The organism is Acidovorax sp. NN32, assembly GCF_057597245.1.
Genome location: NZ_CP199679.1, coordinates 335,735 through 445,842 on the forward strand (window position 1 = coordinate 335,735; position 110,108 = coordinate 445,842).

Annotated in this window: 113 protein-coding genes (2 of these 113 running past the window's edge); 69 read left to right on the plus strand and 44 right to left on the minus strand. The window is 65.5% G+C overall.

Going from position 1 to position 110,108, the window contains the following annotated elements; all coding sequences use genetic code 11:
• Positions 1 to 146 carry the start of a lysophospholipid transporter LplT gene (lplT, locus tag ACT89O_RS01545; protein ID WP_487261638.1) on the minus strand. The gene continues 1,159 nt to the left of window position 1, outside the view, so 146 of the gene's 1,305 nt are visible here — the first part of the coding sequence; its start codon is at positions 144 to 146; its stop codon lies beyond the left edge, outside the window.
• 156 nt (positions 147 to 302) lie between these two features.
• Here lplT and alr point away from each other — a divergent pair, with 156 nt between their 5' ends.
• Positions 303 to 1,418, plus strand: a complete 1,116-nt coding sequence (gene alr / locus ACT89O_RS01550; RefSeq protein ID WP_487261639.1) for an alanine racemase — start codon at positions 303 to 305, stop codon at positions 1,416 to 1,418.
• Positions 1,419 to 1,545: 127 nt separating this feature from the next.
• Entirely contained in the window at positions 1,546 to 2,418 is an 873-nt protein-coding gene (locus ACT89O_RS01555) for a hypothetical protein (RefSeq protein ID WP_487261640.1), read from the plus strand.
• Positions 2,419 to 2,543: 125 nt separating this feature from the next.
• Here the strand turns inward: ACT89O_RS01555 and ACT89O_RS01560 are convergent, their stop codons facing one another.
• The gene (locus tag ACT89O_RS01560) at positions 2,544 to 3,017 is read right to left on the minus strand and encodes a MarR family winged helix-turn-helix transcriptional regulator (RefSeq protein WP_487261641.1); all 474 of its coding nucleotides are present in this window, start codon (positions 3,015 to 3,017) and stop codon (positions 2,544 to 2,546) included.
• Positions 3,018 to 3,085: 68 nt separating this feature from the next.
• Between ACT89O_RS01560 and ACT89O_RS01565 the strand changes: the two genes are divergently transcribed.
• Entirely contained in the window at positions 3,086 to 3,898 is an 813-nt protein-coding gene (locus tag ACT89O_RS01565; RefSeq protein ID WP_487261642.1) for a siderophore-interacting protein, read from the plus strand.
• 258 nt (positions 3,899 to 4,156) lie between these two features.
• On the opposite strand, the gene ACT89O_RS01570 is transcribed toward ACT89O_RS01565, so the two are convergent.
• On the minus strand, positions 4,157 to 5,044 hold the full coding sequence (locus ACT89O_RS01570) for a LysR family transcriptional regulator ArgP (protein WP_487261643.1): 888 nt from the start codon (positions 5,042 to 5,044) through the stop codon (positions 4,157 to 4,159).
• Between the two features lie 77 nt (positions 5,045 to 5,121).
• On the opposite strand from ACT89O_RS01570, the gene ACT89O_RS01575 reads away from it, so the two are divergent.
• Both ACT89O_RS01575 and ACT89O_RS01580 read left to right on the plus strand, forming a co-directional pair.
• Positions 5,122 to 5,730 carry a LysE/ArgO family amino acid transporter gene (locus ACT89O_RS01575; RefSeq protein WP_487261644.1) on the plus strand — a complete coding sequence of 203 codons (609 nt, stop codon included), beginning with the start codon at positions 5,122 to 5,124 and terminating at the stop codon, positions 5,728 to 5,730.
• A 74-nt stretch (positions 5,731 to 5,804) separates the two neighbouring features.
• Complete coding sequence (locus ACT89O_RS01580; protein WP_487261645.1) at positions 5,805 to 7,385, plus strand: ABC transporter substrate-binding protein; 1,581 nt, start codon at positions 5,805 to 5,807, stop codon at positions 7,383 to 7,385.
• Between the two features lie 75 nt (positions 7,386 to 7,460).
• Here the strand turns inward: ACT89O_RS01580 and ACT89O_RS01585 are convergent, their stop codons facing one another.
• From ACT89O_RS01585 to hpaI, 3 genes are all read right to left on the minus strand, one after another.
• Positions 7,461 to 8,084 carry a glutathione S-transferase family protein gene (locus ACT89O_RS01585; RefSeq protein ID WP_121421944.1) on the minus strand — a complete coding sequence of 208 codons (624 nt, stop codon included), beginning with the start codon at positions 8,082 to 8,084 and terminating at the stop codon, positions 7,461 to 7,463.
• A 76-nt stretch (positions 8,085 to 8,160) separates the two neighbouring features.
• Entirely contained in the window at positions 8,161 to 9,138 is a 978-nt protein-coding gene (locus tag ACT89O_RS01590; protein ID WP_487261646.1) for a 2-dehydropantoate 2-reductase, read from the minus strand.
• A gap of 34 nt (positions 9,139 to 9,172) precedes the next feature.
• The gene (hpaI, locus tag ACT89O_RS01595) at positions 9,173 to 10,003 is read right to left on the minus strand and encodes a 4-hydroxy-2-oxoheptanedioate aldolase (protein WP_487261647.1); all 831 of its coding nucleotides are present in this window, start codon (positions 10,001 to 10,003) and stop codon (positions 9,173 to 9,175) included.
• Positions 10,004 to 10,116: 113 nt separating this feature from the next.
• Between hpaI and radA the strand changes: the two genes are divergently transcribed.
• The 7 genes from radA (at position 10,117) to ACT89O_RS01630 (ending at position 16,477) form a co-directional block, all read left to right on the plus strand.
• Positions 10,117 to 11,496 (plus strand): DNA repair protein RadA, encoded by a 1,380-nt coding sequence (gene radA, locus ACT89O_RS01600; protein ID WP_487261648.1) that lies wholly within the window; start codon positions 10,117 to 10,119, stop codon positions 11,494 to 11,496.
• Between the two features lie 49 nt (positions 11,497 to 11,545).
• Positions 11,546 to 11,965: a hypothetical protein gene (locus tag ACT89O_RS01605; protein ID WP_055399853.1), complete on the plus strand. Its 420-nt coding sequence runs from the start codon at positions 11,546 to 11,548 to the stop codon at positions 11,963 to 11,965.
• 127 nt (positions 11,966 to 12,092) lie between these two features.
• Complete coding sequence (locus tag ACT89O_RS01610) at positions 12,093 to 13,031, plus strand: branched-chain amino acid transaminase (RefSeq protein WP_121421947.1); 939 nt, start codon at positions 12,093 to 12,095, stop codon at positions 13,029 to 13,031.
• 5 nt (positions 13,032 to 13,036) lie between these two features.
• On the plus strand, positions 13,037 to 13,243 hold the full coding sequence (locus ACT89O_RS01615) for a zinc-finger domain-containing protein (RefSeq protein WP_055399857.1): 207 nt from the start codon (positions 13,037 to 13,039) through the stop codon (positions 13,241 to 13,243).
• A gap of 3 nt (positions 13,244 to 13,246) precedes the next feature.
• Positions 13,247 to 14,062: a glycosyltransferase family 2 protein gene (locus ACT89O_RS01620; protein ID WP_436131536.1), complete on the plus strand. Its 816-nt coding sequence runs from the start codon at positions 13,247 to 13,249 to the stop codon at positions 14,060 to 14,062.
• Positions 14,062 to 15,327, plus strand: a complete 1,266-nt coding sequence (locus ACT89O_RS01625) for an O-antigen ligase family protein (RefSeq protein WP_055399862.1) — start codon at positions 14,062 to 14,064, stop codon at positions 15,325 to 15,327. Before ACT89O_RS01620 ends, ACT89O_RS01625 begins: the two co-directional genes overlap by 1 nt.
• Positions 15,328 to 15,502: 175 nt before the next feature.
• Complete coding sequence (locus ACT89O_RS01630) at positions 15,503 to 16,477, plus strand: glycosyltransferase (protein ID WP_487261649.1); 975 nt, start codon at positions 15,503 to 15,505, stop codon at positions 16,475 to 16,477.
• A gap of 281 nt (positions 16,478 to 16,758) precedes the next feature.
• Here ACT89O_RS01630 and ACT89O_RS01635 read toward each other — a convergent pair whose 3' ends face one another.
• Positions 16,759 to 17,922: an NAD(P)H-dependent flavin oxidoreductase gene (locus tag ACT89O_RS01635; RefSeq protein WP_487261650.1), complete on the minus strand. Its 1,164-nt coding sequence runs from the start codon at positions 17,920 to 17,922 to the stop codon at positions 16,759 to 16,761.
• A gap of 43 nt (positions 17,923 to 17,965) precedes the next feature.
• Entirely contained in the window at positions 17,966 to 18,835 is an 870-nt protein-coding gene (locus tag ACT89O_RS01640) for a LysR substrate-binding domain-containing protein (protein WP_487261651.1), read from the minus strand.
• 203 nt (positions 18,836 to 19,038) lie between these two features.
• On the opposite strand from ACT89O_RS01640, the gene ACT89O_RS01645 reads away from it, so the two are divergent.
• Complete coding sequence (locus ACT89O_RS01645; protein WP_487262805.1) at positions 19,039 to 20,217, plus strand: YbfB/YjiJ family MFS transporter; 1,179 nt, start codon at positions 19,039 to 19,041, stop codon at positions 20,215 to 20,217.
• A gap of 62 nt (positions 20,218 to 20,279) precedes the next feature.
• Here the strand turns inward: ACT89O_RS01645 and ACT89O_RS01650 are convergent, their stop codons facing one another.
• Positions 20,280 to 21,518, minus strand: a complete 1,239-nt coding sequence (locus ACT89O_RS01650; protein ID WP_176887909.1) for a HAMP domain-containing sensor histidine kinase — start codon at positions 21,516 to 21,518, stop codon at positions 20,280 to 20,282.
• A gap of 47 nt (positions 21,519 to 21,565) precedes the next feature.
• A complete protein-coding gene (locus ACT89O_RS01655; protein WP_055401574.1) occupies positions 21,566 to 22,288 on the minus strand; it encodes a response regulator transcription factor in 723 nt (240 codons plus the stop codon).
• A gap of 280 nt (positions 22,289 to 22,568) precedes the next feature.
• On the opposite strand from ACT89O_RS01655, the gene ACT89O_RS01660 reads away from it, so the two are divergent.
• A complete protein-coding gene (locus tag ACT89O_RS01660) occupies positions 22,569 to 23,249 on the plus strand; it encodes a response regulator (RefSeq protein ID WP_487261652.1) in 681 nt (226 codons plus the stop codon).
• A gap of 298 nt (positions 23,250 to 23,547) precedes the next feature.
• The gene (locus tag ACT89O_RS01665; RefSeq protein ID WP_487261653.1) at positions 23,548 to 25,179 is read left to right on the plus strand and encodes a sensor histidine kinase; all 1,632 of its coding nucleotides are present in this window, start codon (positions 23,548 to 23,550) and stop codon (positions 25,177 to 25,179) included.
• On the opposite strand, the gene ACT89O_RS01670 is transcribed toward ACT89O_RS01665, so the two are convergent.
• A complete protein-coding gene (locus ACT89O_RS01670; protein ID WP_487261654.1) occupies positions 25,061 to 26,479 on the minus strand; it encodes an AmpG family muropeptide MFS transporter in 1,419 nt (472 codons plus the stop codon). The two genes, ACT89O_RS01665 and ACT89O_RS01670, sit on opposite strands and share 119 nt — an antisense overlap.
• A gap of 130 nt (positions 26,480 to 26,609) precedes the next feature.
• On the opposite strand from ACT89O_RS01670, the gene ACT89O_RS01675 reads away from it, so the two are divergent.
• Positions 26,610 to 27,461, plus strand: coding sequence for a M48 family metallopeptidase (locus ACT89O_RS01675; protein ID WP_055401567.1), 852 nt, complete (start codon positions 26,610 to 26,612; stop codon positions 27,459 to 27,461).
• A gap of 138 nt (positions 27,462 to 27,599) precedes the next feature.
• On the opposite strand, the gene ACT89O_RS01680 is transcribed toward ACT89O_RS01675, so the two are convergent.
• Together ACT89O_RS01680 and ACT89O_RS01685 are read right to left on the minus strand one after the other, a co-directional pair.
• The gene (locus tag ACT89O_RS01680) at positions 27,600 to 28,664 is read right to left on the minus strand and encodes a GGDEF domain-containing protein (RefSeq protein ID WP_487261655.1); all 1,065 of its coding nucleotides are present in this window, start codon (positions 28,662 to 28,664) and stop codon (positions 27,600 to 27,602) included.
• Positions 28,665 to 28,958: 294 nt separating this feature from the next.
• Positions 28,959 to 29,597: an MBL fold metallo-hydrolase gene (locus ACT89O_RS01685; protein WP_487261656.1), complete on the minus strand. Its 639-nt coding sequence runs from the start codon at positions 29,595 to 29,597 to the stop codon at positions 28,959 to 28,961.
• 174 nt (positions 29,598 to 29,771) lie between these two features.
• Here ACT89O_RS01685 and ACT89O_RS01690 point away from each other — a divergent pair, with 174 nt between their 5' ends.
• Genes ACT89O_RS01690 through ACT89O_RS01705 form a run of 4 tightly spaced genes read left to right on the plus strand, consistent with a single transcriptional unit; the run spans position 29,772 to position 33,896 of the window.
• Entirely contained in the window at positions 29,772 to 31,502 is a 1,731-nt protein-coding gene (locus ACT89O_RS01690) for a methyl-accepting chemotaxis protein (protein ID WP_487261657.1), read from the plus strand.
• A gap of 12 nt (positions 31,503 to 31,514) precedes the next feature.
• A complete protein-coding gene (locus ACT89O_RS01695; protein ID WP_487261658.1) occupies positions 31,515 to 32,963 on the plus strand; it encodes a CheW domain-containing protein in 1,449 nt (482 codons plus the stop codon).
• A 40-nt stretch (positions 32,964 to 33,003) separates the two neighbouring features.
• Positions 33,004 to 33,501, plus strand: coding sequence for a GAF domain-containing protein (locus tag ACT89O_RS01700; protein ID WP_055400728.1), 498 nt, complete (start codon positions 33,004 to 33,006; stop codon positions 33,499 to 33,501).
• Positions 33,498 to 33,896 carry a response regulator gene (locus ACT89O_RS01705; protein WP_487261659.1) on the plus strand — a complete coding sequence of 133 codons (399 nt, stop codon included), beginning with the start codon at positions 33,498 to 33,500 and terminating at the stop codon, positions 33,894 to 33,896. The genes ACT89O_RS01700 and ACT89O_RS01705 overlap by 4 nt, the downstream gene beginning before the upstream one ends.
• Before the next feature lie 32 nt (positions 33,897 to 33,928).
• Here the strand turns inward: ACT89O_RS01705 and ACT89O_RS01710 are convergent, their stop codons facing one another.
• Positions 33,929 to 34,846 carry a LysR substrate-binding domain-containing protein gene (locus ACT89O_RS01710; protein ID WP_487261660.1) on the minus strand — a complete coding sequence of 306 codons (918 nt, stop codon included), beginning with the start codon at positions 34,844 to 34,846 and terminating at the stop codon, positions 33,929 to 33,931.
• 111 nt (positions 34,847 to 34,957) lie between these two features.
• Here ACT89O_RS01710 and gstA point away from each other — a divergent pair, with 111 nt between their 5' ends.
• Genes gstA through ACT89O_RS01725 form a run of 3 tightly spaced genes read left to right on the plus strand, consistent with a single transcriptional unit; the run spans position 34,958 to position 36,200 of the window.
• Positions 34,958 to 35,566: a glutathione transferase GstA gene (gene gstA, locus ACT89O_RS01715; RefSeq protein ID WP_306553998.1), complete on the plus strand. Its 609-nt coding sequence runs from the start codon at positions 34,958 to 34,960 to the stop codon at positions 35,564 to 35,566.
• A gap of 32 nt (positions 35,567 to 35,598) precedes the next feature.
• Entirely contained in the window at positions 35,599 to 35,826 is a 228-nt protein-coding gene (locus tag ACT89O_RS01720) for a tautomerase family protein (RefSeq protein WP_487261661.1), read from the plus strand.
• Complete coding sequence (locus ACT89O_RS01725) at positions 35,823 to 36,200, plus strand: nuclear transport factor 2 family protein (RefSeq protein ID WP_057271025.1); 378 nt, start codon at positions 35,823 to 35,825, stop codon at positions 36,198 to 36,200. Before ACT89O_RS01720 ends, ACT89O_RS01725 begins: the two co-directional genes overlap by 4 nt.
• A 144-nt stretch (positions 36,201 to 36,344) precedes the next feature.
• On the opposite strand, the gene ACT89O_RS01730 is transcribed toward ACT89O_RS01725, so the two are convergent.
• On the minus strand, positions 36,345 to 38,249 hold the full coding sequence (locus ACT89O_RS01730; protein WP_487261662.1) for a GspE/PulE family protein: 1,905 nt from the start codon (positions 38,247 to 38,249) through the stop codon (positions 36,345 to 36,347).
• 22 nt (positions 38,250 to 38,271) lie between these two features.
• A complete protein-coding gene (locus tag ACT89O_RS01735) occupies positions 38,272 to 39,075 on the minus strand; it encodes an exodeoxyribonuclease III (RefSeq protein ID WP_431151563.1) in 804 nt (267 codons plus the stop codon).
• Between the two features lie 10 nt (positions 39,076 to 39,085).
• Here ACT89O_RS01735 and pyrE point away from each other — a divergent pair, with 10 nt between their 5' ends.
• Positions 39,086 to 39,784, plus strand: a complete 699-nt coding sequence (pyrE, locus tag ACT89O_RS01740) for an orotate phosphoribosyltransferase (protein ID WP_055394401.1) — start codon at positions 39,086 to 39,088, stop codon at positions 39,782 to 39,784.
• 5 nt (positions 39,785 to 39,789) lie between these two features.
• Positions 39,790 to 40,500 carry a DUF4124 domain-containing protein gene (locus ACT89O_RS01745; RefSeq protein WP_121507849.1) on the plus strand — a complete coding sequence of 237 codons (711 nt, stop codon included), beginning with the start codon at positions 39,790 to 39,792 and terminating at the stop codon, positions 40,498 to 40,500.
• Between the two features lie 123 nt (positions 40,501 to 40,623).
• On the opposite strand, the gene gatB is transcribed toward ACT89O_RS01745, so the two are convergent.
• Genes gatB through gatC form a run of 3 tightly spaced genes read right to left on the minus strand, consistent with a single transcriptional unit; the run spans position 40,624 to position 43,879 of the window.
• The gene (gene gatB, locus ACT89O_RS01750; protein ID WP_487261663.1) at positions 40,624 to 42,072 is read right to left on the minus strand and encodes an Asp-tRNA(Asn)/Glu-tRNA(Gln) amidotransferase subunit GatB; all 1,449 of its coding nucleotides are present in this window, start codon (positions 42,070 to 42,072) and stop codon (positions 40,624 to 40,626) included.
• A gap of 1 nt (position 42,073) precedes the next feature.
• Entirely contained in the window at positions 42,074 to 43,567 is a 1,494-nt protein-coding gene (gene gatA / locus ACT89O_RS01755; RefSeq protein ID WP_121421968.1) for an Asp-tRNA(Asn)/Glu-tRNA(Gln) amidotransferase subunit GatA, read from the minus strand.
• A 12-nt stretch (positions 43,568 to 43,579) separates the two neighbouring features.
• Positions 43,580 to 43,879: an Asp-tRNA(Asn)/Glu-tRNA(Gln) amidotransferase subunit GatC gene (gene gatC, locus ACT89O_RS01760; protein ID WP_055394393.1), complete on the minus strand. Its 300-nt coding sequence runs from the start codon at positions 43,877 to 43,879 to the stop codon at positions 43,580 to 43,582.
• A gap of 206 nt (positions 43,880 to 44,085) precedes the next feature.
• On the opposite strand from gatC, the gene ACT89O_RS01765 reads away from it, so the two are divergent.
• The 4 genes from ACT89O_RS01765 (at position 44,086) to mrdA (ending at position 48,772) form a co-directional block, all read left to right on the plus strand.
• Positions 44,086 to 45,129, plus strand: coding sequence for a rod shape-determining protein (locus tag ACT89O_RS01765; protein ID WP_005798130.1), 1,044 nt, complete (start codon positions 44,086 to 44,088; stop codon positions 45,127 to 45,129).
• Between the two features lie 130 nt (positions 45,130 to 45,259).
• The gene (gene mreC / locus ACT89O_RS01770) at positions 45,260 to 46,183 is read left to right on the plus strand and encodes a rod shape-determining protein MreC (RefSeq protein ID WP_055394389.1); all 924 of its coding nucleotides are present in this window, start codon (positions 45,260 to 45,262) and stop codon (positions 46,181 to 46,183) included.
• Positions 46,184 to 46,214: 31 nt separating this feature from the next.
• Entirely contained in the window at positions 46,215 to 46,733 is a 519-nt protein-coding gene (gene mreD / locus ACT89O_RS01775) for a rod shape-determining protein MreD (RefSeq protein WP_055394387.1), read from the plus strand.
• Positions 46,734 to 46,831: 98 nt separating this feature from the next.
• A complete protein-coding gene (mrdA, locus tag ACT89O_RS01780; RefSeq protein ID WP_487261664.1) occupies positions 46,832 to 48,772 on the plus strand; it encodes a penicillin-binding protein 2 in 1,941 nt (646 codons plus the stop codon).
• Between the two features lie 176 nt (positions 48,773 to 48,948).
• Here mrdA and ACT89O_RS01785 read toward each other — a convergent pair whose 3' ends face one another.
• The 5 genes from ACT89O_RS01785 to ACT89O_RS01805 all read right to left on the minus strand — a co-directional run bounded on the left by ACT89O_RS01785 (position 48,949) and on the right by ACT89O_RS01805 (position 53,361).
• On the minus strand, positions 48,949 to 49,845 hold the full coding sequence (locus ACT89O_RS01785; RefSeq protein WP_487261665.1) for a DMT family transporter: 897 nt from the start codon (positions 49,843 to 49,845) through the stop codon (positions 48,949 to 48,951).
• A gap of 78 nt (positions 49,846 to 49,923) precedes the next feature.
• A complete protein-coding gene (locus ACT89O_RS01790) occupies positions 49,924 to 50,679 on the minus strand; it encodes an amino acid ABC transporter ATP-binding protein (RefSeq protein ID WP_436131521.1) in 756 nt (251 codons plus the stop codon).
• The gene (locus ACT89O_RS01795) at positions 50,676 to 51,458 is read right to left on the minus strand and encodes an amino acid ABC transporter permease (protein WP_121421972.1); all 783 of its coding nucleotides are present in this window, start codon (positions 51,456 to 51,458) and stop codon (positions 50,676 to 50,678) included. Before ACT89O_RS01795 ends, ACT89O_RS01790 begins: the two co-directional genes overlap by 4 nt.
• A gap of 125 nt (positions 51,459 to 51,583) precedes the next feature.
• Positions 51,584 to 52,348, minus strand: coding sequence for a transporter substrate-binding domain-containing protein (locus ACT89O_RS01800; RefSeq protein WP_121421973.1), 765 nt, complete (start codon positions 52,346 to 52,348; stop codon positions 51,584 to 51,586).
• A 254-nt stretch (positions 52,349 to 52,602) separates the two neighbouring features.
• Positions 52,603 to 53,361, minus strand: a complete 759-nt coding sequence (locus ACT89O_RS01805; RefSeq protein WP_055394375.1) for a sulfite exporter TauE/SafE family protein — start codon at positions 53,359 to 53,361, stop codon at positions 52,603 to 52,605.
• 364 nt (positions 53,362 to 53,725) lie between these two features.
• Between ACT89O_RS01805 and ACT89O_RS01810 the strand changes: the two genes are divergently transcribed.
• Positions 53,726 to 55,084, plus strand: coding sequence for an ammonium transporter (locus tag ACT89O_RS01810; protein WP_228897650.1), 1,359 nt, complete (start codon positions 53,726 to 53,728; stop codon positions 55,082 to 55,084).
• A gap of 164 nt (positions 55,085 to 55,248) precedes the next feature.
• Positions 55,249 to 55,581, plus strand: a complete 333-nt coding sequence (locus tag ACT89O_RS01815; RefSeq protein ID WP_487261666.1) for a hypothetical protein — start codon at positions 55,249 to 55,251, stop codon at positions 55,579 to 55,581.
• Positions 55,582 to 55,617: 36 nt separating this feature from the next.
• Here the strand turns inward: ACT89O_RS01815 and ACT89O_RS01820 are convergent, their stop codons facing one another.
• Together ACT89O_RS01820 and ACT89O_RS01825 are read right to left on the minus strand one after the other, a co-directional pair.
• Positions 55,618 to 55,911, minus strand: a complete 294-nt coding sequence (locus ACT89O_RS01820) for an antibiotic biosynthesis monooxygenase family protein (protein ID WP_487262806.1) — start codon at positions 55,909 to 55,911, stop codon at positions 55,618 to 55,620.
• A 345-nt stretch (positions 55,912 to 56,256) separates the two neighbouring features.
• On the minus strand, positions 56,257 to 57,936 hold the full coding sequence (locus ACT89O_RS01825; protein WP_487261667.1) for a GMC family oxidoreductase: 1,680 nt from the start codon (positions 57,934 to 57,936) through the stop codon (positions 56,257 to 56,259).
• Between the two features lie 444 nt (positions 57,937 to 58,380).
• Here ACT89O_RS01825 and ACT89O_RS01830 point away from each other — a divergent pair, with 444 nt between their 5' ends.
• The 4 genes from ACT89O_RS01830 to ACT89O_RS01845 are packed head-to-tail and all read left to right on the plus strand — an operon-like array spanning position 58,381 to position 62,062.
• A complete protein-coding gene (locus tag ACT89O_RS01830) occupies positions 58,381 to 59,505 on the plus strand; it encodes an MlaE family ABC transporter permease (RefSeq protein WP_055394405.1) in 1,125 nt (374 codons plus the stop codon).
• Positions 59,502 to 60,389, plus strand: a complete 888-nt coding sequence (locus tag ACT89O_RS01835) for an ABC transporter ATP-binding protein (protein ID WP_121421978.1) — start codon at positions 59,502 to 59,504, stop codon at positions 60,387 to 60,389. Before ACT89O_RS01830 ends, ACT89O_RS01835 begins: the two co-directional genes overlap by 4 nt.
• Positions 60,389 to 61,351, plus strand: a complete 963-nt coding sequence (locus ACT89O_RS01840) for an MlaD family protein (protein WP_055394368.1) — start codon at positions 60,389 to 60,391, stop codon at positions 61,349 to 61,351. Before ACT89O_RS01835 ends, ACT89O_RS01840 begins: the two co-directional genes overlap by 1 nt.
• A gap of 12 nt (positions 61,352 to 61,363) precedes the next feature.
• Positions 61,364 to 62,062, plus strand: a complete 699-nt coding sequence (locus ACT89O_RS01845; protein ID WP_487261668.1) for an ABC-type transport auxiliary lipoprotein family protein — start codon at positions 61,364 to 61,366, stop codon at positions 62,060 to 62,062.
• A 30-nt stretch (positions 62,063 to 62,092) separates the two neighbouring features.
• Here ACT89O_RS01845 and ACT89O_RS01850 read toward each other — a convergent pair whose 3' ends face one another.
• The 4 genes from ACT89O_RS01850 to ACT89O_RS01865 form a co-directional block, all read right to left on the minus strand.
• On the minus strand, positions 62,093 to 62,665 hold the full coding sequence (locus ACT89O_RS01850) for a hypothetical protein (RefSeq protein ID WP_228897645.1): 573 nt from the start codon (positions 62,663 to 62,665) through the stop codon (positions 62,093 to 62,095).
• Positions 62,666 to 62,728: 63 nt separating this feature from the next.
• Entirely contained in the window at positions 62,729 to 64,099 is a 1,371-nt protein-coding gene (locus ACT89O_RS01855; protein ID WP_487261669.1) for an NAD(P)/FAD-dependent oxidoreductase, read from the minus strand.
• 171 nt (positions 64,100 to 64,270) lie between these two features.
• Positions 64,271 to 65,716: a DUF1501 domain-containing protein gene (locus ACT89O_RS01860; RefSeq protein ID WP_121421982.1), complete on the minus strand. Its 1,446-nt coding sequence runs from the start codon at positions 65,714 to 65,716 to the stop codon at positions 64,271 to 64,273.
• Positions 65,717 to 65,727: 11 nt separating this feature from the next.
• Positions 65,728 to 67,740, minus strand: a complete 2,013-nt coding sequence (locus tag ACT89O_RS01865) for a DUF1800 domain-containing protein (RefSeq protein WP_487261670.1) — start codon at positions 67,738 to 67,740, stop codon at positions 65,728 to 65,730.
• A gap of 427 nt (positions 67,741 to 68,167) precedes the next feature.
• Here ACT89O_RS01865 and ACT89O_RS01870 point away from each other — a divergent pair, with 427 nt between their 5' ends.
• From ACT89O_RS01870 to ACT89O_RS01885, 4 genes are all read left to right on the plus strand, one after another.
• Entirely contained in the window at positions 68,168 to 68,386 is a 219-nt protein-coding gene (locus tag ACT89O_RS01870; protein ID WP_055398709.1) for a CsbD family protein, read from the plus strand.
• Between the two features lie 119 nt (positions 68,387 to 68,505).
• The gene (locus tag ACT89O_RS01875; protein WP_121421983.1) at positions 68,506 to 69,087 is read left to right on the plus strand and encodes a hypothetical protein; all 582 of its coding nucleotides are present in this window, start codon (positions 68,506 to 68,508) and stop codon (positions 69,085 to 69,087) included.
• A gap of 198 nt (positions 69,088 to 69,285) precedes the next feature.
• A complete protein-coding gene (locus tag ACT89O_RS01880) occupies positions 69,286 to 69,801 on the plus strand; it encodes a hemerythrin domain-containing protein (protein ID WP_487261671.1) in 516 nt (171 codons plus the stop codon).
• A gap of 95 nt (positions 69,802 to 69,896) precedes the next feature.
• Complete coding sequence (locus ACT89O_RS01885) at positions 69,897 to 70,943, plus strand: sensor domain-containing diguanylate cyclase (protein WP_487261672.1); 1,047 nt, start codon at positions 69,897 to 69,899, stop codon at positions 70,941 to 70,943.
• 16 nt (positions 70,944 to 70,959) lie between these two features.
• Here the strand turns inward: ACT89O_RS01885 and ACT89O_RS01890 are convergent, their stop codons facing one another.
• Positions 70,960 to 71,352, minus strand: a complete 393-nt coding sequence (locus ACT89O_RS01890; protein ID WP_487261673.1) for a hypothetical protein — start codon at positions 71,350 to 71,352, stop codon at positions 70,960 to 70,962.
• Complete coding sequence (gene creD, locus ACT89O_RS01895) at positions 71,349 to 72,830, minus strand: cell envelope integrity protein CreD (RefSeq protein ID WP_487261674.1); 1,482 nt, start codon at positions 72,828 to 72,830, stop codon at positions 71,349 to 71,351. Before creD ends, ACT89O_RS01890 begins: the two co-directional genes overlap by 4 nt.
• Positions 72,831 to 73,013: 183 nt before the next feature.
• On the opposite strand from creD, the gene ACT89O_RS01900 reads away from it, so the two are divergent.
• Complete coding sequence (locus tag ACT89O_RS01900; RefSeq protein WP_121421987.1) at positions 73,014 to 73,394, plus strand: phosphopantetheine adenylyltransferase; 381 nt, start codon at positions 73,014 to 73,016, stop codon at positions 73,392 to 73,394.
• Here ACT89O_RS01900 and creC read toward each other — a convergent pair.
• Positions 73,391 to 74,857: a two-component system sensor histidine kinase CreC gene (gene creC, locus ACT89O_RS01905; protein ID WP_487261675.1), complete on the minus strand. Its 1,467-nt coding sequence runs from the start codon at positions 74,855 to 74,857 to the stop codon at positions 73,391 to 73,393. The genes ACT89O_RS01900 and creC overlap by 4 nt on opposite strands.
• A gap of 438 nt (positions 74,858 to 75,295) precedes the next feature.
• Here creC and ACT89O_RS01910 point away from each other — a divergent pair, with 438 nt between their 5' ends.
• A complete protein-coding gene (locus ACT89O_RS01910) occupies positions 75,296 to 76,558 on the plus strand; it encodes a porin (RefSeq protein ID WP_487261676.1) in 1,263 nt (420 codons plus the stop codon).
• 241 nt (positions 76,559 to 76,799) lie between these two features.
• Here the strand turns inward: ACT89O_RS01910 and ACT89O_RS01915 are convergent, their stop codons facing one another.
• The 3 genes from ACT89O_RS01915 to ACT89O_RS01925 all read right to left on the minus strand — a co-directional run bounded on the left by ACT89O_RS01915 (position 76,800) and on the right by ACT89O_RS01925 (position 79,204).
• On the minus strand, positions 76,800 to 77,504 hold the full coding sequence (locus ACT89O_RS01915) for a response regulator (protein WP_218301224.1): 705 nt from the start codon (positions 77,502 to 77,504) through the stop codon (positions 76,800 to 76,802).
• Between the two features lie 149 nt (positions 77,505 to 77,653).
• Positions 77,654 to 78,289 carry a MarC family protein gene (locus ACT89O_RS01920; RefSeq protein ID WP_055402029.1) on the minus strand — a complete coding sequence of 212 codons (636 nt, stop codon included), beginning with the start codon at positions 78,287 to 78,289 and terminating at the stop codon, positions 77,654 to 77,656.
• A gap of 168 nt (positions 78,290 to 78,457) precedes the next feature.
• Complete coding sequence (locus tag ACT89O_RS01925) at positions 78,458 to 79,204, minus strand: SDR family oxidoreductase (RefSeq protein WP_487261677.1); 747 nt, start codon at positions 79,202 to 79,204, stop codon at positions 78,458 to 78,460.
• A gap of 115 nt (positions 79,205 to 79,319) precedes the next feature.
• Here ACT89O_RS01925 and ACT89O_RS01930 point away from each other — a divergent pair, with 115 nt between their 5' ends.
• Together ACT89O_RS01930 and ACT89O_RS01935 are read left to right on the plus strand one after the other, a co-directional pair.
• Positions 79,320 to 80,009, plus strand: a complete 690-nt coding sequence (locus tag ACT89O_RS01930; RefSeq protein WP_055402028.1) for a dienelactone hydrolase family protein — start codon at positions 79,320 to 79,322, stop codon at positions 80,007 to 80,009.
• 151 nt (positions 80,010 to 80,160) lie between these two features.
• Positions 80,161 to 81,099: an amidohydrolase gene (locus tag ACT89O_RS01935; RefSeq protein WP_487261678.1), complete on the plus strand. Its 939-nt coding sequence runs from the start codon at positions 80,161 to 80,163 to the stop codon at positions 81,097 to 81,099.
• Positions 81,100 to 81,137: 38 nt separating this feature from the next.
• Here ACT89O_RS01935 and ACT89O_RS01940 read toward each other — a convergent pair whose 3' ends face one another.
• Positions 81,138 to 82,253, minus strand: a complete 1,116-nt coding sequence (locus ACT89O_RS01940) for a heavy metal sensor histidine kinase (protein ID WP_158603838.1) — start codon at positions 82,251 to 82,253, stop codon at positions 81,138 to 81,140.
• Positions 82,254 to 82,308: 55 nt separating this feature from the next.
• Positions 82,309 to 82,992 carry a heavy metal response regulator transcription factor gene (locus ACT89O_RS01945; RefSeq protein ID WP_431151582.1) on the minus strand — a complete coding sequence of 228 codons (684 nt, stop codon included), beginning with the start codon at positions 82,990 to 82,992 and terminating at the stop codon, positions 82,309 to 82,311.
• 793 nt (positions 82,993 to 83,785) lie between these two features.
• Between ACT89O_RS01945 and ACT89O_RS01950 the strand changes: the two genes are divergently transcribed.
• Both ACT89O_RS01950 and ACT89O_RS01955 read left to right on the plus strand, forming a co-directional pair.
• Positions 83,786 to 84,799 carry a porin gene (locus ACT89O_RS01950; protein WP_057228604.1) on the plus strand — a complete coding sequence of 338 codons (1,014 nt, stop codon included), beginning with the start codon at positions 83,786 to 83,788 and terminating at the stop codon, positions 84,797 to 84,799.
• A 271-nt stretch (positions 84,800 to 85,070) separates the two neighbouring features.
• Complete coding sequence (locus ACT89O_RS01955) at positions 85,071 to 86,621, plus strand: tetratricopeptide repeat protein (protein WP_218301220.1); 1,551 nt, start codon at positions 85,071 to 85,073, stop codon at positions 86,619 to 86,621.
• A gap of 74 nt (positions 86,622 to 86,695) precedes the next feature.
• Here the strand turns inward: ACT89O_RS01955 and ACT89O_RS01960 are convergent, their stop codons facing one another.
• Positions 86,696 to 87,826 carry a magnesium transporter CorA family protein gene (locus ACT89O_RS01960; RefSeq protein ID WP_121421994.1) on the minus strand — a complete coding sequence of 377 codons (1,131 nt, stop codon included), beginning with the start codon at positions 87,824 to 87,826 and terminating at the stop codon, positions 86,696 to 86,698.
• A 58-nt stretch (positions 87,827 to 87,884) separates the two neighbouring features.
• On the minus strand, positions 87,885 to 88,892 hold the full coding sequence (gene hemB, locus ACT89O_RS01965) for a porphobilinogen synthase (protein ID WP_487261679.1): 1,008 nt from the start codon (positions 88,890 to 88,892) through the stop codon (positions 87,885 to 87,887).
• Positions 88,893 to 89,218: 326 nt separating this feature from the next.
• On the opposite strand from hemB, the gene ACT89O_RS01970 reads away from it, so the two are divergent.
• The 21 genes from ACT89O_RS01970 to ACT89O_RS02070 all read left to right on the plus strand — a co-directional run bounded on the left by ACT89O_RS01970 (position 89,219) and on the right by ACT89O_RS02070 (position 104,368).
• A complete protein-coding gene (locus tag ACT89O_RS01970) occupies positions 89,219 to 89,647 on the plus strand; it encodes a CopD family protein (RefSeq protein ID WP_121507830.1) in 429 nt (142 codons plus the stop codon).
• 12 nt (positions 89,648 to 89,659) lie between these two features.
• Entirely contained in the window at positions 89,660 to 90,757 is a 1,098-nt protein-coding gene (locus ACT89O_RS01975; protein ID WP_228897630.1) for a VanZ family protein, read from the plus strand.
• A 55-nt stretch (positions 90,758 to 90,812) separates the two neighbouring features.
• Entirely contained in the window at positions 90,813 to 91,172 is a 360-nt protein-coding gene (locus ACT89O_RS01980) for a (2Fe-2S) ferredoxin domain-containing protein (protein ID WP_121507828.1), read from the plus strand.
• A gap of 97 nt (positions 91,173 to 91,269) precedes the next feature.
• Entirely contained in the window at positions 91,270 to 91,923 is a 654-nt protein-coding gene (locus tag ACT89O_RS01985; protein ID WP_121507827.1) for an alpha/beta hydrolase, read from the plus strand.
• Positions 91,924 to 92,042: 119 nt separating this feature from the next.
• Positions 92,043 to 93,212 carry a D-alanyl-D-alanine carboxypeptidase family protein gene (locus ACT89O_RS01990; protein WP_121507826.1) on the plus strand — a complete coding sequence of 390 codons (1,170 nt, stop codon included), beginning with the start codon at positions 92,043 to 92,045 and terminating at the stop codon, positions 93,210 to 93,212.
• 260 nt (positions 93,213 to 93,472) lie between these two features.
• Positions 93,473 to 93,850 carry a 30S ribosomal protein S12 gene (gene rpsL / locus ACT89O_RS01995; protein WP_007851137.1) on the plus strand — a complete coding sequence of 126 codons (378 nt, stop codon included), beginning with the start codon at positions 93,473 to 93,475 and terminating at the stop codon, positions 93,848 to 93,850.
• A gap of 172 nt (positions 93,851 to 94,022) precedes the next feature.
• A complete protein-coding gene (gene rpsG, locus ACT89O_RS02000; protein ID WP_005798541.1) occupies positions 94,023 to 94,496 on the plus strand; it encodes a 30S ribosomal protein S7 in 474 nt (157 codons plus the stop codon).
• Positions 94,497 to 94,647: 151 nt separating this feature from the next.
• Positions 94,648 to 96,750: an elongation factor G gene (gene fusA, locus ACT89O_RS02005; protein ID WP_055401687.1), complete on the plus strand. Its 2,103-nt coding sequence runs from the start codon at positions 94,648 to 94,650 to the stop codon at positions 96,748 to 96,750.
• Positions 96,751 to 96,972: 222 nt separating this feature from the next.
• Entirely contained in the window at positions 96,973 to 98,163 is a 1,191-nt protein-coding gene (gene tuf, locus ACT89O_RS02010) for an elongation factor Tu (protein ID WP_056642984.1), read from the plus strand.
• A gap of 26 nt (positions 98,164 to 98,189) precedes the next feature.
• A complete protein-coding gene (rpsJ, locus tag ACT89O_RS02015; RefSeq protein ID WP_005796953.1) occupies positions 98,190 to 98,501 on the plus strand; it encodes a 30S ribosomal protein S10 in 312 nt (103 codons plus the stop codon).
• 232 nt (positions 98,502 to 98,733) lie between these two features.
• Positions 98,734 to 99,408 (plus strand): 50S ribosomal protein L3, encoded by a 675-nt coding sequence (gene rplC / locus ACT89O_RS02020; protein WP_055394981.1) that lies wholly within the window; start codon positions 98,734 to 98,736, stop codon positions 99,406 to 99,408.
• A complete protein-coding gene (rplD, locus tag ACT89O_RS02025; RefSeq protein WP_008906425.1) occupies positions 99,408 to 100,028 on the plus strand; it encodes a 50S ribosomal protein L4 in 621 nt (206 codons plus the stop codon). The genes rplC and rplD overlap by 1 nt, the downstream gene beginning before the upstream one ends.
• Positions 100,025 to 100,339: a 50S ribosomal protein L23 gene (gene rplW / locus ACT89O_RS02030; protein ID WP_010467173.1), complete on the plus strand. Its 315-nt coding sequence runs from the start codon at positions 100,025 to 100,027 to the stop codon at positions 100,337 to 100,339. The genes rplD and rplW overlap by 4 nt, the downstream gene beginning before the upstream one ends.
• Before the next feature lie 2 nt (positions 100,340 to 100,341).
• Positions 100,342 to 101,166 (plus strand): 50S ribosomal protein L2, encoded by an 825-nt coding sequence (gene rplB / locus ACT89O_RS02035; protein ID WP_010467175.1) that lies wholly within the window; start codon positions 100,342 to 100,344, stop codon positions 101,164 to 101,166.
• A gap of 10 nt (positions 101,167 to 101,176) precedes the next feature.
• On the plus strand, positions 101,177 to 101,452 hold the full coding sequence (gene rpsS, locus ACT89O_RS02040) for a 30S ribosomal protein S19 (protein ID WP_010467177.1): 276 nt from the start codon (positions 101,177 to 101,179) through the stop codon (positions 101,450 to 101,452).
• A gap of 9 nt (positions 101,453 to 101,461) precedes the next feature.
• The gene (gene rplV, locus ACT89O_RS02045; protein ID WP_007847806.1) at positions 101,462 to 101,794 is read left to right on the plus strand and encodes a 50S ribosomal protein L22; all 333 of its coding nucleotides are present in this window, start codon (positions 101,462 to 101,464) and stop codon (positions 101,792 to 101,794) included.
• A 15-nt stretch (positions 101,795 to 101,809) separates the two neighbouring features.
• Positions 101,810 to 102,691, plus strand: coding sequence for a 30S ribosomal protein S3 (gene rpsC, locus ACT89O_RS02050; protein WP_055394983.1), 882 nt, complete (start codon positions 101,810 to 101,812; stop codon positions 102,689 to 102,691).
• 2 nt (positions 102,692 to 102,693) lie between these two features.
• Positions 102,694 to 103,110, plus strand: coding sequence for a 50S ribosomal protein L16 (gene rplP / locus ACT89O_RS02055; protein WP_015012190.1), 417 nt, complete (start codon positions 102,694 to 102,696; stop codon positions 103,108 to 103,110).
• Positions 103,111 to 103,126: 16 nt separating this feature from the next.
• Positions 103,127 to 103,321, plus strand: a complete 195-nt coding sequence (gene rpmC / locus ACT89O_RS02060) for a 50S ribosomal protein L29 (protein WP_055394985.1) — start codon at positions 103,127 to 103,129, stop codon at positions 103,319 to 103,321.
• A 9-nt stretch (positions 103,322 to 103,330) separates the two neighbouring features.
• Positions 103,331 to 103,600: a 30S ribosomal protein S17 gene (rpsQ, locus tag ACT89O_RS02065; protein WP_055394987.1), complete on the plus strand. Its 270-nt coding sequence runs from the start codon at positions 103,331 to 103,333 to the stop codon at positions 103,598 to 103,600.
• A 258-nt stretch (positions 103,601 to 103,858) separates the two neighbouring features.
• Entirely contained in the window at positions 103,859 to 104,368 is a 510-nt protein-coding gene (locus ACT89O_RS02070; RefSeq protein WP_055394989.1) for a peroxiredoxin, read from the plus strand.
• Between the two features lie 143 nt (positions 104,369 to 104,511).
• Here ACT89O_RS02070 and ACT89O_RS02075 read toward each other — a convergent pair whose 3' ends face one another.
• The 3 genes from ACT89O_RS02075 to ACT89O_RS02085 all read right to left on the minus strand — a co-directional run bounded on the left by ACT89O_RS02075 (position 104,512) and on the right by ACT89O_RS02085 (position 107,567).
• Complete coding sequence (locus ACT89O_RS02075; RefSeq protein ID WP_487262807.1) at positions 104,512 to 105,402, minus strand: reverse transcriptase family protein; 891 nt, start codon at positions 105,400 to 105,402, stop codon at positions 104,512 to 104,514.
• Between the two features lie 946 nt (positions 105,403 to 106,348).
• Entirely contained in the window at positions 106,349 to 106,840 is a 492-nt protein-coding gene (locus ACT89O_RS02080; RefSeq protein WP_121422003.1) for a GNAT family N-acetyltransferase, read from the minus strand.
• A 46-nt stretch (positions 106,841 to 106,886) separates the two neighbouring features.
• Positions 106,887 to 107,567 (minus strand): cytochrome b/b6 domain-containing protein, encoded by a 681-nt coding sequence (locus ACT89O_RS02085; protein WP_176887951.1) that lies wholly within the window; start codon positions 107,565 to 107,567, stop codon positions 106,887 to 106,889.
• 159 nt (positions 107,568 to 107,726) lie between these two features.
• Between ACT89O_RS02085 and ACT89O_RS02090 the strand changes: the two genes are divergently transcribed.
• Positions 107,727 to 108,182, plus strand: a complete 456-nt coding sequence (locus ACT89O_RS02090; protein WP_055394996.1) for a c-type cytochrome — start codon at positions 107,727 to 107,729, stop codon at positions 108,180 to 108,182.
• Between the two features lie 236 nt (positions 108,183 to 108,418).
• Here the strand turns inward: ACT89O_RS02090 and ACT89O_RS02095 are convergent, their stop codons facing one another.
• Positions 108,419 to 108,922 (minus strand): peroxiredoxin family protein, encoded by a 504-nt coding sequence (locus ACT89O_RS02095; RefSeq protein ID WP_121422005.1) that lies wholly within the window; start codon positions 108,920 to 108,922, stop codon positions 108,419 to 108,421.
• Between the two features lie 204 nt (positions 108,923 to 109,126).
• On the opposite strand from ACT89O_RS02095, the gene ACT89O_RS02100 reads away from it, so the two are divergent.
• Together ACT89O_RS02100 and ACT89O_RS02105 are read left to right on the plus strand one after the other, a co-directional pair.
• Positions 109,127 to 109,675 carry a hypothetical protein gene (locus ACT89O_RS02100; protein WP_487261680.1) on the plus strand — a complete coding sequence of 183 codons (549 nt, stop codon included), beginning with the start codon at positions 109,127 to 109,129 and terminating at the stop codon, positions 109,673 to 109,675.
• Positions 109,672 to 110,108 carry the 5' portion of an MFS transporter gene (locus ACT89O_RS02105; RefSeq protein WP_431151596.1) on the plus strand. 850 nt of this gene lie beyond the right edge of the window, so 437 of the gene's 1,287 nt are visible here — the first part of the coding sequence; its start codon is at positions 109,672 to 109,674; the stop codon falls past the right edge of the window. Before ACT89O_RS02100 ends, ACT89O_RS02105 begins: the two co-directional genes overlap by 4 nt.

Genomic DNA, 110,108 nt, shown 5'->3' on the forward strand with positions numbered 1-110,108 from the left:
AGCGCAAACATGGGCACCAGGGCGGCGCGCTGCCACTCGGGGGCACCTTCTGTACGCAGAAGCTCCACGGCGGCCACGAAAAGTGCGTTGTCGGCCAGCGAGCTGAAAAACTGCGCCGACATGATGGTGTAAAAACCGCGCTTCATCGAATGGCTGTTGGCAGCATCAGTTCGGCTGATGCCCTGTTAAAAGTGGGGACCCTGGCAAGTGACGGACGGTTATATCACGCGGATAAACGGCCGCAGTGCCAGAATCCAGCGCGTATTACCCGGTAAATCCCTGCCCACCTGGCCCACTTCTCCATGCCCCGTCCCATTCACGCCACCATCCACACCGCCGCCCTGCACCACAATTTGGAGCGTGTCCGGCAGGCGGCCCCTGATGCCAAGGTCTGGGCCGTGGTCAAGGCCAATGCCTACGGGCACGGCATCGAGCGCGCGTACGAAGGCCTGCGCGGCGCCGACGGTTTCGCGCTGCTGGACCTGGCCGAGGCCGAGCGCGTGCGCCACCTGGGCTGGCGCGGGCCCATCCTGCTGCTCGAAGGCGTGTTCGAGCCGCGCGATCTGGAGCTGTGTTCGCGCCTGGGCCTGTGGCACGCAGTGCATTGCGACGAGCAGATCGACATGCTGGCCGCCCACAAGACGCAGGTGCCGCACCGTGTGTTCCTCAAAATGAACTCGGGCATGAACCGCCTGGGCTTTGCGCCCCAGCGCTTTCGCGCGGCCTGGGCGCGCCTCAATGCGCTGCCGCAGGTGGACGAGATTTCGTTCATGACCCACTTCAGCGACGCCGATGGCCCCCGGGGCGTGGCGCACCAGCTGGCCGTGTTCAACACCGCAGCGCAAGACCTGCCGGGCGAGCGCACGCTGAGCAACAGCGCCGCCACCCTGCGCCATGCGGCGGACGCACGCGTGCGTGCCGACTGGGTGCGGGCCGGCATCGCGCTGTATGGCAGCGCCCCCGACTACCCGGAGCACACCGCCACACACTGGGGCATGCGCCCCACCATGACCCTCGCCACCCGCCTCATCGCTACGCAGCAGCTGCAGGCGGGCGACACCGTGGGCTATGGCTCGCGCTTCACGGCCGAGGGGCCGCTCTTGATTGGCGTGGCGGCCTGCGGCTATGCCGACGGCTACCCGCGCCACTGCGACACCGGCACACCCGTGCTGGTCAACGGCATCCGTACGCGGCTGGTGGGGCGGGTGAGCATGGACATGATCACGGTGGATCTCACGCCGCTGCAGCAGGCGGGCGTGGCCGCAGGGTTTGGCGCGGAAGTCACGCTGTGGGGCCAGGCCAGCAACGGCACGGCGCTGGGTGTGGACGAGGTGGCCGCCGCTGCGGGCACCGTGAGCTGGGAGCTGCTGACGGCGCTGGCCCAGCGGGTGCCGGTGTCGGTGGATGGCAACGCCTGATTCATCGACAAGTTCACGCACAGCCGTATGCAGGGCTGCAGCGGTGCGGCAAACTGGTGTGAAATGGCGCGGTTCTGGCCGAACTGCGGCCGGCGACCACCCACTTTTCACCGCAGGCGTTCCCTCCATGGCCACATCCCGCAGCGACCGCAGCAGCAACAGCAAGAAGAAAACCTCCACCTGGCGCTCCGTGCGCATGCCACACCACGGCACGGTGGCGCGCACCCTGCAGCAGCGCTACAGCCTGCGCTGGCATGGGCTGCTGATCGGCAGCTTCACGCTGCTGCTGATGTGGTGCACCTCCCATGTGCAGATGCTGCTCGGGGTGGAGTCGCTGGCGCTGCGGTATTTCGTGACCCTCTCGGTCGGCTACCTGGGCTACCTGCTGGTGCTGCGGGCCTGGGCGGCGCGGCTGGTACGGTCGGACCGGGACACAGGGGGCGATGGCAGCAGCCTGGACGTGCCCGATGTGTCCTGGCCCAGTGGCTCCTCGTCCGGCGGCAGTGGCCAGGTGCCGCTGCCGCGCACCGGCGGCGGTGATTTTGGCGGCGGCGGCGCATCCGGTGACTTTGGCGGTGCGTGGACGCAGGGCCTGTCCAGTGGGGGCTCCGGCAGCGATTCCAGCGCGCTGGGCGACCTGGCCAGCGGCGCCGCCGACGCCATTGGCAGTGCCGACGAAGGCGCGGTGGTGGTGGTGCCCGTGGTGGCGATTTTTCTCTTCGGCGCGGCGATCATCTTTGGCGCGGGCTCGCTGGCCATGCTGTTCTTTGGCTGGGACGTGCTGCTCACGGTGGCGGTAGAGATCGCCTTCTCGGTGGCCACCGCCCGTGCCGCTGTGGGCGTGGAGCGCGAGGGCTGGCTCACGGCTGCCGTGCGCCTGACCTGGAAGCCGCTGCTGGGCGCGCTGGTCTGCGCCGTGGTGCTGGGCGCCACCATCGACCATTTCATGCCCGGCGTGCAGTCGCTGCCCCAGGCCGTGCGGGTGATCCAGGGGCAGTGATGGAAAAGATGGAATGCTACCAAATTGATAGCTATAAATGTAGATCCATAAAGCGCTAGGCCCCGGTTTTCACCATTTTTTCCTCTTGGAGCGGGGGCAGTCCTCCTGCGCCTCCCTTCCCGTCGCTAGCTGCGGCAGTCCCGGCCGCCCTGGCAGCCGGTGTCGATGGCGTCCAGGTTGCTGTGTACCTGTGCCAGCAGGGCGAGCAGCTGGGCCTGCGTGGCGTCGTCACACCCCTTGAGCAGCGACGCCGCCAGCCCCCGGCGGGCGTCGCGCAGTGCCCGGTGCAGGGCCGCACCCTGGGCGCTCAGGCGCAGGCAGCGGCTGCGCTTGTCCTCGGCATTCGGTGCGCTCTCCAGCCAACCCTTGTCCTGCAGCATCCCCACCATGCGGGCCACCTGTGCCTTGTCGGCACCGCTGTGCGCCACCAGTTCGCGCTGCGTGGTGCCAGGGTGGCGCCCCACGAACATCAGCGCACGTACTTCGTTGTGCGTCAGGTCGGGGTGGATGGCGGCCATCGTGCGCACCATGTGCGCCCGGTAGACATGCAGCAGGTCGTGCATGGCTTCAAAGACATCGGCGGGTGCGTGGGTGGTCATGGCGGTATGTGGTTGACAAAATCAACCAATGCGCAGATCATTGGTTGACTAAATCAACATTTTAAGCCATGAACGCACCTCTGCCTACCGCCACGCCCCCGGTTGACGCTGCACACCTTGCCGTCGAACGCGTCCGCCATCCCTTGCAAGCCCGCCACCTCCAGGTGGTGCGGCGCACCGCCGTCAGCCCAAGTTTCGTGCGGCTCACCCTGGCCGGGCCCGAGCTGGCCGGGTTTGTGAGCGCGGGGTTTGACGACCATCTCAAGCTCATCCTGCCCCAGCCGGGCCAGGAGCGCCCCTCGCTGCCGTCCCTGCAGGACGGGCGCCCGGTTTTCCCCGATCCGCGCCCCGTGCTGCGCGACTACACCCCTGCACGCCATGACGCCGCCACGGGCGAGCTGGACATCGAAATCGCCCTGCACGACGCAGGCCCCGCCACTGACTGGGCCGCCAGTGCCGCCGTCGGCCAGTGGGTGGGCATTGCCGGGCCGCGCGGCAGCATGGTGGTGCCCACCGGGTTTGACTGGCACTGGCTGCTGGGCGACGAAACCGCGCTGCCCGCCATCGCCCGCCGCCTGGCCGAGCTGCCCGCCCACACCCAGGCCACCGTGCGCATCCAGGTGCGCAATCCAGCCGACCAGCGCGTGCTGGCCAGTGCGGCACAGCTCGACCTGCAATGGGTGGGCGCGCTGCCCGCCGCCGTGGAAGCGCTGGCGCTGCCAACCGGCGCCGGGTTTGTCTGGGCAGCCGGCGAACACAGCGAGATGGCCGCCGTGCGCCGCGCCATGCTCGCCAAGCCGGGTGTGGATGCCAAGCGCATGCGCATCTCCGCCTACTGGAAACGTGGCGCCGCCGACCACCACGAAGACTTAGTCCAGTGAACCTGAGAAATCGGCGGTACGTGAGTACCTAGCCGCCCCGCATGCTAGGCGGCGGGCGCAGCCGGGTTGTATACCCGGCGAGCACGGCAACGACGCATGCGGGGCGGCTAGGCACTCACCCAAAGGGCCGGGGCCCCTCGAGTCGCAGTGCAGTGTTGCAGTCCTGTCAAGGCGGCCAGCCTTGACTGCGGCCTGCGCCCAGCCCCGCACCCCTTGGAGCACCGGCGTACCGTCGATTTTTCAGGTTCACTGGACTACTCAGCGCAGCAGGGTAAGCCCCGCCGCCCGCTGCACTGCTTCGGTCATGTGGTGCAGCGCCTGCACGTTCAGGCGCCAGGATTGCCAGTACAGCGGCACGTCCACCGGCTTGCCTGGAATCAGCTCGACCAGCGTGCCAGCCTCCAGGTCGTGCTGCACCATCGGGTCGGGCGTCATGCCCCAGCCCAGTCCGGCCCGGGTGGCCATGACAAACGCGTGCGCCTCGGGCAGCCAGTGCACGGGCGGCGTGAGTTTGCGGCGCGTGATGCGCCCCACAAACCGGGCCTGCAGCGCATCCTTGCGGTTGAACACCAGCATGGGCGCCGTAGCCAGCGCAGCAGCGGTTACCCCTTGAGCAAAGTAGCGCTGCATGAACGCGGGGCTGGCCAGCGCCCGGTAGCGCAGCGTGCCCAGCGGCAGCACCTTGCAGCCCTGCACGGGCTGCGGGTCGGCCGTCACGGCGGCCATCACGCGGCCTTCGCGCAGCAGGTTGGCCGAATGGTCCTGGTCCTCCACATGGATGTCGAAGGTGATGCTGTGGCCCTCGGCCGCCTGGGCCATGGCGTGCGGGAACCAGGTGGCCAGCGAGTCGGCATTGACGCCAATGGCCAGGCGCGTGGACGTGTGCTGCCCACCGCCAATGGTGGCCAGCGCGTCGGTCTCGCTCAGTGCCACTTCGCGTGCGTGCCGGTACAGCGCTTGCCCCGCTTCGGTGGGTGTGCAGGGCGTGGCGCGGCGCACCAGCACCTGGCCCACGCGTTCTTCGAGCAGCTTCACACGCTGCGAAACCGCCGAGCGGGTGACGTGCAGCGCGGCGGCGGCCCGCTCGAAGCTGCCCTCGTCGATCACGGTGGCGAAGGCGTTGAGCTGGGCAGAGTCGAGGCGCATGGTGCGTTAGCCATTTTGACGGATCGTTAAAAAGTATAGCTGGCGTGACGAGAATGCGATCCCCACAATCCACGCCCATGAGCACCACTGCCTTTCTTCAAGGATTCACCTCGACGGCCCTTCTGATCATGGCCATTGGCGCGCAAAACGCCTTTGTGCTGCGCCAGGGCCTGCGGCGCGAGCATGTGATGCCGGTGGTGCTGGTGTGCGCGCTGTCCGATGCGGTGCTGTTGCAGGCGGGCGTGTGGGGCATGGGCGGGGTGCTGCTGGCGCGGCCCGAGTGGGCGCAGTTCATGCGCTGGGCGGGCGCGCTCTTCCTGGCCGCCTACGCCGTGCAGGCCGCCAGCCGGGCCTTCAAGCCTGCCCAGCTGCTGGTGTCCGCCAACGGGCCGGGCGCCAGCCTGCGCACTACCGTGCTCACGGTGCTGGCGCTGACCTGGCTGAACCCGCATGTGTACCTGGACACCGTGCTGCTGCTGGGCACCATGGCCACCCCGTACCCCACCTGGGGCCGCGCCACCTTTGCCGCCGGGGGCTCGCTGGCCAGCGCCTTGTGGTTCCTGACCCTCGGGTTTGGCTCGCGCTGGCTGGCGCCTTTGTTCGCATCGCCCGGTGCCTGGCGGGTGCTGGACGCTGGCACGGCCGTCACGATGATGGGTTTGGCCATGGTGATGGTTCTAAGCTAACAAATACAAGTTCGTTACACGGAGAAGCGACTTGCGCCATAGTGGGGGACTGACTGATCTGGAGTGATTCCCCCATGCGTTTCAAGACCCTCTTGCTCGCGGCCGCGCTGGCCACGGCGCTTCCGATGGCTGTGCAGGCCAAGACCTTCCGCTGGTCCCGCTCGGTGGATATTTCCACCTGGGACATCCACACCCAGAACGTGGGCGTGAACAACACCATGCACGGCGCGGTGTACGACACGCTGGTCGAATACAACAGCAAGACCTTTAAGCCCGAGCCGTCGCTGGCCACCGAGTGGAAGCTCATCAAGCCCACGCAACTGCGCCTGACGTTGCGCAAGGGCGTGAAGTTCAGCGACGGCAGCGAGTTCACGGCCGACGACGCCAAGTTCTCGCTGGAGCGGGCCAAGGCCAAGACCTCCAACTTCGCCGTCTACACCCAGGGCATTGACCGGGTCGAGAAGATCGATGCCTACACCATCGACATCCATTCCGACCTGCCCAACCCCGTGCTGGTGAACCAGCTCACCGAGCTGCGCATCCTGAGCAAGGCCTGGGCCGAGAAGAACAAGTCGGTGGAGCCCAAGGACATCAAGACCAAGGACGAAACCTTTGCCCACCGCAACGCGCTGGGCACCGGCCCCTACCAGCTCAAGCAGTGGGCACCCGACCAGCGCGTGGTGCTGGAGCCCAACCCGAACTGGTGGGGCAAGGGCAAGTACCCCACCAACCTGACCGAGATCGTCTACACCCCCATCAAGGCCGACGCCACGCGCACAGCGGCGCTGCTGTCGGGTGAGATTGACTTTGTGATCGACCCCAGCCTGCAGGACCTGGCGCGCATCAAGCAGACGCCCACCCTGCAGGTGCTCGAAGGGCCGGAGTACCGCACCATCTTCCTGGGTCTGGACCAGTTCCGCGACGAGCTGCCCGGCTCGGACGTGAAGGGCAAGAACCCGCTGAAAGACCTGCGCGTGCGCAAGGCGCTGTACCAGGCGATCGACATCCAGTCCATCCAGCGCGTGGTGCTGCGCGGCCTGGCCCAGCCCACGGGCACGCTGATTGCCAACCAGGTCAACGGCTGGACCAAGAAGGCCGATGTGCGCTACCCCTATGACCCCAAGGCCGCGCAAAAGCTGCTGGCCGACGCGGGCTACCCCAACGGGTTTGAGGTGGACTTTGCCTGCAGCGCGGGCCGCTACATCAACGACGAGCAGCTGTGCCAGGCCATCACGTCACATTGGGCCAAGGTGGGAGTCAAGGCCAAGCTGCGCTCGCTGCCGTTTGCCACCTACTTCCCGATGATCCAGCGCAACGAAGCCAGCATCTACCTGCTGGGATGGGGCGTGCCCACGTTTGACGCGTTCTACAGCCTGCAGTCGCTGGTGCGCTCGCCCGGTGCTGGTGGGGATGGCAACTTCAACCTGGGCCGGTTCTCCGACCCGCAAATGGACGCGCTGATCGAGCGTGTGAAGAAGGAAACGGACACCGCCACGCGCAACGGCCTGATCGAGCAGGCGCTGATCAAGGAGCATGAACTGGTGTCGCACATCCCGCTGTACAACCAGGTGATTCCGTGGGCGGGCACCAAGAAGGTGGACATCATCCACCGCGCCGACAACCGCATCGACTGGCGGTATCTGAAGGTGAACTGATCCCGGTTGCCAGCAAAAAGCCCCGGTGCTTCGAGCCAGAAGCACCGGGGCTTTTTTGCGTCCGCAGGTGGCGTATCAGGCAAGTGCGCGCTGCACGGCGGGGCGCTGCAGCATGCGCTGCGTGTGTGCAAACACCTTCGGGAACTGTGCGATGTCCACGCCATCGCTGTGCAGCCAGGTGCCGATGGTGAACAGGTAGCCGTCGGCCACGGTGTATTGCTCGCCCATCACCCAGGGCCCCTGGTCCGCTTGCGGCAGGTAGTGGGTTTCGATGAGGTGAAAGCACTCGGTCATGTTCTGTGGCACCTTGCGCTGCATGGCGGCGTGGGCTTCGGGCTCGTCCGCCCAGCGGCTGGCGCGGGGGCGGTGGGCGTGGGCGATGTGCACCGTGGACGCGAGGTAGCTGTGGAACTCTTGCAGGCGCGCAAAGCCATGCGCGTCGGCGGGCGCCAGGCGCGCCTCTGGAAAGCTCTGCGCCACATAGGCCAGCAGCGCCGGGGTTTCGGTCAGCGTGCCGTGCGGCGTGGCCAGCGCGGGCACGCGGCCCTTGGGGTTCACCGCCAGGTATTCGGGCGTGCGTTGCTGGCCAGCGGCGAAGTCCACGCGCACCAGGTCGTAGGGGGCGCCCGCTTCTTCCAAAGCGATGCGAACGGCCTGCGCGCAGGTGCCGGGGGTGTAGTACAGCGTGAGTTGGGTCATGGTTGGTTTGCTATGAATTAAATAGCTGTTGACGCATATTCCACTAGCGCCTGCAGCCGATTTTGCTTGAAATGACTCAGTACAGGCCACGCGTGCGCGCCATCAGCCGCGTGAGGCCCAGCAGCGCGCCGGTGTGGGGCGTGGGCGTGCCGGTGATCTGGCCCAGCTCGCGCACCGCGCCCACCAGGGCGTCGATCTCCATGGGCTTGTTCGCTTCCACATCCTGCAGCATCGAGGTCTTGAACGCGCCCAGCTTGCGTGTGACGGCGTGGCGGTCCTCGGGCTGCTGGTCAATCGGCAGGCCCAGCTTGTCGCCGATGGCCTTGGCTTCCAGCATCACGGCGCTCACAAAGCCGCGCACCAGGTCGTCATCGAGGATACGGTCGGTGGTGGCGCCGGTGAGCGCGCTGATGGGGTTCATCGTGAGGTTGCCCCACAGCTTGAACCAGATGTCCTTCTGGATGCAGCTGCTCACCTCCACATCGATGCCACCGCGCTGCAGCGTGTCGGCCAACGCTTGCAGGCGCGCGCTCTGGCTGCCGTCCGGCTCGCCTACGATGAGGCGGTTGCCGAAATGCTGTTTGACGAAACCCGGCGCTTCGAGCGAGCAGCTGGTGTGCACCACGCTGCCCACCACGTTGCGCGCCGGGATGGCTCGGGCAATCACGCCCCCCGCGTCCACGGATTCGAGGGCACGCCCCTGCGCGGCGCCGCCGAAGCCGTCGAGAAACCACCACGGCACGCCGTTCATGGCGGTGAGCACGATGGTGTCCGGCCCGATCAGCGGCGCCATGGCACGCGCCACGTCAGGCAGGCCCGGCGCCTTGACGGCGACCGCCACCAGGTCTTGCACGCCGAGTGCGGCCGGGTCGCTGTGGGCTGTGACGGCGACTTGCGTCAGCGTGCCGTCCGCGCGCCGCATGCGCAGCCCGTCGGCTTGCAGGGCGCGCAGCGTGTCGCCCCGCGCCACCATGCTGACGGTGTGGCCCGCTTGCGCCAGGGCCACGCCCAGCCAGCCGCCGATGGCGCCGGCGCCGTAGATACATGCTTTCATGGATGTCTGTCCTTGAGTCTGAAAGAAGAAAAGTTCAGTAGCCTGCGGGCCGGGTGGGGGTGGCGTCGGTCGCGCTGCGGTAGCGTGCCAGCAGCTCCTGCGCAGCACTCACCAGCAGCATGGTGTCCACGCCTACGGCCACAAACAGCGCGCCCGCTGCCAGCCACTGGCGCGCCTGTGATTCGGTGGTGGCCAGGATGCCCGGCGCCTTGCCTGCGCGCAGGATGCGCGCAATGCCGTCGTGGATGGCGGCCTGCACGTCGGGGTGCCCCGGGTTGCCCGGATGGCCCATGGAGGCCGACAGATCGGCCGGGCCGATGAACACGCCGTCCACCCCTGGCGTGGCGGCGATGGCGTCGAGGTGGGCCATGGCTTCCACCGTTTCTGCCTGCACCAGCAGGCAGATCTGCTGGTTGGCCTCGTGCACATACTGCGGGTACGCCTGCCAGCGCGACGAACGGGCCAGCGCGCTGCCCATGCCGCGCACGCCCTCGGGCGCATAGCGCGTGGCGCGCACCAGCTGCTGGGCCTGCTCGGGCGTATCGACCATGGGCACCAGCAGGGTCTGGGCGCCGATGTCCAGGTACTGTTTGATGAGGGCCGTGTCACCCACCGGCACCCGGGCGATGGGGTGGGGCGCCTGCACGCCTGGTGGCAGGGCGCTGGTGGCGCTGGCGATGGCCTGCAGCTGGTGCAGGATGGAGCGCAGGTCGTTGGGCGCATGTTCGCCATCGACCAGCAGCCAGTCGTAGCCGGTGCCTGCGAGGATTTCGGCGCTGTAGGCGTTGGCCAGCCCGAGCCAGAGGCCGATTTGCGCCTGGCCTTGGGCCATGGCCTGTTTGAAGCGGTTGGTGGGTGTCTGCAATGTCAACTCCGTACGGTGCCAAGCCCGCCATCGTACGGGCTGCGGCGGATCGATGTGGGCATGGCCGCTATAGTCGGCTGCCCCTGCATCGGGGCGCCTCACCGACACCTGCCATGGCCAAAGAAAAAACCACGTTCACCTGCACCGAGTGCGGCGGCACCAGCCCGCGCTGGCTGGGCAAATGCCCGTCCTGCGGCGCCTGGAACACGCTCATCGAGCAGGTGGCCGAGGCCGGGCCGGGCAAGAACCGCCTGAGCACGCCGCAAGGCTATGCGGGCCTGGCCCATGTGCAGCCGGTGATGCCGCTGGCCGCCATCGAGGCCCAGGACGTGGCCCGCACCCCGAGCGGCATCGACGAGCTGGACCGTGTGCTGGGTGGCGGCATTGTGGAAGGCGGCGTGGTGCTCATCGGGGGCGACCCGGGCATCGGCAAATCCACCCTGCTGCTGCAGGCCATGGACGCGCTGCAACGCGCGGGCCTGCCCACGCTGTATGTGACGGGCGAGGAGAGTGGCGCCCAGGTGGCGCTGCGCTCACGGCGCCTGGGCATCGAGGGCAGCCAGGTGAAGCTGCTGGCCGAGATCCAGCTTGAGAAAATCCTGGCCACGGTTGAGGCCACCCAACCGGCCGTGGTGGTCATCGACTCCATCCAGACCACTTACTCCGACCAGCTCACCAGCGCACCGGGCTCGGTCGCCCAGGTGCGCGAATGTGCGGCGCACCTCACCCGCATGGCCAAGGGCACGGGCATCGCTGTGATCCTGGTGGGCCACGTCACCAAGGAAGGCGCGCTGGCCGGGCCGCGCGTGCTGGAGCACATGGTGGACACGGTGTTGTACTTTGAAGGCGACACGCACAGCCAGTTCCGCCTGGTGCGCGCCATCAAGAACCGCTTTGGCGCGGTGAACGAGATCGGCGTGTTTGCCATGACCGAAAAAGGCCTCAAGGGTGTGAGCAACCCGAGCGCCATCTTCCTCTCCCAGCACTCCGAGCCCGTGCCGGGCAGCTGCGTGATGGTCACGCTGGAGGGCACACGCCCCATGCTGGTGGAGATCCAGGCGCTGGTGGACAGCGGTGGCCCCAGCCCCCGGCGCCTGTCGGTAGGCCTGGACAAGGACCGCCTGGCCATGCTGCTGGCCGTGCTGCATCGCCACGCGGGTGTGGCGTGCATGGACCAGGACGTGTTTGTGAACGCGGTGGGTGGTGTGCGCATCAGCGAGCCAGCGGCCGACCTGGCGGTGATGTTGTCCATCACCTCCAGCCTGCGCGGCAAAGCGCTGCCGCGCGGCTTTCTGGCGTTTGGCGAGGTGGGGCTGGCGGGCGAGGTGCGGCCCGCGCCCCGTGGCCAGGAGCGCCTGAAGGAAGCTGCCAAGCTCGGTTTCAGTGTGGCCGTGGTGCCCAAGGCCAATGCGCCCAAGAAACCCATTGAGGGGCTGACCATCCACGCGGTGGAGCGGGTGGAAGAGGCCATGAACGTGGTGCGGGGCTTGTAAGCAATGCCCACAGCCACACACGGTTGAGGCCGTAAGACAATCCCAGCCTATGAATCTGCGCAATATCCTGGTGCCCCTGGGGGCGGTGGCCCTGGTCGGGTTTGGTTTTACAGCCTACGGCTGGGCCGGTGTGGCGGCGGTGGTGGGCGGGCTGGTCATGTGGGCCCTGCTGCATTTCACGCGGCTGGTGAATGTGATGAAGAAGGCCGCCAAGCGCCCCATCGGCTATGTGGGCAGTGCGGTCATGCTCAATGCCCGGCTGGTTGAGGGCGTGAACCTGATGCATGTGGTGGCCATGACGCAGGCGCTGGGGGAACTGCTGTCGCCCGAGGGCGCTGACCCCGAGGTGTACCGCTGGACAGACGGCACCCAGTCGCATGTGACCTGCGAGTTTCGCCATGGCAAATTGGTGAAATGGACGCTGGTGCGGCCGGAGGGCGAAGCGGCCGCCACTCCCCCCCAAGGCTGACCGCTGCACAGGCCCTTGCCCTTGGCGGGGCACCATTTGCTGCACTGCACCCTGGTGCCCCGGTTCCTGGCCCGCTGCGGCCCCGTAAAATCCCGGTTTTGCGACCCACAGCAACCAAAGGATTCCCATGAGCCCCGTAGTTCCCTCGATGGCCGACCGTGACGGCAAGATCTGGATGGACGGCCAGATGGTCGATTGGCGCGACGCCAAGATCCATGTGCTGACCCACACCCTGCATTACGGCTGCGGCGCCTTCGAAGGCGTGCGCGCGTACAACACCGCCAACGGCACGGCGATCTTCCGCTTGGAAGAGCACACCGACCGCCTCTTCAACAGCGCCAAGATCCTGCGCATGAAGATCCCGTTCACCAAGGAAGAAGTGAACGAAGCCCAGAAGGCTGTGGTGCGTGAAAACAAGCTCGAATCCTGCTATCTGCGTCCATTGACCTGGATCGGCTCGCAAAAGCTGGGTGTTTCGCCCAAGGGCAACCAGATCCACCTCATGGTGGCCGCCTGGGCCTGGGGCGCCTACCTGGGCGAAGAAGGCATGAAGCGCGGCATCCGCGTCAAGACCAGCAGCTACACCCGCCACCACGTCAACATCACCATGACGCAGGCCAAGGCGGTGAGCAACTACACCAATTCCATCCTCGCCAACATGGAAGCGCTGGACGACGGCTACGACGAAGCACTGCTGCTCGACAGCTCGGGTTTTGTGTCCGAAGGTGCGGGCGAAAACATCTTTGTCATCAAGAACGGCGTGATCTACACGCCCGACCTGTCGGCCGGTGCCCTCAACGGCATCACCCGCAACACCGTGTTCCACATCGCCAAGGACCTGGGCCTGGAGATCGTGCAAAAGCGCATCACGCGCGACGAGGTGTACATCGCCGACGAAGCGTTCTTCACCGGCACGGCGGCTGAAGTGACCCCCATCCGCGAACTCGACCGGATCGAGCTGGGCAGCGGATCACGCGGCCCGATCACCGAAAAAATCCAGAGCGCCTTCTTTGACATCGTCAACGGCCGCAACTCCAACTACGCCCACTGGCTCGCGAAAGTCTGAACACCATGTCCCAAGCCGCCATCGAACTCCTGGCCAAGGACCTCAATGCCCAGGGTGGGGTTTTCTGCCCCAGCCCCAAGGCCGATATGAAAATCTGGAACAGCCACCCCAAGGTGTACCTGGACGTGGCCCGCACCGGCGAGGCCAAGTGCCCGTACTGTGGCACGGTGTACCGCCTGAAGGCGGGCGAGCACGTACACGCTGGCCACTGATTGATGCCCGTGGGAACCGGCGGCGCATCGGCGCCGCCCACGTTGACCGTGGCGGTGCTGACCCACAACGAGGCGCACCGCATTGAGGCCTGCCTGAAAAGCGCCGCGTTCGCCGACCAGCTGCTGGTGGTGGACAGCGGCAGCACGGACAACACCGTGGCCATCGCCCAAAGCCTGGGCGCCGAAGTCCACAGCTATCCCGACTGGCAGGGCTTTGCCGTGCAGCGCAACCGGCTGCTGGCGCATTCGCGCGGCGACTATGTGTTTTTCCTCGACGCTGACGAGGTGATGACACCCGCGTTTGCGCAGGAGCTGCAGGCCATCGTCCGTTCGGGCGAGCAGGCAGTGTGGACCATCCGCTGGCGCATGGTGGCCTATGGGCACGAGCTCAAGTATTTCCGGTCGCAGTCGCAGATCGAGCGCCTGTTTGTGCGTGCGCTGGTGAAGGAATACACCGGGGTGGTGCACGAGCAGGCCCAGCTCCATGCCCTGCCCGGTGGCGCAGCGGTGCCGCGTCGCCTCATCAAGGCTCGGCTGCTGCACTACTCCCGCACCACGGTGCGCGGCAGCCTGGAGAAGCTTACCCAGTACGTGATGCTCGGTGCCGCCAAGCGGGCGGAGGCGGGCAAACGCGGCGGGGTCTTGCGGGGCCTGGCGTCGGGCGGGTCGATGTTCGTGCGTCTGTATGTGTTCCGGCTGGGCTTTTTGTGTGGCGGCGCGGGCTTTCTGTACTGCCTGTTTGTGGCGCTGGAGGGCTTTTTCCGGTACGCCGCCCTGCACTACGACCGCGACAGCCTGACGGGGCGGGTGATTCGCTGATGACGTCTCCGCAGGATACCCACCGCTGGTTTTCCCGTTGCGCCAGCATTGGCGCGTTCATGGTCCCGGGGCTGGCGCTGTGGCTGCCCTCGGGCTATTCCTACGGCGCCGTGCTGCTGCTGCTGGCCACGCTGGCCAGCGCGCCGCTGTGGTGGCGCCGCCCTGCGCCGCGTGCCGCCTGGTGGCTGACGGCGGCTTTTTCGTGCATGGCTGCGCTGTGGATGCTGGATGTGGGCGCCACCTGGGGCTGGGGCAGCATGGATCGGCCGGTCAAATACCTCCTGGCCTTGCCTTGCATCTTTTTCCTGATGACGTTCGAGCCCCGTGCCGCCTGGCTGTGGATGGGGGTGGCGGTCGGCGCAGTGGGCAGCGGGCTGGTTGCGCTGTACCAGACCTTCGTGATGGAGCTGCCGCGTGCCAATGGATTTACCAACGCCATCCAGTACGGCAACCTGAGCATGCTGCTGGCCGTGATGAGCGGCCTGCTGCTCGTCGTGCAATGGAAGCGCTGGTGCCTGTGGCAGCGGTTGCTGCTGGCCAGCGCCATCGGGCTGGGTGCTGCCGGCTCGGTGCTCTCCCAGTCGCGCGGCGGCTGGCTGGCGCTGGTGCTGTTGCTGCCCGTGTGTGCCTGGCTGCTGGTGCGCACCACCGGGCAGCGGCGCGTGTACTGGGGCCTGTGTGCGCTGGCGCTGGCGGCGGCTGCGCTGTCGCAGGTGCCTGCGGTGGAGCAGCGGGTGGACGAGGCGCGCCAGGAAGTGCAGGTCTACAAGGACCACGGTGACGGCCGCAGCTCGGTTGGCCAGCGGCTGGCGCATTGGCGCCTGGCGTGGCAGATGGGCTGGGACCGGCCCTTCACCGGCTGGGGCCGGGCCGGGTACACCGACGAGAAGGCCCGGCGCGTGGCCGCCGGGCTGGCGCATCCCGTGGTGCTCGAATTTGGCCATGCGCACAACGAAATCCTGGACCTGTTTGCCAAACGCGGGCTGCCTGGCGTGCTGTTGCTCATGGCGTTCTACGGCATTCCGCTGGCGATGTTCTGGCCCACGGCGCGGCGCATTCGCGACGGTGCCGGCAAGATGGACAAGGAGTCGCTCTCGCTGTGCCTGGTGGGTGTGATGGTGCCCCTGTCGTACATCGGTTTTGGGCTCACGCAAGTGTTTCTGGCTCACAACAGCGGCAACATGTTCTACCTCTTCATGTGCCCCCTGGTGCTGGCGGCCCTGCACGAGCGGCGCACGCGCATGGGCTGCCCAAGACCGCTTTAGATGAAGCACCCCCTGAGTCGCTTCGCGCCTTCCCCCTCTCTCGCTGCGCGGGAGGGGGACGCCACCCGTGGCCTAGCAAAGCCAGTTCCACGGTGGCACTGGCTTGGGCCGCGCCAGTTTCATGGTCTGCGGGTGTCGCGTAGCGCCATGGAAAACTGAGACGAAAGATTTCCCTATGCACATCCTGCTCATCAACAACTCCCCCATCCCCGTCTACGGCTACGGCGGCACCGAGCGTGTGATCTGGGATCTGGGCAAGACGCTGGTGCAGCTGGGTCACCGCGTGAGCTATCTGGTGCCCGACGGGTCCAGCTGCGACTTCGGCCATGTGCTGCCCATCCGCCCCGACGCACCTTGGGAGGGCCAGATCCCGGCCGATGTGGACATTGCGCATTTCCAGTTCAACCCCCGCACCGAGCTGAGCCGGCCCTATCTGGTCACCGAGCACGGCAACGCGCGCAAGCCCAAGCCGCTGCCGCTGAACACCGTGTTCCTCTCGCGTGACCACGCCGCGCGTTACGGTTCCACCGAGTTTGTCTACAACGGACTCGATTGGAGCGGCTATGGCCCTGTGGACTTTGACCGCCCACGGCCCCACTACCACTTTCTGGGCAAGGCGGCCTGGGGCGTGAAGAACGTGCGCGGCGCGATCAAGGTGGCCAAGATGGCTGGCGTGGAGCTGGACGTGCTGGGCGGAGACCGCATCAACTTCAAGCGCGGCTTTCGCTGGACGCTGTCGCGCAAGATCCACTTTCACGGCATGGTGGGCGGCACGCAGAAGACCAGCCTGCTCAATGCCTCGCGCGGGCTGATCTTTCCGGTGCGCTGGCACGAGCCCTTTGGCCTGGCCGTGATCGAAAGCCTGTACTTCGGCTGCCCGGTGTTTTCCACGCCCTACGGCGCATTGCCCGAGCTGGTGCCGGTGCACTGCGGCGTGCTGTCGGCCGAAGCCTCCGTGCTGGCCGAGGCGGTGCGCAACAACCGCTTTGACGCCCGCGCCTGCCACCAGCATGTGGTCGATCACTTCGGCGCCGAGCGCATGGCCCGCAATTACCTGCGCATGTACGAGCGCGTGCTGGCGGGCGAGAAGATCAACGCCCAGCCGCCCGTCATCCAGGGGCCTGCGCGCGAACTGCCCTGGAAGAACTGAAACCCCCCTGAGGCGCTGCGCGCCTTCCCCCGCAGGGGGACGCACCCAGTGGCCCGGCAAAGCCGGTTCCACGGGTGCACTGGTGTTGGGACCGCGCGGATTTTGACGCCGCGCCCGTCTCCCCACCCCCGGCCGTTCGGGCTGAGCCTGTCTACGCCAGGGTGCACACCTGGTCAGATGGCTCGGCACACGTGTGGCTGACTGGTGCGGTCTAATGCTTAGCCGAATTGGCCTCAAGCGCTTATCCATAAAGCGCTAAATGCTATCAAAATAATAGCATTTTATGGCTGCTCCACGCCCTGCGCTCTCACGGCTGCCAGCGCGGCGCGCCATTCCGCTTCCAGCACCGCCACGAGCGCCGCCGCTGGCATGGGGCGCACCGCCGCCACGCCCTGGCCGGCCCACAGGGAGAGGTAGTCCGCCCGCCCTGCCTCGGCAGACGCCCGGCGCAGCGCGCCGGTGAGGGCGTTCTGCACCGGGTAGGCTGGCACATCGGCCTCGTGCGCGTGCAGCCGCTGCAGCATCGTGTTGACGATGCCACGCGCCGGGCGGCCCGAGAAGACGCGGGTGGTACGCGTGTCCGTGCCGGTGGCGTGGGCCAGCGCATCACGGTAGGCCGGGCCGATGCCCGACTCGTCGCAGGCCAGGAAGGCCGTGCCCATCTGCACCGCCTCGGCGCCCAGAGCCTGCGCCGCGGCGATGCCTCGCCCGTCCATGATCCCGCCGGCCGCGATCACCGCCACGCCCCGGGGGCGCAGCGCATCCACGCACTGCGGGATGAGGGCCATGGTGCCCACCATGGACGCCGCAAAGTCGGCCTGCGAGGGGCCCTTGGCGGCAGGCGCCTTTTCTGCGGGCGCAAGGCCTTCGGCCTGCAGACGGCCCGTGGCCAAAAAAGTGCCCCGGTGGCCGCCCGCCTCCATGCCCGATGCGACCACCGCGTCCGCGCCCACATCGGCCCAGGCCACGGCCTCGGCCACGGATGTGGCCGTGCCGATGACGGTGCAGCCCGCGCTGTGCAGCCGCTCGACCTGCGCGGCGTTCAGGATGCCGAAGGTAAAACTCGCCACGGCCGGGCGCGCTTCGACCAGGGCGTCGAACTGGGCCGCAAAGTCCTCGCACCAGCGCGCGGGCACGGCGGGCGTGAGGCCGAACTCCGCATACAGCGGCGCCAGACGGGCCACGGCCTTTTCCACCGTGGCCGCATCGGGCGCGGGCGTGTCCTGCACGAAGAGATTGAGCCCGAAGGGCCGGTCGGTGCGCCGCCGCACCTCGGCCGCCGCCTCGGCCATGGCGGCGGGGGAGCGCATGCCGCAGCCCAGGGTGCCCAGCCCGCCCGCCGCAGACACGGCGGCAGCCAGCGCCGGGGTGTCGGCACCCGTCATGGGCCCCTGGATGATGGGCAGGCGCAGGGAGAGGGCGGTGCGCAGGCTGGGGTGGGGCATGGTGGCGTTCCGTTCGCTAAAAAAGGGAAGAAGAGAAGGGTTGTCAGTCGCGCAGCACTTGCTGCAGCGCATCCAGCGCCGCGGACCGGTAGCCGTGGCGCCACACCAGCAGCGTCTGCAGGGTGGTCAGGGGGTGCTGGGCCAGCAGCGCGGCGTGGGGCGAGAGCTGGAGCACCGAGCGTGGCACGATGCCCACGCTGCCACCCCCCGCCACGCTGGCCAGGATGGCGTGGTACGAGCCCAGTTCCAGCGTCTGCATGGGCGGGGTGCGGGTTGCGAACCAGTCCTGCGCCACCCCCCGGTAGGTGCAGCCAGGCTCGAACACCGCCAGCGTGCCGGGCACCACATCCTGCGGGCCGGACACGGGCGGATGCCCCGTGGGCAGCACCAGGATCAGTTCCTCGGCGAACACGGGGCTGGCTTCCAGCGCAGGGTCGGGCGACTGCCCTGGCGGCCAGGCCACCAGCACGGCGTCGAGCGCATGGGCGCGCAGCCGCTCCAGCAGTTCGCGCGTGGGGGCGGTCGACAGCTCCAGCGCCACCCCGGGCCACTGGCGGTGCAGTTGCGCCAGCGGGGCGGGCAGGCGGCTGGCGGCGGTGCTTTCCATCGAGCCCAGGCGCAGGCGTCCCGTGGGCTGGCCTGGCCGCACGGCCTGCCGAGCCTCCTCGGCCAGCGCCAGCAGCCGGTCAGCGTAGCCCCGCAGCACCTCGCCCTCGGGCGTGAGCGCCATGCGCTTGCCCTCGCGCAGGAACAGCGGGGTGCCCAGGTCGGCCTCCAGCTGGCGCACCCGCGTGGTCACATTGGACTGCACGCGCTGCAGCCGCTCGGCCGCGCGCGTGACGCTACCCTCTGCCGCCACGGTGCGGAAGATGTCGAGGGCGGCCAGATCGAGTGGGGGGGAAACTTTATCCATCTTGAAAAAGTATGAATGTCAAAAATTCAATCTCTTGCTAAGATCATAAGACCCCGCATCCGACGCCGCAACTCCCCCACCGTCCCACCCTCCCACCGCGCAACCGCCCCAATGCCGTGACCCAGGCCACTTCTTCTTCCACGCTTGCAGCCACCCGCCGTGGCGACACCGGCTCCTCCGCGCTCCAGGTCGCACTGGCGGGCATGGCCGCGCTGGCGGCCGCCATGGGCATCGGCCGCTTTGCCTTCACACCGCTGTTGCCCATGATGCTGCACGACGGCGTGGTGGACATCGCCACCGGCAGCTGGCTGGCCACGGCCAACTACGCGGGCTACCTGGGGGGTGCGCTGCTGTACATGGCCTTGCCCTGGCTGGGTCGGCGCCTGGGCGCGGTGCCCGGCAACGCGGCCCTGGTACGGGGCGGGCTGGTGGCCACGGTGCTGCTCACAGCCGCGCTGGCCCTGCCATGGCCCGTGCTGTGGCCGCTGATGCGGTTGCTGGCCGGTGTGGCCAGCGCCATGGTGTTCCTGGGCACGGCCAACTGGTGCATGGGCCGACTGGCCCACCTGGGGCATCCGGCCCTGGGCGGGTTGATCTTTTGCGGCCCGGGCCTGGGCATCGTCGCCACCGGCCTGCCCACCAGCGCCATGGTGGCAGCGGGCTGGAGCGCCGCCACGGGCTGGGCCGTGTTCGCCGTGCTCGCTGCCTTGCTGTGCGCGCTGGTGTGGCCAGTGGTGCGGGGCAGCGAAGCCTCCTCGGTGGTGCCAAGTGCCGCAAGCACGGCGGCAACGGCGCCACCTCCGCCCGCGCCGCATCCGGCAGCCGAGCGCGCCCTGCTGGCGCTGGCCTATGGCCTGGCCGGCCTGGGCTACATCGTCACGGCCACCTTCCTGCCCGTGATCGCGCGGGCCGCGCTGCCTTCGGGCTCGGCCTGGCCCGACCTGTTCTGGCCCATCTTCGGCGCGGGTGTGGCGCTGGGGGCGCTGCTGTCCACGCGCATTCACCCAGCGCGGGACCGGCGCCTGCTGCTGGCGGGGGCCTACCTGCTGCAGGCGGCGGCCATCGGCCTGGGCCTGCTCTGGCCCGGCCCGGCAGGCTTTGCATTCGGTAGCCTGCTGCTGGGCCTGCCCTTCACGGCCATCACGTTCTTTGCGTTGCAGGAGGCGCGACACCAGTGGCCCCAGGCGGGCGCAGGCTTCACCGGCCTGATGACCGCGCTGTACGGCATCGGCCAGATCGCGGGGCCGCCCATGGCGGCTGCACTCTTGGCGCGCGCGGGCTCGCAGGCGCAGGGGTTTGACTGGGCGCTGGGTGTGGCGGGGGCTGCGCTGGGGCTGGGGGCGGCGTTGTATGCGCTGATGGCCTGGCGCTGGAGAACGTGAGCTAAGCTAAAAATGGCCTGTAGCGCCTATCCAGTGAGCGCATGCAGCTATCGATATGATAGCTATTGGGGGAGAGGCAACCGCAGCACAAAGCACGCGCCACTCGCGCCATCCGGCCGGTCCTCGCAGTGCACCGTGCCGTTGTGGCGCCCTGCAATCGAGCGCACCAGCGCCAGCCCCAGGCCCACGCCCCCGGCGCGCTCGCTGGCGCCGGGCAAGCGGTAGAAGGGCTCGAAGATGCGTTCGCGGTGGGTCACCGGCACGCCCGGGCCGCGGTCGCACACGCGCACCTCGGCGTGGCCCTGGCGGCGTTCGACCACCAGGGTGATCTCGCCGGTGCTGTAGCGCCGGGCGTTTTCCAACAGGTTGCGGATGGCGCGGCGCAGAAGCTTGGGGATGCCGCGCACGTCCACGGAGTCCGAACTCACGTCCAGGTCGGCGTCCACGCGTGCACACTCTTCGGCGGCCAGGCCGATCAGATCCACCAGCTCCACGGTACCCACATCGGCTTCGCGTGCATCCAGGCGGCTGGCCAGCAGGATCTCGTCCACCAGCTGGTCCAGCTCGGCAATGTTGCGCAGGATTTCCTCACGGAACGCGGGCGAGGGCTGCTGCCCGCCCATCAGCTCCAGCCCCATGCGGATGCGGGTGAGCGGTGAGCGCAGTTCGTGCGAGGCGTTGGCCAGCAGCGATTTGTGCGACTTGACCAGCGTTTCCACGCGCGCAGCGGCGGCGTTGAACTGGCGCGCGAGGTCGGCCACTTCGTCCTGCCCTTGCTCGGGCACACGCACCGACAGGTCACCCTCGCCAAACTTTTGCACGCTGCGTTGCAGGGCTTCGAGCCGCAGCGTGAGGCGCCGGATGATGGGGTACACACCCACGGCCACGGCCAGGCCCACGATGCCCAGCAGCCACAAAAAGCCGAACGGTGGCCGGGTCCAGAACGCGGCGTCGCCCTGGTTCGGACCTCCGGGTCGGCCGCCCCGATCGCCGCGTGGCTGGCGAGGCGCCATCTGCAGCAGAAAGACCTGCCCGGTGTCCGATTGGATCTGGAATTCAATGCCTTCGCCCGGCTCGCTGGGCTGGCGCGTGGCCAGGCCCTTGAGCACCTGCGTGCCGTTGGGATCGCGCAGCACCATCTCGCGCGAGGGCGGCACGAACGGCTGGGCGTTCTGCGCCTTTTGTTCCTCAGCCATGCGCCAGGCCCAGCCCACGGTCAGCGTCAGCACCGCGATGCCGCCGACCACGGCCAGCCAGATGCGCAGGTACAGACGGCGGGAGAAGGGGGTGGAAAGGGACATTCAGCAAAAGTGGAGGTGCGCGCCGCAGCGGGGCCGCGCCCTACCAGTCAGTCTTGTTGTTTCGCAAAAACGTAGCCCACGCCACGCACCGTGAGGATGCGGCGCGGGTTCTTGGCGTCGGCCTCTATGGCGGCACGGATGCGGCCCATGTGCACGTCGATGGAGCGGTCAAACGCCTCCAGCTCGCGGCCGCGCACGGCCTCCATGATCTGGTCGCGCGTGAGCACCCGGCCCGCGCGCTCGGCGAGCGCCACCAGCAGGTCGAACTGGTAGGAGGTGAGGTCGGCCAGCTCGCCTGCCACGGTCACGGTGCGGGCGTCGCGGTCGATCTCCAGCGTGCCAAAACGCAGGACCTGCGTGGCCGCCGTTGCATTGCCGCCATCGGTGCGGCGGCGCAGGATGGCGCGGATGCGGGCCAGCAGCTCGCGCGGCTCAAACGGCTTGGGCAGGTAATCGTCGGCACCCAGCTCCAGGCCGATGATGCGGTCCATGGGGTCGCCCTTGGCGGTGAGCATGAGCACCGGCACCTGGGCCGCGTGGCCTTGCAACGAGCGGATGCGCCGGCACACTTCCAGGCCGTCCATGTCGGGCAGCATGAGGTCCAGGATCACGAGGTCGGGCAGCGGCCCGGCGTCGGGTCCCTGCAGCTGCGCCAGGCCACTCTTGCCGTCCGCGCGGTGCGTGACCTGCAGGCCCGACTGGCCCAGGTACTCGCCCACCATCTGTGCGAGGCGGGCGTCGTCTTCGATCATCAGCAGTTGGGAACTCATGGGGGCAGTGTAGTAGCGGGTGGCTTCATGGTCGCCAAGGGCTGTCTCGGTGCGTTGTCGGCCATGTAAACCTCCCGTAAAGCCACCAAGCCCGTGCAGCCGTACGACCGCGGTCAAACTTGCCCTGCCGCGCGGTCCCGCCCGGGCCGCTTGTGTTGCACGCATGCCATGCGCAGGAGGCGCAGCTTCTTCTTGTGTGGGCACTGCTTTGCCCCTACGCTCGGAGCATGAATTCCCCCTTCCTTACGCCGGGATGCCACGGCGCCAGCCCGCCGTCCGCATGACGCTCCCGGAGCCTCCCCTTGCCCCGTCCGGGCGCGACGTCTCCGTGGCGATCGTGGAGGACGATCCGCGCACGCGGCGGCGGTTCGAGCACGCGCTGGCGCGGGCCGACCGCCTGTGGCTGGCCTACTCTGCGGGCACGGTGGGCGAGATGGTGGCTTGGCTGCGCCAGAACAGCGTAGATGTCCTTTTGGTGGATCTGGGCTTGCCGGATGGATCGGGCCTGGATGTGATCCGTGAATGCCAGAAGCTGTCGCGAGGGACCGAGATCATGGTGATCACCATGTTCGGCGACGAAGCAAACATGATGCGGGCTTTCGAGGCGGGCGCGCGCGGCTACTTGCTGAAGGACGGGACGGAAGACGACTTGGCTGAACATGTGCTGAGTCTGAATGCGGGGGGGTCTCCGATGACGCCCATCATCGCGCGGCAGTTGCTGGCACGACTGTCTCCTGTGGCGTTGCAGCAGGGCGCACCGGTTGCTGTCGAGGCGCTGACCACCCGAGAGCGGGATATCCTGGCCAAGCTTGCGCGGGGATATACCTATTCGGAAACTGCCGAGATCCTTGGTATCGCTGCGTCTACTGTCCAGTCGCATGTCAAGAATATCTACAGCAAGTTGGCGGTTCATTCCAAGACTGAAGCGATCTATGAGGCGCGGCAACTGGGGCTCTTGTAGGGGCGGTCTGCTCCAAAGGGCGCTGGCGGTGCTTCTCCGGTTTTTCGGAAGCGGAGTGTTGTCCCTGCTGCTGTGTGGCGGGGCCTTCGCGCAGGAGGAGCCTCTCACCCTTGAGTTCGCGCGTGCCTACCTGGAGCCTGAAGGTGCCGCGGCATGGTCAGGTCGAGTGACACTTCCCCACCTTTGGGACAAGGTCTACCCGGGTCGTGCGGGGCGTGCTCGTTATCAGCTGGAGTTGCCGCCAGTTGCGTCGGATGGGGTTCTTCGGGGGCTCTTTTTTCCTCGTGTCGGAAATCAGGTGGAGATCTTTGTTGGGGGCGACTTGATTGCGCATCGCGGCGTTCTGGGCGATAGCCGCCACGATGCGACCAAAGCGCCGCTGTGGGTGCCGGTGCCAGCGAGCCTCCTGTCCACCACCGCTCCCACGGTGCTGGAGGTGCGCGTGGCGGTGCAACCGGTGCGTTGGGGTGGGTTGGCCGCGCCACGCTTCGGACCAGAGGTCAACTTGCTGCCGCAGTACCGCGAGCGCTATGTCTGGCGGCAGTGGGGGGCTGTCGCTGTGGTGTTTGCGCTTGCACTCACGGGTGTGATTGCCGGGGGGCTCTGGCATCTGACCCGTGAACCCGTGTATGGCTACTTTGCGCTGTGTGCACCTTTTGGAATGCTGCGATACGGCGACCGGCTATGGGAAGTGCCTCCGCTGGGCTGGCCACTGTGGGGAGGGATCGTGGCCTTCTCATTGACAGTGCACATGCTGCTGCTGGTGCGCTTCTCGCTTGCGTTGCTGGGTCGCGACGGCATCGGCGTCCGGCGGTGCTTCTGGGCCTTGGTGGTGGCCGAGGCCGCGCTGGTTTGGGGGGGCTATGGTATGGGAAAGCCTTGGTGTTGGACTGCTGGCTTGGCGCTGCTGTTCGTGCCGTCTTTCTGGGCATATGCCGTGGCGGCCCGCGAAGCCTTGGTGGTGAGGCAACCAGAGGCCGTAGCGTTGTGTCTTGCCAGCTTCATCCCCATAGGCGCAGGCCTGTATGACTTCCTGGAAATTCGGGTGTCCACCGAAAGCGTGGGCCGCTCTTCCTATCTTCCCCTGGCCACCATGCTGTTCGTGCTGCTCATGGGCTGGCTGATCCTGAGTCGTTATGCCCGCCAGGTGCGTGCATACCAGGCCCTGAGCAATTCCCTGGACGAGAAGGTGCGCCAGCGCGAGCGTGAGCTTGAGGTCAGCTACGCGCTCCTGCAGCAGGAGCATGAGCAGCACGCGGCCCTGCAGGAGCGCCAGCGCATCATGCGCGACATCCACGACGGCGTCGGCTCGCAACTGGTGGGGCTGCTCAGCCTCATTGGCAAAGGCCGGTCCAGCCGGGCCGCGCTGCGTGAGCATGCCCACGCGGCGCTCGATGAACTGCGCATGGCCGTGGACGCCATGCAGCCGGTGGACGGTGACCTGGCCACCGTGCTGGCCACGCTGCGCTACCGGCTACAACCGCGGCTGGCCGCCTCGGGCATCTCGGTCGATTGGCAGGTGGACGAAGAACTGCCCACGCTGGACAGCCTCACACCGCACAGGGTGCTTCAGATCCAGCGCATCCTGCTGGAAGCACTCACCAACGTGCTGCGGCATGCGCAGGCCACCCGCGTACGGGTCAGCGCGCGCCAGCAGCCGGGGCCGGTACGCCAGCCCGATGATGAGTCGCCGTGTCTGGTACTGGAGATCGCCGACAACGGCATCGGCATGCCCGGCCCGGCTGCAGCCGGGGGCCAGGGCCTGGCCAACATGCGCGCACGCGCGCAGGCTATCGGCGCGCACCTGGATGTCACGTCTGTGCCGGGCCAGGGGACGTGTGTGCGGATTGCGTTGCTGGGGGAGCCTGCACCCGCGATGCCAGCCACACCAGCACCAGCACCGGCAACCCCAGCAGCGCCGTCGATGTGAAGAACTGCGCATAGCCAAACGCATTCACGTAATCGCCCGAGAAACCCGCCACGAATTTCGGCAGCAGCAACATCATCGAGCTGAACAGTGCGTACTGCGTGGCCGAGTAACTCACGTTCGTCAGGCTCGACAGATAGGCAATGAATGCGGCCGACGCAATGCCGCTGGCCAGGTTGTCGGCCGACACCACGGCAATCAGCGCCGTCACGTCGTGTCCGTGGCCCGCCAGCCAGGCGAACAGCAGGTTGCTGGCCGCGCTCAGGATGGCGCCCAGCATCAGGATGCGCATCACGCCAAACCGCATCGACAACACGCCGCCCACAAAGGCGCCGGCCAGCGTCATGATCACGCCGTAGATCTTGGTCACGGCGGCGACCTCGTCCTTGGTGAAGCCCATGTCCACATAAAACGGGTTGGCCATGATGCCCATCACCACATCGCTGATGCGGTACACGGCGATGAGCGCGAGGATGAGCGCCGCGTGCCAGCCATAGCGGCGCAGAAAGTCGGCAAACGGCTCCACCATGGCGCTCTGGATCCACTCCGCCGCGTTGCGCGCAGGGGGCAGTTGCACCGGCGCGGGCTCGCGTGAGAACAGCACGGTGACCACGCCCACGGCCATCGAGGCCGCCATCACCAGGTACGCCACTTGCCACGCGCTGTTCTGGTAGGCCGCAGCGCCTTGTGCGATGGCCTGGCCCACGGCGGGCGCCACCTCGGAGCGCGCTGCAATCCACAACACGCCCGCTCCGGCCCAGATCATGGCAAGGCGGTAGCCCGTCTGGTACGACGCTGCCAGCGCCGCCTGGTGGTTGGCGTCGGCGGATTCGATGCGAAACGCATCGAGCGCGATGTCCTGCGTGGCCGAGCCAAATGCCACGGCCAACGCGCACCACACGATGGGCCCCAGGGTCTGGCGCGGGTCGGCCAACGCCATGCCGATGAGCCCCCCCACGATCAGCGCCTGCGACAGCAGCAGCCAGCTGCGCCTGCGCCCCAGCGCGTGTGTGAGCAGCGGAATCGGCAGCCGGTCTACCAGTGGCGCCCACACCCACTTGAAGCCGTAGGCCAGGCCCACCCAGCTCAGGTAGCCGATGGTGCTGCGGTCAATGCCCGCCTCGCGCAGGCGAAAGCTCAGCGTGCCCAGCACCAGCAGCAGTGGCAGCCCGGCCGAGAACCCGAGCGTGAGCATGCGCAGGCTGGCGGGCTCCAGGTACACGCGCAGGGTCTGCAGCCAGGGCGTGCGGGGCGGCTTTTGCGGGGTGAGGTTGGGGGCGGATGAGGTGGAGGTGTCTGACATGGGCGCGCGGAGGTTTTGTCTATCATCGCCGACACACCCTTGTAGCCAGTCTGCCGGCCTCCATCTGCGCGGCAGACTCTGGTGTGTTGGGTGCCAGCTCTGCTCATTATTCCTTCTGGGATCGCCTTGTATGTGTCTTTTCTGCCCCGCTCCCTCTGTTGCGCCCTCGTCCCCGTGGTCGGCGCGCCGCGCCTTCCTGCTGGCGGCAGGCGCCAGCGCTGCGGCGCCAGTGCTCGCGCAGGTCGAGGTGGGCTCGGCATCCAGCCTGCGCAAGCTGGTGCCCGCTGAAACGCTGGAAAACTCCGCAGCCCAGCAGTACCAGCAGATGCTGCAGCAGGCCAAGGCCAAGCGCGCGCTGGCACCCAGCGACCACCCGCAGCTGCAGCGCCTGCACGCCATCGCCAAGCGGCTGATTCCGCACACCATGCCGTGGAACGACCGCGCCAAACAATGGCGCTGGGAGGTCAACCTCATCGGCAGTTCGCAGATCAACGCCTTCTGCATGCCCGGCGGCAAGATTGCGTTCTACACCGGCATCCTGGACCAGCTCAAGCTCACCGACGATGAGACCGCCATGATCATGGGCCACGAAATGGCCCACGCCCTGCGTGAACACGCGCGCGAGCGCATCGCCAAGACGCAGGGCACCAACCTGGCACTGCGCCTGGGCTCGCAGCTGCTGGGACTTGGCGACCTGGGCCAGGCGGCGGCGGGGCTGGGTGGGCAGCTGCTCACGCTGCAGTTCAGCCGCTCGGACGAGACGGATGCCGACCTGGTGGGGCTGGAGCTGGCCGCCCGCGCAGGCTACCAGCCCTCGGCCGCCGTAAGCCTGTGGCAGAAGATGGGCAACGCCAGCGGCAGCAAGCAGGGCGGGCTGGCGTTTTTGTCCACACACCCTTCAGGCCCCGCGCGCATCCGTGAGCTGGAGGTGAATGTGCCCAAAGTGCAGGGCCTGTACGAGGCGGCGCGGCGCAACGGGTAGTCGTGGACGGCGGGTGGGTGGCAGAGGCGCGCCATCGAAAGGTGCCTGGGAATCCTGATGCTACTGTTTTAATAGCTTTTAGCGCTTGATGAGCAAGCGATAGCGGCCAATTTGACTAAGAATTTGGCTGCCGTGGAGCTATGCCACGCTCACCCGGTTGCGGCCCGCGTTCTTGCTTTGGTACAGCGCCTTGTCGGCGCGTGCAATGGCAGCTTGCAGGTCTTCGGCGCTGTGCACCTGGGCCACGCCAAACGACATGGTCAGCGCGATGGGCGCCTGGCCCACGTCCAGCGGCGTCTGCTCGATGGCGGCGCGGATGCGTTCGGCGGTGGCGCGTGCATCATCCAGCGGGCTGGCGGGCATCAGCGCCAAAAACTCCTCGCCGCCCCAGCGCGCCAGCACGTCCCCTTCGCGCAGGTTGGCGGCCAGCACTTTGGCCATGGCCACCAGTACCTCGTCACCCACGGCGTGGCCGTATTGGTCGTTGATCCGTTTGAACAAGTCCACATCACACAGCAGCAGGGTGACTGGCGCACCGTCGCGCTGGCTGCGCGCCAGCGCGTTGGTGGACAGGGCTTCGAAGTGGCTGCGGTTGGCCAGGCCAGTCAGCGGGTCGAGCGTGGCCTGCTTGCGCAAGCGGGCCTCCGCGATCAGGATCGTGCGGCGGTAAAAGGCCGACAGCGCGGCCGACATGGCGAACACCAGACAGATGTGTACCCAGTTCACGATGTTGACGCTGCGGGCGGGCAGGGGGTCGAGCGGACCCAGGTGGCTGCTCAGTGCATGCAGGCCCAGGTAGTACGCCAGCAACGCCAGCACCATCGGTGCGGCATACCCGCGCGTATTGGCAATCACGATGGCAGGAGTGAACATCAGCAGGTAGTAGTGAAACCCGCTGTCCCAGCCGATGAGCAGCGATCCCAATGCCGAATGCCCCACCACCTCCAGCCAGATCAGCAACAGCCCGGCCACGTTGTAGCGTTTCTGTATGAGCCGGTATGCGCCCAGGTACATGCCGATGCTGATCACGTTGATGGCCGCCAGCGGCAGCGAGCCCAGCCACAGAAACAGCACGATGTAGCCCACATCAATGGCCGCTGCGGTCAGCGCCACCCGCTGCACCATGGCCCAGTAAGCCTTGCCCGCCAGGCTGGAGCCGCGCTGCGGTGCTAGGGGAGGGCGTGGCTTGAAGGTGGGGTTCATGGCGCGAAAGCGGGGCGGATGGAGCCTGGGCAAGGGTGCCACAGGCTGCTTACAACACGATACATCGTAAGCATGCAGACCATCGGCGGTCCGCAGAACTGGCCGCTTTTGCCGCGCATATCCGCCCCGGGCGGGCGCCTGGGTGGGGCGGGGCTACCTCCTAAAAGGAGAAAGTAGTAGTCAAATTGGCCGCCAGCGCTTGTCCATCAAGCGCTGGCAGCTATCAAAAAGATACTAATGAGGCGATGTGCAGTGAAGCGCTGCGGGACGTTTCTGAGGCTCTTCAGGCACGTCTCAGGTCCCGCCCACGTAGGGATTGCTCTGGCGCTCACGCCCGAAAGTGCTCTCCGGACCGTGCCCCGGGATGAACACTGTCTGGTTGCCCATGGGCCACAAGCGCTGGGTGATGCTGTCGATGAGCTGCTGGTGGTTGCCCTGCGGGAAATCCGTGCGGCCCATGCTGCCCGCAAACAGCACATCGCCCACAAACGCCCGGTCGATCTGCGGCGCATGGAACACCACATGCCCGGGCGTGTGGCCGGGGCAGTGGCGCACGTTCAGCGTCTCGTTGCCGATCTGCACCGTGTCGCCATCGTCCAACCAGCGCGTGGGTGTGAAGTGCTGCGCGGGCGGAAACCCAAACATCGCGCTTTGCTGCGGCAGGCCGTCAATCCAGAACTGGTCGCCCGGGTGGGGGCCAATGATGGGCAGCGAAAGCCGCTCTGCCAGCTCGCCTGTGCCGCCCGCGTGGTCGATGTGGGCGTGGGTGAGCCAGATCTGTTCGAGCGTGAGGCCCAGGCGCTGGATCTCTGCCAGCAGCACCTCCAGGTCGCCGCCGGGGTCGATCACGGCGGCTTTGTGGGTGGCGTCGCACCATACGAGGGAGCAGTTTTGCTGGAACGCGGTGACGGGGATGGTGAGGTACCGGAGCATGGGGTTGGTTGTGCCAGAAAAGCAAAATTAAGCCATACTCGTTCAAGCGTTTCATCTGGTTGCATTTGCGGCCAGATGCTGGCGGCTCGCCGCCACAGCGCAAAGGGCTCTACCCCGAATCCCTCATCCAGGCGATCAGCCCGTGGCGCTTGGAGCCCCAACCGACACTTCACCATGAACATTTCTACCGAAACCCTCCCATCCGCCCCCCAGGAGGCCGCGCGCACTGCTGCTTTGCTGGCGGCGCTAGAGCATGTGCAGGCCGTGGTCGAGTTTGACCTGGAGGGCCGGGTGCTGCGGGCCAACAGCCTGTTTCTGGACCTGATGGGCTACAGCGCCAATGAGGTCCTGGGCCAGCACCACCGCATGTTCTGTCCGCCCGAGGTGACGGCCAGCGAGTCGTACCGGGCACTGTGGGAGGGACTGCGCGCCGGGCAGGTGCGCGAGGATGTGTTTTTGCGGGTCACCAAGGCGGGCAAGCCGGTCTGGCTGCAGGCCTCTTACAACCCCGTGCGGGATGCCGAGGGCCGTACGGTGGGTGTGGTCAAGCTGGCCACCGACATCACCGCGCAGCGGGCACAGCAGGCAGACTTTGAGGGCAAGATCGCAGCGATCCACCGGGTGCAGGCTGTGATCGAGTTCGACCTGACGGGCCGGATTCTGGACGCCAACACGAACTTTCTGGACACCTTCGGCTATGGGCTTGAGGAGGTCGTGGGCCAGCACCACCGCATGTTCTGCCAACCCGAGTTTGCAGCCTCCAGCGAATATGCAGACCTTTGGGCGCGCCTGGGCCGTGGCGAGTTCTTTGCCGGGCGCTATCGCCGCCTTTCCAAGGAGGGCAAAGAGATTTGGCTGCAGGCTTCGTACAACCCGATCCTGGACGTCACCGGCAAGCCGTACAAGGTGGTCAAGTTCGCTGTCGACATCACGCACGACATGACGTCGGCCGCCGAGACCAAGGGCAAGATCGACGCCATCAGCCTGTCGCAAGCGGTGATCGAGTTCGATATGCAAGGTAACGTGCTGGTGGCCAATCCGAACTTCCTGCGCACCATGGGCTACACCCTGGCAGAAATTCGCGGCCAGCACCACAGCATGTTCTGCGAGCCCGACCTGGTGCAAAGCCGGGCTTACCGCGACTTCTGGGCGGATCTGGGCGAGGGCAAGTTCCAGAGCGCACGCTACCGCCGCATCGGCAAGCACGGCGCAGAGGTCTGGATCCAGGCCACGTACAACCCCATCCTCGATGTTGATGGCCGCCCCTACAAGGTGGTCAAGTACGCGATCGACATCACCGCGCAGGTGCAGCGCGAGCGTGCGGTGGCGCAGAAAGTGCAGGACATCACCGCCGTGCTGCATGCCATGAGCGATGCGATCAAGCGGCTGGCGCGCAGTGCAGGCCGCTCCACCGAGCTGGCCGAGCAGACCCAGCGCGAGGCGGGCGACGGCAGCGGGCTGGTGCGCCGTTCGCGGGACGCGATCCTCGCCATCGAGCGTTCATCTTCGGACATCCATGAAATTGTGGACACGATCAGCGAGATCTCCAGCCAGACCCATCTGCTGGCCTTCAACGCGGCCATCGAGGCCGCGCGCGCTGGCGAGCAAGGGGTGGGCTTTTCGGTGGTGGCGGACGAAGTGCGCAAGCTGGCAGAGAAGTCGTCGCTCGCCGCGCGCGAGATTGCCAAACTGATCCACCAGACCGTCAGCCGCGTTGCCGAGGGCAGTCGCCTGTCCGAGGAGGTGGATGCCGCGTTCTCGCGCATCCTGGGCGCGGTCGAAGCCACAACGCGCTCGATCAGCGAGATCCGCATTGCGACCGAGGAGCAGGAGCATTCGACGCAGGATGTGGCCCGGCTGCTGGAAGACTTGCAGGGCCGTGGCAGCCCGCGCCAGGCGGATTGAGCCTTGCTTGCGATGCAGGACCTGAACCCGCCCCCGGCCACTGCCAGCCCTGCGGTGATTCCGCATGTGCATGTGCGTGTGGGCGGCTGCGATATCGCCATTCCCATTGAACAGGTTCGCCAGGCCGTACCGCTGCCGCCCCAGGGCCTGACGGTGCTGCCGCGCCGCAGTGGCGCGTTGCAGGGTGTCGCCGATGTGGCGGGTGCGGCCGTGCCCATCGTGGCGCTGGAGCGCTGGCTGCCGCTGTCGGCGGCGGACGATGAGGACAACGGCGCTTCAAGGCTGCTGGTGCTGCAGCATGCAGACGCCCTGGTGGGCGTTCGCGTGGACGCTGTGCTGGGCGTGAAGCCGGTGGCTGCGGAAGGCGTGCGCAGGCTGCACCACACGCCGGACGACAACGAGCTGTTCGAGTCGGTGGTGCCTGCGTCTGCAGCGGCCCCCACGCTGTGCATTCTGGAAGTGGCACGGCTGATGCGGCTGGCCCAGGCCTGGTGTGCGGTGGCGGAGCTGGCCCCCGCAAGGTCTGCGGGCGCAGCGGCGTTGGCGGTGCAAAGGCCGGGCGCCAGAGCGCAGCGGTTCGCGGTGTTCCTGATCGGGAGTGAGCGGTGGGCCGTGCCTGTGGCCGCCGTGCAGCAGGTGGTGCCCCTGCCTGCGACGGATCTTGCGCTGGGGCGCAATGACCGCACCTGGGCCATTGGCCAGTGGCGGGAGCGCAAGCTGCCGCTGGTGGACATCAGCCAAGGCCGTCAGGCCAGCGATCGCCAGGCGGCACCGTGGATGGTGCTGGTGGGTCAGGGGCCGCTCGTGCTTGGGCTGACGGTCTCGGAGTGCGAGCAGTTTGTCGATGTGGCTCCCGACGAGGTAGCCCGCACGCCCGAGGATGCCGTGATGGCCGGTGTGGTCCTGAGACCCGATCTGGGCAAGTTGCAGGTACTGGATGTGGACAAGCTGTTCAGCCTTACCCCGGGGGCATCGATCAGCCGCGTCGCCCCTGCCGCATCGGCGCCTCGCAACGGCGCCGTACCTTCAGACGCCGCCGAGCCCGTGCCTTATCTGGTCTTCGATGCCGATCAGCGCTATGCCTCTCCGGTCGAGGGTATTGTGGGTGTGGTGGAGATCCCTCCGCAGGCCCGGGACGATCTTCGCCAGGGGCGGCAGGCCGTTCTTGCCTGGCGTGACCAGACCATCCGTGTCGTCAACCTGCCCGCCATTGCCCGGTCGGCGGCGGCGCCCGACCCGCTCCTGGCGGTGCTCGTCCAGGCACCCGGGGACAGTGCAGCACCTATCGGCATCGGCATCCGCAGCCTGTGCGACTGGCTGCCCGCTCACAGCGCTCGGCGCAGCGGCATGCGCATGGGTGCCATGGGGGAGCTGGGGCTGATCAATGCACAAGGCGCGGTGGACGACCATGCCAATCTGGTGGTCGTCGATCTTGCTCAGATGGCCTATCTGCTGGGCTGAGCTGCCAAAACACCACCCTACCGCCAACACAGGATTCACCATGACCCCCGCACCCCTACCTGCTGATGAGGACGAACGACTGAACGCATTGCGCGCTCTGTTGCTTCTGGATACGCCGCCCGAAGAGCGCTTTGACCGCCTCGCGCGCTTTGCCGCCGAGCAGCTGGGTACGCCCATTGCCCTGCTCACGCTGGTCGACGGGCAGCGCCAATGGTTCAAGTCGCGTGTGGGCCTGGATGCCACAGAAACCCCGCGCGAGATCTCTTTCTGTGGGCACGCCATCCTGAAGGATGAGCTGTTTGTGGTCGAGGACGCCAGCAGCGACCCGCGCTTTTCCGACAACCCGCTGGTGACCGGAGACCCCCACATCCGCTTTTATGCGGGGGCGCCGCTCAGCGCTCCGGGGGGGCACCACATTGGCACGCTGTGCGTGATCGACACCGTGCCGCGCACCCTGGGGCGGGTGGAGCGGTCGATTCTGGATGCACTGCGCCGTCTCGCCAACGAGACCTTGGCGGGACAAGAGGGCGAGGAATGAACGCGCCGCTGCCCCGAATCCTGCTGATCGAACCCCAGTTCGTGCTGCGGCGCACCATGGTCATGGTGGCCCGCGATCTCGGCATGGTGGATTTCCATGAGGCCAGCAGCGTGGGCCGGGCTCGCACGCTGCTGGCGGCCGATGCTTTTGATGGAATGGTCCTGGACCTCCAAGAGGGCGCACAGGCCGTAGAGCTACTCAGCGATCTCCGGCAAGGTCGGTTCGCTACGCCGCGCGATGCGCGGGTGGTGGTGCTGGCGGGCGGTGGCAACCCAGTGGACGTCGAACATCTGCAGGGCCTGGGAGTGGCGCGGGTGCTGGGCAAGCCGGTGCGCATCAGTGAACTGCTCGACGCCATCGTGGGCGCGCAAGAGGAGGGTGCGCCCGCATCCTGACCCGTCTGTTTGCGCCCTGGTCACGGGGAGCCTTATTGCCCAGCGAGCCGTTGCACGATGAAATCCACCAGCACGCGCACGCGCAGCGGCATGTGCCGGTTGGCGGGGTACAGCAGCGAAAACGGGCGGGAGGCACCGGCATGGGCGGGCAGCACCTCCTGCAAGGCGCCGCCGTGCAGATCGGCTTCCACAATGAAACGGTAGGTCTGCAGCAGCCCTGCGCCTGCACGCGCCAGGGTCACGGGGCCCAGAATGTCGTCGGCGCAGCGCAGGTGGCCTTGGGTGGGCACCTCCACATCGCGCCCGGCGGCGTCGCGCAGTATCCATGGCACCGCTTGGCCGCTGCTGGGCAGCACAAACTGGATGCATTCGTGCGCCGCCAGGTCGGCGATGGCATGCGGCGTGCCGCAACGCGCCAGGTACGCCGGGGCGGCGACCACCACCAGGGCGGCGTCCTCCAGCTTGCGCGCCACCAGCCCCGAGTCGATGGGGGCTCGACCGCGCACGGCCAGGTCAAAGCCTTCTTCAGTGAAGTCCACGTTGCGGTTGCTCAATTGCAGCTCCAGCTCCACGTCGGGGTAGGCCTGCGCAAATGCGGGCAGCAGGGGCAGGATGCGGCAGTGCCCGTAGGAGGTGGGCAGGCTGAAGCGAACGAGGCCTGCCGGGCTTTGCTGTTGGCCCGACAGCTCGCGTTCTGCCTCGGCCAGCTGGCCCAGCGCCTGGCGGCATTGCTCGTAGTAGCGCTTGCCTGCGTCGGTCAGCCGCACCTGGCGCGTGGTGCGCTGGAACAGCCGTACGCCCAGGCGTGCCTCCATGCGCGCCACCGACCGGCTCACGGCTGCCGCAGTAAGCCCGGCCGCCTGGGCGGCGGCCGTGAAGCTTTGCCACTGCGCGGTCAGGCAGAACAGTTCGATGCTGCCCAGCTTCAGGTCGTCAAATTGGCGCGCCATGTTCTGTTTATTACTTCATGTAATCAGTGAAATTCCTGGCACCTAGTTTATTGCTGTTTACATCCTTAATACCATCGCTTCATCGTTCCACCACGCCCCAGAGGCAATCCCATGAAGCTGTACTTTTCTCCCGCCGCCTGCTCCCTGTCGCCCCACATCCTGCTGCGCGAATGTGGCCTCACGTTCGACCTGGAGAAGGTCGATACCGAGCGCCACCGCACGGCAGATGGGCGCGATTTTTATGCCATCAACCCCAAAGGCCAGGTGCCCGTGCTGGAGCTGGCGGACGGCTCCCGCCTCACCGAAGGCCCGGTCATCGCGCAGTACATCGCCGACCAGGCCCAGGCCACGCAGCTCATGCCCGCTGCCGGTACGCTGGCGCGCTACCGGGTGATGGAGTGGCAGAACTACGTGAGCACCGAGCTGCACAAGTCCTTCACGCCCTTGTTCCACGCCGGGCTGGACGACAACGCCAAGGCCACGCTGGCCGCTCTGCTGCGCAAGAAGATGGACTGGCTGGACGCGCAGCTGCAGCACAGCCCCTACCTGACGGGCGAGCACTTCACGGCGGCCGATGCCTACCTTTTTGTGGTGCTGGGTTGGGCCAAGTTCGTGAAGCTGGATATCAGCGACCTGGCCCATCTGCAGGCTTTCCTGCGCCGTGTGGCCGCGCGCCCCGCCGTGCAGGCCGCGATGCGGGCCGAAGGGTTGCTGGGCTGAGAGGCCATTGCTTCATCCCAAGGAAAATAGCCATGCCTTACATCAACATCAAAGTGACCCGTGAAGGCGTCAGCAGTGCGCAAAAAGCGGCGCTGATCCAAGGCGCAACCGATTTGCTGGTGCGCGTTCTGAACAAGGAGCCCGCCACCACCTTTGTCGTGATCGACGAGGTCGAGACCGACAACTGGGGCGTGGCCGGTGACACGGTGACCGTGCGCCGCCAGCGCGCTCGCGCCGCCGCCGACGGGAGCGCGCCATGAGTGACCCGCGCTTTGACGCAGTCGCCGCCGTGCTGCAGGAATATTTCGACGGCCTGTGCCACAGCGATACACAGCGCCTGCGCCGCGTGTTCCACCCGCAGGCGGTCTATGCCTGCGCCACGGCCGAGCCTGCGGTGATCCTGCGCATGGAGGAATATTTCCCCATCGTGGACCAGCGCCCCTCGCCCGCCAGCCGGGGCGAGACGGTGCAGGAGCGCATCCTGTCCATCGAGTTTGCCGGGCCGGTGACGGCTTTGGCCAAGGTGGAATGCGCCATCCTGCCCAAGCACTTCACCGACCTGCTGACCCTGATCCACGTGGACGGGCGCTGGCAGATCATTGCCAAGGTGTTTCACTACGAGCTGGATCGCTGAGGCGGCGGTACGCGCAAGCCGGTGGGCGAGTTCTTCCTTTCGGAAGGACTCATTGATTGATAGCTGCTAACGCTTGCCAGATAAGCGCTAGAGCCCAATTTGGCTAAAAAACCGGCGGCAGGCATCACCTGCGGTGGGCCCGCCTCAGAGGTTGGTCGCCGCGACCACTTCCGACATGTCGGTCAGCCCCTGCAGCACCTTCTCGATGCCGTCCTGGCGCAGGGTCAGCATGCCGGCGGCCAGTGCCGAGTGGCGGATGTCCGAGGCGGGGGCGCGGTGGCGGATGTGCTGGCGAATGGTCTCGTCGCTCATCATCAGCTCATGGATGCCCAGCCGGCCGTGGTAGCCATGGCCGTCGCACTTCGTGCAGCCCACATGGCGCCACAGGCGCAGCTCGCCCTGTGCGCCGCCGTGCTGCTGGCGCCAGCGCGCCACCTGTGCCTCGCGGGCCTCGGGGGAGTTGTTGGTGCCACTGTCCAGGTACTGCGATGCCAGGCCCAGCAGCGTGTCGTGGTCGGCCACACGCGGCTCGCGGCAGGCGGTGCACAGACGGCGCACCAGGCGCTGGGCCAGGATGGCGAGCAGCGAATCGGAGAAGTTGAACGGGTCCAGGCCAATCTCCAGCAGCCGCGCAATGCTCTCGGGCGCCGAGTTGGTGTGCAGGGTGGACAGCACCAGGTGCCCCGTCAGCGAGGCCTCGATGGCGATGCGCGCGGTTTCCTCGTCGCGCATCTCGCCGATCATGATCACATCGGGGTCGGCCCGCAAAAAGGTGCGCATGGCGGCGGCAAAGGTCCAGCCGATGCGCGGGTTCACTTGCACCTGGCGCAGGCCCTCCTGCGTGATCTCGATGGGGTCTTCGGCCGTCCAGATCTTGCGGCCTGCGGTGTTGATGTCGCGCACCACCGAATGCAGCGTGGTCGTCTTGCCGCAGCCCGTAGGGCCGCACACCAGCACCAGGCCATAACTTTTTTGCACCACGGAGCGCAGCGCCAGCAGGTTGGGCTGGCTCAGGCCGATGTTCTCCAGCGGCAGGGGCTTGGCACCCGCCAGCAGGCGCAGCACCACGTCTTCCAGTCCGCGCGAGGTGGGCACGGTAACCACACGCAGCTCCACCGGTGGGCCTCCGAAGCGCGCGAAGTCGATCTTGCCGTCCTGGGGCTTGCGGTGCTCGGAGATGTCCATGCCCGCCATGATCTTGATGCGCGCCACCATCGCAAAGCGGTAGCGCGCGGGCAGCTCCAGGTAGGGCGTGAGGTCGCCGTCGATGCGCAGGCGGATGCGCACGTTCTGCGGCGCGGGCTCGGTCTCGATGTGGATGTCGGACGCGCGGTGGTGGATGGCTTCGTCGATCACCGAGTTGATGAGCCGCACCAGGGTGTTGTCCGACTCGCTGATCACGTCGGCCTGCTCGGAGTCTGCGTCCGGGACGGTGCTGCCCAGGTTGGCGGCCAGCTCGCGCGAGGTGGCGCGGGCAGCGGTGGTGGCGTCGGCGCCGCCAGACTGGGTGCGGTAGGCGCGGTGAATGGCGGGCATCAGCGTGCCTGGCGCGGCCTGCAGCGGAATGAGCCGCCGCTGCGTGAGAAACCGCAGCTCGTCCAGCAGCACGCGATCGAGCGGGTCGGCCATCAGCAGCACCAGCGCGTCATCGCGGGCAATCAGCGGCAGCACCGATTCACGCTCTGCCATCGCCCGGGGCACCATGGCCAGGGCCGCCGGATCGGGGGTGATGTCGCCGGGGTGCACGGTGTAGTCGCCCAGCCACGCGGCAATAACCTGACGCAGCTGCTCCTGGGTCAAGACACCGTCATCCACCAGGATCTGCCCGATCAGCCGGTTCTGCCCGGCGCTGCGCTCCTGCTGCTGGGCATGCAGGCCGTCTTGCAGGGCCGACGGGGACAACATGCCGGCGTGGATCAGCGCCTCACCCAGGTGCCGCGCCTTGCCGACGGTGGGATGGGGGGCGGAGAGCTGTTTCCACAAGGATTCCGCATTGGGAGGGCGGAATCCGTGGGCGGGGAGGGAGGGGGGAACAGCGGTGTCGGTCATCAAGGGTCAGGAGCGGGCATCGTCAAAGGCTGAAGTCATAGTCCACCGTGATGGGAGCGTGGTCTGAGAACTTTTCACCTTTGTAGATGGATTCAGCACGTGCCAGCGCCGCGAGCGCGGGGGTGGCCAGGTGGTAGTCCAGCCGCCAACCCACGTTGTTGGCATACGCCTGCCCCCGGTTGCTCCACCATGTGTAGGCGGTGTCTGTGGCGGTAGGTTGTAACTGACGGTAAACGTCTATGATGCCGCCGCCCTCATCAGTTGTGTGCAACAGTTTTGTCATCCAGGCCCGTTCTTCGGGTAAAAAACCACTGTTTTTCTGGTTGCTGCGCCAGTTTTTGAGGTCGATTTGCTGGTGCGCAATGTTGATGTCGCCGCACAGAATGAAGTCACGTTCGCGCTTGACTTTCATCAGGTGGGGATGCATCTCGGCCAGAAACCGGAACTTGGCCTGCTGGCGTTCTTCGCCCGAGGAACCACTCGGAAAGTAAGCGCTGATGATCGACAGCTTGCGGGCCGGTGTGTCAAAACGCAGCTCCACATATCGGCCTTCTGTATCGAACTCTGCTGACCCATAGCCAATGACTACATCAGAGGGCTCATGCCGGGTATAGATGCCCACGCCGGAATAGCCCTTTTTCTGGGCAAAGTGGAAGTGGCCCTGCAGGCCCGCCATGCGCTCGAACCGGTTGGCCATGTCGGCCGCCTGGGCCTTCACTTCCTGCACACAAATACAATCCGGCCGCGTGGCTGCCATCCAGCTTTCCACGCCTTTGCTGGTGGCCGAGCGGATGCCATTGAGATTGAGGCTGGTTAACTTGAACAAGGAATTCCCCATGGTGGATGTTGGCGCGCAAACCTCTGAACAGGGCCAGCTGGCGCAGGATTTTGTACGTTTTGCCGTCGAATCGGGCGTGCTGCGGTTTGGCGAATTCAAGACCAAGGCGGGGCGCCTGAGCCCGTATTTCTTCAACGCAGGGCTGTTCGACGATGGCCGCAAGATCGGGCGGCTCGCGGAATTCTATGCAAAAGCCCTGCTGGCCAGCGGCATCGAATTCGACATGGTATTTGGCCCTGCCTACAAGGGCATTCCGCTGGCCGCTACCGTGGCCGTGGAGCTGGCGCGCCTGGGCCGCAACGTGCCCTTTGCCTACAACCGCAAGGAGGCCAAGGACCACGGCGAGGGCGGCACGCTGGTGGGCGCACCCCTCAAAGGCCGGGTGCTGATCGTGGACGACGTGATGTCGGCTGGCACCGCCGCCCGCGAGTCCATCGCCATCATCCGCGCTGCGGGTGCCACGCCGCATGCGGTTGCAATTGCGCTGGACCGCCAGGAAAAAGCCACGGAGAATGGCCAGGACGTGGACCACAGCGCCGTGCAGTACGTGCGCGAGCAACTGGGCATGCAGGTGTGCGCCATTGCCCGGTTGGCAGACTTATTGCTGTATCTCTCCCAAAACGGGGAAGAGGGGATGCGCTCGCATCACGAAAAGGTGCTGGCCTATCGCCAGCGGTACGGTGTTAACGAAGGGTAGACCATTTGAGCAAGTCGGCGTGGATCATGGGCGGGGTGATGCTGCTCACCCTGGGCGCAGAGCTGGCCTCGGCACAGTCCCAGGGTGCGACGGGCGGTATTTACACGTGCGTGGACCGCAACGGCCGTCGGCTGACGGCCGACCGGCCCATCCCGGAATGCCTGGACCGCGAGCAGCGCGAACTCAGCCCTTCGGGCATCACGCGCCGCCAGATTGGCCCCTCGCTCACCGAGCTGGAGCGCGCAGCCCAGGATGCCCAGAACCGCAAGGATGCCGAAGAGCGCGCCCGTGTGGTGGAAGAGCGCCGCCGCGAACGCGTGCTGGTGGCCCGCTACCCCGACAAGGCCGCCCACGATGTGGAGCGCGCTGCGGCCATCCAGATGGTGGATGACGTGACGGCCACCGCAGAAAAGCGAACGCTGGAGCTGAAGGCGGAGCGCAAGAAGCTCGATGTGGAGATGGAGTTCTACAAGAAGGACCCCAACAAGGCCCCCATGACGCTGCGCCGCAAGATCGCTGAGATTGACGACAGCCTGGCCGAGCAGCAGCGCTTCATCGCGGGGCAAGACCAGGAAAAGCGCCGCGTGCATGCGCGGTTTGACACCGAGCTGGCGCAGTTGCGCAAGCTGTGGGATGCGCAGCGTGTGCCCCCCTCCGCAGCGTCTGCTGTCGCGGCGCCCGCTGCCAGCGCGGTGCCTGCGGGCGGCAGCCGATAACCCACCAAGTTAGGGTCGCAGCGGACCAGAGAACGCGCCGCATCGCTGCCTCGGATGGACAGCATAAAAGCAAAGGGGCCGAAAGGCCCCTTTGTTTTTGCGGCAGCTTCAACAGCCTTGCGCTCAGTCCGCCAGTTTGGCGCGCAGCAGCTCGTTCACCTGCGTCGGGTTCGCCTTGCCCTTGCTGGCCTTCATGATCTGGCCGACCAGCGCGTTGAAGGCCTTGTCCTTGCCCGCGCGGAACTGCGCCACGTTGTCGGGGTTGGCGGCAATCACTTCGTCGATGATCTTCTCCAGCGCGCCGGAGTCGTTCATCTGCTTGAGTCCCTTGGATTCGATGACGGCATCCACGTCGTTCGACTCTCCGGTCCACAGCGCATCAAACACCTGCTTGGCGGCGTTGTTGGAGATCGTGCCGTCGGCAATGCGGCCGATCAATGCTGCCAGCTGAGTTGCCGTGACAGGGGCCTGCTCGATACCGGTCTCCGCCATGTTCAGGCGGCGCGACACCTCTCCCATGATCCAGTTGCTGGCCAGCTTGGGCTGGCTGCAGGCTTTGGCGGCCGCTTCAAAGTACGCCGCCATGGCCTTGCTCTGTGTGAGCGTGGTGGCGTCGTACTCGGGCAGGCCATAGTCCGCCACAAAACGTGCGGCCATGGTACGAGGCAATTCAGCCATTTGCGCCCGTTCCTCCTGCACCCACTGCTCTGAAATGTGTAGTGGAGGCAGGTCGGGGTCTGGGAAGTAGCGGTAGTCCGCCGCATCTTCCTTGGTCCGCATGGCGCGGGTTTCGCCCGTGTCGGGGTCGAACAGCACGGTGGCCTGCTGGATCGCGTGGCCGTCCTCGATCTGCTCGATCTGCCAGCGGATTTCGTAGTCGATGGCCTGCTGCATGAACTTGAACGAGTTCAGGTTCTTGATCTCGCGTCGCGTGCCCAATTCGGCGCCGGGCTTGCGCACCGACACGTTGGCGTCGCAGCGGAAGCTGCCTTCCTGCATGTTGCCGTCGCAGATGCCGATCCAGGTGACGATCTTGTGCAGCTCCTTCGCGTAGGCCACGGCCTCTTCGGACGAGCGCATGTCGGGCTCCGTCACGATCTCCAGGAGCGGTGTGCCCGCGCGGTTCAGGTCGATACCACTCTGGCCGATGAAGTCTTCATGCAAGGACTTGCCTGCGTCTTCTTCGAGGTGGGCGCGCACCAGGCGCACGGTCTTTTTCTCATCGCCCAGAAAGAATTCCACCTCACCGCCTTGCACCACCGGAATCTCGAACTGGCTGATCTGGTAGCCTTTGGGCAGGTCGGGGTAGAAGTAATTCTTGCGCGCAAAAATGCTCACTGGCGCAATGTGGGAGCCCAGTGCCAGTCCTAATTTGATAGCGCAGGCCACGGCCTCGCGGTTCATCACGGGCAGGGTGCCCGGCAGGGCCAGGTCCACCGCGCAGGCTTGCGTGTTGGGCTCGGCGCCAAAAGCGGTGGGCGCGCGGCTGAAAATTTTGCTCTGGGTTGCGAGCTGGGTGTGGGTTTCGAAGCCGATGACAACTTCGTAGCCATGGATCAGTTTGGCGGTCATGTCAGAAGCCCTCCGGACGGCGGAGGTGGAAGTCGGTGGCTTGCTGCAGGCGGTGCGCAGCGTTCAGAAGGCGGGCTTCCTGGAAGTAGTTGCCCAGCAGCTGCAGGCCGACGGGCATGCCCCCCTCGCCAAAACCGGCGGGCACGCTCATGCCGGGCAGGCCAGCCAGCGAGCCGGGCAGGGTGAAGATGTCGGCCAGGTAGTCGGCCAGCGGGTCGTTGCCGTGGTCGCCCAGCTTCCAGGCCACCGTGGGGGCCACGGGGCCGGCGATCAGGTCGCAGTCCTTGAAGGCATTCTGGAAGTCGTCGGCGATCATGCGGCGGATCTTCTGTGCCTGCAGGTAATAGGCGTCGTAGTAGCCGTGCGAGAGCACATAGGCGCCGATCATGATGCGGCGCTTGACCTCGTCGCCAAAACCTTCGGCGCGGGTCTTCTTGTACATGTCCACCAGATCGGTGTAGTCCTTGGCGCGATGGCCGAACTTCACGCCGTCAAAGCGGGAGAGGTTGGACGATGCTTCGGCCGGAGCAATGATGTAGTAGACCGGAATGGACAGCTGCGTGCGCGGCAGGCTGATGGGCACGAGCTTGGCGCCGAGCTTCTCGTATTCCTTCAGGGCACCATCTACGGCGGCGCGCACATCGGGCGCCAGGCCTTCTCCAAAGAACTCGGCGGGGATGCCGATGCGCAGGCCATCGATGCTGTCGTTGAGTTTGGCGCTGAAGTTTTCGGCAGGCACATCGAGCGACGTGGAGTCGCGGTCCGGGTCGGGGCCGCACATGGCGGACAGCAGCAGCGCGCAGTCTTCGGCCGAGCGGGCCATGGGGCCGGCCTGGTCGAGGCTGGAGGCAAACGCGATCATGCCGTAGCGGCTGGCGCGCCCATAGGTGGGCTTGATGCCGGTAATGCCGCAGAACGAGGCGGGCTGGCGGATGGAGCCGCCGGTGTCGGTGCCGGTGACGGCCGGGGCCAGGCGTGCGGCCACGGCCACGGCGCTGCCGCCGGACGAGCCGCCCGGGATGCGGTCGGTGGCCCAGGGGTTGCGCACGGGGGCGGGGGCATCAAAGCCCACGGGGGCGACGGCCGAGTTTTCGTTGGCCGAGCCCATGGCGAACTCGTCGCAGTTGAGCTTGCCCAGCGTCACAGCGCCAGCATCGGCCAGCTTGGTGACCACGGTGGCGTCAAAGGGCGACTGGTAGCCCGCGAGCATCTTGGAGCCGGCGGTGCTGGGGAAATCCTTGGTGACAAAGATGTCCTTGTGCGCAATCGGCACGCCCGCCAGCGGGCCGGCGGTGCCTGCGGCGATGGCGGCGTCCTGCGCGCGGGCCTGGGCCAAGGTGATGTCCGGGTTCACGGCCACGTAGGCGCCCAGGTTCTGGTGGGCCTGTGCGCGGGCGAGGAAATGCTGGGCGGCCTCGACGGCCGAGACGCGGCGCTCGCGCAGCTCGGTGGCCAGCTGGGCCACGCCCAGGTCATGCAATGCGGTGGAAGTCATGCGGCGGTGCTCTTACTCGATCACTTTGGGCACGAGGAACAGGCCTCGTTCGACAGCGGGGGCGCTTTGCTGGTTGGCTTCGCGCTGGTTGGGCTCGCTGGCCAGGTCTTCGCGCAGGCGCAGCTGCACGTCCTGGATGGCGGCCACGGGGTGGGCCAGGGGCGTGACGCCCGAGGTATCCACAGCCCGCATCTGTTCCACGATGTCAAAGAAACCATTGAGCTGCGTGAGCATGCGCTCACTTTCGGAAGGTGTCAGCTCAAGCCGCGCCAAGTTGGCAATGCGGCCGATGTCCTGGGGGGTCAGTGCCATAGGGAGGAGAATCTAGAGAAACCAGAAGTAAAGCTGTGATCCGGTGCTCGCCGGAGGGAGTTATTCACAGGGGATGGGGTATTATCCCGGCTTTGCCGCAAAGCTCCCGGAATGGGAGTCAATTGCGTGAAAAAAGCCAATAAACACCCCTGAAATACCTGGCGATGGCAGGCCGACGTGCATGCCGTGCCCGAGAGGACTTTTGAATGTTCGGAGCTTTCCGTCGGTACTTCTCCACCGACCTTGCCATTGACCTTGGCACAGCCAACACCCTCATCTTCGCCCGCGACAAAGGTATCGTTCTTGATGAACCTTCCGTCGTCGCCATCCGCCACGAAGGTGGCCCCCACGGCAAGAAAGTCATCCAGGCCGTAGGTCGTGAAGCCAAGGCCATGTTGGGCAAGGTGCCCGGCAACATCGAAGCCATCCGGCCCATGAAGGATGGCGTGATCGCCGACTTCGTGATCACCGAGCAGATGATCAAGCAGTTCATCAAGATGGTGCACCCGCGCACGCTGTTCACCCCCAGCCCGCGCATCATCATCTGTGTGCCCTGCGGCTCCACCCAGGTCGAGCGCCGCGCCATCAAGGACGCGGCCGAGGCTGCGGGCGCCACGGCGGTGTACCTGATCGAAGAACCCATGGCTGCTGGCATCGGCGCTGGTCTGCCCGTCTCGGAAGCCTCGGGCTCCATGGTCGTGGACATCGGTGGCGGCACCACCGAAGTGGGCGTGATCTCGCTGGGCGGCATGGTCTACAAGGGCAGCGTCCGCGTGGGCGGCGACAAGTTTGACGAGGCCATCATCAGCTACATCCGCCGCAACTACGGCATGCTGATCGGCGAGCCCACGGCCGAAGCCATCAAGAAGAACATCGGCTCGGCCTTCCCGGGCTCCGAAGTGCGCGAGATGGAAGTCAAGGGCCGCAACCTCAGCGAGGGCGTGCCACGCAGCTTCACCATTTCGTCCAACGAAGTGCTGGAAGCCCTGACCGACCCGCTCAACCAGATCGTCTCGGCCGTGAAGAACGCGCTGGAACAAACCCCCCCTGAGCTGGGCGCCGACATTGCCGACCGGGGCATGATGCTGACCGGCGGCGGCGCTCTGCTGCGCGACCTGGACCGCCTGCTGGCCGAGGAAACCGGCCTGCCTGTGCTGGTGGCCGAAGACCCGCTGACCTGCGTGGTGCGCGGCTGCGGCATCGCCCTGGAGCGCATGGACCGTCTGGGCAGCATTTTCACGAGCGAGTAAGCCGGCGGGCCTGTATGCTGCAGGCACTTTTTTCGCTCTGAATTGCATGACTGCACCTGCTCCAATGCTTGTTTCTGAGCACCCGCCCGTGGATGTGTCTCCACGGTGCCGACCCTGACCGCTGCGCACCATGCCCCTGGGTACTCTGGAGCGCAGCGCTCCCCCTTTCTTCAAACAGGGCCCTTCGGCCCTGTCGCGTTTGGCTGTGTTCAGCGCGCTGGCGCTTTTCCTCATGGTGGCCGATGCACGCTTTCAGATCACCGGCCCCTTCCGTCAGGCCGTGGCCACGGTGCTGTACCCCGTGCAGTGGCTCATGCTGCAGCCCGTGGAATTCGCCAGCCACGGGCGCAGCTATTTCCAGTCGCTGCAAACCGCGCAGGATGACCTGGATGCCGCCCGCAAGAAAATGACCGTGATGGGCCAGCGGGCCAACCAGGCAGATCAGCTGGCGATGGAAAACCAGCGGCTGCGCAAACTGCTGGAGCTGCGCGACCGGCTGCAGACACCCGCCCAGGCGGCCGAGGTGATCTACGACACGGCCGACCCCTACACGCGCCGCGTGGTGCTGGACCGGGGGCAGATGGGTGGCGTGGAACTGGGCGCCCCCGTGATGGATGAAGCCGGTGTGCTGGGTCAGGTCACCCGCGTGTTCCCGCTGGTCAGCGAAGTCACCTTGCTGGTAGACCGCGATCAGGCGATTCCGGTGCTGAACATCCGTACCGGTGTGCGCGGCGTGGCCTATGGCGACCCGGTGGCGGGCCATGGCGGTGGCATGGAGCTGCGCTTCATGCCCGCCAATGCAGACATTCGCGAGGACGACCTGCTGACCACCAGCGGTGTGGACGGTCTGTACCCGCCCGGCCTGCCTGTGGCGCGCGTGGTGCGGGTGGAGCGCCGTGCCGACTCTGCGTTTGCGCGCATCTATTGCATACCGCTCGCCCAGGTGCAGGGCGCGCGCCATGTGGTAGTGCTCAAGCCGCTGGCCGACAATGAACTGGCGCGTCCCGAACCCGCCCCGGCTGTCCCCGCCAACAAGCGCGGAGGCCGCAAGTGAGCCACCGCTTGACCCCACAAGGAGGCCCACGATGATCATGCCGCGTGGTGAGCCCCTGCTGATGCCGGTGAACCCGGTCTTCATCTGGGCCAGCTTGGCTGTGGGCCTGGCCATCAACATGCTGCCGCTGGGCCGCATCGTCTGGACGCCCGATGTGCTTATGGTGCTGCTGGTCTTCTGGGGCGTGCACCAGCCGCTGCGCATCGGCATGGGGGTAGCGTTCCTGCTGGGCCTGTGCATGGACGTGAGCCAGTCGGCGCTGCTGGGCCAGCATGCGCTGTCCTATACCGTGCTGTCGTTTGGCGCGATTGCCATTCACCGCCGCCTGCTGTGGTTCAGCGTGCCGTCGCAGGCCTTACAGGTGTTGCCCCTGTTTGCCCTCGCCCACGCGATCGAGCTCTTGCTGCGGATGGCGTCCGGGGGCATATTCCCGGGGCTGTGGAGTTTTCTCGCACCGGTGCTGGAGGCCTTGCTGTGGCCCCTGGCCAGCTGGGTGCTTCTGGCTCCGCAGCGCCGCCCGCCCGACCGCGACCAGAACCGGCCTCTGTAGCCCATGCCTTTCTTGATGCCCGCGCATTTCGCCAGCGTTCCGCCTTGGCCCCTGGGGGTTGAGCCTGGGCTTGCGCGCGCCCGAATGGGAGGGTGGGCGTGACTGAGGTGCGCAGCAGCGAAGCCGATGCTTCGCGCTTTCGGGTGCGGGCCCTGGTCATCGGCGCCCTGGTGTTTTTTGCGTTCTGCCTCATTGCTGCCCGGCTGGTGTATCTGCAGGTGGTCCGGCACGAAGACTTGGCGGCGCAGGCCGAGAGCAACCGCACGGCGGTGGTGCCCATCGTGCCCAACCGGGGGCTCATCCTGGACCGCAACGGCGTGGTGCTGGCCACCAACTATTCGGCCTACACACTGGAGATCACGCCCTCGCGCGTCGGGGTGCTGGACGAGACCATCGACGAGCTGTCCAAGGTGGTGGAAATCCAGAGCCGTGACCGGCGCCGCTTCAAGCGGCTCATGGAAGAGTCGCGCAACTTCGAGTCCCTCCCCATCCGCACGCGGCTGACCGACCAGGAAGTGGCGCGGTTCACCGCGCAGCGCTACCGTTTTCCGGGCGTGGACATCAAGGCACGGTTGTTTCGCAACTACCCGCTGGGTGACGTGGCCAGCCATGCCATCGGCTACATCGGCCGCATCAACCAGACGGAGAAGGCGCGCATCCAGGACTCCGAAGACGAGGCCAACTACCGGGGCACCGAATACATCGGCAAGCTGGGCATCGAGCAAAGCTTCGAGTCGGCCCTGCACGGCGCCACCGGGGTCGAGCAGATGGAAACTTCGGCCGGGGGGCGGGCGGTGCGCAAGCTCTCCAGCCACGCGGCGACGCCCGGCGACAGCGTGATGCTGTCGATCGACATCAAGTTGCAAAAGCTCATTGAAGACATGTACGGCAACCGCCGGGGCGCGTTGGTGGCCATCGACCCGCGCAACGGCGAGATCCTGGCGCTGGTGAGCAAGCCCACGTTCGATCCCAATCTGTTCGTCGAAGGCATCGACGTGGAGAACTGGACCGCGCTCAACGAATCCATCGACAAGCCCCTGCTCAACCGCGCCATGCGCGGCACCTACCCGCCGGGCTCCACCTACAAGCCTTTCATGGCGCTGGCCGCGCTGCAGCTGGGCAAGCGCTCGCCCAGCATGGTGGTCAACGACCCGGGCTTTTATACCTTCGGCGGCCACACCTTCCGCAGCCACGAGGGCGGGCTGGGCGGGGTGGACATGCACCGCGCCATCCAGCAGTCGAGCAACACGTATTTCTATTCGCTGGCGGTGGAGATGGGTGTCGATGCCATCCATGACTTCATGAAGCCGCTGGGCTTTGGACAGTCCACGGGCATCGACCTCAATGGCGAAGTGCGCGGCACCTTGCCCAGCACCGAGTGGAAGCGCAATGCCTACAAGCGCCCCGAGATGAAGCGCTGGTTCCCCGGCGAAACCGTGTCGCTGGGCATTGGCCAGGGCTACAACAACTTCACGATGCTGCAGCTGGCGCTGGCGCAGGCCACGCTGGCCAATGGCGGTATTCGCTACCGGCCGCACATGGCCAAGGCGGTGAAAAACGCGGTCACGGGCCTCGTCACCGAGATCAGCCAGCCGCCGGGAGTGGATCTGGGTTTTTTGCCGAAGAACGTGGACATCGTGCGCAACGCGATGGTGGCGGTGAACAAGGGCGGCACCGGCACGCGTGTGTTTGCCGGGGCGCCCTACACCTCGGGCGGCAAGACCGGCACAGCCCAGGCGGTGACGATGGGCCAGAACGTCAAATACAACGCCAAGGCGCTGGAAGAACACCAGCGTGACCACTCGCTGTTTGCCGCCTTTGCTCCTGCCGAAAACCCCACCATCGTGATTGCGGCCATCGTGGAAAACGCCGGTTTCGGCGCTGCGCACGCCGCCCCCATCGCGCGCCGGGTGTTTGACTACTGGCTGCTGGGCGACTATCCCAACGAGGAAGACATGGCGGCTGTGCAAAAAGGCCTGGCCTCGGCCCCGATCGGCAAGCCCCGCAAAGCGGTCGATGTGCCGCTGATTGCGCCATAGTTTGCTATATAAATAATAGCTGTTTGCGCTTTGTGAATAAGCGCTGGAGCCCGTTTTGGCTTGAAATGGCCGCGCCCGTGGTGCCCGTGCCACCTATGGAACAGGCTCCGCCAGACCATGGGTGGCGTTCCCCTGAGAGGAAGGCGCGGAACGGCTCGGAGGGCGTACCGCGCCTCTCAGGCTCGTTGCGTCTGGCCCGCGCGCGCAGCAGGCTGGATCTGGCTGAACACCAGCGCTGCCACGATGAGCGCGGCGCCACCGAGCCCCGCCCAGCCCAGCCTTTCCCCGAGCAGCACCCAGGCTGTGAGGGCCGCGAACACCGGCTCCAGCCCGAACACGATGGCGCTGCGCATGGCGTCCACGCGCTGCTGGCCCCAGGCCTGCAGCGTCACCACCACTACGCTGGCCAGCAGGCCCAGGTACAGCAGCGCCAGCAACGCATCCAGAGGCAGGTCGGCCACGGACCGTAGCCAGCCCATGCCCTCGCCCTGCGCCAGCAGCAGCGCGGTGGACGCCAGCGCCATCACCGTGGCCTGCGCGGCGGCCATGCGGGTGGCCCGCAGCGGCTGCGCGGCCGTGCGGCGTGCGCACTCTTCCAGCGCCAGGATGTACAGCGCGTAGAACACGGTGCTGGCCAGCGTCAGCGTATCGCCCAGGTTCCAGGGCTCGTTTTCGTGGAACATCAGCGCCATGCCCGCCAGCGCCATCGCGCAGGCACCCCAGAGTCGCCAGCCATAGCGCCGTCCCAGGAAGGCCATGGCGATCAGCGGCACCACCAGCACGTTCAGGCCGGTGACAAACGCATTGCGGTTGCTGCTGGTGCGCGCGAGGCCCTCGATCTGCAGCCAGAACGCCAGGAACAGCAGCAACCCCAGCGCGCAGCCCCAGCGCCGCTCGTGGCGCAGCATGCCGCGCCACAACGGCGCCAGCACCAGCAGCGCGATCACGAACCGCAGCCAGATGATCTGCAGCGCATCCAGGTGCGCCGAGAGCAGTTTCATCGCCGGAAAGGTGGTGCCCCACACCACGGTCACAGCCAACAGGGCCATCAGGCCCCAGCGTTCAGTACGCATCGACAAATTCCTAAATACCCAAAAGAAAAAAGGGCCGCCGGTTGCCCGGGCGGCCTTTGCAGTGCGGCGCGGAGTTGATCAGTGGCTGACCTGCCCCAGAAACGCGCGGATGCGGTCATTGGCCGGGTTGCTGAAGAACTCCTGCGGCGGCGCATCGTGCGCAATGCGGCCTTGATCGAAGAACATCACGCGGTCGGCCACCTCGCGCGCAAAGCCCATTTCGTGGGTGACCACAATCATGGTCATGCCACCACGCGCGAGGCCTCGCATCACGTCCAGCACTTCCTTGACCATCTCGGGGTCGAGTGCCGATGTGGGCTCGTCAAACAGCATCACTTTGGGTTGCATGGCCAGCGCCCGTGCAATGGCCACCCGCTGCTGCTGCCCGCCCGACAGCTGCCACGGGTACTTGTGTGCGTGGTCCTGCATGCCCACGCGGCGCAGCAGCTGCATGGCTTCGTCGTTGGCCTGGGCGCGCGGGGTGCGGCGAATGCGGCGGGGCGCCAGCGTCACGTTGTCCAGCACGCTCATGTGGCCGAACAGGTTGAACTGCTGGAAGACCATGCCCACCTCGCAGCGCTGGCGCTGCAGGGTGGCGAGGTCGTCGCAGACGTCCACGCCATCGATGGTGATGCGCCCGCTGTCGTGGGGTTCCAGCCGGTTGATGGCGCGCAGCAGCGTGCTCTTGCCCGAGCCCGAGGCGCCGATGATCACCGTTACCTCGCCGGTGTGGAACACGGTGGAGACGTCCTTGAGCACCTGGTGTGCACCAAACGACTTGCACACCCGCTCGGCCACGATGTAGGGCTTGGGCTGGTTGGTCGTTGCGGTCATCGGTTGCGCCCTTCCACGTCAAAGCGGTATTCGACGGCGTTGGAGACTTGCGTGACCAGCGTGGTCAGCAGCAGGTAGGTGATGGCCACCGTGGTCAGCGTGGCAATGGGCTGGAACGTGGCCGACTGGATGCGGTTGCCCACATTGGTCAGCTCCACCACGCCGATGGCGTAGGCCAGTGACGAGTCCTTGAGCAGTGCCACAAAGTTGCTCACCAGCGGCGGCAGCGAGATCTTGAACGCCTGCGGAAACACCACGTCCAGGAACACGTGCATGCGGCCCAGGCCCAGCGCCTTGGCGGCCTCGGTCTGACCGCGGGGCACGGCCAGCAGGCCGGCGCGCAGGGCTTCGGCGTTGTAGGCGCCCACATTCAGCCCCAGGGCCACGACGGCGGCGGCAAAGTCGGGCAGGTTCAGCCCCGGCACCAGCACGGGCAGGGCAAAGTACACAAACAGGATCTGCACCAAGAGCGGCGTGCCGCGAATAGCCCAGATGTACACGCCGGCAATCCAGCGCACGGCCGTCCAGCGGGCGGTGCGGGCCAGCGCCGCCGCCGTGCCCAGCACCAGGCCCACGGCACCACTGACCAGCGTGAGCCACAGCGTGGTGCGCGCGCCTTCGGAAAACGCCTGGGCGTTGGGGCCGATGGGGTCGGGAAAGAACGAAAGCAACTGGCCCAGCAACGAGAGGGCCAGAACCATCAGCACCAGTGCAGCGACCAGCGTGGCATTGCTGCGCTGCTGTCGGGACCAGCCTTGTGGCCAAAGAGCGAGAAGCATGGATCGGACGACCGGAAGGTCTTGGTTGGAAATCGGGTCGGCGGCAGGACCATGGTGACGCCGTCAAAAACAGCAAAGGGTGCGCAACGGGCCAGGCCCAGCGCACCCCGTAGCGTGTTTTTATATCAGTTGCAGCGCACGTCTTCGTTGAAATACTTCTTGGAGACGGCGGCGTAGCTGCCATCGGCCAGCACTTCGGCAAACGCCTTGTTCCAGGCATCGGCCAGGCCGGTGTTGCCCTTGGCCATGGCGGGGGCGATGCGTTCGATGAACAGCATGTCGCCGAGCTTGAACCCGGCCTTGGCGTTCTTGGCGGCGGCTTCCTTGGCCACGAACTTGTCGCTCACCCAGGCGTCGACGCGCTTGGAGATCAGGGCGCGCTGGGCGTCGGTGTCCTGCGGGAAGTTCTTCACCTCCTTCACCCCGGTGAGCTTCTGCACGTTTTCCAGGTAGCTGGTGCCGGTCTGCACTGCCACCACCTTGCCGGTCAGGTCCTTGGCGTTGCGGATTTTTGCGTCCATGGCCACGATGATGCCGCCCGAGCAGTAGTGGGGGTTGGCAAACGTGACGGCCTTGGAGCGTTCTTCGGTCACGCCGTGCGAGGCAATGACAGCGTCCCAGCGGCTTTGGCCCAGGCCGGTCAGCAGTGCGTCAAAGCCCAGCGTCTTCCATTCGAGCTTCAGGCCCATCTTCTTGACCACCAGCTCTGCCACTTCCACCTCGAAACCCGTCAGCTTGGTGCCTTCGAAGAAGTTGAACGGGGCAAACTGGCCTTCGGTGGCCACGATGATCTTGCCGTCCTTCTTGATTTCGTCCAGCGTGCGGGCCTGGACGGCGAGGGCAGCGCACAGCGCCACGGCGGTGACAACGGCAGACTTGAAAAACTTCATGGCAGGTTCCTGTGGGGGTGGTTCAGGTACAAAAAATCCGGCATGCGGGTAGGCAAGCCGGAGCGGGTGAATGCAGGCATCGCCAACAGCGATGGGCCTCGTCATCAAACGGAAATGCGCAGAAATTATAGGACGGGCGTTCACATTCGGGCCATGCAGGGCAACCCCGATGACCTCGGGGCGCCCTGGTGGTAGGCCAGCTCAGCTTAGCAAGCATGATGCCATCCGGGGGCACGAGCCCCTTCGGGCCTCGGCTAGCGCAGGAACGCGTCGTAACCCGTCTTGAGGATCAGCGTGCTCACCACCACGATGAAGATGCCACGCACAAAACCCGTGCCGTGCTTGAGCGCCAGGTGCGTGCCCAGCAGGCTGCCCACCACATTGGCGATGGCCAGCGTCACCGCAAAGTGCCACCACACATGGCCCTTGGCGGCAAACAGCGCGATGGCGGCGATGTTGGTGGCGCAATTGAGCAGCTTGGCCGAGGCCGAGGCGTTCAGGAAGTCATAGCCCAGCAGCCGCACAAACAGAAAAACGAAGAAACTGCCGGTGCCCGGGCCGAAGAAGCCGTCATAAAAGCCGATGACCACGCCGATCAGGCAGGCCGCCAGCACTTCGGCCCTGCCCGCAAAGCGGGGTGTGTGGTGCCGCCCCAACTCTTTCTTGGCCAGCGTGTAGACCAGCACCCCCAGCAGCACCAGGGGCAGCAGCTTGCGCAGGAAGTCGGCCGACATCACGGTCACGGCCCAGGCGCCTGCAAACGACCCCGCAAAACCGGCCGCTGCCGCGGGCAGCATGGCCGACCAGCGAACCTGCACCTTGCGGCTGTACTGCCAGGTGGCCATGGCCGTGCCCCACACCGAGGCCGCCTTGTTGGTGCCCAGCAGCGTGGCAGGGGGCGCCCCGGGGAAAGCCGCAAACAGGGCCGGCACCATCACCAGCCCGCCACCCCCCACGATGGCATCCACGAAGCCTGCGAGCAGCGAGGCAAAGGTAATAAAAATCCATTCCATCGCAGGATTTTCGCAGCTTGCCTGCTATGGATTCAGGACTCCCCGGGGCATTGCGAAAGGGAGGCCAGCGTAGAACAGGCAAGAAAAAGGCGCTGGGATCGCCAGCGCCTGGAAAAAAACGCACCTCGTTGGGTGCTTGAAATTTGTTTATTGGTAGAAAGAGTGTCTCCTCGGGCCCCTCGCTTGGCACACCGAAGCGCGCTTTCGAGTGCCGCAACTGTAGCGACTGCACTCCGCTGGTGCATTGGGGGTTTCCCGCCCCCGTTGTGGGGCAGTGATCGGGTTTCCAGGGGCGGAATCGGGGTGTTGGGGCTGGCACGGCTCGTGCAATCGCGCTTGTAACAATTTGCGAAAGGGAGCCGCCATGCGGGGAGTCAACCACCGGTTCGTTGGGGTAGGGTCGCTGTGTCTGGGCCTGTGCGCGAGTGCGCTGGCGCAGACGGCGCCAGAGGTGGCGGCGGGAGCGGTGCCTTCCTTGTCCCTCACACGTCCCGGGCTGGTGGCGCAGTCCACGATCAGCGCGGCAGATACCGCGTGGATGATGACCTCCACAGCGCTGGTGCTGCTGATGACGCTGCCGGGCATTGCCCTGTTCTACGCAGGCATGGTGCGCAAGAAGAACGTGCTCAACACCATGGCCAGCGTGGTGGCCATTGCCGCGCTGGTCAGCCTGCTGTGGTTTGGGGCGGGTTACTCGCTGGCCTTCACCCCGGGCAGCCCCTGGCTGGGGGGATGGGACCGCATCGGCTTTGCGGGCCTGGACTTTCAGCTCGCTGGCGGCAAGCTGGCCGTAAGCCATGTGGCGCCGCACATCCCCGAGTCGGTGTACGCCATGTTCCAGCTCACGTTTGCCATCATCACTGCCGCGCTGCTGGTAGGGGCGTTTGTCGAGCGCATGCGGTTTTCCGCCATGCTGATCTTCATCAGCCTTTGGACCCTGCTGGTCTACGCCCCTGTGGCGCACTGGGTGTGGGAGCCAGGGGGCTGGCTGGCCCAGATGGGTGCGCTGGACTTTGCCGGAGGCTCGGTGGTGCACGTGAATGCGGGTGTGGCCGGGCTGGTGTGCGCGTGGTTCCTGGGGCGGCGCACGGGCTATGGGCGCGAGGCGTTCGAGCCCTACAACCTGGGGCTGACCATGGCGGGCGCGGGCTTGTTGTGGGTGGGCTGGTTCGGCTTCAACGCAGGCTCTGCCGTGGCCGCCGACGGCCGTGCGGGGCTGGCGATGGCGGTGACGCACCTGGCCGCAGCGGCGGGTGCCTTGTCGTGGATGCTGGGCGAGTGGGTGGTGCGCGGGCGGCCATCCCTGCTGGGGCTTTGCTCTGGCCTGGTGGCGGGCCTGGTGGCCATTACGCCTGCTGCGGGTTTTGTCACGCTGCGCTCGGCAGTGGTGATTGGCGTGGTGGCGGGTTTGGCCTGCTACTGGGGCGCCACGGGGCTCAAGCGCCTGCTGCGCGCCGACGATTCCCTGGACGTGTTTGGGGTGCATGGCATCGGCGGCATCGTGGGCTCGCTGCTCACAGGCATGCTGGCCAGCCGCACCGTGGGGGGTGTGCCAGGCAGCTTGCTCACCCAGGCCATTGGCGTGGGCGCTGTGATGGCCTACAGCCTCGTCGCAACCGCCGTGCTGTTGTGGATCACCAACCTGGCTGTGGGCCTGCGGGTGGATGAGCAGAGCGAGCAGACCGGGCTCGACATTGCCCAGCACCGTGAGCGCCTGGGGTAGATGGAAGCCCCCCTGAGCCGCTTCGCGTCTTCCCCCGAGGGGGACGCCACCCGTGGCCTGGCAAAGCCAGTTCCACGGTGGCACTGGCTTGGGCTGCGCCCCTGTCATGGCCAGTTGGTGGTGCGCAGCGCCATGGATGACTGAAATGCCATAAGGAGCCGACCATGCCCGATTCCGACAAGCTTGCCATTGCCGCCCATTTGCATGTGCTGCTGCGCCGCAAGACGGGGCGCGTGACCGACACCGAATGGATGGCTGCCAACGTTGAATATGCGCTGGAGATCGTGCGGTTCGCACGCCAACGTGCCCAGGAGGACAACGTTCCGGAGCTGGTCGAGTGGGCCGACCGCCTCGATCTCGCCATCCATGCCGCCCCACCTGCTGCGCCGCGGCGACCCTTGCTGGATGTGGCCACGCAGGCGGTGCGCCAGCGCATGGCGCCGCCGCCGCCAGAGCCTGCGCCGGAGGTTCCCCGTTATGTGGGAGGGATTCGCTGACCACGCTGCGGCCGGGTGGCCGTTGCGCGGGCGGTGTCAGTGCGCTGCCGTGCCTTGCACGAACAGGCCCGCCGTGGGCAGCAGCCCGGCCAGCTTGTCATCGCCATAGGTGCGCAGCACCTGCGCAATCACGACCTGGTAGCCGTTGAGCCACTGCGCTTGCGCCGCCTTGGCCTTCAGGTGGGCGGGGTGCTGCATCAATGCCTCCAGCGCTTCGAGCGACTGCCAGTAGTAGACGTTGGACACGAGGCCCTTGCCCGTATCCTCCCACGATTCCTCGCCCAGGTAGCCGTCGATGGAGCGGGCGGCGGTGGCAATCGCCTCGTCCAGGCGGTGGAAGGCGTCGTCGAATTGAGAACCTGTTCAAGGTCTTTTCGGGGATCGCGTTGGAGTGCAATCGGGATGAGTGGATGCTTCGGGTGCGCCGCATGGGCTGGTGCCCGTGCAAGCAACCGAGGCGTCCAATCGCCCGATTTCACTCCAACCCTTCGGGCAAGTGCCTTGCCGGGCGGTCTGCGGCGTTGCGGCGCTTGTGGATAGCCGGGCTATCCACTGCGCACCGCGCCTTGCATCCCCTCCCGGCAAGGCACTTGCGCGACCCCGAAAAGACCTTGAACAGGTTCTTCGTGGCAAAGATGAAGGTGGAGGAGTACATGGGCGCGATGGTATCCGCGCTCATGCCGCGCGCCGCGCCTGGATGATCCACTCCGCCGCCTTCTCGGCCAGCATCAGTGTGGGCGAGTTGGTGTTGCCGCTGGTGATGGTGGGCATAGCCCCCGCATCCACCACGCGCAGGCCTGCAATGCCACGCACGCGCAGTTGGGAGTCCAGCACCGCCATCGGGTCGTCATCCCGCCCCATCTTCGTCGTGCCCACGGGGTGGAAGATCGTGGTGGCAATGTCACCGGCCAGGCGCGCGAGGTCCTCGTCGCTTTCAAACTGCACGCCGGGCTTCCACTCCTCGGGCTGGTACCTGGCCAGCGCGGGCTGGGCCACGATGCGGCGCGTGACACGCAGGCTGTCGGCGGCCACCTGCCGGTCTTCGGCGGTGCTCAGGTAGTTGGGGGCGATGGCAGGTGCGGCCTTGAAGTCGGCGTTCTTGATGTTCACCGTGCCCCGGCTTGTGGGGTTGAGGTTGCACACGCTGGCCGTGAAGGCCGGAAAGCTGTGCAGCGGCTCGCCAAAAGCGTCGAGCGACAGTGGCTGCACGTGGTACTCGATGTTCGGGTAGGGCTGGTCGGCGCTGCTGCGCGTGAAGGCCCCCAGCTGCGAGGGCGCCATGCTCATGGGGCCACTGCGTTTGGTCGCGTATTCGAGCCCGATCTTGGCCTTGCCCCAGAGCGAGCTGGCCATGGTGTTGAGCGTGGCCACGCCGTTGACCTTGAACACCGCGCGGATCTGCAGATGGTCCTGCAAATTGGCGCCCACGCCGGGCAGGTCGTGCACCACGTCGATGCCGTGCTGGCGCAGCAGCGCGCCCGGGCCGATGCCCGACAGCTGCAGCAATTGCGGTGAGTTGACCGCGCCTGCGCTCAGAATGACCTCGCCCGTTGCGCGGGCCGTGACCATCTCCTGGCCGTCCCACACCTGTACGCCGGTGCAGCGCTTGCTGCCGTCGGGCTGCGTCTCGACGATGAGCTTGGCGGCCTGCGCGCTGGTCCACATCTCGAAGTTGGGGCGGCCGTAGCAGGTGGGCCGCAGGAAGGCCTTGGCGGTGTTCCAGCGCCAGCCGCTTTTCTGGTTGACCTCAAAGTAGCCCACGCCTTCGTTGCTGCCGCCGTTGAAGTCGTCGGTGGCCGGGATGCCCGCCTGCTGCGCGGCCTGGGCAAAGGCGTCGAGCACATCCCAGCGCAGGCGTTGCTTTTCCACACGCCACTCCCCGGTGCTGCCGGTGGCCTTGTTGCCGTGCAGGCGTTTGAAGTTTTCATTCACGGCGCCGGGCTGGTCCAGGCGCCAGTGGTCCTCATGGCGGCGGAAATAGGGCAGGGCGTTGTCCCAGCGCCAGCTGGCGTCGCCGGTCAGCTCGGCCCACTGGTCATAGTCGCGCGCCTGGCCGCGCATGTAGATCATGCCGTTGATGCTGCTGCAGCCGCCCAGCGTCTTGCCGCGCGGGTAGCGCAGGGTGCGGCCGTTCAGGCCCGCATCGGGTTCGGTGTTGTAGAGCCAGTCGGTGCGCGGGTTGCCGATGCAGTACAGGTAGCCCACGGGGATGTGGATCCAGTGGTAGTCGTCCTTGCGGCCGGCCTCGATGAGGAGCACGCGGTGGCGGCCGTCGGCGCTCAGGCGGTTGCTCAGCAGGGCGCCGGCGGTGCCGCCGCCGATGATGATGGTGTCAAACGTGGTGTGGTCGCTCATGGGCAGGGGCGGTGGCAGTGTGAGGAAGGAGACGGAGGGCCATTGTGCGGACAGCGCCGGGTGTGTCGAGAGGGTCAGTGCCTATTGCTATTAAATATATAGCTATCAGCGCACGCTGGTAAAGCGCTGGCGGCCTGTTTGATATTAATTTCACGCATTCCTGGCCCGCCTGTGCTTGGCGCACGGCCCTGGGGGTCCTCTGCACGAATCGCCGCGCCGTGTGCATCTGCGGTCTCGGGTGGTCTGCGGCGTTGCAAAACCTCGCAATAGCTACGGCTATTGCGAGGTTTTGCGCCTTGCAGCCCATCCCGATCCGCAGCGCACACTTTCCGCTCGATTCGTGCAGAGGATCCCTGGCGGGCATCAATCCTACGTGCCGCCTGCGTCCGGCTCCGCTACCATGCACGCTCCCTTTCATTCTTGGCAGCCCGCGCTGCCCAGTTCATGACCGACCCCGCTCCTCGCATTGTTCGCGCCGACACGCCCCAGGGGCCTTGTGCGCAGCTGCACGGGCGCTGGGGCGCGGCGGAGCTGGGAACCGGGGCGCAGTGGCAGGCCGTGGCGGGTCAGCTGCGCAGCCACCCGGCCGCACCCACGCTGGGCTGGGACCTGATGCAGCTGCAGTGGCTGGACCACGTGGGCGCCCAGTTGCTGTGGAACCACTGGCAGCATGCCTGGCCCGAGCGCCTGGCCTGCACCGACGCCCAGCGCGACATGCTGGCGCGCGTGGCGCAGTTCACCTGCACCGCTCCGCCGCCCGAGCCCTGGCGGCTGGGTGAGCAGGTGGACCACCTGGGGGTGCTGGTGCTGCACGGCGTGGACCATGCCCGCCACATGCTCGAAATGGTGGGCCGGCTGGTGCTGGACCTGGGCCGCCTGGCGCGCGCGCCGCGCAAGGGGCCGTGGCGCGACGTATCGGGCCACCTGTACCGCATGGGGGCCACGGCCCTGCCCATCACGGCTCTGGTGGGCTTTCTCATCGGCGTGGTGCTGGCCTACCTCATGAGCCTGCAGCTGCGGCAGTTCGGGGCCGAGTCGTTCATCGTCAACATCCTGGGTATCTCGCTCATCCGCGAGCTGGGGCCGATGCTGGCCGCCATCCTGGTGGCGGGGCGCTCCGGCTCGTCGATCACGGCGCAGATCGGCGTGATGCGCGTGACCGAGGAACTCGATGCCATGCGCGTCATGGGCATTCCCCACGGCTTTCGGCTGGTGATGCCGCGCACCATTGCGCTGGCACTGGCCATGCCGCTCATCAGCGTGTGGACCACGCTGGCAGCGCTGGCGGGCGGCATGCTGGCGGCCGACGTGGCCATGGACATCTCGCCCGGCTACTTCGTGCAGGCCCTGCCCGCCGCCGTCAAGATCGGCAACCTGGGCCTGGCCATGGCCAAGTCGGTGGTGTTTGGCGCGTTCATCGCGCTCATCGGCTGCCACTGGGGCCTGCGCGTGAAACCCAACACCCAGAGCCTGGGCGAGGGCACCACCGCTTCGGTGGTCACGTCCATCACCATGGTGATCATCGTGGATGCGTTGTTCGCTGTGGCATTTAAAAACATAGGCATATGAGCAGCCACGCACGCACATCATTGCCCGAGCACATCGCCGTCGCGCCCGGCGAGCCGCCCATCGTGGACGTTCAGGGCCTGTGGACGCAGTTTGGCAAGGGCGATGAAACCTTCACCGTGCACCAGGACCTGAACTTCACCGTGCAGCGCGGCGAGATGCTGTCGCTGGTGGGGGGCTCGGGCACGGGCAAGACGGTGCTGCTGCGCCAGATCCTGGGCCTGGCCCGGCCTGCGCGGGGGCAGGTCACGGTGCTGGGGCGCCCGGCGTCTGAAATGGGGCGCGAGGGCGCGGCCAGCCGCGTGGGCATGCTGTTCCAGCACGGCGCGCTGTTCTCGGCCTTCAATGTGCTCGACAACGTGGCCTTTGCGCTGCGCGAGCAGGGCACGCTGCCCGACGACCTGGTGCGCGACGCCGCGCTGGTCAAGCTGCAGATGGTGGGCCTTCAGCCCGAGCACGCCACGCGCATGCCGGCGGATCTGTCGGGGGGCATGGTCAAGCGCGTGGCGCTGGCGCGTGCGCTCATCATGGACCCGCCGCTGCTGCTGCTCGACGAACCCACGGCGGGGCTGGACCCCAGCAGCTCCGACGACTTCTGTGCGCTGCTGCGCGAGCTGCGGGCCGCGCTGGGGCTCACGGTGGTCATGGTCACGCACGACCTTGATACGCTGTTTGCGCTGAGCACCCGCGTGGCCGTGCTGGCTGATAAGAAGGTCATCGTCACCGGTCCGCCGCACGAGGTGGCGCATTTCAAGCACCCGTTCATCGAACATTTCTTCCTGGGTGAACGTGGCCAGCGCGCCATGGCCCCGGTGCAATCCGTGGAGCACGCCCTGGCAGCACAGACTGCCGCCGCCGTGCCCACGCCCGACAAGGAACCCAGCTGATGGAAAACAAATCCCACGCCCTCGCCGCAGGCATCTTCGTGCTGGTGGTGGCCGCCATGCTGGCGGGCCTGGCCATCTGGCTCACGCGCGACAGCGCCAACTACGAGCAGTACGAGCTGTCCACCAAGGACGGCGTGAGCGGCCTGCAGCCCCAGGCCGCCGTGCGCTACAAGGGTGTGGCCGTGGGCAAGGTCACGCGCATCGGCTTCGACCCGCAGGTGACGGGCAACGTGCTCATCCGCATTGCCGTCAACGAGCAGGCCCCGATCAGCCCCACCACCTTCGCCGTGCTGGGCTACCAGGGCGTGACGGGCCTGGCCCATGTTCTGCTGGACGATGCCGACCAACCTTACCCTGAGCTGCCCCCGGGCCCCAGCGGCCTGCCGCGCCTGCCCATCAAGCCGTCGCCGTTTGGCAAGCTCGCCGAGCAGGCCCCCGCCATCCTCACCCAGGTGGACGAAGCCACGCGGCGCATCAACCAACTGCTGGGCGACACCAACCAGCAAAAACTCACCGAAGCCCTGGGCAACATTGCCCAGGCCGCAGGCAGCGTGAACACCTTGACCCAGCGGCTCGATGCCACCGTGGCCCAGCGCCTTGACCCGGCCCTGGCCGCGCTGCCCCCGCTGGCCAGCGATGCGCGCAAGACCCTGCAGTCCCTGCAGCAGGCCGGCGCCAGCGTGTCGGTGCTGGCGGCCGACGTTAGCAAGACCACGCAGCGCCTGGGGGCCGAGGGCGGCCCCATCGACCAGATCACCATCGGCACGCAATCCCTCGCCCGGGCGGCCGATCAGTTCAGCACCACCACGCTGCCGCGCCTGAACCGCGCGGCCGACGACACCTCGCGCGCGGCACGCACGCTCAGCCGCACGGCGGGTGGTGTGGCGGACAACCCCCAACTGTTCATCTACGGCTCGGGCCGCATTCCGCCCGGCCCGGGCGAACCTGGTTTCGCGCCCTGAGGAGAAGCGTTGATGAAAAACACTATTAAAAACATAGCTGCTAGCGATTTACCATCAAGCGCTAGAGGTCTATTTGTTTCAGTTTTTGCAGTGGGACTGCTGGGTATCGCCGGCTGCTCGGCGCTGCCCAGCCCGCCCTCGCGCCCCGTGCTCTACGACTTTGGCCCCGGTCCGGTCGCCACGGCCCCCAGCGATCGCCGCGCCCCCCTGCCCCCGTTGGCGCTGGCCGATGTAGAGGCCCCGGGCCTGCCCGAGGGCAGCAACGCCGTGCTCTACCGCCTTGCCTACGCCGACGCCCAGCAGCTGCGCCCCTACAGCCAGGCCCGCTGGAGCCAGCCACCCGCCCAGTTGCTGCAGCAGCGCCTGCGCGAGCAGCTCGGCCAGCGCCGCGCCATCCTCAAGGCCGACGACGGCGCGGCCCAGGCGCGCGACGCCGCTCAGGGCGGCCGCTTGCCAGCCGTGCTGCGCGTGGAGCTGGAAGAGTTCAGCCACCTGTTTGCCAGCGCCTCGGACAGCGCGGGCGTGGTGCGACTGCGTGCCACGGTGGTGGACCTGACCCCGGGCGGTGAAGCGCTGCGCGGCCAGCGTGTGTTTACCGTACGCACCCCGGCGCGCACTGCGGATGCGGCGGGCGGCGTGGCCGCACTGGCCGATGCATCGACCCAGGTGGCGCAGGAAGTGGCTGATTGGGTGGAGCAGACAGGGCGTTAATCCAGCGCATGGGCTGGGTGCAGCTTGCTGCTACCTTTCAAAGTAAAGCGCGGGCGCCAGATTCCAGTCGCCAGCGCATGTCACCACCCTGAGCGTGCTGATGGACACCGAAGTCCACGCACGGCCCGATTTTGGGTAGCCATAGGCGCAAACACCGTATCTCCGGCTTGCGGAGTTGGCATGGTTGAACAAGGGGGGATCGTAGTAGGTCGGGTCGATGTGCAGTACCAGTGCCGCATCGGTATCTCTTGCGGGCACCCTCAGGTTGTTGGGCAGCTTCTGTTGCTGAGCAGCAGACAGATCGGTTTTCCAGTTGTCCGCAATCCGTTGGGGGAAGGGCTTGTCCACGTACTTGATTTCGAGCACAGCGTCCTCAGTGGTCGTTTCAGATAGAAAGGCGAACCCTTGTGCGCCCATGTCCGGATTGATGACTGTGCATGCGATGAGTGGCTCGGCTTGGCTACTCCAACCTGCGGAAGAGACGTTGAGCATGGCGCTTTCCGAGAACAGAGGAATGATGCAACTCGCCGATGTCGCACCGGTCGTCTGCGCGATGGAGAGTACGGTCACTGCAACTAAAAGCCTGGTTTTGAATGCCTTCATTGGATGGTCCCTGCTGGTGATGATTTCTGTAGTGAGTGGTATGTTGTTGCCGCGCCGCATAGATTAGCTGGTTTCCGTGTTTGTTTTGCCCTCAATCCCCGTCACCACCCGCGCATAGCGCGCAAAGCTCCAGTACGCCCAGGCCCAGTCCAGCAGCACGACCAGGCGGTTGCGAAAGCCGATCAGGAAGTAGACGTGCGCGAACAGCCAGAACAGCCACGCAAAGTAGCCTGAAAAGCGCACCGGCCCAGCGGGCGAGGTGAGGTCCACCACGGCGGAGTTGCGGCCGATCGTGGCCAGGTTGCCGTAGTCGCGGTAGCGAAACGGCTGCGTGGCCTGGCCGGCCAGGCGGCGCAGGATGTTGGCGGCCGTGGCGCGCCCCATCTGCTTGGCGCCGGGTGATACACCGGGAACGGGGGTGGGCTCCTGGCCGGGCGCGTGGCTCTTGGCAGCAGCCAGGTCGCCGATGACGCTGATCTCGGGGTGGCCGGGCAGGCTGAGATCCGGCGCTACCACCACGCGGCCCGCCCGGTCGGTGTCGCAACCCGTGGCCCCGGCCAGCTGGCGCCCCAGCACCGAGGCCGCCACACCGGCCGCCCAGACAATGCATTTGCTCTTGATTTGATAGCTGTTTGCGCTTGTTGGTTGAGCGCTGGATGGCGATTCGACCATCAACCCGTCGCTGTCGATGGCGGTGACGCGGGCGTTCAGGCGCACTTCCACGCCCAGCTTTTCGAGCTGCTCCCTGGCGCGCTGGCTCAGTGCCTCGGGCATGGACTGGAGCACGCGGGGGCCGCCTTCGAGCAGGATGATTTTTGCGCTGGCCGGGTCGATGTGCCGGAACTCGCCGGGCAGTGTGTGGCGTGCGATCTCGGCCAGCGTGCCCGCCATCTCCACGCCCGTGGGGCCTGCACCCACGACCACAAAGTTGAGCCAGTCGGCGCGGCGGGTGGGGTCCGCTTCCTTTTCTGCCGCCTCGAAGGCCAGCAGGATGCGGCGGCGGATCTCGAAGGCATCGTCCAGCGTCTTGAGGCCCGGGGCATGGGGTGCCCAGTCGTCGCGGCCGAAGTAGCTGTGGGTGGCGCCTGCAGCGACGATCAGGTGGTCGTAGGGCAAGGGCGCCGACGGGTGGGGCCCGTCCTTCAAATGCACGGTGCGCGCTGCCACGTCGATGTGCGTGACTTCGCCGAGCAAAGTCGTGACGTTGGGCTGCTGCCGAAACAGGTGCCGGATGGGCGCAGCGATGGCCGGCGCCGACAGCCCGGCCGTGGCCACCTGGTAAAGCAGGGGCTGGAAGAGGTGGTGGTTGGTCTTGTCGATGAGCGTCACATCCAGCGCGGCACCGCGCAGCGCACGGGCGGCTTCGAGGCCGCCAAAGCCGCAGCCGATGATGACAACACGGGGGCGGGGCGAGGGAGCAGAAGAAGTGGTCATGCCCCCATTATTGGGGCTTGCAGCTTCCGGGCAGCCTGTGAAACGGGCGCCCTCCGGGACAAGGGCAGCCAAGCAAGGGCCGCCCCGCAGTGAGGGCTGCGTCCCCCCGCCCGCAGCGCGCAGCGCTACGAGAGCGGGGGGAAGTGGCGCAGCCGCTCAGGGGGGCTCACATCACGCCATGAAACCCAGGTTGGTCGGGTAGTCGGCCCCGCCAAAGTGGCTCAGGTTGGGCAGCACGCCCGCCAGTTCGCTGTTGCTCACGCCAAACCAGCTGGCCAGCGTGGCCGCGTACTGGTCCACCGAGGTGCTGGGCAGCAGGCGGCCCTGGCCCACATGCCACTGGTCGTTGGCATCGGCAGTGTTGGTGATGCTGACTGGCGGCGCCTTGCCATAGAAGGCCTTGCCCTTGACTGCGCCACCCACCATGAGATGGTGGCTGCCCCAGCCGTGGTCCGAGCCGTCGCCGTTGGAGCTGAGCGTGCGGCCGAAGTCCGAGGCCGTGAACGCCGTCACCTTGTCGGCCACGCCCAGTTCGACCGTGGCGTTGTAGAACGCGGTCATAGCTTCGCTCACGCGCTGCATGAGCGTGGGCTGCTGCGAGATCAGGTTGTCATGCAGGTCGAACCCGCCCAGCGACACCATGAACACCTGCCGTTTGCTGCCCAATGCGGTGCGTGCACCAATAAGGCGGGCGACCATCTTGAGCTGGTCGGCCAGCGAATTGCTGGTGGGGAAGGCCGTGGCCAGCGTGACACCGGCCAGCCCGGAGGTGATGGAAGCCTCGGCGCCCACAGCCCGCGCGGTGACGCGGTTGTATTCGTTCTCCAGCGTCTGGCCGCTGGTTTGCTGGATCAGCGAGGTCAGCGCTGCGCGCACGGCCGTGGAGCCGTAGACATTGCTTTTGACGCCGTTGATCGGGATCGCACCGTTGGTGCTGACCTGGTACTGCAGCGCGGAGTCGCCCGAGAGGAACACCGCATTGCCCGTGACGGAGATGCAGGTGAACAGCGAACTGCCGTTGGAGGACAGCGCCAGGTCGCCGATGTTGCCGCCCCAGCCCACGGTGGAGCCTTCGGGCGAGGACGACTGCCAGACCGATTGCTGGTCGTTGTGCGAGAACAGCTTGGGGGGCAGCGGGTACAGCGCACGGTTGCTGCCGCTGTATTGCGCACGCGTGAGTGGAACCACCAGGGGGCCCACGTTCAGCTGCACGGCTGCCTTGCCGGTGTTGAACAGGTTGGTCAGCCCGGTCATGGCAGGGTGCAGCGCGTACTGGCGCCCACCGGCCAGTGGCGTGGTGGGCGCGAGCAGGGTGGGGGTCAGGGCGGACTTGGCCAGGGCAATGCCCCCCGCCGTCTGTCCGGCACCGCCTCCGCGCGCGGCGCTGTATTTGTTGTAGCTGTCGTCGTCATAGGTAATGACGGTGTTGGCGTAGTCGTTGCCGCCGTACAGGAAGACGCAGACCAGCGCCTTGTAGTCGGTGGCCGTGAAAGCTGCGGCTTCGCCCACGGCGGCGAGATTGAGCGCAAAGGGCAGGGCGGTGCCTGCCATGCCCAGCTGGGCCGAGCGGCGCAGGAAGGCGCGGCGGGAATGGAGGTCGGGTTGGAGGAGATGCATGGCGGCGCGCCTTATTTCTGGATCAGGTATTCGGCCGAGGCCATGACGAGGAAAATCGCGGCCGCCACGCGGTCACGTTTGGCGTTGTCCGTGCTTGCCGCCGTGACGGGGGTCGTCTTGAGGGCGTCTGCGATGAGCTTGACGGTGGCTGCAGACAGCTGGCCAGCCGTCATGAGCAGGTTGATCCGGTCCACGAGCGCATCGGCATCGGCCACGATGGCCAGTTCGTTGGTATAGGCCGCCTTGATGTCGAAGCCGTTGTTGCCGTTGCTGCCGTTGTTGGGCAGGTCTGGCGCGTTCACGAAGATACCGTTGCGGATCACGCCCTGCATGTAGTTGAGGTAACCGCCCACGCTGCTCTCGTTGACCAGCTGGAACTCGGGCGCCACGGCACCGGCCGTGGCCAATGCCGTCGAAGGCGGCACATAGCCCGGCCGGAAGAAGTTGAACACCGATGGCGAGCGCAGCGGGCTCTGCGCCAGGCGCGAGCCGGCCGAGCTGAGGTCGCCGATCTTCCAGCTGCCGTATTGCGACGCGATGCCAAAGGTGCGGCCCCACTGCACAAAGCGCAGCATGGGCTCGCGCAGGCGGCCGAACATGGGGTCCGTGAGCCCGGCGGGCGCGCGGGCTTCGTCGTCGAGCAACACAGCCTTGACCACGGCCCGCAGGTCGCCCCGCACGCCGAGGCCGTTGTTGTTGAAAGCGGCCGCCACACGGCTGATGTAGCCGGGTGACGGGTTGCTGGTGACCAGGCGCTGGATCAGCTGCTTGCCGATGAACGGCCCCACGTTGGGGTGGTTGAAGATGGTGTCCAGCGCCGTTGTGAGCGCCGCCGCACCGGGTGTGCCAGCGGCAACCGTGGTGCCCAGGAAGGTGGCGGCCAGCGTGGAGTGCCGCGACTCGTTGAGTGCCATGGGCAGCCGCGTGAAATGGGTGCTGGGCACGGTGCGCGTGGTGCCGGGCACGGTGGTCGGGGCATTTTGCGACTGGTCGTAGTCGTAGCCTGTGAACACGCGTGCCAGGTTGGTGATGTCGCTCTGCGTATAGCTATCGACCACCTGGCCCGAGCCATTGCGCTTGGCTGTGCCATCCTGGTTCAGCTCCACAAGCCCGATGGACATCAGCTGCAGGATCTCACGGGCATAGTTCTCATCGGGCTGGCGGCCGGTGGAGGGGTTTTCCTTCTGGTTGCCGCGCGTGTTGAGGTAGTAGCCCATCGCGGGGTTGAGGGTCACGTCCTCCAGCAGCTTGCGGAAGTTGCCAAAGGCGTTGGCAACCAGCTGGTCCCAGTAGTGGGCGATGGCATGGCTGCGCCAGCTGAAGTCCAGGCCCGAGAGCGATACCACGCAGATCTCGGACAGCGCGAGTGCCACGCGTTTGCGCAAGCCGTCGCTGGATGTCATGAGCTGTTGCCAGATCATGTAGTCGCCCGGGTAGGTGTTGTCGTAGTACGACGTGGCGTTGTCCACCGTGTTGTACCCGCGCTGGTTCAGCCAGTCCCACCCCTTGGTGCCGACGGGCAGGCTGAACTGGTTGTTGATCCAGCTGTCGTAGGTGCTGGCGCGCAGGGTGGCGATTTCGCCGGTGGATGCCGAGAACTGCGCTTGCAGGAGGAACCGCGCCGCTTCCTGGTCGGTGTCGGCCCGTGTGTAGGTGTAGCTTCCAGCTCCCGGGGCTGGCGGTGGGGGCGGCGGCGTCGCAGGCCCTGGAGCGGGTGTGGGGCCGGGTGCTGGTGCAGGCCCTGGGGCGGGCGGCGTGGCGGGACCCGGTGCGGGGGCCGGGCCAGGCGCAGGTGCCGGGCCAGGGGGGGGCGCAGAGCCCGGTGTTGGCGTCGTGGGCGGGCTCACGGTTTCATCAGCCGCGTCACCACCACCACAGGCCGCCAACGCCACGCTGGCCAGCAGGGCGGCGAGCGTGGCCTCCTTGGGCAACGGGGCCGGGCGCGGAGCCGGCTTTGTGGTGTCGATTCCCTCTGCGACCTCGGCAGGCGCTGCTGCGCAAGGCTCCTCTTTCAACAGTGTCATGGTGGTTCTGCTAGTTGTTTGTCACGCGAGCAACACCCTGCGTAGAGCCTTCCAACGCATTGCGTGCACGGGCCGTCTGCGTTGGTAGCTCTGCCCTGGGTGCCAAGGCCGGTGAATCAAGTGTATGGATTTGCAACTGGGAGCCACTCGGGCTAAATCGTTATGAATGACTACAAAAGTCACTAAATGCAACTTTTTACCCAATGAGGTCGGTTTCGACTATGGCGTATTCACCCACGGTTTTCTGAGCGGCGATCCTGAGCGGCTTGTCTGGCATCGGTGTAGTCCACAGGCCGACGTTCTCTGCCTCTGACTGCCTACGTGTGGCGCGCCGCGGGGTTTCTACAGTGGGCTCATCGCTGACCGGCACCGTTTACCGCCATATCGGTGGCATGGCCGCAGCGAAACAACCGCAAGGAAGAAGACCATGAACGAAGACACCCTCAAGGGCAACTGGAAGCAGTTCAAAGGCAAGATGATTGAACAGTGGGGCAAGCTCACGAACGATGACTTTGACGTCATTGATGGCAAGCGTGAACAGTTCCTGGGCAAGCTGCAGGAGCGCCAGGGCATTGCCCGCGACGCAGCCGAAAAGCAGCTCAAGGAATGGCAAGAACGCCACCCGGACTTCCGCTTCAACGACTGACCGGTTGCCCGGCGCAGGGGCCCGGCCCCTGCCCTGCAGCAACACGGGAAACGACGGCTCCCGCACCCTGGTGCAGACAGCTGGACACCCCTGAATCACCCAATCCCGAGGAGAAACCCATGAAATTCGCACGTACTCTGATCGCATCCGTGGCTGCCGGCCTGCTGGCAACCTCTGCCTTCGCCATGACCGAACCCGAGCACAAGGCCGCCAAGGAGCGCATCTCGGCCGACTACAAGGCTGACAAACAAAAGTGTGATGCCCTGAAGGCGAACGCCAAGGACGTCTGTGTGAAGGAAGCCAAGGGCAAGGAAGATGTGGCCAAGGCAGAACTGGAAGCCCAGTACAAGCCGAGCCCCAAGGCCACCCAGAAGGTGGCAGAAGCCCGCGCTGACGCTGCCTACTCTGTCGCCAAGGAAAAATGCGATGACCTGAAGGGCAATGAAAAGGATGTCTGTGAAAAGGACGCCAAGGCTGCCCAGGTGAAGGCCAAGGAAGATGCCAAGGTTGCCGCAGCGCAGGCCAAGCCTGCTGACAACGCCGCCGAAAAGGGCGCCGCCGTGGCAGAGGCCCGCAAGGATGCCAACGCTGAAAAGAACGACGCCAACTACAAGGCCGCCAAGGAGCGCTGCGATGCGCTGTCGGGTGATGCCAAGTCCAAGTGTGTAGACGACATGAAGCGCATGTACGGCAAGAGCTGATCCGCTGGGGACCTGTCAGTGGCCGGTACTCCCAGCCGCTGGCAGTCTTCACAATGCCCCGCCCCGTGCGGGGCATTTTTTATTGTGGGGTCCGGATGGTGCTGAGCGGTTGATGCCGAACTGACCTGCATCAACACGCCCTGGTGGCTGGCGGCCTAAGCTCGTTCCCTGTTTTTGTCTCGCTGCAAAGGGATTCCCATGGCACAACTTGAATGGTCGGACGCGCTGGCCCTGGACCTGCCCCTGATGGACGACACCCACCGCGAATTCGTAGACCTGCTGGCCGCCGTGGACCGGGCCGACGATGCGCAGCTGCTCTCGACCTGGCATGCGCTCGTGGAGCACACCGATCACCATTTTGCGCAGGAGGACGCCTGGATGGCGTCCACCCGTTTTGCCTCGGGCAACTGCCACAGCATGCAGCACCGGGTGGTGCTGCAGGTCATGCGCGAAGGGGGGGTGAGGGCCCAGCAAGGCGACCTGCAAGTGCTGCGTGTGATGGCCAGCGAACTGGCACTGTGGTTTCCGCAGCACGCCCAGAGCATGGACGCTGCACTGGCCCTGCACTTGCGCCGTGTGGGCTTTGACCCGGTCTCGGGCGTGGTGCACGCGCCGCACGCGTTGCCGGGCGAATTGATCCAGGGCTGTGGTGGATCGACCTGCTCCGACACTTCGGCCGGTGTTGCCGCCACCGAGCCAGCGGCAATGGCCTGAGAGCGTCAACAGGCTCTTACCCCCGTGCGCAGGCCGCGCCGGTGTGGCATGCTGCCAAGTCTCTAGGCAAGTGGGCGGCATGACCGCTGTGTTTCATGGCCGAAACCTCTTCCCCAGTGGCTCTGTACGACGAGGCCGCAAGTCTCCAAGCCCTGCAGCGCTATGGCATTCTCGACACGCCGATGGAGCCCGCCTACGACGACCTGGCAGGGATTGCGGCCCATGTGTGTGAAGCCCCAGTCGCCCTGATCAGCCTGCTCGACAGCCACCGCCAGTGGTTCAAGGCCTCAGTGGGGCTCCCGCTGCGGGAAACCCCGCTGGACCAGTCCGTGTGCCGCTACGCCGTGCGGCAGCCCGGCGTTTTCATCGTGCCCGACCTGGCGAAGGATGCGCGTTTTGCGCACTTCAGCATCGTGACCCAAGAAAATCCGCTCCGCTTCTATGCCGGGGCGCCGCTGGTCACGCCCGATGGTTATGCCCTGGGCACGCTCTGCGTGCTGGACCACCGGCCGCGCCATCTGTCCCCAAAGGCCCAGGACATGTTGTGTGCGCTGGCGCGCCAGGTGATCCGCCTGCTGGAGCTCAAGCGCGCCAACGACCGCCAGGGCCAGATGCTGGTGGAGCTGGAAGAAGCGCGCCGCCAGATGGCCGTGCTGGCCCATACCGATGTGTTGACCGGCCTGGCCAACCGGCGCTCGTTCACCGCGCGTCTTTTGCAGGAGCAGGCCCTTTTGCGGCGCGACGGTGAACCCGCCTGTCTGTTGATGATGGACATCGACCACTTCAAGCGCGTCAACGACGTGCATGGCCACCATGTGGGCGACCAGGCCCTGCAGCTTTTTGCCACGCTCTGCCGCGATGTGTTCCGCGCGGCCGACATGGTGAGCCGCTGGGGCGGCGAGGAATTTCTGGCCCTGTTGCCTGCTACCCGGGTGGAGCAGGCCCAGGCGGTGGCGCAGCGTGTGCATGACGCGCTGACCACCCACCCGGTGCCGGGGGTGATGCCGCCCTTGGCGCTGACCGTGAGCATGGGACTGTCCAACTTCGATCCCCTGCGCCCTCTCGACATCACCCTTCGCGCGCTGGATTCAGCGCTCTACGCAGCCAAGCGCGAAGGCCGCAACCGCACCGTGGTGGTGTAAGTGCAGCGAATTTGCTTTAATTTTGATAGCTGCTAGCGCTTGTCAGTAAAGCGCTAGGGCCATATTCTTTCAATATTTCGACGCTGCTTGAGTGCCCTGCGGTGCGGGGCAGTATCAGCGCAGCCATGCGCCATGAAAGATCCCGCAGGGCCCGGCGCACGGCGGGCGAATCCTGCGCACCCACGGGGTTGGCATCGTTGCGCGGGCAGAACGCAGCCTCCAGGACGTGCTGCTTGGCGCAGACCAGCGCCACCCGGTCTTGCGCCCGCAGGGCCGCCATCAGCTGGTCGCGGTGGCGCTGCACGCGCTCCGCTTCGGCCAGCGTCAGGGTGGGTGGGGGCGCGGCAGCGCCTGCGGCCGGGCCGGTCAGGTGCTGTGCCCAGGACAGGGGCGTGGTGCGCGTTGTCATACAGCGCTCACCGGCGGTGTAGGGGGCGTGGCGGGGCGCGCAGCCGGTGGGGCGGGAGGGCGCACCTCCGGTGGCGCCATCGTGCGGCGGGGCGGCGTGTTGCCCTGCGACAGGCCGTACCAGTTCACCTTGCGCGTCAGCACCATCACAGCGGTCAGTACCAGGAACAGCGCAATGGCACCCACCACCAGGGCCGTCTGCTCCAGCTGCAGCAGCACATACAGCAGGCCATACAGCACCGCGATGCCCCCTCCGAGCGGGATGCCCCGCGCCAGCCCACCCAGCATGTGGCTGGCGTAGTAGGCGAGCAGCAGCACACAGGCGCTGGCGGCCACGGCATACGAGATGCCAAACGGCAGGTGCTCCGACAGGCTCACCAGCAGCAGGAAGAAGCTGCACAGCGCGCTGCCCACCAGCAGGTACTGCACCGGGTGCACGCGCAGCTTCTTCATCAGTTCGAACAGGCCCACGGCCACGAAGGTGAGGGCAATGAACAGCACGCCATATTTGGTGGCGCGGTCCGACAGCGAATAGGGGTTCACCGGGTCGATGAAGGCCACGCTGAAGCTGTCGGCGCAGTCGCCGGGGGTGGCGCCTCCGGGCACATAGTCGCTGTGGCCGCCATCGTCTGTGCCGCCCAGGCAGATGCGTTTGCCGTTGGCAATGTCGGCCTGCGCCGTGGTGGCCAGCGACGACAGGCGCCACTGGGCCGCGAAACCGGTCTTCTTGACCTCGCGCTCCGACGGCAGAAAGCGGCCCCCGAACGACGGGTGGGGCCAGCTGCTGGTCATCTGCACCTCGGTGTTGCCACCCAGCGGCACAAAGGCCAGGCGTTCGGTGCCCACCAGTTCCAGGTCCAGCGTGGCGGTCAGTCCGTCGGCCTTGCCGCGCACCGATTCTGGCAGTGCCGCATGCAGGCCCCGGCTGTAGGTGGGGTGGAAGGTGCCGGGCTTGAGGGCCAGGGTCTGCGAATCCAGGGTGAACTGCGCGGTGCGGATGCCACGCGCGTCGCCCACGGCCATCATGACGATGGGCGCGCCGCAGTGCATGCGCGAGTTTTTCATGCTGCTTTGCGGCACCAGGCTGGCCAGCGGCCCCCACTGCGCCGTCACGTGGGCCTTGAGGTTGAACGTGTTCACCTTGTGCAGGCCGCGCGCACGCTCTTCCATCGCGGCGCCGGTGCTGAGCTTGAGCTGCTCGGGCATGGCGGTCAGCAGGAACTCGCGGCGCTGCTCCACCATGCGGCGCTCGTCGCCCTTGCCGGTCTCTACCTCCCAGCTCTCCACACAGGCGCTGTGGATCATCGGGCCCATCAGCGTCTGCGGTCCGGCCAGGCTTTCGGCCACGCTCTGGGCGGTGATGCTGCGGTAACGCAACCGGTCGCGCACCACGTCTTCGATCATGCCGAGGCCAAAGAGCAGCAGCACGGTGATGGCGGCCAGCGCGGCCAGTTTGGTGAACAAGGGGTGTTTGAGCAAGAGATCCTCCACAAATGATGTTGTGGAGGCAGTGTTGGGGCCCGGTGTGAGGGCGCTATGAAGTTTGTGAGGCCAGTGTGAAGTCGGGCGTTGTGTCGGCATGACCTGTCAGGTCATCGACGGCCGAACTCCTTGCACCTACAAACGGCACATGGCTATAAGAAACACGTTTAGGGGGGCGACATGCGCTATGGGGTTCCGGTGATTCTGGTCTTGGTGGCAGTGGTCCATGCCCTGCCGCTGGTGGGCGTGCTCGGGGCGGGCAAGCTGGCGCAGCTGTACGGCACCCCGGTGCAGGATGCAGGCGTGGAGCTGCTGTTGCGGCACCGGGCCGTGCTTTTCGGGCTGCTCGCCGCCTTCATGGGCTATGCAGCCCTGCGCCCCGATCTGCATCGGCTGGGCCTGGTGGCGGGGCTGGTGAGCGTGGTGTCGTTTCTGCTGCTGTCGTGGCTGCAGCGGGGCAGCGCGCTCAGCGCCCCGCTGGTGACGGTCGTGCGGGTGGATGGGGTGGCACTGGCCTTGCTGGTGGTGGGGCTCGCTCTACACCTGCGTCGCTCGCACTAACTGGCGGGAAACTCCAGCGCCACTTGCAACCCAGGCCCGGTATTGCGCACCACCATCTGCCCCCCGTGCAGCGCCATCACGCGCTTGACGATGGCCAGCCCCAGGCCCGATCCGCTGCGCTCGCCGCCTGGCCGCGCGGTGGTGAAGAAGCGTTCGCCCAGGCGGGGCAGGGCGTAGTCGGGCACGCCGGGGCCGCTGTCCCGCACGGCCACGGTGGCGCCGTCCAGCTCCACCTGCACCGTGCTGCCTGCGGGCGCAAAGTCGATGGCGTTGTCCAGCAGATTGGTCAGTGCCATGGTCACCAGCTCGGCCTCCCAGGGGCCGTTGCTGCCCGTACCGGACAGGGCCAGCATGATGCTGCGTTGCGCAGCACGGGCGCGTGTCTGGCCGATGGCAGCCTCGGCGCAGGCCTGCAGGGCCACAGGCGCGCGGCCCTCGGCGTGGTGGCGCTGCTCCAGTTTGGACAGCTCCAGCAGCCGGTCGATGATGCGCTGCAGGCGTTCGCTTTGCTGCACCACCTGGGTCGCAAATTCGGCACGGTCGGCGGCGGGCAGCTCGTCCTGCAGCAGCTCGCCCGCGCCCCGGATGGCCGCCACAGGGCTTTTGAGTTCGTGCGTCAGCGCGCGCACGTAGCCCTCGATGTAATCGCGCCCCTCGAGCCGGGCACGCATGCGGTCCATGGCGCGGGCCAGGTCGCCCAGCTCGCCCGGTACCTCGGGCACGGCCAGCGCCGTGGTGGGCGTAGCGCCGGGGTCATGGCGCTCGCCATCGGCGGGGCCCTGCACGCTCAAGGCGTAGTCGCGCAGACGGCGCACGTTCCACACCATCCACAGCGTCACGGCCACGCCGACGGCGGCCGAGAGCGCCAGTAGCAAAAGGCCGCCCATGAACACCTTGCGCTCGGCGCGGTCGATGAAGCGCTGCACGGTGCGGGTGGGTTTGGCCACCGTCAGCACGCCTGCAATCTGTTCTTTCACGTAGATGGGCGCCGCCACATGCATCACGCCGCTGGTATCGTCGTCTTCCACATCGCGCGTAGAGCGTGCGCCGTACTCGCCCCGCAGCGTGCGGGCCACGTCGCGCCACTGCGAGTAGTCGGCGCCGATGGCGCGGTTCTCCGAGTCGAACAGCACGCGGCCCGTGGTGTCGGTCACATAGATGCGGTAGTCCAGTGACTGCTTAGAGAAGCCCCAGATCGCCGCATCGATGGGCCGCGTGGCATAGCGTCGCACATGCTGCGCAAACGGGCTGGTGCTGCTGTTGTCAGCCCCCGCCGCCAACCGCCCGGCGGCCAGGTCTTCGCTGGCCAGCTCGGCCAGGATGTTGGCCGTGTCCACCATCATGTCCTCCATCACCTCGCGCACGCTGGGCTTGATCTCGGCCATGAACACGCGCAGCACAAAAAACGCGGCGATGCCGTTGATCAGGAAGAAGGCGAACAGCAGGCGGATGCCCAGGCGCATGGGGCAGTTCTCTTAAAAAATCTTGACCGGCAAAGCGTCTCAGAAGCGCTGAGTATCGGTATGGAGCAAGACGATGTGGGGGACGGGCAGTGCGTAGCACGCCTGGCGGACATGCTGGTCAGATCGTACAGGCGGTTGAATCGCAAGGTGAATTTGGCCAGGAAGCGCGATGCGGGCTTCCTGTGCGTGATGCTGCGACCCAGTCCTTGCGATCTGGCACGAGATGCACCGTGGGGACGCAAAGCCTGTTGCGTGGCCTAACTAAGTTGCAAGCGCACAACGTTTTCGCTCGAAACCAGGTCGGTACGACCGTGCTGCTCCAGCGATCCCGTGCTACCCGCTGTTACCGCTTGAGACATGTCACCTAGGCTGAACCCGGAGCTGCCCACGGTGTGGCGTGGGCTTCTGCCAATTTCATGCAGCAACAGGAGACAAGTTATGAACAAAATGCGTGCCCTTTCAGCGGCCGTGCTTGGGTGCTTTTCGTCGTTTGGCATGGCGCAAAGCGCGGCTGACGGGAGCAGTGTGACGATGTACGGCATCGTCGACGTTGGCATTCACCATGTCACCGGAGCACCCGGCGGCTCTAAGACCAGCCTTACCAGTGGGAACATGCAAGGTTCGCGCCTCGGATTCAAGGGAAATGAAGACCTGGGCGGTGGATACCGCGCCGTCTTCACGCTCGAATCGCGGCTCGAAGCTGACACCGGCGCACTGGGCAACCGCCCCATTTCCCAAGGTCGGCTGCCGGACCGACTCAGCAACGCTGGATCGTTGGGCCTGCCCGCTGCGCTTCAGCCTGCTGTGTCCGCAGTGGCCGCCCAGATCGGTAATTCCGTGGGCGTCAACTTGGGCAACAACTTCTTTGATCGGCAAGTATTCACCGGCCTGATCACCCCGTTCGGTGCCTTCACATTCGGGCGACAGTACACACCGGGCTACTTGGCCAACGCCAACTTTGACGCGATGAAGACCGAGTCCAGCCTGTCACTGGGACAGTTGGTGGCGATTCCGGCTTCGTTCGATATCCGCGTGAGCAACTCACTCCAGTACGGTCTGCAATGGAACGGATTCACCGCCACCGCGATGTACGCAGCCGGGGAAGTCGCTGGCCGTTCGAGCGCTGGGCGGCTGTGGGGTGCCATGGCCATGTACAACGGCAACGGCTATTCGTTCGGCGGCGGTTACAACACACGCAACAACGAACTGGGTGAAAAGTCGCTGACGACCGCTGTCCTCGGCGCGACGCTGGATGTCGGGCCGGGCACCCTGTCGGGCCAATTCAGCGTCATCAAGGACGACCATCCCACCAACCTGTCCGGCATTTCCGCCGTCCTGTCTGCCAACCCTGCCACGGCACCAGTGGCCGGTCTGGTGCAAAACGCCTTCATTCAGGGTTTTCGGCAAGACGCACGCCTGTTCCAGGTTGGCTACCGCATCACCAGCGGCGTGCACGCCGTGACCGTGGCCTACAACAACATGAACGACAAACGCCCGTTCAATGCGGATCGCGCGTCGTATGGGGTGGCTTACACCTATGCACTGTCCAAGCGCACCGACCTGAATGCCGTACTCACACACCTGAACAACAAAAACACGTCGCAAGACATGTTGGGCGGCAACGGATTTCTGGGTGGCGTTGCGGCAGCGCCCGGAAAAGACGTCAATAGCCTGGCACTGTCGATTCGCCATCGTTTTTGAGGGCTTGCAGAGCGGAGGGCATCCGTGTGCTGCGCCGCTCAGGCCCTACACACTACCCCGCCAGATAGTCCGCCTGTCCAGCCCTCCGGCCCGAGCATTTCTCAGTTTTCGGTGGCATGCGGCCGTGGCCTGCACGCCAGTGCTCGTGCCTGCTGGGGGCGGGACGCCTTGCAAGGGCCCGCTCTACTACCTATGAGTGCGTGTGATGTCATCGACTCCATCGACGGGGGCCAATGGGGTTTTAAAAATCGATGCAATACCCCATGCCCCGGTGCGTGCTGATGTACTCGCGCCCCGGGTCCACCTCGCGCAGCTTGGCGCGCAGGGTCTTGATATGGGTGTCCACCGTGCGGTCGGTGCTCTCGCTGTCGTCGCCCCAGGCAGCGGCCAGCAGCGCGTCGCGCGAATGAATGCGGCCTGCGCCTCGCAACAGGTGGGACAGCAGGCGGTATTCGCGCCGGGTCAGCGGCAGGGCCTGGCCGCGCAGGCTGATGCGCTGGCCCGTCTCGTCGTCGAGGAACAGCGCGGTGGCCGTAGCGGCGGGCGCTGCCGGGTGGCCGTTGCCGTTCCCGTTGCCCGCGCGGCGCAGCAGCGCCTTCACGCGTGCCGCCAACTCGCGCGGGCTGAAGGGCTTGGTGAGGTAGTCGTCCGCGCCCAGCTCCAGGCCCAGCACGCGGTCGATTTCTTCGCCGTGGGCGCTGAGCATCAGCACGGGCAGGGCGGCCGTGGACGCCGCGTTGCGCACGTCGCGCAGCAGGTCCAGCCCGCTGCCGTCGGGCAGGCCCACGTCCAGCACCAGCAGGTCAAAACGGGCGCGCTGCAGTTGCTGGCGCGCATCGTGTACCAGCAGGCTGTGCGTGACGGTCAGGCCATCGCGCTCCAGCGCATAGGCCACGGTGCGGGCGATGGCGGGGTCGTCTTCGAGCAAAAGGAGTTTGGCAGACATGCCTCAATCATCCCCGGTGCTGCGCACCCCGCGCAGACAACGCAACTGGCGCGGCGCAGGCCAGGGACGCCGAGCAAGGGCCGCCCCGCAGTGAGGGCGTCGTCCCCCTTGGGGGAAGGCGCCGCAGGCGACTCAGGGGGTATTCCATGTCAGCGTGCAACGAGGATGGGGAACAATTTACCCAACCCGTCGGCCATCACCTCTACGGCCAGGGCGGCCAGGATCAGGCCCATCAGCCGGGTCATCACGTTGATGCCGGTCTTGCCCAGCACGCGTGCAATCGGGTCGGCCAGCGCAAAGCAGACGGCCGTGGCCAGCGCGATGACCACGCCGTAGCCCACCAGCGCCGCGTGCTGCCAGAAGGTCTGTGCGCGGTCGGCATAAATCACCACCGTGGACATGCTGGCTGGGCCGGTGAGCAGCGGGATGGTGAGCGGCACCACGGCAATGCTGCTGCCCGCTGCTGCCTTCTCGGCCCCTTCTTCGTACTCATTGGTGCTGGGCTTGGCCTCAGCGGGCTGGGCGTTGAGCATGTTCATCGCGCTGATGAGCAGCAGCATTCCGCCGCCCACCTGAAAGCTCTGCAGCGAGATATTGAAGAAGTCCAGGATCTGCAGGCCCAGCAGCGCACAGGCCGCAATCACACAGAACACGCTGAAGCTGGCCACCTGGATGGTGCGTCGCCGCTGCGGGTACGAAAAGCCCTGCGTGTAGTGGATGAAAAACGGCACGATGGCCAGCGGGTTCACGATGGCGAGCAGGGTGATGAGCGGTTTGAGATCCATACTAGTTTTCCGTTTTGAAGCTTGTCGCCCATAGATTTTCGACTTGGCACTGTCGAGGCCAGTGCCCCCGCGCAAGGGCCGCCCCGCCGCGCTGGGGGCGTCCCCCTCCCGCTTCGCGTAGCGAAGCGAGAGAGGGGGAAGGCGCGAAGCGACTCAGGGGGTGCTTCATTACCTTCCTCCAGAGACTTCAAGCAATGACATGGTGGTGTAGGGCGACGCATCCGACATCAGCCATACGATGGCCTCGGCCACTTCTTCGGCCGTGCCGCCGCGTTGCATGGGCACCTGGTGGGCCAGGTCGCGCACGCGGTCGGGCAGGCCGCCGCTGGCGTGGATGTCGGTCTCGATCAGGCCCGGGCGCACGGCGTTCACACGGATGCCTTCTGCCGCCACCTCGCGTGCCAGGCCGATGGTGAAGGTGTCGATGGCGCCCTTGGCCGCCGCGTAGTCCACATACTGGTGGGCCGCGCCCAGCCGCGCGGCGGCGCTGGAGACGTTGACGATGCTGCCGCCCGCGCCGCCGTGGCGGGTGCTCATGCGGCGCACGGCCTCGCGGGCGCAGACAAAGCTGCCGATCACGTTGGTATCGAACATGCGGCGCAGGCGCGCCACGCTCATTTCGTCCACCCGCTGGGTGGTGTCCACCACGCCCGCGTTGTTCACCAAGGCGGTGATGCGCCCGAGTTGTGTATCCACGGTGGCAAACATGGCCAGCACCTGGGCCTCGTCGGCAACATCGGCCTGCACGGCCAGCGCGGTGCCGCCTGCGGCGCGGATCTGCTGCACCACTGCATCGGCGGCGGCCTGGTTGCCTTGGTAGTTCACCGCCACCGCCCAGCCCTGGCGCGCGGCCAGTTGGGCGGTGGCGGCGCCAATGCCTCGGCTGGCGCCGGTGATTAAGACGATCTTGTCCATGAAATCGGGGTCTCCTGCAAGAATGGCGCATTGGAACAGGTTCTGGGTGCTGCGGGCAGCGGTTTGCAGCAGGCACACCTCCACTCCGGCGCATTTTTATCAAGGAGATTGCAGCATGGGACAGTTTGTCGATCTGACTTCGGGTGACGGTTTTGTATTTCCGGCCTGGGTGGCCCAGCCCGATGCCGCACCGCGTGGCGCCGTGGTGGTGCTGCAGGAAATTTTTGGCGTGAACTCCCACATTCGCGCCGTGGCCGACCGCTTTGCGGCGCGTGGCTACCTGGCGGTGGCGCCTTCGACCTTCCACCGCGTGAAACCCGGCGTGGACCTGGGCTACACCGGCGACGACATGCAGGCTGGCATGGGCCTGAAAGCGGCGGTGGAGGCGCTGCCCGCCCCTGGCGTGATGCCCGACATCCAGGCCGCCATCGACTACGCCGCCGCGCAAAGCGGCCGCAAGGTGGGCATCGTGGGCTTTTGCTGGGGTGGGCTTCTCACTTGGCGCGCGGCCTGTACGCTCACCGGCCTGTCGGCCGCCGTGCCCTATTACGGTGGTGGCATGACCAGCCCTGACGAAGCTGCGCGCCAGCCGCGCGTGCCTGTGCTGGCTCACTTTGGCGAGCGCGATCACTGGATCCCCGTGGACAGCGTGCAGGCCTTTGCCCGCGCGCAGCCGGGAGCCGAGGTGCACATCTACGCCGCCGACCATGGCTTCAACTGCGACCAGCGCGGCAGCTACGACGAGCCTGCGGCCATGACGGCACGCGACCGCACCCTGGCGTTCTTCGACAAGCACCTCGCATGAATTGGAATCCCCCCTGAGTCGCTGCGCGCCTTCCCCCAAGGGGGACGACGCCGTCGCTGCGGGGCGGCCCTTGCTTGGCGTCTCTGGCGGGGGCGCGCCCATTGCAGGCGCCAGGGCGCAGCGATGAACTGCTCAATGTTTGGAGGCCGCCATGGCGAGTTCGACGTATATCCAGGTTTTGAGGCAAATTTGGCCGCTACCGATTGCCTGTAAATCGATAGCAGCTATTGTTTTAATAGCATTTGGATTTCAGGCCCACGCGGCCGACTACACCGGCCCCCTGTTCGATGCGCACCTGCACTACAACGAGGAAGCGTGGGACGGCAAAACCGGCCCCCACCCGCCCGCTGATGTGCTCGCGCGCATGAAGGCCAGCGGCGTGCGCGCCATCGTGGCCAACTCGCGGCCCAACGCGGGTTCGCTCACGCTGGCGGGCCTGCCGCAGACGCGTGAGGCGGGTGTCACCGTCGTGCCCTTTGTGCGGCTGTACCGCAACCGGGCCGACTACACCGGCTGGTTTGCCGACGAGAGCATCTACACCATGGTGCAGACCGAGCTGGCGCGCGGCACGGCGGCCGGGCCCTACCGGGGCATTGGCGAGTTCCACCTGTACGACAGCGCCAATGCCGACGGCCCGGTCGCCAAAAAGCTCATGGTCCTGGCCGAAGAGCGTGACCTGGTGGTGCTGGCCCATGTGGACGATGTGGCCATCGACCTGCTGATGGCCCACACGCCGTCGAAGGGCCAGAAGGCGCGCCTGATCTGGGCCCACACCGGCATCGGCGGTGCGCCCGTGGAGCGGGTGGATGCGCTGATGGCGCGCTACCCCGGCCTGGTGGGCGAACTCTCGTACCGCCCGGGCCTGGTCTGCGACGACAACCAGCTGTGCCCCGCCTGGCGTGCGCTGCTGCTCAAGTACCCCACGCGCTTCGTGATCGGCTCGGACACCTGGGTCAACCAGCGCTGGCAGCACTACGAAAGCCTGATGCAGGGCTACCGCCAGTGGCTAGGTGGATTGCCTACCGATGTGGCGCGCAAGGTGGCGTGGGACAACGGGGCGGGGTTGTTCGGCGTCCAGGCGCCGCGCTGATCTTGCGACCCAAGGTCCCCGCCCGATCGCACCCCGTGCTACCGGCTGATACGCCCGCGTGATGGCCCAGCCTCCGGTGCACGCGGCGGTGGTGGCGGGAACCACAGGGTGAACACCGTCGGATGGCCTGGGGCGCTGCGCACGTAGACCAAGCCTCCATGCAATTCCATGGTGCTTTTTACGATGGCCAGCCCCAGGCCAACGCCGGGCGCTTGTTCGTTGCTCGGACTTTCAACCCGGTATGCGCGTTCAAAAATCCTGGCCTGGTGCTTGAGGGCGATGGGTTCGCCCTCGTTAGAGACCGAAATATGGCAGCCGCCATTTGATGCCACCGATCCTGAGAGCACAACCGTGCTGCCTGGGCGGGCGTGGCGAATGGCATTGGTCAGCAGGTTGCCGGTGGCGCGGGTGAGCAGGGTGTCATCAGCCCAGACGTGGGCGCTCTGGTCTACCTGGAGCGCCAGCTCCAAACCCCGCTCCTGGGCGAGCAGTTCGAAGAAGGCTGCGATGGCCCCCAGCCGTTGCTCCAGCGGGATGAAGGTGGCATGAACGGCGCTTTGCTGGCTCTCGGCGCGCGCGAGGAACAGGATGTTCTCGATCATCCGCCCCATGCGCTCATACGTTGGCACAGCCGACTCGATCACCGCACGGTATTCGTCCGCACTGCGGGGACGGTCCAGCGTGACCTGCGCGACCATCAGGAGGCGGTGGATGGGAGTGCGCAGATCGTGCGCAATGTCGGACGACACACCCGACAGGCGGGTGAAGGAATCCTGGAGCCGGTCGAGCATGTTGTTGAACGCCCGGGCCACAGGTTCCAGCTCGGCAATGTTGTTCTCGGGGGCCAGCCGTTCGTGCAAGGCATGGGCGCTGATGCGGTTGGCCGTGTTGGCCAGGCGGTGGGCCGAGGACAGGATGAGCTTGGCGGTGCACCATGCGAAGAGGCTCGCGGCCAGCGCGCCGACGCCCAGCGTGATGGCAAACACACGCCATGAGCGCAGGGCAAAGGCATGGCCCCGCGCGTGCAAATCCTCTGCAGGGATATGGACCATGCCTCCGTTGCTGGCGAGCAGCGGCAGGAGGTCGTTGAAATCCTGGCCCAGCAGGTAGATCACCATCCAGAAGCTGGCCGTGATCAACAGCAGGGTGATCAAAGAAATCGCCAGCGCGATCTTCAGGGGCAGAGAGCGCCGCAGGAAAGTCCTCGCCCTAGGCGTTGTTTCGGAGTTCGAGGACATAGCCGACGCCCCTGACGGTGTGAATGAGTTTTTCGGCGAAGGGCTCGTCGATCTTGGCGCGCAGTCGGCGCACCGCCACATCGACCACATTGGTGTCACTGTCAAAGTGCATGTCCCACACGTTCTGCGCGATCAGGGTGCGCGATACGACCTGGCCGGCATGGCGGGCCAGATAGTCCAGGAGAACAAACTCCTGGGTGGTGAGATCAATGCGCAGCGCGCCCCGTTTGACGCGCCGGCGCGCGGTATCGACTTCCAGCTCGCCCACGCGCAGCACGCCCTCTGGTGCGGACATGGGTGCGCGGCGGCGCGCGACCACCTGGATGCGTGCCAGCAGTTCGGAAAACGCAAAGGGCTTGACCATGTAGTCGTCGGCACCCAGCAGCAGCCCCTTGACGCGGTCTTCGACCTCATCGCGGCCCGATATGAAAAACACCGGTGTCTGTTGCTGTGTGCGAATGCCCTGCAGCACATCCCAGCCACTGGCGCCCGGCAGCCCCACGTCGAGCAGGATGAGGTCGTAGTGCCCTGAGGTGGCCAGGTGCAGGCCTTCCACCCCGTCGAACGCCGTGTCTACGACATGGCCATGCTCGGTCAAGCCCTTGTACAGGTAAGCAGCGGTTGATCGTTCGTCTTCAATGGAAAGCAAGCGCATGTGACGAGATCCCGGCGGTTTCTCAAGGGACAAAAAAAAGGTGGAGTGCAGACGGATGGAGGGAAGCTGCGGATTGACTTTGGTGGATTGTTGAAGGTGCGTGTGGATTTGAGAAGCTTGCTGGATCGAAATGCACTGTTGCGAATTCACGAACAGTCGTGAGTGCTTGTGTGCGGTCTCGCGGGAGGATTGGTCTGGAGCGCGACCATGATCCTCGCGGATGCTTCGGGTGCGCCGTTTGCGCTAGGGATCCTCTGCACGAATCGAGCGGCAAGTGGGCGCTGCGGATCGGGATGGGCTGCAAGGCGCAAAACGCAGCAATAGCCGCAGCTATTGCGAGTATTTGCAACGCCGCAGACCGCCCGAGACTGCAGCTGCACACGGCGCGGTGATTTGTGCAGAGGGTCCCTAGCCCTTGCGCAATCAGCGGTTGTGTCTCCTCACCCGATTTCGCGGCAACCTTTCGGGCCGTGGTGTTTGCAGCCAGTCTCTGCTTTTGCAGCGGTTTTGCAAGTCCAGGCTATCTATCTATCTATTGCACACCGTGTCTGGCGTACCCATCCCGCCAAACCGCTGTGTGCCTCCCGGGGATCGCCAACAGCCTTTCAGTTCGGAGGGAATGTGGCACCTGTGAAACGGCGTTGTCCCAAACCGAGGGGGGGGCGCATGCGTGTCCCCCGTGGTTGCGCTCTGCGGTCTGTGGGCGGGAGGGTGCAATGCCTACGCTTGCACCATGTCCTGCCAACAAGGCGTGGGACATGACTCCGATTGAACCCACTTAACAAGGATGACCATGAAAAAATTCGCCACATTGGCTGTGCTTGCAGCCATCAGCGCAACCTCTTATGCACAATCGTCTGTCACGCTGTTTGGCGTGGCAGACGTGGCGGTTCAGGTGGGCCGCGGCAGTGAGACGAACCGGACCAGCGTGGGCAGCGGTGGTCTGGCTTCCAACCGCCTCGGTTTCCGAGGTATTGAAGATCTTGGTGGTGGCATGAAGGCTGGCTTCTGGCTGGAAGCTGGGTACAACCTGGACGACGGTACAGGCGTCGGCAACACCTTCAACTTCAACCGTCGCTCGACCATCAGCCTGATGGATGACCTCTGGGGCGAAGTTCGCCTGGGCCGTGATTTCACTGCGACCTACAACAACATCTATGACGCATTCGGCGACAACGGCGTCGGCGCTCTTCTGAAGACGACTTCGCTGGGCAGCAACTACGGCTACGCCATGCAGACGCGTACCAGCAATTCCGTGTCGTACTTCACGCCCAGGAATCTGGGTGGGTTCTTTGGCCAGGTGCAGTACTACCGTGGCGAGGCCGCCAATGGCTCCAATGACGGCAATGGTTATGGGTTGCGCGCTGGCTATGAAAACGGCCCCCTCAATGTGGGCGTGAGCTACGGCTCGGTGTCCAGCCTTGGTGCGTATGGCGACGTGACGAATGCCAACATCGGAGGTTCTTACGATTTCGGTGTGGCCAAGCTGCTGGTTGAAGCTGGGCAGGATGAGTCCAAGGCCCGCGACGAGAAGGCTCGCCACTACATGATCGGCGCGACGGCTCCCGTGGGCAGCGTTGGTCTGGTCCGCGCTTCGTGGTCCCGCGTCAGCGTTCAGGACACCAATGTGCAGGCGAACAAGTTTGCCGTGGGGTACGTGCACAACCTGTCCAAGCGCACTGCCCTGTACACCACCTTCGCGTACCTGAAGAACAAGAACGGTTCTGCGCTTGCACTGAACGGTGCCAAGACCAGTGCAGGTGACAACTCCAAGGGCCTGGACTTCGGCCTGCGCCACACGTTCTAAGACCCCAGGCGGTCTTCCTCTTGCCCATTGCGATGGGCAATTGTCTCCAAGGTAAACGATTGGCCCGCATCCCCCAGGGGATGCGGGCTTTTTTGCATGGGTCGCGGGCAGGCCAGGCGGTTCATTACAGAGATGTCATGTGCGCGCAATCCCGCTGTCAGGCGTGCGTTTCTATTCTTCAAACCTGTCCAAAGCAGGGGGTGTTTGCCAGTTTGCGTGCCAAAAGCCGCTTTGGTGTGCCGCCCCCGCAACACGTTGAAGAGAGCCAAGCATGCGCCGACAAGACATTCAATTGCTGACCCTGGCCCGCCAGGGCGATCCCGCCGCCCGCAGCAAAGCGGGCCGACGTTATTTGGTGGGGGGCGATGGCTTCCCGCGCCATGTGGCCACGGGGATCGAGTACCTCTCACACCCCAGCGTCCGTGAGCTGCCAGAAACCGCGTGTGCCATTGCAGAGAGTTTGCCGCTGCAGGATTTGCTGGACCTGAAACAGGAAGATGCATTGCACAAGGCTGCCGCTGCGGGAAGCCCCTTGGCGCAGTTCAAGCTGGGCGTGTGGATGGCGTTGACGCGCAGCTCCGTCACGGCGGGGCAGTCGTGGCTGGAGACCGCCGCTGCAGCCGGGCACGTCGAGGCCTGCCAGGTCATGGCGGCCGTGGAGGGTGCACGCTCGGACCGCGCCCTCGAGGCGATGGTGGAATCGATCCAATCCAGCGCCGCAGTGGACGTGGTGCAGGTCGCGGTGATCGCTGCGCGCCAGGCGCGTGAAGAAGGGGGACTGGACCAGCTGGTCGATTGCCTGCGGGTGGCGCTGATGGTGGCGCCGCGCTTGACACACGCCCTGTCGGACCTGGTCGTGGCGGCGGTCTTGTGGGCCGAGCGCGAGAAACACTCCTTGCGCGGGCTGGCACCTGACCAGATTGAGGCCAGTCTGGAGCTGGCTGTCGTACGCGGGGATCGGGACGCTGCGTGCCTGCTGGGCCGTGCGCGTTGCGGAATTGACAGCGGCACGCTGGCGCCAGCGCGGCTGGCCACGTCGCTGAACCTGCGCAAAGGCGTGGCCTTGTTGTTGCGCGCTGCGGACGCGGGCCGGGACGACGCATGGCTTGCCCTGTACGCGACGCATGCAGACCATCGCTCGTCGGTATCCAACCCGCAGATGGCCCGCTTCTTCCTGGAGAAAGCGGCAATGGCCGGGCAGTCCGAGGCGCAGCGCAAGCTGGGGGCTTTGATACTGCGCGCGTCGAACTCGGTGGTGGAGTCGGAGCAGGCCATTGCGTGGCTGCATGCCGCTGCCAACCAGGGCGATGCGCACGCGCAGCGCCTGTTGGGCTCACTGGTGCTGCCGCTGCAGGGGAGTGAATCCGTGGCGCGCGAGGCGATTGAGCAAGTGCGTCAAGCCGATCCCTGGCTGGCCGTGCGGCTGACGCTGGCGCGCGACTTCGGTTTGACCAAGCTGGAAGCCTTGAGTGTCGACCCCGTCGAGGGCCGTCGGCCATGGGGTTTGCTGGTGGGGCAAAACCCGTTTATCGCGCAGGCCCGTTTGTCCGCACCGCGTGCCGTGCCGGCATTGACGCCCCTGGCGCTGCAGAACCTGGCGCGCGCGGCAGCATTGTTCGAACAATCGCGCGGTGACGGCAATGCCTTTGAGGGGGATCTGCGCCGCCGCTCGGTGCGCCAGCGGCGGGTATTTGAACGCCTCCATTTGTCCGAAGACCTCTTTTTTGCCACCGCTTCCTCGCGCAGGCTGGAGGCCTTCCGTCTGGGGCCGAAATGGGCTTTTCGCGCACGACAACCACTGGCCTTGGCGTTGGCGGGTTGACGGCTGCGTGGACTCTGGTGCGAAGAATGTCTGACTGGGAGAGCTTCGTCAGCTGAGTGCCTTCGCGAGCACGGTCACCTCGTCCTCGCCAGATACCGCTTGCGCCAGAACAGCATCACCAGCGACAGTGCGATGAAGACCATCGAGCCCAACGCCCACCAGAACCCATCGGCCTTGTGGATGAGCGGCAAGAACTCGAAGTTCATGCCGAAGATGCCCGCTATCAGATTGAGCGGCAGGAACACGGCGGTGAGCGCCGTGAGCGTGCGCATGATGTCGTTGGTGCGGTTGCTCTGCACGCTGAAATGCATCTGCACGGCGGTTTCGGTGCTCTGCTCCAGCCGCCGCACGTGGTGCACCACGCGCTCGATGTGCTCCAGCACGTCCCGGCTGCGCACCTTGAGCAGGTCCAGCTCGCGCAGGCCAGCCGGGGTGTCGGGCAAGGCCCAGGTTTCCAGCGCATCGATCCAGTCCTGCACGGCGGTGCGCTGGTCTTCGCAGATCTCGTCGAGCTTGTGCAGGGCCAGCCGTGCTTCCAGCAGCGAACTCCAGTTCACATACCGCGCCCGGGGCTTGAGCAGCTCGTTTTGCCAGTGGTCGAGCTGGCGCGTGAGTTCGCGGCGCAGGTCCAGATAGCGGTCCACCATCATGTTCACCACGCGCAGCATCAGGTCGGCCGGGCTGGCGGGCACGCGGGCGCCGGGCACGGGGCTGCTGCGGCCTTCGGTGCCGTTGCTGGTGGGTAGCGATGCCAGCAGACGGGCCGCATAGGCGTCGCGCACTGCGCAGTCTGCGGGGTGTACGGTCAGCAGCAGCTGGTCGAACACCGCAAACCCCACCGGGCTGGTGTCGATGCGGCGCAGCACCGGTGGGCCGCTGCGTTTGAGTGGGCTGGCGGGGCTGTCACCTTCCACGGGCGAGTCGACGGTGTCGCCCTGCGCGGTGGCCAGGCGGCGAAACACCAGCAGGTCATATTGCGAGGTGTAGTCGTAGTGCGAGGGCAGCTGCGCGTTGAGCAGGTCGGACACGTGCAGGTCCACCAGCTGCAGCCCCACCAGGGTTTGCAGGCGTGCCTGGATCTCGGCCAGCCGCGCCTGGAAGGCGGGGCGCCCGCAGGCGATCCAAACAAAACCCTGGGCGGGCATCTGAGCGGGCAACGCGGTCAGCTCCTGCACGCCGCCGTTGTGGATGTGGAAGATGCGCATGAACCCGGTTTTGAATGAAAAGTGCCTCTAGCGCTTGTCCATAAAGCGCTAGTAGCTATTATTTTGTTAGCAAGCGAGCCGCGTCGCGCGCAAAGTAGGTCAGCACGCCGTCGGCGCCCGCCCGCTTGAAGGCCAGCAGGCTTTCCATCATCACGGCGTCGTGGTCCAGCCAGCCGTTGGCGGCAGCGGCCTTGATCATGGCGTACTCGCCGCTCACCTGGTAGGCAAAGGTGGGCACGTGGAACTCGTCCTTCACGCGGCGCACGATGTCCAGGTACGGCATGCCGGGCTTGACCATCACCATGTCCGCGCCTTCGGCGATGTCGATGGCCACCTCGCGCAGGGCTTCGTCGCTGTTGCCGGGGTCCATCTGGTAAACATTCTTGTCGGCCTTGCCCAGGGCGCCACGCGTGCCCACGGCGTCGCGAAAGGGGCCGTAGAAGGCGCTGGCGTACTTGGCACTGTAGGCCATGATGCGGGTGTGGATATGGCCCTGCACCTCCAGCGCCTCGCGGATGGCGCCGATGCGCCCGTCCATCATGTCGCTTGGCGCGACGATGTCCACACCCGCCTCGGCGTGCGTGAGCGCCTGGCCGGTGAGGATCTCCACCGTCTCGTCATTGATGATGTAGCCGGTCTCGTCCAGCACGCCGTCCTGGCCGTGGCTGGTGTACGGGTCCAGTGCCACATCGGTCATCACGCCCAGGCCGGGGAATTCCTTCTTCAGCGCCCGCACCACGCGCGGGATCAGGCCGTCGGGGTTCAGGGCCTCTTTGCCGTCGGGCGTCTTGAGCGACGGGTCGATCGCCGGGAAAAGCGCCAGAACCGGAATGCCCAGCTTCACGCAGTCTTCGGCCACGGGCAGCAGCAGGTCCAGGCTCAGGCGGTCCACGCCGGGCATGGAGGTCACGGCCTCGCGGCGCTGGCTGCCTTCATGCACAAACACGGGGTAGATCAGGTCGTGCGGCGTCACAGCGTTTTCGCGCACCAGGTTGCGGGTAAAAGCATCGCGGCGCAGGCGGCGCGGGCGGTTCTGGGGGAAGGGGGCGGGGCTTTGGAAGTGCATCGCGAGATTATCTCCCTGAGCCGCTGCGCGGCTCCCTCGGGGGACGCACCCCCTGGACCGGCGAAGCTGGATCCACGGGTGCACTGGCATGGGGCGCGCCGGTTTCAAACACCATTGCGACGCCTTCTCACCTTGGAAATGCCGCTTGTAACACCCGATGCCCGGTGCTAAATTGGCGCCGGGCGGCTTGCCGCCCCCCGCTTTCCCTCCCTGAGCGGGGCCTCGGGTTGCAGCGATGCAAAACAGGCTTTCCCGGCCCGGCGGATTTGCCGGGCTTTTTTTTGGTGCGGCCTCGGGTGGCCCGCACGGGCCCTTAAACTGCCTCCATGCTCTGGGTCAAAGCCTTTCACATCGTCTTCGTGGCCAGCTGGTTTGCGGGCCTTTTCTATCTGCCGCGCATCTTCGTCAATCTGGCGATGGTGGCGCCGGGCTCGGCCGCCGAGCGCGACCGCCTGCTGCTCATGGCACGCAAGCTTTTGCGCTTTACCACGCTGCTGGCCGTGCCTGCGCTGGCGCTGGGCCTGTGGCTGTGGATGGGTTACGGCATCGGCTGGGGCCCCGGCAATGGCTGGATGCACGCCAAGCTTGCGGTGGTGCTGCTGGTGATCGGCTACCACCACGCCTGCAGCGTGGTGCTGCGCAAGCTGGCCGACGGCACCAGCCGCAGGAGTCATGTGTGGTTCCGCTGGTTCAACGAGGCTCCCGTGCTGATGCTGGTGGCCGCCGTGGTGCTGGTGGTGGTCAAGCCGTTCTAGGCTCGCACGCAGGTGCCCAAGACCTCCGCCTGGCCTCTCGCGCTGATCTATACAGCGCTCATCGTCTTTGCCAGCCTGTTCCCGTTTGACGGCTGGCGCGCCCAGGGCATTGACCCCCTGGTCTTCCTGCTGGCGCCGCTGCCCCCGCCGTACTGGACGGGTTTTGACATCGCCACCAATGTGGTGGGGTATGCCCCGCTGGGTTTTCTGCTGGTGCTGGCCATGCTGCGCTCGGGCTGGGGGCGGGGCGCGGTGCTGCTGGCCACGCTGGTGGGCATGCTGCTGTCACTGGTCATGGAGTTCCTGCAGATCTACCTGCCCCGGCGTGTGCCCTCCAATCTGGACTTGCTGCTCAACGCGGCGGGCACCCTGGCGGGGGCGCTGAGCGCCGCGCTGCTGGAGCGCCTGGGCGCCATCGACCGCTGGAGCGATTTCAAGGGCCGCTGGTTTGTGCAGGACGCCAGCGGCGCCATCGTGCTGCTGGCGCTGTGGCCGCTGGCGCTGCTGTTCCCGGCGGCGGTGCCGTTCGGGCTGGGGCAGGTGCTGGAGCGGCTGGAAGCGGCGCTCATCGAGGTGCTGGCCGACACCCCGTTTCTGGAGTGGCTGCCGCTGCGCGAGGCTGCGCTCGACCCGCTCTCGCCCAGTGGGGAGCTGCTGTGCGTGACGCTGGGCCTGCTGGCCCCGTGCCTGCTGGGCTACTGCGTGATCCGCCATGTGGGGCGACGGGCGCTGTTTGCCCTGGGTGTGGTGGCCGTGGGCGTCACGCTCACTGCGCTGTCGGCCGCCCTGAGCTGGGGCCCCGTGCATGCCTGGGAATGGATGGGCCTGCCCACGCGCGTGGGCGTGTGGGGCGCGCTGGCGCTGGCGGTGATGCTGCTGGCCTTGCCCCGGCGTGCCTGCGCTGCCGTGCTGCTGGTGGCCCTGGTCTGGCACCTGGCGCTGCTCAACCAGGCGCCCACCAGCGCCTACTTTGCGCAGACGCTGCAGATCTGGGAGCAGGGCCGGTTCATCCGCTTTTACGGCCTGGGCCAGTGGCTGGGGTGGCTGTGGCCCTACGCCACGCTGATCTACGTGGTGTTTCGGGTGTCGCGCAAGGAAGGCTCCTCCTGAGTCGCATTCAGCGCCGCGACGGCGTCACGGACGCGTGGGTTCGTAAAATGCAGCCATGAGCGACACCACCCCCGCACCGGCCGCAGTGCCCGGCTACTACCAGCGCCACATCTTTTTCTGCCTCAACGAACGCACCAACGGCGAGGACAGTTGCGCCCACCACAACGCCCAGGCGGGTTTTGACCGCTGCAAGGCCCAGGTGAAGGCGGCAGGCCTGGCGGGGGCCGGCAAGGTGCGCGTGAACAAGGCCGGCTGCCTGGACCGCTGCGCGGCGGGCCCCGTCGCGGTGGTCTACCCCGAGGGCACTTGGTACACCTATGTGGACGCGGCCGACATCGACGAGATCGTCGAATCGCACCTGAAAAACGGCCAGGTGGTGGAGCGCCTGGTCACACCGGCGGAACTTGGCCGCTGAATACGCCTCCATCCGTCTCGTTGTTTTTTCTTGAATGATTTTGGCTGCTAGCGCTTGTCCATCAGGCGCTAGCAGCTATTAAATTGGTAGTAAACCCGTGAATGCCCAGACCGAACGCCTGACCCTGTCCGGCCCCGCAGGCGCCATCGAGGCCGTGCGTGACGCTGCCGCGCTGGCCGACGGTGCTGCTGCGCCCCGTGGCGTGGCCATCATTGCCCACCCCCATCCGCTGTTTGGCGGCACCATGGACAACAAGGTGGTGCAGACGCTGGCGCGCGCCTTTGTGCAGTGTGGCTGGACAGCCGTGCGTTTCAATTTTCGCGGCGTGGGCGGCACCGAAGGCGTGTACGACGAAGGCCAGGGCGAGCTGCAGGACCTGCTGGCAGTGGTGGAGCAGGTGGCGCCCGTTGCCGCTGGTCAGCGGATTGCGCTGGCGGGATTCTCGTTTGGCGCATTTGTCACCAGCCATGCGCTGGCCGCCCTCTGGCCGCAGGGTCGCGTGGACCAGGCAGTGCTGGTGGGCACGGCAGCCAGCCGTTTTGCCGTTGCCCCGGTGCCGCCCGATGCCCATCTGCGCACCCTGGTCGTGCACGGCGAGCACGACGACACTGTGCCGCTGGCCGCTGTGATGGACTGGGCGCGGCCCCAGATACTGCCTGTCACAGTCATTCCCGCAGGGGGGCATTTCTTTCACGGACAATTGCCGCTTCTGAAAAATCTGGTGGTGCGCCACCTGCAATCGCGAGGCTGAGCCACTCAAGCCTGCGTCTGACTTTGGGTTGGCTTCAACCCGCCCCTCCTGGTCGCCTCCCAGCAGTTTCTGCTGTTTCTTTTTCCTCTTTTCCGAGCCTTTCCAGCCCCTTATTGCCCATGAAACGAATCCTGTCCGCGCTGCGATCCCTGGCCGTCTTTGCTGCCGTGGCCCCTGCCGCTTTCGGCGCCTATGCCCAGGCGCCCCAGCCTCCTGAAATTGCTGCGCGCACTTATATGCTGGTGGACGTCACGGCCAACCAGGTGCTGGCCGCCAAGGACATTGACGCGCCGGTGGAGCAGGCTTCGCTCACCAAACTCATGACGGGCTACCTGGTGTTTGACGCGCTGCGCGCCAAGAAGATAACGCTGGACCAGAAGTTGCCCGTGAGCGTGCGTGCCTGGAAGATGCCCGGCTCGCGCATGTTCATCGACCCCAAGATGCAGGTGCCGGTGGAAGACCTCATCAAGGGCATGATCGTCCAGTCCGGCAACGATGCCACGGTAGCGCTGGCCGAGGGCGTTGGCGGCACGTACGAAAACTTCGTCAAGCTCATGAACGACCAGGCCAAGGCCCTGGGCATGAGCGGCACCAGCTACAAGAACCCCGAAGGCCTGACCGAGCCCGGCCACCTCACCACGGCGCGCGACCTGTCCGTTCTCGCCACGCGCCTGATGAAGGATTTCCCGGAGTACATGCACTACTACTCCACCAAGCAGTACAGCTACCCCGGCACGCCTGCATCGAACGGCAGCAATCGCAATTCCCTGCTGTTCCGCGATCCGACCGTGGACGGCCTCAAGACCGGCCACACCGCAGCCGCAGGCTACTGCCTCGTGGCAACGTCCAAGCGTGAATTCCCCGGCGTGGGCCAGCGCCGCCTGCTGTCTATTGTGCTCGGTGCCGCCAGCGAAAATGCGCGCGCCAACGAAAGCCAGAAGTTGCTGAACTGGGGCTATACCGCGTTTGAAGCCGTCAAGCTGTTTGACGCCGGCAAGCCCGTCGCTACGCCCGCTGTCTGGAAGGGCACGGAAAACACCCTCAAGATCGGCCGCGATGAGGCCATCGTGGTGACCGTGCCCGCAGGCAGTGCAGGCAAGATCACCACCCAGATTGCGCGCCCCGACCCGCTGGTTGCTCCGTTCACCAAGGGGCAGTCTGTGGGCGCCCTGAAGGTACTCCTGGGCGAACAGGCTGTGGCGGAAGTGCCGCTGGTCGCGCTGGAAGGCGTGGAACAGGCAGGCATCCTGGGCCGTGCATGGGATGCCATCCGGCTCTGGATAAAGTAGCAGGAACATCCTCCTCAGGCGCTGCCGCGTTTTCACCCCTTTCCGAATGGCTGCGCCATTCAGAAAGGGGGGCACCGCCAGCGCGGCGGTTCTGGCTTGGCCGCGCGCTTTCGGCAGCTGTTGGTCTCCATCTTGAGCCTGGGTTTCCGAGGAAAACCGCGTAGCGCTTGCCCGTTCAGGGCCTTGCTGCTACATTAGAAGGCTTTTCGGAAATTCCGAAGGGTTTCACGTTTTCGTTTTTTACGTTTAGGGACGTATTCATGCCAACCATCAATCAACTAGTCCGTCAGGGGCGCGAGGTCGAAAAGATCAAGTCCAAGAGCCCTGCGATGGAAAACTCTCCCCAGCGCCGCGGCGTGTGCACCCGTGTGTACACCACGACGCCTAAGAAGCCTAACTCCGCTCTGCGTAAGGTTGCCAAGGTGCGCCTGACCAACGGTTTTGAGGTCATTTCCTACATCGGCGGTGAAGGCCACAACCTGCAAGAACACAGCGTGGTGCTGGTTCGTGGCGGTCGTGTCAAGGACTTGCCCGGTGTGCGTTACCACATCGTGCGTGGTTCGCTCGACTTGCAAGGCGTGAAAGACCGCAAGCAGTCGCGCTCCAAGTACGGTGCCAAGAAGCCCAAGGCCAAGTAAGCCCTGCGCTTTTGCACAAAAGAATTTTCGGTGCTGTCTCCCGCGTGGCGCGGTGAAGCAGCGTAGTGGCCCCAAACGCAGGTGTTCTGCGCGGGTCGAGTAAGTGGGAGTCCTTGATTGGCTCTCGCGGTGTCTGAAAAGATGCCAACTGAAGCAAAGATAGAGGTAAAAAATGCCACGTCGTCGCGAAGTCCCCAAACGTGAAATCCTGCCGGATCCCAAGTTCGGCAATGTAGAGCTGTCCAAATTCATGAACGTGATCATGGAAGGCGGCAAAAAGGCGGTTGCAGAGCGCATCATTTATGGCGCCCTGGAACTGATCGAGAAGAAGCACCCTGACAAGGACCCGCTGGAAGCCTTCACTGTTGCCATCAACAACGTGAAGCCCATGGTCGAAGTGAAGTCCCGCCGCGTGGGCGGTGCCAACTACCAGGTGCCTGTGGAAGTGCGCCCTGTCCGTCGTCTGGCTCTGTCCATGCGCTGGATTAAGGAGGCCGCCCGCAAGCGCGGTGAGAAGTCGATGGCCCAACGCCTGGCCAACGAACTGCTGGAAGCCACCGAAGGCCGTGGCGGCGCCATGAAGAAGCGTGACGAAGTGCACCGCATGGCCGAAGCCAACAAGGCATTCAGCCACTTCCGCTTCTAAATCGACGAACTGCCCTCGTCGCCAAGCGCAAGGCTGCCGGCAATTTTGCCTGCAGCCTTGTGGCGATTGAGGTGGTCACAAAATTGACGGGTCGCAGCGCCACAATGCTGGGCCCTTCCCCTGAATAACACGACCCATCCAAGGATCCACCATGGCTCGCAAGACTCCCATCGAGCGCTACCGCAATATCGGTATCTCGGCCCACATTGACGCTGGCAAGACCACGACCACCGAACGTATCCTGTTCTACACGGGCGTGAGCCACAAGATTGGCGAAGTGCACGACGGCGCTGCCACCATGGACTGGATGGAGCAGGAACAAGAGCGCGGCATCACGATCACCTCGGCTGCCACGACCTGCTTCTGGAAGGGCATGGACAACTCCTACGAGGAGCACCGCTTCAACATCATCGACACCCCCGGTCACGTGGACTTCACGATCGAAGTGGAACGTTCGATGCGCGTGCTCGACGGTGCCTGCATGGTGTACTGCGCCGTGGGTGGCGTGCAGCCCCAGTCGGAAACCGTCTGGCGCCAAGCCAACAAGTACAAGGTGCCTCGCCTGGCCTTCGTGAACAAGATGGACCGTACCGGTGCCAACTTCTTCAAGGTCTACGAGCAGATGAAGCTGCGCCTGAAGGCCAACCCTGTGCCCGTGGTGATCCCAATCGGCGCCGAAGACAAGTTCACCGGCGTGGTCGATCTGCTGAAGATGAAGGCCATTCTGTGGGATGAAGCCTCGCAGGGCATGAAGTTCACCTACGAAGAAATTCCAGCCGACCTGGTCGCATCTGCCAAGGAATGGCGCGAGAAGATGGTGGAAGCCGCTGCCGAAGCCTCCGAAGAGCTGATGAACAAGTACCTGGAAGAGGGCGACCTCTCCGAAGCTGAAATCAAGTTCGGCCTGCGTACGCGCACCATCGCCACGGAAATCCACCCGATGCTTTGCGGCACCGCGTTCAAGAACAAGGGTGTGCAGCGCATGCTGGACGCCGTGATCGACTACCTGCCGGCACCGACGGACATCCCTGACGTGACGGGTACCGATGAAGACGAAAACCCCGTCACCCGCAAGGCGGACGACAGCGAGAAGTTCTCGGCTCTGGCATTCAAGCTGATGACCGACCCGTTCGTGGGCCAGCTGACCTTCGTGCGTGTGTACTCCGGCGTTCTGAGCAAGGGCGATACCGTCTACAACCCCATCAAGGGCAAGAAGGAACGTATCGGCCGTATCGTGCAGATGCACGCCAACGAGCGCCAGGAAGTCGAAGAAATCCGTGCCGGCGACATCGCTGCCTGCGTGGGCCTGAAGGACGTGACGACCGGTGAAACGCTGAGCGACATCGACTCCCAGATCATTCTGGAGCGCATGGTGTTCCCTGAGCCTGTGATCACCCAGGCCGTGGAACCCAAGACCAAGGCCGACCAGGAAAAGATGGGCATCGCACTGCAGCGCTTGGCTGCAGAAGATCCATCCTTCCGCGTGAAGACCGACGAAGAATCGGGCCAGACGCTGATCGCCGGTATGGGCGAGTTGCACCTGGAAATCATCGTGGACCGCATGAAGCGTGAATTCGGCGTGGAAGCCAACGTGGGCAAGCCCCAGGTTGCCTACCGCGAAACCATCCGCAAGACGGTGGAAGAAGCCGAAGGCAAGTTCGTGCGCCAGTCCGGCGGTAAGGGCCAGTACGGCCACGTCGTGCTCAAGATCGAACCTAACGAAGCCGGCAAGGGCATCGAGTTCGTCGACGCGATCAAGGGTGGTGTGGTTCCTCGCGAATTCATCCCGGCCGTGGAAAAGGGTATCAACGAAGCCGTGACGCAAGGCGTGCTGGCTGGCTACCCCGTGGTGGACGTCAAGGTCACGCTGCACTTCGGTTCGTACCACGATGTGGACTCGAACGAACTGGCGTTCAAGATGGCTGCCATCTTCGGCTTCAAGGAAGGCTGCCGCAAGGCCGGCCCGGTCATTCTGGAGCCCATGATGGCTGTGGAAGTGGAAACGCCGGAAGACTACGCTGGTACCGTGATGGGTGACCTGTCCTCCCGCCGTGGCATGGTCCAGGGCATGGACGACATCCCGGGCGGTGGCAAGGCCATCCGCGCTGAAGTGCCGCTGTCCGAAATGTTCGGCTACTCGACCTCGCTGCGCTCCGCGACGCAAGGCCGCGCTACGTACTCGATGGAATTCAAGCACTACAGCGAAGCACCGCGCAATGTGTCTGAAGCCATCATGGCTGCACGCGCCAAGTAAGCGCGTCGAGTGAAAGGTCTGCCCTGGGCAGGTCTTTCCTCTTTGTTTTTGAGTCAGATTGGCTGCTAGCGCTTCTCTATAAAGCGCTAGCAGCTATTAAAACAGTAGCAAAATTCTTGCAATCTGCGACCCGGTGCCGTCCTGTTGCCCTGTGCGGGACGAACCAGCAATCGGGTGCAGACGTTAAACCCCAACACAGGCATTGCTCTTTGGAGATTCAAAATGGCAAAAGGTAAATTCGAACGGACCAAGCCTCACGTCAACGTGGGCACAATCGGCCACGTGGACCATGGCAAGACGACGCTGACGGCAGCCATCGCTACCGTGCTGTCCGCCAAGTTCGGCGGCGAAGCCAAGGCATACGACCAGATCGATGCAGCGCCCGAAGAAAAGGCCCGCGGTATCACGATCAACACCGCCCACGTGGAATACGAAACGGCCAACCGCCACTACGCCCACGTGGACTGCCCTGGCCACGCCGACTATGTGAAGAACATGATCACCGGCGCAGCCCAGATGGACGGCGCTATCCTGGTGTGCTCGGCTGCTGACGGCCCCATGCCCCAGACCCGCGAGCACATCCTGCTGGCTCGCCAAGTGGGCGTGCCTTACATCATCGTGTTCCTGAACAAGTGCGACATGGTGGACGACGAAGAACTGCTCGAACTCGTCGAAATGGAAGTGCGCGAACTCCTGGACAAGTACGACTTCCCGGGCGACGACACCCCCATCATCCGTGGTTCTGCCAAGCTCGCCCTGGAAGGCGACAAGGGCAAGCTGGGTGAAGAAGCCATCATGAAGCTGGCTGAAGCGCTGGACACCTACATCCCCACGCCAGAGCGCGCTGTGGACGGTGCCTTCCTGATGCCCGTGGAAGACGTGTTCTCCATCTCCGGCCGTGGCACCGTGGTGACCGGTCGCGTTGAGCGCGGCATCATCAAGGTCGGCGAAGAAATCGAAATCGTCGGTATCCGCGACACGCAAAAGACCATCTGCACCGGCGTGGAAATGTTCCGCAAGCTGCTGGACCAAGGTCAAGCTGGCGACAACGTCGGCCTGCTGCTGCGCGGCACCAAGCGCGAAGATGTGGAGCGCGGCCAAGTGCTGTGCAAGCCCGGCTCGATCAAGCCCCACACCCACTTCACCGCTGAAGTGTATGTTCTGAGCAAGGACGAAGGCGGCCGTCACACGCCCTTCTTCAACAACTACCGCCCTCAGTTCTACTTCCGCACGACCGACGTGACCGGCGCCATCGAGCTGCCAGCCGATAAGGAAATGGTCATGCCTGGTGACAACGTGTCGATCACTGTGAAGCTGATCAACCCCATCGCCATGGAAGAAGGTCTGCGCTTCGCTATCCGCGAAGGCGGCCGTACCGTGGGCGCTGGCGTCGTGGCCAAGATCATTGCTTAATCCATAAGCAGAACAAGGAACTTGCCATGTCCAAGCAAAAAATCCGCATCCGCCTGAAGGCGTTTGACTACAAGCTGATCGACCAGTCCGCTGCCGAGATCGTTGACACCGCCAAGCGCACCGGCGCCATCGTCAAGGGCCCCGTGCCCCTGCCGACACGCATGAAGCGTTTCGACATCCTGCGCTCGCCGCACGTCAACAAGACCAGCCGCGACCAGCTCGAAATCCGCACGCACCAGCGTCTGATGGACATCGTGGACCCAACGGACAAGACCGTTGACGCCCTGATGAAGCTCGACCTGCCTGCTGGCGTGGACGTCGAAATCAAGCTGCAGTGATGTAGCGACGGCCGTTGTGAGGTGGGTCCGCCCGCCTTGCAGTGTCTGAAATAACGCGAACTTGCTTGAAAAAGCAGTTCGCGTTATACTTTAGGGCTTCGCTCAATTTGCGCCTGTTAAAAGGTGTGCATTGGCGGAGTTTTATTAACCTTCTTTCATACACGCGGGCGAGAGCTTGCGGAAACGCTGCAGCCAATTGAAGTTGTGGCGGTGAGAGTTTTGGAGAAAACCAATGAGTCTGAGCAACTCCCTCGGGTTGCTGGGTCGCAAAGTGGGCATGATGCGTCTGTTCACCGATGATGGGGACGCAGTGCCTGTCACGGTGGTGGATGTGTCCAACAACCGCGTTACCCAGGTCAAAACCCAAGAGAACGATGGCTACGTGGCCTTGCAGGTCACGTTTGGTTCGCGCAAAGCATCGCGCGTAACCAAGCCAGAAGCCGGCCACCTTGCCAAGGCAGGTGTGGAAGCCGGTGAAATCATCCAGGAATTCCGCGTCACTGCTGATACCGCTGGCAAATATGCCGCAGGTGCAGCTGTGCCCGTAACCGATGTGTTTGCCGTGGGCCAGAAGGTCGACGTGCAAGGCACTTCCATCGGTAAGGGTTACGCCGGTACCATCAAGCGTCACAACATGAGCTCGCAGCGCGCGTCGCACGGTAACAGCCGTTCGCACAACGTGCCTGGCTCGATCGGTATGGCACAAGACCCCGGTCGCGTGTTCCCCGGCAAGCGCATGACGGGCCACCTCGGCGATGTCACCAAGACCACGCAAAACCTCGATGTCATCCGCATCGACGAAGCGCGTCAACTGCTCTTGATCAAGGGCGCTATTCCGGGCTCCAAGGGTGGGTTCGTGACGGTGCGTCCAGCGGTCAAGGCCAAATCTTCCAAAGGAGCGAACTAATGCAGCTCGAACTCCTGAATGACCAAGGCCAAGGCGCGTCCAAGCTGGATGTTCCTGAAACCGTGTTCGGTCGTGAATACAACGAAGATCTGGTGCACCAGATCGTCGTGGCCTACCAGGCCAATGCACGCCAAGGCACTCGCGCCCAGAAGGACCGCGAGCAAGTCCGTCACTCGACCAAGAAGCCTTTCAAGCAAAAGGGTACGGGTAACGCACGTGCAGGTATGACTTCCTCGCCACTGTGGCGTGGGGGCGGTCGGATTTTCCCGAACATGCCTGACGAAAATTTCACGCAGAAGATCAACAAGAAGATGTACCGCGCCGGTATGTCTGCCATCTTGTCGCAGCTGGCCCGCGAAGGCCGTCTGGCTGTGGTCGACTCGCTGAAGCTTGACTCCCCCAAGACCAAGGTCCTGGCCGACAAGTTCAAGGCGATGAACCTGCAATCGGTGATGGTGATTGCCGACGAAGTGGACGAAAACCTGTACCTGGCTTCGCGCAATCTGGTGAACGTGCTCGTCGTTGAGCCCCGTTACGCCGATCCCGTGTCGCTGGTGCGTTTCAAGAAAGTGCTCGTCACCAAGGGTGCAATCGACAAACTCAAGGAGATGTTCGCATGAGCACACTCAAGTTTGACGAAGGTCGTCTGATGCAAGTGCTGGTCGCTCCCATCGTGTCCGAAAAGGCCACCATGGTTGCTGAAAAGTCCAATGCTGTGACGTTCAAGGTGCTGCAGAACGCAACCAAGCCAGAAATCAAGGCCGCTGTGGAATTGATGTTCAAGGTCGAGGTCAAGGGCGTCTCTGTGGTGAACACCAAAGGCAAGACCAAGCGTTTTGGCAAGACCATCGGCCGCCGCGACAACGTTCGCAAGGCATACGTCACGCTGCAACCAGGTCAAGAGCTGAACCTCTCCGGGGAGGCCGCGTAATCATGGCTGTCATCAAGATGAAACCCACTTCGCCCGGCCAACGTGCCGTGGTGAAGGTCACGCGTGACCACCTGTACAAGGGTGAAGCGTACGCCCCCCTGCTGGAGCCACAATTCCAGAAGGCCGGTCGTAACAACAACGGTCACATCACCACCCGCCACAAGGGCGGTGGCCACAAGCACCACTACCGTGTGGTGGACTTCAAGCGCAACAAGGACGGCATTCCGGCCAAGGTTGAGCGCATTGAGTACGACCCCAACCGTACGGCCCACATCGCTCTGGTGTGCTATGCCGACGGCGAGCGCCGCTACATCATCGCTCCCCGCAACCTGGAAGTGGGCGCAACCCTGCTGTCCGGTTCGGAAGCCCCGATCCGCGCTGGCAACACGCTGCCTATCCGCAACATCCCCGTGGGTTCGACCATCCACTGCATCGAGCTCAAGCCCGGTGCCGGTGCTCAGATCGCTCGCTCGGCTGGTGCTTCGGCAACGCTGCTGGCCCGTGAAGGCGTTTACGCTCAAGTGCGTATGCGCTCCGGCGAAGTGCGCAAGATCCACATCGAATGCCGCGCCACCATTGGTGAAGTGGCCAACGAAGAGCACAGCCTGCGCCAACTGGGCAAGGCCGGTGTGAAGCGCTGGATGGGTATTCGTCCTACGGTTCGCGGCGTGGCCATGAACCCTGTGGATCACCCTCACGGTGGTGGCGAAGGCCGCACCGGCGAAGGCCGCCATGCAGTCGATCCTTGGGGCAATCTGACCAAGGGTTATCGCACCCGTAACAACAAGCGCACACAGATCATGATCGTGTCGCGTCGCAAGAAGTAAGGGGTAACAGATGACTCGCTCTCTTAAAAAGGGTCCATTTGTTGACCATCACTTGCTGGCCAAGGTCGAAAAGGCCGTTGCCACCAAGGACAAGAAACCAGTCAAGACCTGGTCGCGTCGCTCCATGGTTCTGCCCGAGTTCATCGGTCTGACCATTGCCGTGCACAACGGCAAGCAGCACGTACCTGTCTATGTCACCGACCAGATGGTGGGCCACAAGCTGGGCGAATTCGCCCTGACGCGCACCTTCAAGGGTCACCCCGCTGACAAAAAAGCGAAGAAGTAAGGAACGACCATGTCTGAAACACGTGCAGTCCTCCGGGGCGTCCGTCTGTCGGTCGACAAGGGCCGTCTGGTCGCTGACCTGATCCGCGGCAAGAAGGTGGACCAGGCTCTGAACATCCTGAACTTCACGCAGAAAAAAGCTGCGGGAATCGTCAAGAAAGTTCTGGAGTCGGCTATCGCCAATGCCGAACACAACGATGGCGCTGACATCGACGAACTGAAGGTCAAGACCATCTACGTCGAACAAGGCACCACGCTCAAGCGCTTCACCGCGCGCGCCAAAGGCCGCGGCAACCGCATCAGCAAGCCCACGTGCCATGTGTACGTGACGGTTGGCAACTAAAGGCTCGGGAAGACTATGGGACAAAAAATCCATCCTACCGGCTTCCGCCTTGCGGTCAGCCGCAACTGGTCCAGCCGTTGGTACGCCAGCAACCGCGACTTCGCGGGCATGCTGGCCGAAGACATCAAGGTGCGTGAGTACCTGAAGGCCAAGTTGAAGAACGCGGCTGTGTCGCGCATCCTGATCGAGCGTCCAGCCAAGAACGCCCGCATCACCATTTACTCGGCACGTCCTGGTGTGGTGATCGGCAAGAAGGGTGAAGACATCGAGAACCTCAAGAAGGAACTCGCTCTGCGCCTGGGTGTGCCAGTGGCAGTCAACATCGAAGAAGTGCGCAAGCCCGAAATCGATGCCAAACTGATCGCCGACAGCATCACGCAACAGCTCGAAAAGCGGATCATGTTCCGCCGCGCCATGAAGCGTGCCATGCAGAACGCCATGCGTCTGGGTGCCCAGGGCATCAAGATCATGTCGTCCGGTCGTCTGAACGGTATCGAAATCGCTCGTTGCGAGTGGTACCGTGAAGGCCGCGTGCCACTTCACACGCTGCGCGCCGACATCGACTACGGTACCTCTGAAGCCAAAACCACCTACGGTGTGATCGGCGTCAAGGTCTGGGTCTACAAGGGCGATACGCTGGGTCGTAACGACCTGCCTGCCGTGGAAACCCCACGTCCAGACGAAGAACGCCGCCCACGCGGTCCACGCCGTGACGGCCGCCCAGGTGGCGATCGTCCAGGCGCAGGCCGTGGCCCACGTCGTCCAGTCGGTGGTAACACCGCTCCGGCCGACGGCAGCGACAAGCCAGTGGAAGCTGGTGGCGCTGATAACACCGCCGTTAAGCGCGTACGCAAAGTCGCCGCGCCCGCTACAGCAGCGGACGGAAAAGGAGAATAAGTATGCTGCAACCTGCTCGCCGCAAGTACCGCAAGGAGCAAAAGGGCCGTAATACCGGTGTCGCAACGCGGGGTGCCTCCGTTGCGTTCGGTGATTTCGGTCTGAAGTGCACCGATCGTGGCCGTCTCACGGCCCGCCAGATCGAAGCTGCACGCCGTGCGATTTCCCGTCACGTCAAGCGTGGCGGCCGTATCTGGATCCGCGTGTTCCCGGACAAGCCAATCTCTACCAAGCCCGCAGAAGTGCGTATGGGTAACGGTAAGGGCAACCCCGAGTACTACGTGGCCGAAATCCAGCCCGGCAAGATCGTTTTCGAGATCGTCGGTGTGCCTGAAGAACTGGCCCGCGAAGCGTTCCGCCTGGCTGCAGCCAAGCTGCCGCTGCGCACCACGTTTGTCAGTCGTCACCTTGGCGCTTAATTCAGGAGAACAAGCAATGAAGACTACTGAACTTCGCCAAAAAGACGTCGCCGGTATCGAAGCCGAAATCAAGGCGCTGCAAAAGGCCCACTTCGGCCTGCGCATGCAAAAGGCTACGCAGCAATTGGCTAACACCAACACGCTGCGCACCACCCGCCGCGATATCGCCCGTGCAAAGACCATTCTTGCTGAAAAGCAAGCCGCCAAGTAAGGAGCCCACATGACGGAACCTAAAAAATCCCTCAAGCGCACCTTGGTTGGCAAGGTGGTCAGCGACAAGCGTCAAAAGACTGTGACCGTGCTGGTCGAGCGCCGTGTGAAGCACGAGCTCTACGGCAAGATCGTTGCGAAGTCGAGCAAGTACCACGCCCATGATGAGAATGGCGAGTACAAGCTGGGCGACGTGATCGAAATTACCGAAAGCCGTCCGCTCTCCAAGACCAAGAACTGGGTGGCTACCCGCTTGGTGCAAAAGGCCGGTCTGCTGTAAATCAGCATCCCATTGCCCCGGGGTCAAGACCCCGGACGGCAAAGCCTTTCAAAACGACCCACAATGTGGGTCGTTTTGCTTTGTGGACCACTTTTTTAGGACTCAGGCAAATCGGGATGCGGCATCAACTCGCTTTGGCGTGAGTCGCTTGTCTGAGCCTTGTTTTGCGCACGTCATGTTGTGTTGGCGGTGCGGGGCACTTCGCGTATCCAATCCCATTCATCCCGCTATCCATTCCACCATCCCAAGGAGATAACAATGATCAAAGTCGGTGACACCCTGCCTGCCAGCACGCTCATGGAATATTCGGAAGTCGAGGGCGAAGGCTGCAGCATCGGCCCGAACCCTGTGCCTGTAGACAAGGCTACGGCTGGCAAGACGATTGCCCTGTTTGCATTGCCCGGAGCGTTTACGCCCACCTGCTCGGCCAAGCATGTGCCAGGCTATGTGGAAAAGGCCGCCGAGTTCAAGGCCGCAGGTGTGGATGAGATCTGGTGCGTGAGCGTGAACGACGCCTTTGTCATGGGCGCATGGGCGCGTGACCAGAAGACCGATGGCAAGGTCCGCATGTTGGGCGACGGCGACGCCACTTTCGCCAAGGCCACCGGTCTGACGCTGGATCTGACGGGCAAGGGCCTGGGTCTGCGCAGCAACCGTTATTCGATGCTGGTGCGCGACGGCAAGGTGGTCACCCTCAATGTGGAAGCCCCGGGCAAATTTGAAGTGAGCGACGCTGACACGCTGCTCCAGCAAGCCCAAAAGGCTTGAGTTCGGCGTTAACCGGCTGCGTCGAGTTGCTCCCTGCGATGTGAGGCGTTCTGGTTTGAGTCGGCTGCCGGGGTCGCCATTTCCGTGGCGAGAACCGGCGAAGCGGGCCATAGAAGTGATCCCGTGAAGGTCTTGAGCGGGGTCTAAAGCTCCTTGGAAAATGTGATGGCATGGAGCAGCCGCTGCAGCTTCGCTCTGCGTGTCGGCGCCAGCCATTGACTGGCCCATTGGATCTCGCCGGTCAGCCGGGCCCGTTCGCTGATGTCCACCTGGGGCTGTTGGCCCAGCCGGTGCAGGCGGGCCTTGAGGATGTCGAACTGTGTGCGGCTGTAGTTGGCGCGCTCGTTGACCACCAGTCCCGTCACATACTGCCGCTGGTGCGCTGGCATCACGCGGGTCTTGTCCGCGCGCAGGGTGAATCCTTCGTGCTGGGCAATGGCGGTCACCCAGGCGCGCAAGTCCACCCACTGCTGGTGCAGCGCCTTTGAACCTGAAAACACCAGGTCGTCGGCATAGCGTGTGTAGCGCGCGCCAAAGCGCTCTGCCAGGGCGTTCAGCCGCAGGTCCAGCCCGAAGGCGCACAGATTTGCCAAGGCGGGCGACGTGGGCGCACCCTGCGGCAAATGGGGCTGTTTCAGGCGCGTGCTGATGGCACGGCGCTGCGCGATGGCCTCCCGCGGCAGGGGGGCTGCTTCCAGCAATCGTTCCCGGATGGCCTGAGGGGTTCGCGTGGTGGTCAGCCGCGTGAGCAGCTCGGCGGCCGGGCGACCATGGCCCAGTGCCCGCCACAGCGCGCGCACGCGGGTGGCCGTGATGCACATGAAGAAATCGGCCAGGTCAAACCGTATCACCACAGCCTGCTGGGTGTGGACCTGTGCGTGGGTGCCCACGCCGTGGCCGCGCACAAAGCCATGCGCGGCCTCGTGCACGGGCACGCCAGCCAGCAGGCTGTCCAGAATGCGGCGCTGCGTGCTGGCCAGGCGCGGGCGGGGCGCCTCCAGCAGGCGCAGCCCACCGCTGGGCTTGGGCAGCAAGCGGTAGCGATAGTGCGAAAGGGGCAGGGCATGGCCCCCGTCCTGGCGTTCGCGCCAGTGCGCATGCTCGGGCGCGAGCCACAGGAGGTCATCCAGCGAAACGGCCAGGGCCTCGGTTACGTCGGTGGCGGCCAGCAGCACGGGCGTGGTGCGCTCACGGCCCATCCATGCGGGGTGCGCGCCTGCCGTGGCGGAGCGCAGCAGCCAGTGCAACGGCTCCCCGGTGCGTGGGCTGGCGGCCCAGGTGCGGAAAGCCCGGGCGAGTTGGGGGTCGGGCCATTGGTGCAAAGGCAGGGCTGGTTCGGCGTTTTCATCGTCGTCGCCCACCAGCTCGTCCCAGGCGTCCTGGTCTTTTTCCTCCTGCTGGCTGAAGGTCGTCGTAAGCGACTGCAGGGTGGCGCCATTGCGCAGCCCCGCTTTGCGCCACCAGACACCCCAGCACAGCCAGGTGGCCACGTCCTCAGGCTCCAGCCGCGCCCATTCGGCCCCGGACGCGTGGGACAGGCGGCGCAGCTGTTCGAACAACGGCGGGGACAGTGGAACGGGGCTGTCCGCCAGGGTCGCGTTGTTACCCAGGCAGGCACCTGCGCGCGCTGCCAGTGCCTGGAGGGTGCGACGCTCCGGCTCCCGTGCATCGGCCAGCACCGCCATGGCCAGCGCCTTGGCCAGTGCGCGTGTACGGGCTGGAGTCTTCGTCACGAAGCTGCGAAATGTAGTAAGTTGGCCCGGTGCCAACCTGCGGGTTGGGTGCGAACTGCGCGCCACGGGTGGCGGGAGGTTCGCGCGCCGCGATGGACGCGTTGGAAGACAACACCGTGGGGCTGCCCCACGGCTCGATCCTGATCAACAGGCTCGAAGTGCTTGGCACCGGGCCGGTCTGATTCTATAGCTGCTATAAATTTAATAGCTATTGACGCAATATCAGTGAGCGCCAGGCACCAAAAACTCAAGAAATATCAACCTTGAGGTAGTGCGCCCCCGCAATGGGGTTGTGGTAGTAGGGTGGAATCTCTTCAAAGCCCAGGTCGGTGTACAGCGCCCGGGCCGATTCCATGTCGTCGAGCGTGTCGAGCAGCACGCAGGCGTAACCCGCCTGGCGCGCCCGGTCGAGCATGGCCTCCGCGAGTTCGCGGCCCAGGCCGAAGCCCCGGAAGGCTTTGCGCACGTACAGCCGCTTCATTTCGCTCGCGTTCGGGTAGTCGGCCGTATCCAGTGGCCGAAGGGCGCAGCAGCCGGCAATCGCCCCTTCGACCTGGGCCAGCAGCAGTGCGCCGCGCGGCGGGCCGTAGTCGCCGGGCAGGCCCGCGAGTTCGGTCTCGAAGTCCTGGAAACACAGGTCTACGCCGAGGGTGTCGGCGTACTCCCGGAAGATGGTGCGGACCGCTTCCATCTCAGCGGGCGAGGTGGGGGTCAGCAGGGTGACGGAAGGCTTGTCCAAAACGCAGTAGTTCAAAACAGCGGAAGCCGCAGTGTAGCGAGTCTGGCTAGAACCCCGCCGCTGCCCCCAGAGAGGACACCCACCAGGCCAGCGCGGCACTGAGGGCCAGCACCACCAGCGCCACGGCCCGGCTGGTCAAGTCGTCGCGAGACGGCGTGGCCGGGGCGGGCAGCAGCTTGTCGCCCTGCAGCATGGGCCGGACGAGGCGTTGGCGGCGAACCAGCACATAGAAAATGATGGCGATCAGGTGCAACCCCACCAGCCCCAGCACCAGGTACTGGCCAATTTCCTTGTGGTAGCCCGTGGCCTGGCCGACCACTGCATTCGACACAAACCGGGTGAGCGGGCCAGCGAAGGCGATCTCGTCATCACTCAGCAAACCGGTGGCCACCTGGGCCACCAGCACGGCCAGCAGCGCAAAGACCGACAGGGCGCCCAGTGGGCTGTGGCCAATGCTGTCTTCGGCGTGGGCTGAGCCGCGCAGATACCGCAGCACCCGCATCGGGGAGTACAGAAAACTCGTGAAGCGCGACCAGCGCCCGCCCATCAGCCCCCAGACCATGCGGAACACCAGCAGCGCCAACACGCCGTACCCCAGCCGGAAATGCCATTCCATGGCGTTGCCCCCCACCTTGGCGGTGATGACCAGGCCCACGACGCTCGCGGCCAGCGCCCAGTGGAAGATGCGGGTGGGAAGGTCCCAGATGCGTACGGAGTGTTGCGTCATGGCGGCGGGGCAGGGTGGTTGGACGAAGGGTGGTGGGCCGCATTGTGAAGGAGGCGGGGTCAACCCGAAAGAGCATGCCCGCTGCGAAATGGGCGGTAAAACGGCATACTTGCCCCGGGCTCTCAGAGCCTGTCCACCCCACGAAAAAGGAATCTCCCTATGAAAGCACTTGCCGCGTTCGCCCTTGCCGCCGCTACGCTGACCTTGTCCGCACCGGCCTCTGCCCAGTTCGCCAAGGCGGAAGACGCCATCAAATACCGCCAGAGCGCGCTGTTTGTGATGGGCCAGCACTTTGGCCGCCTTGGGGCCATGGCCAATGGCCGTATCCCGTTCGACGCCAAGGCCGCGCAGGAGAACGCGGACGTGGTGGCGCAGATGGCCAAGCTGCCCTGGGCGGGATTTGGCGCGGGCACCGACAAGGGCGCGCCCACCAAGGCATTGCCTGAAATCTGGACCGAACAGGCCAAGTTCAAGGAGCATTCCGACAAGCTCGAAGCCGAATCCGTCAAGCTGGCCGCTGCGGCCAAGACGGGCAACCTGGACAACCTCAAGACCGCATTCGGCGCGGCCGCTGGCACCTGCAAGGCCTGCCACGACAATTACCGCGCGAAATAGGGTACATCCCCCTGAGCGGCTGCGCCGCTTCCCCCTTCTCTCTACGCGCTACGCGCTCCGGGAAGGGGGACGACGCCAGCGCGGCGGGGCGGCCCTTGCGCGGCGTCCGCTCCTCTGGGCAACGCCAGTTTCAGATGCCATTCGCAAAATTGATAGCTGCTGGCGCTTTATCCATAAGCGCAAGAGGCCGATTTCTTACGAAATCGGCCTCTTGTTTTTGAAGGTGTTGTGGTGGCTCAGGTTTCTGCCAGCAGCTTCTCGATGAGCTGGTGCAGTTCGGGGAAATTCGGGGCACCTACATAGGTCTTCACAATCTCCCCACGCTTGTTCACGATGAAGGTCGATGGCGTGAGCCGCACATCGCCCCAGGCCTGGGCCACCTTGCCAGTGTTGTCGATCGCCACCTTGAAGGGCAGTTTGCGGGTTTCGGCAAAGTTCACCACGTAGCTGGGCGGGTCGTAGCTCATGGCCACGGCGAGCGTGTCGAAGCCTTTGGCGTGGTACTTGTTGTAGGTGGCCACGATCTCGGGCATTTCGGCCACGCAGGTGGTGCAGCTGGTGGCCCAGAAATTCACCAGCGTGACCTTGCCGCGCAGATCGGCGGTGGATTGGCTCGTGCCGTTTAGCAACACGAAGGTGGATTCCGGTGCCGCAGAGCGGCCTGTATCCAGGTACACATAGGCACCCACGGCCGCAAATGCTGCCACTGCCACCCCTGCCGCCCAATGCTTGATCGCCATGACTTGTCCATTCATCCTGAAACTGTGGCCCCTGTGGGTACCCGGGCCTGCAACCGGCATTGTGCCGGACCTGCCCTAACAACAACGCCTGTCTTCACGGGTGGCCCGCAGGCCCAACTTGGGATGGAGTCGGCTTGGCGGGCAAAAGTTCGCCCGCAGGGGATGCAGCCTGTTGATCTGGGTCACTGTGCCGATAATCGACCGATGAACTGGACACCAACCCGGGCTGCTGCCCTGCCACCGTTGCTGTGGCTGCTCGTGGGCTGCAGCCCTGCACTGAACTGGCGCAGCGTGCCTTTGCCCGAGGCCGGCATCACCATCACCTTGCCTTGCAAGCCTGACCAGGCCACGCGCACGGTTGAACTGGCGGGGGTGCCCGTCGAGCTGTCCATGGCGGGCTGCGATGCCGACGGCGCCACATTTGCCGTGTCGCATGCGGCCCTGGCAGACCCTGCCCAAGCGGGCGCTGCCCTGCGGCACTGGCGGGCCGCTGTGGTCGCCAACCTCGGCGCGGGCGCCGCAGCCACGGCGGCTGATACGCCGTATGCCCCCAAGGGTGCACTGCCCCTGCCGCAGTCGGTGCGCACCGTGGTGCAAGGCCAGCGTGCCGATGGCAGCCCCGTGTTTGCCCAGGGCGTGTGGTTTGCGCGCGCTGCGGGGCCGCAGATGCGTCTGTACCACGCGGTGGTTTACACGGGCAAGCCCCGCCCCGAGTTGGCCGACCAGTTCTTTGCAGGGATGGTGCTCCAATGACCGGGCATGCAGTGCTGCCCAGGCGGGCAGCGGTCATCGTTTTTCTGGCCTTTGCCTTCGCCTACTTCCTGTCGGCGCTGGTGCGGGCGGTTACGGCCACGCTGGCGCCCACACTGGCGCAGGAGTTTTCGCTGCAGGCCAGCGACCTGGGCTTGCTTGCGGGCGGGTACTTTCTGGGCTTTGCGGCCACGCAGCTGCCGCTGGGCACCTGGCTGGACCGGCATGGCCCGCGCAAGGTGGCGCTGGGATTTCTGGGCGTGGCCGTGGTGGGCAGCCTGGTGTTTTCGGTGGCGACGGGGTTTTCGGGCCTGCTGGCCGGGCGTGTGTTGTGTGGCGCAGGGGTCAGCGCCTGCCTGATGGCGCCGCTCACGGGCTATAGGCGCTGGTTTGAGCCCACTGCGCAGATGCGCGCCAACTCCTGGATGCTGATGAC

Coding starts and splice junctions, on each gene's coding strand:
- alr (WP_487261639.1), top strand. CDS start 303: ATGCCCCGTCCCATTCACGCCACCATCCACACCGCCGCCCTGCACCAC.
- ACT89O_RS01555 (WP_487261640.1), top strand. CDS start 1,546: ATGGCCACATCCCGCAGCGACCGCAGCAGCAACAGCAAGAAGAAAACC.
- ACT89O_RS01560 (WP_487261641.1), bottom strand. CDS start 3,017: ATGACCACCCACGCACCCGCCGATGTCTTTGAAGCCATGCACGACCTG.
- ACT89O_RS01565 (WP_487261642.1), top strand. CDS start 3,086: ATGAACGCACCTCTGCCTACCGCCACGCCCCCGGTTGACGCTGCACAC.
- ACT89O_RS01570 (WP_487261643.1), bottom strand. CDS start 5,044: ATGCGCCTCGACTCTGCCCAGCTCAACGCCTTCGCCACCGTGATCGAC.
- ACT89O_RS01575 (WP_487261644.1), top strand. CDS start 5,122: ATGAGCACCACTGCCTTTCTTCAAGGATTCACCTCGACGGCCCTTCTG.
- ACT89O_RS01580 (WP_487261645.1), top strand. CDS start 5,805: ATGCGTTTCAAGACCCTCTTGCTCGCGGCCGCGCTGGCCACGGCGCTT.
- ACT89O_RS01585 (WP_121421944.1), bottom strand. CDS start 8,084: ATGACCCAACTCACGCTGTACTACACCCCCGGCACCTGCGCGCAGGCC.
- ACT89O_RS01590 (WP_487261646.1), bottom strand. CDS start 9,138: ATGAAAGCATGTATCTACGGCGCCGGCGCCATCGGCGGCTGGCTGGGC.
- radA (WP_487261648.1), top strand. CDS start 10,117: ATGGCCAAAGAAAAAACCACGTTCACCTGCACCGAGTGCGGCGGCACC.
- ACT89O_RS01605 (WP_055399853.1), top strand. CDS start 11,546: ATGAATCTGCGCAATATCCTGGTGCCCCTGGGGGCGGTGGCCCTGGTC.
- ACT89O_RS01610 (WP_121421947.1), top strand. CDS start 12,093: ATGAGCCCCGTAGTTCCCTCGATGGCCGACCGTGACGGCAAGATCTGG.
- ACT89O_RS01615 (WP_055399857.1), top strand. CDS start 13,037: ATGTCCCAAGCCGCCATCGAACTCCTGGCCAAGGACCTCAATGCCCAG.
- ACT89O_RS01620 (WP_436131536.1), top strand. CDS start 13,247: ATGCCCGTGGGAACCGGCGGCGCATCGGCGCCGCCCACGTTGACCGTG.
- ACT89O_RS01625 (WP_055399862.1), top strand. CDS start 14,062: ATGACGTCTCCGCAGGATACCCACCGCTGGTTTTCCCGTTGCGCCAGC.
- ACT89O_RS01630 (WP_487261649.1), top strand. CDS start 15,503: ATGCACATCCTGCTCATCAACAACTCCCCCATCCCCGTCTACGGCTAC.
- ACT89O_RS01635 (WP_487261650.1), bottom strand. CDS start 17,922: ATGCCCCACCCCAGCCTGCGCACCGCCCTCTCCCTGCGCCTGCCCATC.
- ACT89O_RS01640 (WP_487261651.1), bottom strand. CDS start 18,835: ATGGATAAAGTTTCCCCCCCACTCGATCTGGCCGCCCTCGACATCTTC.
- ACT89O_RS01645 (WP_487262805.1), top strand. CDS start 19,039: ATGGCCGCGCTGGCGGCCGCCATGGGCATCGGCCGCTTTGCCTTCACA.
- ACT89O_RS01650 (WP_176887909.1), bottom strand. CDS start 21,518: ATGTCCCTTTCCACCCCCTTCTCCCGCCGTCTGTACCTGCGCATCTGG.
- ACT89O_RS01655 (WP_055401574.1), bottom strand. CDS start 22,288: ATGAGTTCCCAACTGCTGATGATCGAAGACGACGCCCGCCTCGCACAG.
- ACT89O_RS01660 (WP_487261652.1), top strand. CDS start 22,569: ATGACGCTCCCGGAGCCTCCCCTTGCCCCGTCCGGGCGCGACGTCTCC.
- ACT89O_RS01670 (WP_487261654.1), bottom strand. CDS start 26,479: ATGTCAGACACCTCCACCTCATCCGCCCCCAACCTCACCCCGCAAAAG.
- ACT89O_RS01675 (WP_055401567.1), top strand. CDS start 26,610: ATGTGTCTTTTCTGCCCCGCTCCCTCTGTTGCGCCCTCGTCCCCGTGG.
- ACT89O_RS01680 (WP_487261655.1), bottom strand. CDS start 28,664: ATGAACCCCACCTTCAAGCCACGCCCTCCCCTAGCACCGCAGCGCGGC.
- ACT89O_RS01685 (WP_487261656.1), bottom strand. CDS start 29,597: ATGCTCCGGTACCTCACCATCCCCGTCACCGCGTTCCAGCAAAACTGC.
- ACT89O_RS01690 (WP_487261657.1), top strand. CDS start 29,772: ATGAACATTTCTACCGAAACCCTCCCATCCGCCCCCCAGGAGGCCGCG.
- ACT89O_RS01695 (WP_487261658.1), top strand. CDS start 31,515: ATGCAGGACCTGAACCCGCCCCCGGCCACTGCCAGCCCTGCGGTGATT.
- ACT89O_RS01700 (WP_055400728.1), top strand. CDS start 33,004: ATGACCCCCGCACCCCTACCTGCTGATGAGGACGAACGACTGAACGCA.
- ACT89O_RS01705 (WP_487261659.1), top strand. CDS start 33,498: ATGAACGCGCCGCTGCCCCGAATCCTGCTGATCGAACCCCAGTTCGTG.
- ACT89O_RS01710 (WP_487261660.1), bottom strand. CDS start 34,846: ATGGCGCGCCAATTTGACGACCTGAAGCTGGGCAGCATCGAACTGTTC.
- gstA (WP_306553998.1), top strand. CDS start 34,958: ATGAAGCTGTACTTTTCTCCCGCCGCCTGCTCCCTGTCGCCCCACATC.
- ACT89O_RS01720 (WP_487261661.1), top strand. CDS start 35,599: ATGCCTTACATCAACATCAAAGTGACCCGTGAAGGCGTCAGCAGTGCG.
- ACT89O_RS01725 (WP_057271025.1), top strand. CDS start 35,823: ATGAGTGACCCGCGCTTTGACGCAGTCGCCGCCGTGCTGCAGGAATAT.
- ACT89O_RS01730 (WP_487261662.1), bottom strand. CDS start 38,249: ATGACCGACACCGCTGTTCCCCCCTCCCTCCCCGCCCACGGATTCCGC.
- pyrE (WP_055394401.1), top strand. CDS start 39,086: ATGGTGGATGTTGGCGCGCAAACCTCTGAACAGGGCCAGCTGGCGCAG.
- gatB (WP_487261663.1), bottom strand. CDS start 42,072: ATGACCGCCAAACTGATCCATGGCTACGAAGTTGTCATCGGCTTCGAA.
- gatA (WP_121421968.1), bottom strand. CDS start 43,567: ATGACTTCCACCGCATTGCATGACCTGGGCGTGGCCCAGCTGGCCACC.
- gatC (WP_055394393.1), bottom strand. CDS start 43,879: ATGGCACTGACCCCCCAGGACATCGGCCGCATTGCCAACTTGGCGCGG.
- ACT89O_RS01765 (WP_005798130.1), top strand. CDS start 44,086: ATGTTCGGAGCTTTCCGTCGGTACTTCTCCACCGACCTTGCCATTGAC.
- mreC (WP_055394389.1), top strand. CDS start 45,260: ATGCCCCTGGGTACTCTGGAGCGCAGCGCTCCCCCTTTCTTCAAACAG.
- mreD (WP_055394387.1), top strand. CDS start 46,215: ATGATCATGCCGCGTGGTGAGCCCCTGCTGATGCCGGTGAACCCGGTC.
- ACT89O_RS01785 (WP_487261665.1), bottom strand. CDS start 49,845: ATGCGTACTGAACGCTGGGGCCTGATGGCCCTGTTGGCTGTGACCGTG.
- ACT89O_RS01790 (WP_436131521.1), bottom strand. CDS start 50,679: ATGACCGCAACGACCAACCAGCCCAAGCCCTACATCGTGGCCGAGCGG.
- ACT89O_RS01795 (WP_121421972.1), bottom strand. CDS start 51,458: ATGCTTCTCGCTCTTTGGCCACAAGGCTGGTCCCGACAGCAGCGCAGC.
- ACT89O_RS01800 (WP_121421973.1), bottom strand. CDS start 52,348: ATGAAGTTTTTCAAGTCTGCCGTTGTCACCGCCGTGGCGCTGTGCGCT.
- ACT89O_RS01805 (WP_055394375.1), bottom strand. CDS start 53,361: ATGGAATGGATTTTTATTACCTTTGCCTCGCTGCTCGCAGGCTTCGTG.
- ACT89O_RS01810 (WP_228897650.1), top strand. CDS start 53,726: ATGCGGGGAGTCAACCACCGGTTCGTTGGGGTAGGGTCGCTGTGTCTG.
- ACT89O_RS01815 (WP_487261666.1), top strand. CDS start 55,249: ATGCCCGATTCCGACAAGCTTGCCATTGCCGCCCATTTGCATGTGCTG.
- ACT89O_RS01825 (WP_487261667.1), bottom strand. CDS start 57,936: ATGAGCGACCACACCACGTTTGACACCATCATCATCGGCGGCGGCACC.
- ACT89O_RS01830 (WP_055394405.1), top strand. CDS start 58,381: ATGACCGACCCCGCTCCTCGCATTGTTCGCGCCGACACGCCCCAGGGG.
- ACT89O_RS01835 (WP_121421978.1), top strand. CDS start 59,502: ATGAGCAGCCACGCACGCACATCATTGCCCGAGCACATCGCCGTCGCG.
- ACT89O_RS01840 (WP_055394368.1), top strand. CDS start 60,389: ATGGAAAACAAATCCCACGCCCTCGCCGCAGGCATCTTCGTGCTGGTG.
- ACT89O_RS01845 (WP_487261668.1), top strand. CDS start 61,364: ATGAAAAACACTATTAAAAACATAGCTGCTAGCGATTTACCATCAAGC.
- ACT89O_RS01850 (WP_228897645.1), bottom strand. CDS start 62,665: ATGAAGGCATTCAAAACCAGGCTTTTAGTTGCAGTGACCGTACTCTCC.
- ACT89O_RS01855 (WP_487261669.1), bottom strand. CDS start 64,099: ATGACCACTTCTTCTGCTCCCTCGCCCCGCCCCCGTGTTGTCATCATC.
- ACT89O_RS01860 (WP_121421982.1), bottom strand. CDS start 65,716: ATGCATCTCCTCCAACCCGACCTCCATTCCCGCCGCGCCTTCCTGCGC.
- ACT89O_RS01865 (WP_487261670.1), bottom strand. CDS start 67,740: ATGACACTGTTGAAAGAGGAGCCTTGCGCAGCAGCGCCTGCCGAGGTC.
- ACT89O_RS01870 (WP_055398709.1), top strand. CDS start 68,168: ATGAACGAAGACACCCTCAAGGGCAACTGGAAGCAGTTCAAAGGCAAG.
- ACT89O_RS01875 (WP_121421983.1), top strand. CDS start 68,506: ATGAAATTCGCACGTACTCTGATCGCATCCGTGGCTGCCGGCCTGCTG.
- ACT89O_RS01880 (WP_487261671.1), top strand. CDS start 69,286: ATGGCACAACTTGAATGGTCGGACGCGCTGGCCCTGGACCTGCCCCTG.
- ACT89O_RS01885 (WP_487261672.1), top strand. CDS start 69,897: ATGGCCGAAACCTCTTCCCCAGTGGCTCTGTACGACGAGGCCGCAAGT.
- ACT89O_RS01890 (WP_487261673.1), bottom strand. CDS start 71,352: ATGACAACGCGCACCACGCCCCTGTCCTGGGCACAGCACCTGACCGGC.
- ACT89O_RS01900 (WP_121421987.1), top strand. CDS start 73,014: ATGCGCTATGGGGTTCCGGTGATTCTGGTCTTGGTGGCAGTGGTCCAT.
- creC (WP_487261675.1), bottom strand. CDS start 74,857: ATGCGCCTGGGCATCCGCCTGCTGTTCGCCTTCTTCCTGATCAACGGC.
- ACT89O_RS01910 (WP_487261676.1), top strand. CDS start 75,296: ATGAACAAAATGCGTGCCCTTTCAGCGGCCGTGCTTGGGTGCTTTTCG.
- ACT89O_RS01915 (WP_218301224.1), bottom strand. CDS start 77,504: ATGTCTGCCAAACTCCTTTTGCTCGAAGACGACCCCGCCATCGCCCGC.
- ACT89O_RS01920 (WP_055402029.1), bottom strand. CDS start 78,289: ATGGATCTCAAACCGCTCATCACCCTGCTCGCCATCGTGAACCCGCTG.
- ACT89O_RS01925 (WP_487261677.1), bottom strand. CDS start 79,204: ATGGACAAGATCGTCTTAATCACCGGCGCCAGCCGAGGCATTGGCGCC.
- ACT89O_RS01930 (WP_055402028.1), top strand. CDS start 79,320: ATGGGACAGTTTGTCGATCTGACTTCGGGTGACGGTTTTGTATTTCCG.
- ACT89O_RS01935 (WP_487261678.1), top strand. CDS start 80,161: ATGGCGAGTTCGACGTATATCCAGGTTTTGAGGCAAATTTGGCCGCTA.
- ACT89O_RS01945 (WP_431151582.1), bottom strand. CDS start 82,992: ATGCGCTTGCTTTCCATTGAAGACGAACGATCAACCGCTGCTTACCTG.
- ACT89O_RS01950 (WP_057228604.1), top strand. CDS start 83,786: ATGAAAAAATTCGCCACATTGGCTGTGCTTGCAGCCATCAGCGCAACC.
- ACT89O_RS01955 (WP_218301220.1), top strand. CDS start 85,071: ATGCGCCGACAAGACATTCAATTGCTGACCCTGGCCCGCCAGGGCGAT.
- ACT89O_RS01960 (WP_121421994.1), bottom strand. CDS start 87,826: ATGCGCATCTTCCACATCCACAACGGCGGCGTGCAGGAGCTGACCGCG.
- hemB (WP_487261679.1), bottom strand. CDS start 88,892: ATGCACTTCCAAAGCCCCGCCCCCTTCCCCCAGAACCGCCCGCGCCGC.
- ACT89O_RS01970 (WP_121507830.1), top strand. CDS start 89,219: ATGCTCTGGGTCAAAGCCTTTCACATCGTCTTCGTGGCCAGCTGGTTT.
- ACT89O_RS01980 (WP_121507828.1), top strand. CDS start 90,813: ATGAGCGACACCACCCCCGCACCGGCCGCAGTGCCCGGCTACTACCAG.
- ACT89O_RS01990 (WP_121507826.1), top strand. CDS start 92,043: ATGAAACGAATCCTGTCCGCGCTGCGATCCCTGGCCGTCTTTGCTGCC.
- rpsL (WP_007851137.1), top strand. CDS start 93,473: ATGCCAACCATCAATCAACTAGTCCGTCAGGGGCGCGAGGTCGAAAAG.
- rpsG (WP_005798541.1), top strand. CDS start 94,023: ATGCCACGTCGTCGCGAAGTCCCCAAACGTGAAATCCTGCCGGATCCC.
- fusA (WP_055401687.1), top strand. CDS start 94,648: ATGGCTCGCAAGACTCCCATCGAGCGCTACCGCAATATCGGTATCTCG.
- tuf (WP_056642984.1), top strand. CDS start 96,973: ATGGCAAAAGGTAAATTCGAACGGACCAAGCCTCACGTCAACGTGGGC.
- rpsJ (WP_005796953.1), top strand. CDS start 98,190: ATGTCCAAGCAAAAAATCCGCATCCGCCTGAAGGCGTTTGACTACAAG.
- rplC (WP_055394981.1), top strand. CDS start 98,734: ATGAGTCTGAGCAACTCCCTCGGGTTGCTGGGTCGCAAAGTGGGCATG.
- rplD (WP_008906425.1), top strand. CDS start 99,408: ATGCAGCTCGAACTCCTGAATGACCAAGGCCAAGGCGCGTCCAAGCTG.
- rplW (WP_010467173.1), top strand. CDS start 100,025: ATGAGCACACTCAAGTTTGACGAAGGTCGTCTGATGCAAGTGCTGGTC.
- rplB (WP_010467175.1), top strand. CDS start 100,342: ATGGCTGTCATCAAGATGAAACCCACTTCGCCCGGCCAACGTGCCGTG.
- rpsS (WP_010467177.1), top strand. CDS start 101,177: ATGACTCGCTCTCTTAAAAAGGGTCCATTTGTTGACCATCACTTGCTG.
- rplV (WP_007847806.1), top strand. CDS start 101,462: ATGTCTGAAACACGTGCAGTCCTCCGGGGCGTCCGTCTGTCGGTCGAC.
- rpsC (WP_055394983.1), top strand. CDS start 101,810: ATGGGACAAAAAATCCATCCTACCGGCTTCCGCCTTGCGGTCAGCCGC.
- rplP (WP_015012190.1), top strand. CDS start 102,694: ATGCTGCAACCTGCTCGCCGCAAGTACCGCAAGGAGCAAAAGGGCCGT.
- rpmC (WP_055394985.1), top strand. CDS start 103,127: ATGAAGACTACTGAACTTCGCCAAAAAGACGTCGCCGGTATCGAAGCC.
- rpsQ (WP_055394987.1), top strand. CDS start 103,331: ATGACGGAACCTAAAAAATCCCTCAAGCGCACCTTGGTTGGCAAGGTG.
- ACT89O_RS02070 (WP_055394989.1), top strand. CDS start 103,859: ATGATCAAAGTCGGTGACACCCTGCCTGCCAGCACGCTCATGGAATAT.
- ACT89O_RS02085 (WP_176887951.1), bottom strand. CDS start 107,567: ATGACGCAACACTCCGTACGCATCTGGGACCTTCCCACCCGCATCTTC.
- ACT89O_RS02090 (WP_055394996.1), top strand. CDS start 107,727: ATGAAAGCACTTGCCGCGTTCGCCCTTGCCGCCGCTACGCTGACCTTG.
- ACT89O_RS02095 (WP_121422005.1), bottom strand. CDS start 108,922: ATGGCGATCAAGCATTGGGCGGCAGGGGTGGCAGTGGCAGCATTTGCG.
- ACT89O_RS02100 (WP_487261680.1), top strand. CDS start 109,127: ATGAACTGGACACCAACCCGGGCTGCTGCCCTGCCACCGTTGCTGTGG.